Source organism: Pseudoalteromonas atlantica (genome assembly GCF_043641955.1).
GTDB classification, from domain to species: domain Bacteria; phylum Pseudomonadota; class Gammaproteobacteria; order Enterobacterales; family Alteromonadaceae; genus Pseudoalteromonas; species Pseudoalteromonas atlantica_A.
Genome location: NZ_JBHZRV010000002.1, coordinates 126789 through 208174, shown reverse-complemented (window position 1 = coordinate 208174; position 81386 = coordinate 126789). Strand labels below are relative to the sequence as shown.

The 81386-nt window shown below is 38.7% G+C and carries 77 protein-coding genes and 2 tRNA genes (1 of these 79 only partly in view); 32 read left to right on the top strand and 47 right to left on the bottom strand.

The window, feature by feature from the left end; genetic code table 11:
* The 12 genes from ACHUE3_RS04555 to ACHUE3_RS04500 all read right to left on the bottom strand — a co-directional run bounded on the left by ACHUE3_RS04555 (position 1) and on the right by ACHUE3_RS04500 (position 11626).
* A tRNA-Lys gene (locus tag ACHUE3_RS04555) sits at positions 1-71 on the bottom strand.
* Positions 72-239: 168 nt separating this feature from the next.
* Complete coding sequence (gene ybgF, locus ACHUE3_RS04550; protein ID WP_394190633.1) at positions 240-992, bottom strand: tol-pal system protein YbgF; 753 nt, start codon at positions 990-992, stop codon at positions 240-242.
* A 13-nt stretch (positions 993-1005) separates the two neighbouring features.
* Positions 1006-1548, bottom strand: coding sequence for a peptidoglycan-associated lipoprotein Pal (gene pal / locus ACHUE3_RS04545; protein WP_394190631.1), 543 nt, complete (start codon positions 1546-1548; stop codon positions 1006-1008).
* A gap of 36 nt (positions 1549-1584) precedes the next feature.
* Positions 1585-2943, bottom strand: coding sequence for a Tol-Pal system beta propeller repeat protein TolB (gene tolB / locus ACHUE3_RS04540; RefSeq protein ID WP_394190629.1), 1359 nt, complete (start codon positions 2941-2943; stop codon positions 1585-1587).
* A gap of 9 nt (positions 2944-2952) precedes the next feature.
* Positions 2953-3882 (bottom strand): cell envelope integrity protein TolA, encoded by a 930-nt coding sequence (gene tolA / locus ACHUE3_RS04535; protein ID WP_394190627.1) that lies wholly within the window; start codon positions 3880-3882, stop codon positions 2953-2955.
* A 1-nt stretch (position 3883) separates the two neighbouring features.
* Positions 3884-4318 carry a protein TolR gene (gene tolR / locus ACHUE3_RS04530; RefSeq protein ID WP_394190625.1) on the bottom strand — a complete coding sequence of 145 codons (435 nt, stop codon included), beginning with the start codon at positions 4316-4318 and terminating at the stop codon, positions 3884-3886.
* Positions 4305-5006: a protein TolQ gene (gene tolQ / locus ACHUE3_RS04525; protein ID WP_394190623.1), complete on the bottom strand. Its 702-nt coding sequence runs from the start codon at positions 5004-5006 to the stop codon at positions 4305-4307. The genes tolR and tolQ overlap by 14 nt, the downstream gene beginning before the upstream one ends.
* Positions 5007-6100: 1094 nt before the next feature.
* Entirely contained in the window at positions 6101-7108 is a 1008-nt protein-coding gene (gene ruvB / locus ACHUE3_RS04520; RefSeq protein ID WP_394190621.1) for a Holliday junction branch migration DNA helicase RuvB, read from the bottom strand.
* Between the two features lie 7 nt (positions 7109-7115).
* Positions 7116-7736 (bottom strand): Holliday junction branch migration protein RuvA, encoded by a 621-nt coding sequence (gene ruvA / locus ACHUE3_RS04515; RefSeq protein WP_394190619.1) that lies wholly within the window; start codon positions 7734-7736, stop codon positions 7116-7118.
* Between the two features lies 1 nt (position 7737).
* Positions 7738-8262, bottom strand: coding sequence for a crossover junction endodeoxyribonuclease RuvC (ruvC, locus tag ACHUE3_RS04510; RefSeq protein ID WP_394190617.1), 525 nt, complete (start codon positions 8260-8262; stop codon positions 7738-7740).
* 159 nt (positions 8263-8421) lie between these two features.
* On the bottom strand, positions 8422-10923 hold the full coding sequence (locus tag ACHUE3_RS04505) for an ABC transporter permease (RefSeq protein WP_394190615.1): 2502 nt from the start codon (positions 10921-10923) through the stop codon (positions 8422-8424).
* Positions 10913-11626 carry an ABC transporter ATP-binding protein gene (locus tag ACHUE3_RS04500; protein WP_394190613.1) on the bottom strand — a complete coding sequence of 238 codons (714 nt, stop codon included), beginning with the start codon at positions 11624-11626 and terminating at the stop codon, positions 10913-10915. Before ACHUE3_RS04500 ends, ACHUE3_RS04505 begins: the two co-directional genes overlap by 11 nt.
* On the opposite strand from ACHUE3_RS04500, the gene ACHUE3_RS04495 reads away from it, so the two are divergent.
* The 3 genes from ACHUE3_RS04495 (at position 11627) to ACHUE3_RS04485 (ending at position 13190) form a co-directional block, all read left to right on the top strand.
* Positions 11627-12247, top strand: a complete 621-nt coding sequence (locus ACHUE3_RS04495; RefSeq protein ID WP_394190611.1) for an arylesterase — start codon at positions 11627-11629, stop codon at positions 12245-12247.
* 99 nt (positions 12248-12346) lie between these two features.
* A tRNA-Pro gene (locus ACHUE3_RS04490) sits at positions 12347-12423 on the top strand.
* Between the two features lie 278 nt (positions 12424-12701).
* Positions 12702-13190 (top strand): hypothetical protein, encoded by a 489-nt coding sequence (locus ACHUE3_RS04485; protein WP_394190609.1) that lies wholly within the window; start codon positions 12702-12704, stop codon positions 13188-13190.
* A 190-nt stretch (positions 13191-13380) separates the two neighbouring features.
* Here ACHUE3_RS04485 and ACHUE3_RS04480 read toward each other — a convergent pair whose 3' ends face one another.
* The 5 genes from ACHUE3_RS04480 to ACHUE3_RS04460 all read right to left on the bottom strand — a co-directional run bounded on the left by ACHUE3_RS04480 (position 13381) and on the right by ACHUE3_RS04460 (position 17069).
* Positions 13381-14325, bottom strand: coding sequence for a reverse transcriptase family protein (locus tag ACHUE3_RS04480; protein ID WP_394190607.1), 945 nt, complete (start codon positions 14323-14325; stop codon positions 13381-13383).
* A complete protein-coding gene (locus tag ACHUE3_RS04475; RefSeq protein WP_182675729.1) occupies positions 14312-14605 on the bottom strand; it encodes a helix-turn-helix domain-containing protein in 294 nt (97 codons plus the stop codon). Before ACHUE3_RS04475 ends, ACHUE3_RS04480 begins: the two co-directional genes overlap by 14 nt.
* A gap of 48 nt (positions 14606-14653) precedes the next feature.
* Positions 14654-14887: a hypothetical protein gene (locus ACHUE3_RS04470; RefSeq protein WP_182675728.1), complete on the bottom strand. Its 234-nt coding sequence runs from the start codon at positions 14885-14887 to the stop codon at positions 14654-14656.
* A gap of 518 nt (positions 14888-15405) precedes the next feature.
* Positions 15406-16740, bottom strand: coding sequence for a hypothetical protein (locus ACHUE3_RS04465; protein WP_394190604.1), 1335 nt, complete (start codon positions 16738-16740; stop codon positions 15406-15408).
* 92 nt (positions 16741-16832) lie between these two features.
* Positions 16833-17069, bottom strand: coding sequence for a MerR family transcriptional regulator (locus tag ACHUE3_RS04460; protein WP_290170254.1), 237 nt, complete (start codon positions 17067-17069; stop codon positions 16833-16835).
* Between the two features lie 1131 nt (positions 17070-18200).
* On the opposite strand from ACHUE3_RS04460, the gene ACHUE3_RS04455 reads away from it, so the two are divergent.
* Both ACHUE3_RS04455 and ACHUE3_RS04450 read left to right on the top strand, forming a co-directional pair.
* Positions 18201-18422, top strand: coding sequence for a hypothetical protein (locus ACHUE3_RS04455; protein WP_138764976.1), 222 nt, complete (start codon positions 18201-18203; stop codon positions 18420-18422).
* Positions 18415-19296, top strand: a complete 882-nt coding sequence (locus tag ACHUE3_RS04450) for a site-specific integrase (protein ID WP_394190602.1) — start codon at positions 18415-18417, stop codon at positions 19294-19296. The genes ACHUE3_RS04455 and ACHUE3_RS04450 overlap by 8 nt, the downstream gene beginning before the upstream one ends.
* 119 nt (positions 19297-19415) lie before the next feature.
* Here the strand turns inward: ACHUE3_RS04450 and ACHUE3_RS04445 are convergent, their stop codons facing one another.
* The 5 genes from ACHUE3_RS04445 to ACHUE3_RS04425 all read right to left on the bottom strand — a co-directional run bounded on the left by ACHUE3_RS04445 (position 19416) and on the right by ACHUE3_RS04425 (position 24073).
* Positions 19416-20156 (bottom strand): hypothetical protein, encoded by a 741-nt coding sequence (locus tag ACHUE3_RS04445; RefSeq protein WP_394190600.1) that lies wholly within the window; start codon positions 20154-20156, stop codon positions 19416-19418.
* A gap of 21 nt (positions 20157-20177) precedes the next feature.
* On the bottom strand, positions 20178-20501 hold the full coding sequence (locus ACHUE3_RS04440) for a hypothetical protein (protein WP_394190598.1): 324 nt from the start codon (positions 20499-20501) through the stop codon (positions 20178-20180).
* A gap of 82 nt (positions 20502-20583) precedes the next feature.
* A complete protein-coding gene (locus tag ACHUE3_RS04435; RefSeq protein WP_394190596.1) occupies positions 20584-21837 on the bottom strand; it encodes a tyrosine-type recombinase/integrase in 1254 nt (417 codons plus the stop codon).
* A gap of 512 nt (positions 21838-22349) precedes the next feature.
* Entirely contained in the window at positions 22350-22970 is a 621-nt protein-coding gene (locus ACHUE3_RS04430) for a LysE family translocator (RefSeq protein WP_394190594.1), read from the bottom strand.
* Positions 22967-24073: an NADH:flavin oxidoreductase gene (locus ACHUE3_RS04425; RefSeq protein ID WP_394190592.1), complete on the bottom strand. Its 1107-nt coding sequence runs from the start codon at positions 24071-24073 to the stop codon at positions 22967-22969. Before ACHUE3_RS04425 ends, ACHUE3_RS04430 begins: the two co-directional genes overlap by 4 nt.
* 103 nt (positions 24074-24176) lie before the next feature.
* Here ACHUE3_RS04425 and ACHUE3_RS04420 point away from each other — a divergent pair, with 103 nt between their 5' ends.
* Positions 24177-25082 (top strand): LysR family transcriptional regulator, encoded by a 906-nt coding sequence (locus ACHUE3_RS04420; protein ID WP_394190590.1) that lies wholly within the window; start codon positions 24177-24179, stop codon positions 25080-25082.
* A 161-nt stretch (positions 25083-25243) separates the two neighbouring features.
* Here ACHUE3_RS04420 and ACHUE3_RS04415 read toward each other — a convergent pair whose 3' ends face one another.
* A complete protein-coding gene (locus ACHUE3_RS04415) occupies positions 25244-25702 on the bottom strand; it encodes a methyltransferase (protein WP_394190588.1) in 459 nt (152 codons plus the stop codon).
* A 394-nt stretch (positions 25703-26096) separates the two neighbouring features.
* Here ACHUE3_RS04415 and ACHUE3_RS04410 point away from each other — a divergent pair, with 394 nt between their 5' ends.
* The 3 genes from ACHUE3_RS04410 to ACHUE3_RS04400 all read left to right on the top strand — a co-directional run bounded on the left by ACHUE3_RS04410 (position 26097) and on the right by ACHUE3_RS04400 (position 28270).
* On the top strand, positions 26097-26672 hold the full coding sequence (locus tag ACHUE3_RS04410) for a hypothetical protein (protein ID WP_394190586.1): 576 nt from the start codon (positions 26097-26099) through the stop codon (positions 26670-26672).
* A 59-nt stretch (positions 26673-26731) separates the two neighbouring features.
* On the top strand, positions 26732-27646 hold the full coding sequence (locus tag ACHUE3_RS04405) for a M14 family metallopeptidase (RefSeq protein WP_394190584.1): 915 nt from the start codon (positions 26732-26734) through the stop codon (positions 27644-27646).
* Positions 27647-27853: 207 nt separating this feature from the next.
* The gene (locus ACHUE3_RS04400) at positions 27854-28270 is read left to right on the top strand and encodes a hypothetical protein (protein WP_394190582.1); all 417 of its coding nucleotides are present in this window, start codon (positions 27854-27856) and stop codon (positions 28268-28270) included.
* 4 nt (positions 28271-28274) lie between these two features.
* Here the strand turns inward: ACHUE3_RS04400 and ccoG are convergent, their stop codons facing one another.
* Positions 28275-29657 (bottom strand): cytochrome c oxidase accessory protein CcoG, encoded by a 1383-nt coding sequence (gene ccoG / locus ACHUE3_RS04395; protein ID WP_394190580.1) that lies wholly within the window; start codon positions 29655-29657, stop codon positions 28275-28277.
* Positions 29658-29805: 148 nt separating this feature from the next.
* Positions 29806-31218 carry a sigma-54 interaction domain-containing protein gene (locus tag ACHUE3_RS04390; RefSeq protein ID WP_394190578.1) on the bottom strand — a complete coding sequence of 471 codons (1413 nt, stop codon included), beginning with the start codon at positions 31216-31218 and terminating at the stop codon, positions 29806-29808.
* 132 nt (positions 31219-31350) lie between these two features.
* Here ACHUE3_RS04390 and ACHUE3_RS04385 point away from each other — a divergent pair, with 132 nt between their 5' ends.
* Entirely contained in the window at positions 31351-32295 is a 945-nt protein-coding gene (locus ACHUE3_RS04385; RefSeq protein ID WP_394190576.1) for an ABC transporter ATP-binding protein, read from the top strand.
* On the top strand, positions 32285-33481 hold the full coding sequence (locus ACHUE3_RS04380) for an ABC transporter permease (RefSeq protein ID WP_394190574.1): 1197 nt from the start codon (positions 32285-32287) through the stop codon (positions 33479-33481). The genes ACHUE3_RS04385 and ACHUE3_RS04380 overlap by 11 nt, the downstream gene beginning before the upstream one ends.
* Before the next feature lie 68 nt (positions 33482-33549).
* Here the strand turns inward: ACHUE3_RS04380 and ACHUE3_RS04375 are convergent, their stop codons facing one another.
* The 7 genes from ACHUE3_RS04375 to ACHUE3_RS04345 form a co-directional block, all read right to left on the bottom strand.
* The gene (locus tag ACHUE3_RS04375) at positions 33550-34434 is read right to left on the bottom strand and encodes a hypothetical protein (protein ID WP_394190572.1); all 885 of its coding nucleotides are present in this window, start codon (positions 34432-34434) and stop codon (positions 33550-33552) included.
* Between the two features lie 21 nt (positions 34435-34455).
* On the bottom strand, positions 34456-35307 hold the full coding sequence (locus ACHUE3_RS04370) for a caspase family protein (protein ID WP_394190570.1): 852 nt from the start codon (positions 35305-35307) through the stop codon (positions 34456-34458).
* Positions 35307-36779, bottom strand: a complete 1473-nt coding sequence (locus tag ACHUE3_RS04365) for a hypothetical protein (RefSeq protein ID WP_394190568.1) — start codon at positions 36777-36779, stop codon at positions 35307-35309. Before ACHUE3_RS04365 ends, ACHUE3_RS04370 begins: the two co-directional genes overlap by 1 nt.
* Positions 36736-38040 carry a transglycosylase SLT domain-containing protein gene (locus ACHUE3_RS04360; RefSeq protein WP_394190566.1) on the bottom strand — a complete coding sequence of 435 codons (1305 nt, stop codon included), beginning with the start codon at positions 38038-38040 and terminating at the stop codon, positions 36736-36738. The genes ACHUE3_RS04365 and ACHUE3_RS04360 overlap by 44 nt, the downstream gene beginning before the upstream one ends.
* Entirely contained in the window at positions 38037-38777 is a 741-nt protein-coding gene (locus tag ACHUE3_RS04355; RefSeq protein WP_394190564.1) for an ETEC_3214 domain-containing protein, read from the bottom strand. The genes ACHUE3_RS04360 and ACHUE3_RS04355 overlap by 4 nt, the downstream gene beginning before the upstream one ends.
* On the bottom strand, positions 38777-39304 hold the full coding sequence (locus ACHUE3_RS04350; protein ID WP_394190562.1) for a hypothetical protein: 528 nt from the start codon (positions 39302-39304) through the stop codon (positions 38777-38779). The genes ACHUE3_RS04355 and ACHUE3_RS04350 overlap by 1 nt, the downstream gene beginning before the upstream one ends.
* A 681-nt stretch (positions 39305-39985) precedes the next feature.
* On the bottom strand, positions 39986-40540 hold the full coding sequence (locus ACHUE3_RS04345; RefSeq protein WP_394191649.1) for a TIGR00645 family protein: 555 nt from the start codon (positions 40538-40540) through the stop codon (positions 39986-39988).
* Between the two features lie 189 nt (positions 40541-40729).
* Here ACHUE3_RS04345 and ACHUE3_RS04340 point away from each other — a divergent pair, with 189 nt between their 5' ends.
* Complete coding sequence (locus ACHUE3_RS04340) at positions 40730-40972, top strand: hypothetical protein (RefSeq protein ID WP_394190560.1); 243 nt, start codon at positions 40730-40732, stop codon at positions 40970-40972.
* Between the two features lie 107 nt (positions 40973-41079).
* Here ACHUE3_RS04340 and topA read toward each other — a convergent pair whose 3' ends face one another.
* A complete protein-coding gene (gene topA, locus ACHUE3_RS04335) occupies positions 41080-43800 on the bottom strand; it encodes a type I DNA topoisomerase (protein ID WP_394190558.1) in 2721 nt (906 codons plus the stop codon).
* A 259-nt stretch (positions 43801-44059) separates the two neighbouring features.
* Positions 44060-47815, bottom strand: a complete 3756-nt coding sequence (locus ACHUE3_RS04330; RefSeq protein WP_394190556.1) for a hypothetical protein — start codon at positions 47813-47815, stop codon at positions 44060-44062.
* A gap of 206 nt (positions 47816-48021) precedes the next feature.
* Here ACHUE3_RS04330 and ACHUE3_RS04325 point away from each other — a divergent pair, with 206 nt between their 5' ends.
* On the top strand, positions 48022-49356 hold the full coding sequence (locus ACHUE3_RS04325; RefSeq protein WP_394190554.1) for a dicarboxylate/amino acid:cation symporter: 1335 nt from the start codon (positions 48022-48024) through the stop codon (positions 49354-49356).
* Between the two features lie 57 nt (positions 49357-49413).
* Here the strand turns inward: ACHUE3_RS04325 and sohB are convergent, their stop codons facing one another.
* Positions 49414-50430, bottom strand: coding sequence for a protease SohB (gene sohB, locus ACHUE3_RS04320; RefSeq protein WP_394191647.1), 1017 nt, complete (start codon positions 50428-50430; stop codon positions 49414-49416).
* 118 nt (positions 50431-50548) lie between these two features.
* The gene (locus tag ACHUE3_RS04315; RefSeq protein WP_394190552.1) at positions 50549-53005 is read right to left on the bottom strand and encodes a VolA/Pla-1 family phospholipase; all 2457 of its coding nucleotides are present in this window, start codon (positions 53003-53005) and stop codon (positions 50549-50551) included.
* Between the two features lie 253 nt (positions 53006-53258).
* Between ACHUE3_RS04315 and ACHUE3_RS04310 the strand changes: the two genes are divergently transcribed.
* Positions 53259-54011, top strand: a complete 753-nt coding sequence (locus ACHUE3_RS04310; RefSeq protein WP_394190550.1) for a YciK family oxidoreductase — start codon at positions 53259-53261, stop codon at positions 54009-54011.
* Positions 54012-54062: 51 nt separating this feature from the next.
* Here ACHUE3_RS04310 and rluB read toward each other — a convergent pair whose 3' ends face one another.
* The 4 genes from rluB to ACHUE3_RS04290 all read right to left on the bottom strand — a co-directional run bounded on the left by rluB (position 54063) and on the right by ACHUE3_RS04290 (position 56822).
* On the bottom strand, positions 54063-54932 hold the full coding sequence (rluB, locus tag ACHUE3_RS04305; protein WP_087534338.1) for a 23S rRNA pseudouridine(2605) synthase RluB: 870 nt from the start codon (positions 54930-54932) through the stop codon (positions 54063-54065).
* Positions 54929-55519, bottom strand: coding sequence for an SMC-Scp complex subunit ScpB (scpB, locus tag ACHUE3_RS04300; RefSeq protein ID WP_394190547.1), 591 nt, complete (start codon positions 55517-55519; stop codon positions 54929-54931). Before scpB ends, rluB begins: the two co-directional genes overlap by 4 nt.
* A 151-nt stretch (positions 55520-55670) precedes the next feature.
* Positions 55671-56192 (bottom strand): EF-hand domain-containing protein, encoded by a 522-nt coding sequence (locus tag ACHUE3_RS04295; RefSeq protein ID WP_394190545.1) that lies wholly within the window; start codon positions 56190-56192, stop codon positions 55671-55673.
* 198 nt (positions 56193-56390) lie between these two features.
* Positions 56391-56822, bottom strand: coding sequence for an exonuclease III (locus ACHUE3_RS04290; protein WP_394190543.1), 432 nt, complete (start codon positions 56820-56822; stop codon positions 56391-56393).
* 236 nt (positions 56823-57058) lie between these two features.
* Between ACHUE3_RS04290 and xthA the strand changes: the two genes are divergently transcribed.
* From xthA to rlmA, 3 genes are read left to right on the top strand one after another with little or no spacing between them, the layout of a single operon-like run.
* On the top strand, positions 57059-57865 hold the full coding sequence (gene xthA / locus ACHUE3_RS04285) for an exodeoxyribonuclease III (protein ID WP_394190541.1): 807 nt from the start codon (positions 57059-57061) through the stop codon (positions 57863-57865).
* A 6-nt stretch (positions 57866-57871) separates the two neighbouring features.
* On the top strand, positions 57872-58546 hold the full coding sequence (locus tag ACHUE3_RS04280) for an energy-coupling factor ABC transporter permease (RefSeq protein ID WP_394190539.1): 675 nt from the start codon (positions 57872-57874) through the stop codon (positions 58544-58546).
* On the top strand, positions 58543-59343 hold the full coding sequence (gene rlmA, locus ACHUE3_RS04275) for a 23S rRNA (guanine(745)-N(1))-methyltransferase (RefSeq protein ID WP_394190536.1): 801 nt from the start codon (positions 58543-58545) through the stop codon (positions 59341-59343). Before ACHUE3_RS04280 ends, rlmA begins: the two co-directional genes overlap by 4 nt.
* Here rlmA and yfbV read toward each other — a convergent pair.
* Positions 59340-59786, bottom strand: coding sequence for a terminus macrodomain insulation protein YfbV (gene yfbV, locus ACHUE3_RS04270; RefSeq protein ID WP_394191645.1), 447 nt, complete (start codon positions 59784-59786; stop codon positions 59340-59342). The two genes, rlmA and yfbV, sit on opposite strands and share 4 nt — an antisense overlap.
* Before the next feature lie 312 nt (positions 59787-60098).
* On the opposite strand from yfbV, the gene ACHUE3_RS04265 reads away from it, so the two are divergent.
* The 7 genes from ACHUE3_RS04265 to ACHUE3_RS04235 all read left to right on the top strand — a co-directional run bounded on the left by ACHUE3_RS04265 (position 60099) and on the right by ACHUE3_RS04235 (position 66754).
* Positions 60099-61313, top strand: coding sequence for an acetate kinase (locus tag ACHUE3_RS04265; protein ID WP_394190534.1), 1215 nt, complete (start codon positions 60099-60101; stop codon positions 61311-61313).
* Between the two features lies 1 nt (position 61314).
* On the top strand, positions 61315-63468 hold the full coding sequence (gene pta, locus ACHUE3_RS04260) for a phosphate acetyltransferase (protein ID WP_394190532.1): 2154 nt from the start codon (positions 61315-61317) through the stop codon (positions 63466-63468).
* Positions 63469-63687: 219 nt separating this feature from the next.
* On the top strand, positions 63688-64080 hold the full coding sequence (locus ACHUE3_RS04255) for an ACT domain-containing protein (protein ID WP_394190530.1): 393 nt from the start codon (positions 63688-63690) through the stop codon (positions 64078-64080).
* Positions 64081-64082: 2 nt separating this feature from the next.
* Positions 64083-64580, top strand: a complete 498-nt coding sequence (locus tag ACHUE3_RS04250) for a PTS glucose transporter subunit IIA (RefSeq protein WP_394190528.1) — start codon at positions 64083-64085, stop codon at positions 64578-64580.
* 1 nt (position 64581) lies between these two features.
* Positions 64582-64929, top strand: a complete 348-nt coding sequence (locus tag ACHUE3_RS04245) for an ArsC family reductase (protein WP_394190526.1) — start codon at positions 64582-64584, stop codon at positions 64927-64929.
* Complete coding sequence (gene dapE / locus ACHUE3_RS04240; RefSeq protein ID WP_394190524.1) at positions 64926-66056, top strand: succinyl-diaminopimelate desuccinylase; 1131 nt, start codon at positions 64926-64928, stop codon at positions 66054-66056. The genes ACHUE3_RS04245 and dapE overlap by 4 nt, the downstream gene beginning before the upstream one ends.
* Before the next feature lie 5 nt (positions 66057-66061).
* The gene (locus ACHUE3_RS04235; protein WP_394191643.1) at positions 66062-66754 is read left to right on the top strand and encodes a M15 family metallopeptidase; all 693 of its coding nucleotides are present in this window, start codon (positions 66062-66064) and stop codon (positions 66752-66754) included.
* Here the strand turns inward: ACHUE3_RS04235 and ACHUE3_RS04230 are convergent.
* On the bottom strand, positions 66729-67598 hold the full coding sequence (locus ACHUE3_RS04230) for a DMT family transporter (RefSeq protein WP_394190522.1): 870 nt from the start codon (positions 67596-67598) through the stop codon (positions 66729-66731). The two genes, ACHUE3_RS04235 and ACHUE3_RS04230, sit on opposite strands and share 26 nt — an antisense overlap.
* Before the next feature lie 480 nt (positions 67599-68078).
* Here ACHUE3_RS04230 and ACHUE3_RS04225 point away from each other — a divergent pair, with 480 nt between their 5' ends.
* From ACHUE3_RS04225 to ACHUE3_RS04210, 4 genes are read left to right on the top strand one after another with little or no spacing between them, the layout of a single operon-like run.
* Entirely contained in the window at positions 68079-69452 is a 1374-nt protein-coding gene (locus ACHUE3_RS04225; protein WP_394190520.1) for a COG3014 family protein, read from the top strand.
* A gap of 8 nt (positions 69453-69460) precedes the next feature.
* Complete coding sequence (locus tag ACHUE3_RS04220) at positions 69461-69883, top strand: YcfL family putative periplasmic lipoprotein (protein ID WP_394190518.1); 423 nt, start codon at positions 69461-69463, stop codon at positions 69881-69883.
* Positions 69884-69893: 10 nt separating this feature from the next.
* A complete protein-coding gene (gene lpoB / locus ACHUE3_RS04215) occupies positions 69894-70523 on the top strand; it encodes a penicillin-binding protein activator LpoB (RefSeq protein WP_394190516.1) in 630 nt (209 codons plus the stop codon).
* 17 nt (positions 70524-70540) lie between these two features.
* Complete coding sequence (locus ACHUE3_RS04210) at positions 70541-71008, top strand: outer membrane lipoprotein (protein ID WP_394190514.1); 468 nt, start codon at positions 70541-70543, stop codon at positions 71006-71008.
* Between the two features lie 62 nt (positions 71009-71070).
* Here the strand turns inward: ACHUE3_RS04210 and ACHUE3_RS04205 are convergent, their stop codons facing one another.
* Together ACHUE3_RS04205 and ACHUE3_RS04200 are read right to left on the bottom strand one after the other, a co-directional pair.
* Positions 71071-72288 (bottom strand): pyridoxal phosphate-dependent aminotransferase, encoded by a 1218-nt coding sequence (locus ACHUE3_RS04205; protein WP_394190512.1) that lies wholly within the window; start codon positions 72286-72288, stop codon positions 71071-71073.
* 108 nt (positions 72289-72396) lie between these two features.
* Positions 72397-72741 carry an Hpt domain-containing protein gene (locus tag ACHUE3_RS04200; protein ID WP_394190510.1) on the bottom strand — a complete coding sequence of 115 codons (345 nt, stop codon included), beginning with the start codon at positions 72739-72741 and terminating at the stop codon, positions 72397-72399.
* Positions 72742-72890: 149 nt separating this feature from the next.
* On the opposite strand from ACHUE3_RS04200, the gene ACHUE3_RS04195 reads away from it, so the two are divergent.
* Both ACHUE3_RS04195 and ACHUE3_RS04190 read left to right on the top strand, forming a co-directional pair.
* Positions 72891-73493 (top strand): tRNA-uridine aminocarboxypropyltransferase, encoded by a 603-nt coding sequence (locus tag ACHUE3_RS04195; protein WP_394190508.1) that lies wholly within the window; start codon positions 72891-72893, stop codon positions 73491-73493.
* Positions 73490-74293, top strand: coding sequence for a CLCA_X family protein (locus ACHUE3_RS04190; RefSeq protein WP_394191641.1), 804 nt, complete (start codon positions 73490-73492; stop codon positions 74291-74293). Before ACHUE3_RS04195 ends, ACHUE3_RS04190 begins: the two co-directional genes overlap by 4 nt.
* A gap of 111 nt (positions 74294-74404) precedes the next feature.
* Here the strand turns inward: ACHUE3_RS04190 and ACHUE3_RS04185 are convergent, their stop codons facing one another.
* From ACHUE3_RS04185 to apbC, 3 genes are all read right to left on the bottom strand, one after another.
* Positions 74405-76876 carry an EAL domain-containing protein gene (locus ACHUE3_RS04185; protein WP_394190505.1) on the bottom strand — a complete coding sequence of 824 codons (2472 nt, stop codon included), beginning with the start codon at positions 76874-76876 and terminating at the stop codon, positions 74405-74407.
* 151 nt (positions 76877-77027) lie between these two features.
* Positions 77028-77618 carry a dCTP deaminase gene (gene dcd, locus ACHUE3_RS04180; protein WP_394190503.1) on the bottom strand — a complete coding sequence of 197 codons (591 nt, stop codon included), beginning with the start codon at positions 77616-77618 and terminating at the stop codon, positions 77028-77030.
* 4 nt (positions 77619-77622) lie between these two features.
* On the bottom strand, positions 77623-78702 hold the full coding sequence (gene apbC / locus ACHUE3_RS04175; protein WP_394190501.1) for an iron-sulfur cluster carrier protein ApbC: 1080 nt from the start codon (positions 78700-78702) through the stop codon (positions 77623-77625).
* 176 nt (positions 78703-78878) lie between these two features.
* On the opposite strand from apbC, the gene metG reads away from it, so the two are divergent.
* Both metG and ACHUE3_RS04165 read left to right on the top strand, forming a co-directional pair.
* Positions 78879-80900, top strand: a complete 2022-nt coding sequence (gene metG / locus ACHUE3_RS04170; protein WP_394190499.1) for a methionine--tRNA ligase — start codon at positions 78879-78881, stop codon at positions 80898-80900.
* A gap of 82 nt (positions 80901-80982) precedes the next feature.
* On the top strand, positions 80983-81386 hold the 5' portion of the coding sequence (locus ACHUE3_RS04165; protein WP_394190497.1) for a transposase. Its footprint extends 97 nt past the window's final position; only the first 404 of its 501 coding nucleotides appear in the window; the start codon lies at positions 80983-80985; its stop codon lies off the right edge, out of view.

Sequence of the window (81386 nt, the reverse complement as noted above, 5' to 3'; positions counted from 1 at the left end):
GGTCATGATGGACTTGAACCATCGACCAATGGATTAAAAGTCCACTGCTCTACCAACTGAGCTAATGACCCGCTCTTTTTGCCGCAATTTGAGTGGTTGAACCATTCCTCTGCTGCGGGCGCTTATAATACTTATTTAAAAAATGAGTGCAACAGAAAATGTCTCTTTTTTTAAGTTTTTATGTCTAGTTGACCAATTTTAGACCGCTTATGACAAAAAGCAGTCTAATCAAGCTCATTCTACATTTTTGCTAAGCGTTCTGCGGCTAATTTTGCAGCAGTAGTACTTGGGTACTGGTTGATCAATTCATTCAAAGTTTTTAACGCAGATTCGGTTAAACCTTGTTCATGAAGCAAAGTACCTAGCTTTAACATTGCATCAGGACGTTTATTTGAATTTGGAAATTCATTTACGACTACTTTAAAATGTTCTGAAGCTTGCGCTGAATCATTTTTAATCGACAGCAGCTGCCCTAACCAATAATGTGCATTAGAGGTATATACAGATTCTGGATAAGTAGTTAAAAAAGCTTGAAACTCTGGTATGGCTTGATCATAGCGTTTATCTTTCATTATTAACGCCACAGCACGATCGTAAGCTTCATTTTCTGACAAGTCAGTACTGATTGTTTGTGTAGCTAAAGGCTCACTGTAGTCTGTTTGCGGCGTTTGTGCTGGTTGTGAATATGCTTGGCTAACACGATTTTCAATTTCTTGATAAAGTTCACGTTGGCGCTGAAGAACTTTTTCTAATTTATAGCTTTGCTCTTCTGTAATACCACGCACTTGACTGACTTCATCTTGCAAAATATTGAGTTGCTGTTGTAATTCTACCTGCAACAAATTGCGTGATTGCATCATTTTTTCAAGAGCAGCTAAACGCTTCTCAACGCTTGATTGCGAGTTTGCAGCATCTGAAACAGGAGCGGGAGCAGCCCATAATTGGGTGCTCCCGCTTAAGATCATTGCTGCCAAAATAATTTTCGGCTTCATAATGTCTCTAATCTTAGTAAACTAATACCGCACGGCGGTTTTTTGCGAAAGCTGATTCAGTGCGAGACTTAACCATTGGCTTCTCTTCACCATAGCTCACAACTGACATTTGGCTAGCAGAAACACCTAAACTTTGTAGGTATTTTTCAACTGATTGACCACGATGTTCACCCAGTGCAATGTTGTACTCTGGCGTACCGCGCTCATCTGCATGGCCTTCAATAAGAAGCTTAACAGATGGGTTTTGTACTAAAAACTCAGCGTGTGCGCGTAACAACTCAGCATACTTGCCTTCAATTGTTGCTTTATCAAAATCAAAGTAAATAACTTGTTCTTGACGAAGTGACTCGTATTTTTGACGAAGCTCTTCTTGTGCTTGTTGTTCTGGCGTAATTGTAGACACTTCAACCGTGTCATTTTGCACTGTTTGCTCAGTTGTACCTTGATTTGATTGGTTTGCAGCACCTTCATCAATATCTGATGATGAGCTACAAGCTGCTAAAGTCATTACAGGCACTGCGATTAACAGACCTTTGAGTATTTTATTAAGTTGCATTGAGTAGATTCCTATATTGTATAAACTAGCAATTTATTACTGTAAGTAAGGCGACCAAGCTGGAGCCTTTACTTCTCCATTTAGCACAGGCAAGCGTGCTTTAAAGCGACCATCCATTGATACCAGCGCCAGCACCTGTTTATTATTATGGAGCGTGCTATAGATGATCATTGAACCATTTGGTGCAATGCTTGGAGATTCATCTAAACGCGTACGAGTTAACACCTGAAACGCGCCACTCGCCAACTCTTTTTTAGCGAGATGGTACTGACCTTGTGTACGGTTAACCATCACTAATTCTTTTCCGTCTGGCGTAATTGAACCGGCGAGGTTCATATCACCGTCGAACGTCATTCTTTGCGCTCTGCCAGTTTGTAAATTTAACTTATAAATCTGAGCATTACCACCCCTTTCAGAGGTAAACACAACATCTTGGCCATTTGGATGCCAAGATGGTTCGGTATCTATACTGCGGTGGTTTGTTAGGCGTGTTTCTTTACCTGTACCTAAGTCACGCATGTACACTTCAGTTGCACCGTTTCTGTCTTTAGACAACACGAGTAAGAGCTTTGTACCGTCTGGTGAAAACTGAGGCGCACCATTAATCCCTTTATGGCTGGTAATCAATTCACGCTTACCTGTGTAAAGGTCTTGCATGTAAATTTGGCTTTGGCGGTTTTCAAACGTCACATACGCGAGCTTAGTGCCATCTGGTGACCATGCTGGCGACATTAGTGGCTCTTTTGAACGCAATAGTACTTGTTCATTAAAGCCATCGTAATCAGCTACAACAAGTTGATATGGCATTGGTTCTTCATCACGCACTATAACGTATGCAATTTTTGTTAAAAAAGCACCTCGTTCACCCGTTAACTTTTCATAGACAACATCACTTATTCTGTGTGCATAACGTCTAAAGCCGTTTTCAGGAATAATACTTTCACGCGCCTCTTGAATATGATCTTGGCTTTTAACAAGTTTGCCATTACTCATCATTTGCGTTTCACCACCAGTAATTTGGGCGCGGATCACATCAATCAATTCATAGCTTACTAAATAACGACCATCGGGTTGCTGATCTACGTTGCCAACTAAGATAGCCTCAACGCCTAAGTTAACCCAAGCTGCATAGTCAATATCACCATCTTTACTTGGTAACTGTGGCATATCATTAACACTAATTGGTTTAAATTTACCACTGCGCATTAAATCTTGAGCAATCACATCGCTCAACTTTTGGGGAATTGGCTCTATGCCATTGTACTTAAATGGAACAATTGCAATGGGTCGTGCTCCATCTATACCGTCTGTTATTACGATCTCTAATGCTGCACTGGCAATGCCATGAAATCCCAGTAGTACAATAAAACAAGCATTTTTTATCTGGTTAAACATATCAATCCTTTAAAATTGAGGCGCTATAGTTAAATTAATATTTTTTAATTGCTCAAATACATCACGGTCTTTGGATACCGGCAGAGTATCCGCCATTCGTACCGCACGCATTGCAGCTTCGCAAACTAATGTATCTCCACCCAATGATTTTACTTGTGTCACAAGTCCATTAAAACCTAGACGAATATTAAGACGACACTCTTTGCCTTTCATCTTTACGTCTTTTAAAAAGTTTTGTTGTATACGCGCCATTATTAAAGCTTTAAATTTTTCTACTTCACCAACTACTTGTTGTTGACGTACTTTGTTACGCGCTGCCTGTTCTTGTGCCAATTGATCTTGTAGCATCTGTTCTTGTAACGCTTTAAGGCGAGCCTCTTCGGCAGCCTGTGCACGTTCTTTAGCTTCTTGCTCTTCACGTGCTCGCTGTTCTTCTGCTTTTTTCAAAGCCTCTTCTTCAGCTTTACGTTTATCAGCTGCTGCTTTTGCTGCTTGCTCTGCTTCTTCCTTTTGCTTTTCAGCTTGCAGGGCTTTAGCACGTTCTTTTTGTTCAATTTCACGCGCTTTTTTAGCTTGAGCTTGCGCTTGAGCGGCTTCTTTTTCTTTGGCTCTACGTTCGTTTTCTAACTTTTTAATACGCCTTGCTTCTTCTTCGCGTTGTTTACGCGCATTATTAGCACGACGTTCAAGATCACGTATGCGTTTATCTTCAGCACGTTTCTGTGCATCTTCTTTACGCTTTAACTCAGCAATTTTTTGCTCAACCATTTTTTGATCAACTGTCACCGCAGCAACCGCATTATCAGCCTCAGGCATAGGCTCTGAGTTAAGTGTAACTTCTAACACTTTTGGACTGGGCATATGAAAGCTTGCCGAGCCTATAATTCCGCCAATAATAAGCAAGTGTAACAACACTGATTTTAATACTGAAGCACCCATATTAGCTTTTACTTCCTTCAAATGATTCTGTCATTAGACCAACCGAAGGAACACCTGCATTTTTTAAAAAATCCATCAATAATAAAACCTCTTGATAAGATACTTTACCAGAGCCTTTAATCATCACTGGTGTCTGTGGATTCTTCATTAATTGTAATTTAATGACAGCAGCAACATCGAGCGCTTCCATAGGCTCTTCTGGGTTGGTGCCTACACTAACATAATACTTACCTTGCGCATCTATTGAAGCAATAATCGGCGGTGTATCTTTAGTATCAACCAGATCCGACTCTTCCATTTTTGGTAAATCAACTTTCACACCGTGTGTAATTAATGGTGCGGTTGCCATAAATATGATTAATAATACCAGCATTACATCTATGTAAGGTACTACGTTTATCTCAGCAACAGGGCGACGCTTTTTACGCTGATACATTCGCTTTTGCCTCTATTTGTGTAGCTGCTTGACGGTGTAAAATATTCGCAAACTCTTCCATAAAGTTAATGTAGTTTGATTCAAGCTTTTCTACTTTATTAGAAAAACGATTGTAAGCAATAACAGCCGGAATGGCCGCAAATAGACCCATAGCCGTAGCAATAAGTGCCTCGGCGATACCTGGTGCAACCATTTGCAATGTTGCTTGTTTCACTTCACCCAGTGCAATAAATGCGTTCATGATGCCCCAAACAGTTCCAAATAAACCGATATAAGGACTGATTGAACCCACTGTCGCTAAAAATGATAAGCTAGATTCAAGTTTCTCAATTTCACGTGAAAGTGCCACGCGCATCGAACGATGAGTGCCTTCCATTACAATGCTTGCACTTTGAAATGATGTTTTTTTATGGCGTGCAAATTCTTTAAAACCTGCGATAAATAATGCTTCAACACCTGTCACTCGGCTACGAGATGAAATTTCATTATAAAGCTTACTTAAATCAATACCTGACCAAAACTTTTGTTCAAAACGCTTTGCATCTATTAATGCATCTGATATTGCTTTTTTACGCTGAAAAATTATGGCCCATGACATAATTGACATACCCACTAGTGACAACATCACTAACTGTACCAATACACTTGCTTCGAGGATTAAATCTACAAAATTAATTCCTGATCCCACAATAAACTCCCAATTCGATTTCTTGTTAAGTACGCATTTTATAATGTGCGAGTATGACCATCAATTCAGTCAATAGTTCACGCTAGTGTATCCACTGTGTTGTTCACTGACAACGATGTTGCTACGAATTAGCAGCAAAAAACGGTGAAAACCCAAACTTACACTTTAATAATGTATATCTGATTCTAAAATAACCAGTGTATTTTAAGCGCATTGAACTTTTAGTTCGCATGAAGTGCGCTTATTTATATATAAAAAACAACTAAAACACACGCTTTATTCACATTTGGTGCATAAACACGCAAAACAACAGTTAATCACTCATACTGCAAAAAATAAACTAATCATTAACATTTTTAGCTATTAATAATAAATCACTATATTACAACACCATACAAGCCTATATAAGATATAAAGTTTAAAAATAATCCAATGATTTTTTCCGTCACATTAGTTTTTTTAATGCCAAAAAGAAATTTTTCTAGTTTGAACACAAAGCAACTTTTGCGTATTATTCTCCCATACCGAGCTAGCGCAGTAATAACAAACGTTATTAAGCACTGTTCTTAGCAATATGATTCTGATTTTTCGTATTGCATTGCTTAAAGGCACCATGATAAAACATGATTAATTTAAGCTGTATACCCTGGATTACTTCCTTCAACTTGTTGTTTACCCGCATTCTTATGCGGGTTTTTTTTTGCCTAAAATTTTTATTTCCTTTTGGCACACACGATAAGGGCTGCTTGCTTAACAGTAAGTGAACTAAATCAAGCGGGTTAAATATAACAGTGCAATAGGGTGATTTATAAACTAACCAACCTGAACTCTGGTTAAGAGATGTACTAATGCATGGATATTAAATAACAAATTTCTTCTTAGTCTCCAGCCAGAGACTTTTAGCGATAACAAGACGAATTTACGCGTCAATAGCTGGCCTATTGCAAGTAAATTCAACGCAGTTAGCGTTGAAAGTAGCCGCTGGAGATATATTTATTATCCAGAGCTCAGGTTAACAAGATGCATAAATGGGTTCAATTGCATTAATAATGCCTACTGGGTGTAGAAAGTGTAATTAATGCAATCTGAAAAACTTAATCTTTCTTTGGCAATAAACCAAAGTGTTCATAAGCTATCTCTGAGACAAGACGCCCTCTTGGCGTTCGCTGAATAAACCCTTGTTGAATTAAGAATGGTTCTATCACATCTTCAATCGTTTCTTTTTCTTCGCCAATAGCCGCAGCCAAATTATCTAAACCTACAGGTCCTCCCATAAATTTTTCAATAATAGCGAGGAGGTATTTGCGATCCATATAATCAAAGCCACTTTTATCTACATCAATCATATTAAGTGCAAGCTCAGCGACATCAGCGTTTACTGTGCCGTCTGATTTAACTTGCGTGTAGTCACGCACTCGGCGCAATAGCCTGTTGGCAATACGAGGAGTGCCTCTTGAACGCTTTGCAATTTCTATTGCGCCATCTTCACACATTTCTAAATCTAAATAATGTGCAGAACGTCCCACAATGGTTGATAAATCAGCGACTGAATAAAACTCCAAACGCTGAACAATTCCAAACCGGTCTCTTAGTGGTGATGTTAGTGAGCCTGCACGAGTTGTTGCGCCAATTAGAGTAAAGGCAGGCAAATCAAGCTTTATAGAGCGTGCAGCTGGGCCTTCACCAATCATAAGATCGAGCTGATAGTCTTCCATTGCTGGGTAAAGGATTTCTTCAACCTGCGGGCTTAATCGATGTATTTCATCAATAAACAACACATCGCCTTCTTCAAGGTTAGTCAAAAGAGCAGCTAAGTCCCCCGCTTTTTCAAGAACAGGGCCTGAGGTGGTTTTAATATTTACCTTAAGCTCGTTGGCAACAATATTAGCTAACGTTGTTTTCCCCAGTCCTGGCGGCCCAAAGATCAATAAATGATCGAGTGCCTCAGCACGAGTTCGTGCAGCTTCAATAAATATTTCCATTTGTTGTTTTACATGGGGCTGGCCAGTGTAATCAGCCAATAATTTTGGCCTAATGGCGCGATCAACAACGTCTTCGTTACTTTGCTCGCTTGCGTCTATAAGACGATCCGCTTCAATCATGGTTTACTCACAACATTGATTTTAGAGATTCTTTTATTAGATTCTCTGTAGACATACCCGGCTTACATACAGCTTTTACTGTTTTTTGTGCTTGAGCTAGTTTATAACCTAAAGACACTAATGCTGAAACGGCGTCATCTGATGCATTATTTGCGACCAACGTATCGTTTGCAACCGGTTCAATAACAGCATTATCGCTAAATGGTGTAAATAAGTCATTACCCCAATCTTTTAGTCTGTCTTTCATTTCAAGTACTAAACGCTCAGCTGTTTTCTTACCAACGCCAGGTAATTTTACTAAGCTAGTCGCATCTTCATTATTAACGCAACTAACAAACTGTTGCGCCGACATACCTGATAAAATCGCAAGCCCAAGTTTGGGCCCTACTCCGTTTGCTTTTAATAATTCACGAAATAACGCACGTTCAACTTTATTATTAAAACCAAATAATAACTGAGCATCTTCTCTTACTACAAAGTGTGTGTAAATTATTGCGGATTCACCTACATTAGGTAAATCATAAAAACATGTCATTGGCATGTTTACTTCATAACCAACACCGCTTACTTCAATCAGAATCTCAGGTGGCTGTTTTTCAACTAAAACACCATTTAAACGACCTATCATATTATTTCCTTAATCTTCCTCTAACGGTTTTAGATGCACTGCCCGCTAGTTTTATTAAATTTTGTTCTGAGTGAGCGTGGCATATCGCAATAGCCAATGCGTCAGCGGCATCAGCCTGTGGGGTTCCAGGTAATTTTAAAATGTTTTTTACCATTTGTTGAACTTGTGCTTTATCTGCACCGCCATGGCCTACTACAGCTTGCTTGATTTGCCGAGCTGAATACTCAAACACAGGAAGCTCTGCCATCGATGCCCCCACAATTGCAGCACCACGCGCTTGACCAAGCTTCAGTGCAGAGTCAGGGTTATGGGCCATAAACACTTTTTCAATCGCAAAGGTGGTTGGAGAAAACTGTTCTATTAACTGGCTAACACCTTGATAAATCATTTTCAAACGAACAGGAAACTCATGCTCTGCTAACTTAATACAGCCACTGCCCAAATAGTTGAATTTTGACCCTTGGTGCTCAATTACGCCATACCCTGTTAACCGAGAGCCAGGATCGATTCCTAAAATTATAGCCAACTATAAACCTGTTATTTAAAGGGTAATAACGCAATAATGCCAGAGCACTGTATAAATTACCAGTAAACATATTATTTTGAATTAAGCGTTGTTTGTTTTTAAACCTTAGATACAAAAACACCCGCAGTTGCGGGTGTTTTTTATTCTTAAATTACTTTACTAAGCAAGAGAGCGAAGTAGACCTTGCGTATTTTTACGCATGGTTCTAGCAATCATCATATAGCCTAATACCGACACAAATATGCCACCAGCCAATGGGCCTAACACCCAAATATGTGGATGTAACTTACCTGCTAGTTCAAACATTTCCTTTTGTACTACAAGTAAAGCCAAGTCACTAATTAGTGCAGCTACAAAACCTGCGGATGCCCCTAGTAATAAAAACTCATAAAGCGTTGCATTTTTTATCAGTCGCCCCTTGGCGCCTAACGTTCGCAAAATAACAATTTCTTGCATTCGTTCGCCCAAACTGGCTTGCACTTGCGAGATAAGCACTAACGCACCACATAAAACCACAATTGACAATACAAAGCCTATAGCCAGTGACACTTGTGAAATAGTAGATCTAATTTGTTTGACGAAGCTATCTACGTCAATAGCATTTATGGTTGGATAAGTGCGAAGTAACTCACTGAAATCACGCTTTTGCTCTGCTTCAATACGGACTGAAGAAATATACGTAGCAGGAAAATCAGCTAACACATCAGGGCTTAAAATAATAAAGAAGTTAGGCTTTAAGGTTGCCCAGTTAACTTTACGTACACTGGTAATTTTCGCATCAAAAGACTGTGCGCCGATTAAAAATGTGAGTGTATCGCCCATCTTTACATCGAGCCTAGCCAGCATTGATTCCTCTAAAGACGCTTCTGCAACGGCATCGTCACTAAACCATTGCCCATCAATAATCTCGTTATGGCTAGGTGCATCTGCAAGCCATGTTAGGTTTAGCTCACGGCCAATACCCGAACGCGCTTCTTCGTCTTTTTTCTCGTTATCTTCAAGTGACACTTCCCGTGCTACCAACTCGCCGTTTACCGCATTAACCCGACCACGTATTGTTGGGTAGAACTCTGACACTTGAATGTTCTTCTGCGCTAAATAGCTATTCACTTCAGGTAGCTCTGACTGCGTTATATTCACCAAAAATGCATTAGGTGCATCACTAGGTAACTGGGATTCCCAATCAGAGATCATGTCATTTTTTAGTACAACTAAAAACAGTAATAACTTTATCGCAAGTGAAAAACTGATTAATTGAACTGCGTTTGCATTTGCCCGCTTTTGTATCGATGCAATCGCAAGCGACCAGCTACTTCCTGGGCGCAGGCCTAGTTTACGACCGCCACCAAATATCAGTCGCGAAAGGCCAAATAGAAGTGCAATTAAAATTAAGGTAGAAATAAACAAAATTGCCGTTATTTTGAGGTTATTACTAAATAACCACATCAGTAAAAAAACGGTTAAAGCAGACATACCTAAATGGACTTTACTAACTAATAATTTATCACCTAGGTTACGGCGTAAAACACGCAGTGGTGGTATATCAAACAGATCAAGCAGTGGCTTTATGGAAAACATCACCGCACAAATAACACCGGTACTGATAGCAACCAACCATGGTTTAGCACTAGCAGCAGGTAATGTATTGTTCATTGATTTTGCAAGGTAACCGGTAGCTATTTCTTGTAAGCCGTAGCCTATCAATAACCCCACCAGCACAGACAAAAGGCAGACCATTGAAAGGTGTAATAAATAAATTTTGCGTATTGTGGTTCGGCTACCGCCAAGGGTTTTCATCATCGCGACAGGATCATACTGGCGCTCACAATAGCGTTTAGCAGAAACCGCAATCGCCACGGCAGCTAAAATTATTCCAAGTAAACCTGCCAATAATAAAAAGCTTTCAGCACGGTTTAAGCTATTAGCAATAGGTGACTGTCTGTCTTTCACGCCGTACCATTGCTGGTTTTCCTTCATTTTTGGCTTTAACCAAGCGTAAAAATTACTTATATCGTCTTCATCACCTGCGTAAAGCTGGCGATAAAAAACGCGACTTCCTGGCTGAATAACTTGTGTAGCAGAAATATCAGCTTCATTTAAAAGCACACGACGACTACTTGAAAAAATATTAAAAGGTGCATCCGGCTCCTCAACTAATACTTTTTCAATCACAAATTGCGCAGCGCCTAATTCAACAATATCGCCTACTTCAACTTTTAAAGCATAAAAAACTGACTCACTAAACCATACATGCCCAACACTTGGGCCTTGGTTTGCCACTTCTACGGTTCCAGTTAAGCTAGATTTAACTTTTAACTCACCCTTCAATGGGTACTCAGGTGACACAGCTTTTACTGAGCTTAATTGCATTTCTTCATTAGCAAAAAGCATGGTATCAAAGTATGTAAGCTTGGCTGTTTGTAAGTTATATTCTTGTGCTTTAGTTAAGTAATCTGCTGGAATAGCGTGACTGCTTGCAAGTACACGGTCTGCGGCAATAAATGCACTGCTTTTTTGTGCAATGCTTTGGCCTATCCGGTCTGTCACCATGGATAAAGTTAAAACTGTTAACACAGCTAATGCAATTGCTGCACATATAACCGTTAACTCGCCTCGGCGAAACTCCCGACTAAATAATTTTAATGCTAATTTAGCCCACATTCGCAATAACCTCGCTTGTATCTTTAACCAACTGCCCTGCTTCTATTTGCAAAATATGTTGGCACTTCTGCGCGAGTGTTTCGTCATGTGTCACTAAAACAAGCGTAGTACCATGCGACTGATTTAGTTCAAACAATAAAGATTCGATCATCTTACCGTTTTTACTATCTAGGTTGGCTGAGGGCTCATCTGCAAATAAAATCTTTGGCGTGCCAATAAACGCGCGAGCAATGGCAACACGTTGTTGCTCACCGCCTGATAACTGTGATGGGTAATGCTCAACCCGGTGGCTTAAGCCCACCTTTTCAAGCAGCTCAAGTGCTTGTTGCTTGGCATTATGATCGCCTGCAAGCTCAGCAGGCAGCATTACGTTCTCAAGTGCGGTTAAGCTTTGTACTAACATAAAAGACTGAAACACAAAGCCTACTTTTTCAGCCCTCAAAGCAGCGCGAGACTCTTCATCTAAGGTATGTAAAGGTGCACCATCTAAATGAATTTCGCCTTTACTAGATTGATCAAGGCCAGCCAATAAACTTAACAGAGTAGACTTACCCGAGCCAGAAGTGCCAACAACTGCAACTGAGTCTCCAGACTTGACATTAAACGTGATGTCGCTGAGGATGGGCAAGTCCCCTTCGAGGGTAGTAACCGTTTTAGAAAGACCTTTAACTTGAATTATATTTAATTGAGATAGCGCTGACATATGATGCATTCAATCCTACGTTTTTTATTTGTTTTACTGTTAGTAATCAAACCACTTACTGTAGCAGCTGACAACACAATTTTAATATTAGGTGACAGTTTAAGTGCCGCCTATGGCTTAAAACAAGAGCAAGGCTGGGTTAAATTGTTACAAGATAAATACGACGCTGACCAAACAGGCGTGCAACTTATCAACGCCAGCATTAGTGGTGAAACAACAGGCGGTGCCCTTCGGCGTTTAGCAGGCCTACTTGATGAGTTTCAACCAAGCCATGTGCTTATTGAGCTTGGTGGCAATGATGGATTACGTGGTTTTCCCACAAAAAAACTCCAAAACAACCTTACCTCTTTAGTTGATAAAAGCAAACAAAGTGGCGCACAAGTAGCCATTATGGAAATTCATATTCCACCTAATTATGGACCTCGCTACACGAAGATGTTTACTGAAAGCTTTGCACTAATTGCAGAACAAACCAACAGCCATTTAATGCCATTTTTTGTACTTAACGTAGCCACTGACAGCAGCCTAATGTTAAGCGACAACATTCACCCAAATAAAGATGCTCAACCCATTCTACGAGACGTAATGTATAAATCGATCAATAATTGGTTAGCTGATTGAGTTTGCTGGGCACTATTTTGCCCAGCTCGTATAATAAATATGCAAACAAACAAAAGCATATTGATTTTTCTAAAAAATTACGTATATTGCTCGCATAGTCGGTATGTGGCGCAGCTTGGTAGCGCACTGTCATGGGGTGGCAGGGGTCGAGAGTTCGAATCTCTCCATACCGACCAATTAACCTCTTTTTATTTCAATTAGTTATAAATTAGAGTATCTTCTTTATCGCACTATTAAATTAGCCTTTCTAAATATTTATCGCACATTTATCGCACCCTTTTTATTCTGGTTTATTTTCTACTTTCTGATTCTGATTGGGGGGGATATATAGGAATAAAGCTAATGGCACCCTTCTAAACCAGCTTTATCATCATTATAAATGAATATACACTTTTAACTTGTCTCTATGTTTTTCAAATTGTAATTTGAATCTAAAAGTACAGTAGAGAATGTTATGCAGATCGATCAAAAAAGAAAAACCACTTCCCCCTTATTGTTTGATGAAATTATTTGTGCAATTGTGTTTGGCTCAATACCCTGCCTTTTAGTATTACAATTTTCAGGTGTAGAAGGCCTAGTTAGCTTTTTCGAAGGAATTACGCCACCAGACCATCTAATATACTACTTTCTTTTACTGAATATTCTGCATAGTGTTGTGTGGGCTATTTCTAAATACAGTTTGTCTTTATCCGACTCTAGTAGAACATTAAAATACAGATTACATGCACTTTCATATCAAGTTGGTTTTAACCTAGTAGGCTTGTATCGCGCTATTGCAGGTTCACTCCCTTTCATTGCCATACCTATATTAATTTATGATTCGACAGGAGATAGCATCCTTAAAGCTATACTTATGCTTTTATTTTCAATTGCTAGTTTACTAGTCGCCTACTGGCTAACATATTGGCAGCAAAAGACAGCACCTAGAATTAAAGAATTTTGATTTATGCTCAAGCAACAAAAGTTTGAAACTTTAGGCAACCACTAACTTGAAAAACGCTGAGGAAATGTGAATTGAAGATTAAAAGAATATAGACAGCTCTGAGCGGTGCGTAGTAAGAAGAATCCATAAAATGTAAAAGATAATTTAAAATGATTAGACGTACGGTATTTATTTATACTTATGTTAAGTTTTAAGCTGATACTGGTTTAACTTGCGACAATCGAAGCCTAAGCTTTTCCGCTTCTGATTTATGCATTCTTCCCATTGTATTAACTTTACCCATTACACTGTTGAATAACGAATAATACTCACTAGAGCCTGAACTCTTTTTAAAGGTAATTTCGCAACAATGTACAGCCGCTCGAATTTTATTTCTCTTTTCTTTGGGCATTGTTGGCTGCTTTTTATTCACGTTAACACCATGAACTTCTTGCTGTGTGTTTCTAGGCATTATTTTATGCTTTTTACGATTTGGTTTAGCACCAATACTGCGAAACAAGGAATAGATTGTACTTATAATCTCTGATTTCTCTTTGGCCTCAATCAAGCGCTTAGATGATACTGTTACGTCATCAACATATCTTGTATAAATTAAACCCTTGCGTTTCAACTGAACAACCAACTTTTCTTCTCGATTCCAGAGCACTAGATTGCATATATAACTGCTAGTTTTAGCCCCTTGTACAACAAAACCATTCAAAGTAACCAGTTCTGCAAGACATTCCGCGACGACATTAGAAAATCCAAAAACTCCTACCCACATCTCATGAACAACTTTTTTCGAAATACTCGGAAAGAAATTAGTTATATCCTCACTGATTAAAACTTTAGAGCCAACATGCTTTTGGGCATCCGTAAGATAGTCTCTACTTCTAATACTTCCTTGGAGATAATCAGGATATTTCACTCGTTTTAGAAATGCTTCACAGATTTTCCCATGAAGTGTTTTCAATGAAGGTCTTGCGTCATAAGTAAACCGACTAGAACCATCAGCCTTTATAATCTCTTTAGTCAGGAAAAAAAGTGAATCTGATTTGGTTGTAATAGCCATTAATTCGCTTAACTCTATATTAAGAGCGATAGCAAGTTTATTTAAATCACCGATAGGTGCGTGAGGATAACTAAGCTTCTTCAACTTCCGCTTCCATCAGAGAAAGAGCGGTGTGAGAAAGTTTTTCAGCAAGTTCCTTGCTGATTCCATCTCTATCACTGGCTTCTGAAGCTAAGAACATGAAAATACTTGTTGGTATGTTCATAGCCTTACATATTTGATTGATGGTAGAAAGGTTCGGATCTCGTTTACCTTGCTCCAGCAAGGTTAAGTAAGAAATTGACACATCCGCAGCTTGCGAAAGCTTCGTTTTTGTCATTCCCTTTTGAGTACGGCAAAGAGACAATGCTTTTCCAATATTCATAATTATACCTCCTAAGAAAAGAAGTGACCTGCTGTAAACGGGCACGTCTTAGAACTCGGAAAAAATTTTCAAAAGCCTTTCAACAGCAGGAGCAAGAGAAATACACTTACCCAATATTTCTAGTAGCTGGGTTGGCGACTTCTTATGTCCGTAATTTTCAAGGTCTAGAATAATTTGTTCCAGTTCTGCGTGTTTACTGCTGTCCATATCATCATGCATTTCCGATTGAAACATTTTTAATGATTCAATGGATTTCTTTAAAAGACGGTGATTATTTTTCATAATCAAAAACCTCTCTGTCATTCAGTGCAACATTGCACCAGTCGACAAAACAATACTGAACTGAATAGAAATGCTATGGACAGCACAGGTCACTCATTCTTGGGGCTACAAAGTAGCCCCTCCAGTCGAATTTATCCTCAATTGCTCACTGTCGTTCCACCTAATAGTGATGGTCAGTGTTGCTGGACATTTGCTAGGTAGCTGATTGCCTAAGACAATCGACTCAAGAGAGTCACAATCTTGTTCAGATTTAGGTCATATCTTTTATAGAGCATCAGGGTGATACACCCTGTACGCTATCTATAATACTTAAATTAAAACTAAATGCAACATAATTTTACTGTGAGTCAAAAAATGAGTGTTTTAGATAATTAATATGACTGCTATATATTTAATAATGCTGAGGGTCTATTTAATCATTGCTCTTGTTATATGGGCCAAACTAGTACAGAAAGTTCTAAACCTTATTGTCTCAGTTTCATATTTTTTGTTTAATTTCAATCTAAGCACCCGTTACATTATGCTATCCAATATCTTTTAACTGTTCTTAAGCTAAGGTTTGTGAGAAGTGCAACAGCCTGTTGAGTTGGTTTGTTGCCTGTTTCTTTGGTTATTTTCTTAACTGTTTTTTTAACAAGCTGCTGTGAATTACTTCGCTTTTTAACCGCAGTCTCTGTAGCTGCTTTTTTTTGCCTTTCCTTGATTTCAGCCTCTGATAATTTAACTTTAGGTTTTGTACTTAAATACTCAGGACTCAACCCAAGTAGGTCCTCCATGTAATCAGCTAATGTTTCTTTTTTGTATTTGTAGTGGGTAGTTTTTGCTGTTTTAGTCAAGTTAATCAACTCTTCCGTTGATAAGCCAATTAACTCATCATTTATTTTTGTTAGCTTTTCAAATGCAGTGTTTTTATTCAGGTGCTGAAAAGCAACAAACAAAATGAATGCGGCTTTGTCCCGTTTACCCTTTGGCACAGATCCTTGCTTATAAAAATGATTTTGAATCGTGTTGATACACTTTAACCACCACTCTTTGATATTATGTCCGTAACGCCTTGGCGTTTTTGAATTCCCTCTTTTAGCTTGAGGCTTAAATGGTAGTTCAATTACGCGCTTTTCCTCTTGCTTTAGTTTTAGCTCATTATAAAGCTTTCCCAAATTCAGATAATTAATCAACTCATCAAATTTATACTTAAAACCGCCACCAAAATACCTTGCTTGCATTCCGGTTCTTCCATGTACTGAACCAGGTATTCGTAGATTTCCATAAGCCCGTTTTGAAGCCATCTTATCAACAAACCATAAGCCATCTTTACTGATTAATTGCTCAACAAGCGTATTAGCTATTTTCTTCCAGAGCTCTTTATTTACATTATTTGCATCTACGGGATCATATATCCAATATAAATGAAGCCCACCAGAGCCTGAGCACACATAACCGGTCGGTGGCGGCAACAAACTAGCTTCAACCTGTTGTAACACTTCCTTAATCACTCTTTTCTCAACGCTACGAACAATTGGTACATCAAGTTTTTCTGTAATATCTATATCGAGCCAGTTAGCTCTAAACAGGGCTAAGCCCTTATCTCGAGGCCAATTAAAAAATTCATTTGGACTAAAATAGATATTCACTGCCTCACTCTCTCGATTCAATATTCCTTGTACGAATCGACTTGTTTTACACTTAAAAGTTTTTAAATCAGTAACTCTTTTAGACTTACTATTCCCCAACAGAAAAGTTTTGGTTTTGGATTCATGATTATGGCTAAATAAGCTCCTTACATATTTAGGTGAATGAAAATCTACCAATTCAAAAAAGTCTTTTGGATAGGTAATAGCGTACTCTGGCCACAACAAAGGTGGCCTTTCTATTAAGGCAAGCATATAATTTGAAGATGCAAAGTGCGGTTGGGGTGTGGCCGGTCAAGCTGCCCCTTTCGCCTTTATTACATCTTCACTCCTTCAAATCGAGCAAGCCATTGCTCAACTGTTTCGCGCTTAAATAGGCGAACTCGTCCCAATTTAATTGAAGGTGGTGCTAAACGCTGTACTTGATAAAGGTTGGCATCTTTTCCAGACTCAATAGCCTTACGCTGGGCGCTAAGGCGATTATTAATTGTGCCTGTAGATAGGTGTAAAAGCTCTGATAGGTCTTTAATTGATAAGATTTCTGATGATGGCATGTTCGCTCTCCAATACGTAAATGAAAGCGAAGGGCGTTATGGATGCGCAAGACATCACCACATTAAAGTGGTTTCATAAGTTTCCTCGTTACGTATTGAAGGCAGCCTGAAGGCGCCTGTTTTTAATGTCACCTAAGTGACTCCCTTCGCAGGAACGCACTTAATGTGCGTACAAATGAATATAAATGATGAAACGTGAACTTTCAAGAGCTGTTTTAAAGAGTAGCTTTACCTCTAAAAACTTTTTTATCCTTTAACTATTAACTTGCTGTCCCTCACCTACCAATCTAAACCAATATTCTAATGCTGCTAGCTTAATACTTTGATCCTCATGCTCCCAAATTAACTTTTCGAGGAACGCCAAAGCGATGTACTTTTCAAGTCGAGTTTCAGTTAACTCCTCCTTAAGCTTTCTAAGCCGACTATTTGACACTTTTCTAGTTCTGCTGCTGGCTGTCGTTTCTGACTCACAGTGTATAGAGCTATGATGGTTCATTTTATTTTCTTTTCCTTTTAACTATGGCTTGCCTGTTTCTATAAAACAGGACTGCGAAAAATATAACTAGGCTAATGATGAGTATATTACTCACTATCAATGGACCCATATAAACCTCCTAATCTCTTATAATCTAGGACCTTATTGAGTATATGCCATAGATTAAACTTCATAAAACCAAGCCCTTTTTAACTGAGGCATCATGAGCAAATGCCTCCTCTTTTAAAAGGGGCTACGCCCCCCGCTATGTCGAAGCGATAAATCGCTCGCTTCATAGCGGGGGGCTTGGTTTTTCATACCTTATGCGCAGGTTTTTATTTGCAGATTGCACAGAATCAATTTTAACGCTAACCTAATACTGAAATAGCCTATTAGGCATTTACCAAAAACGGCGCTGTTCAGCTGCCGACAACACGTAGTGAGAACCCTCACTCATTTCAATTTAATAGTCATGTCTCTCGCCACATTTAAGGCGTTATATCGGCGCTTTCTGCTGCCGTTTTTCACGTAAAGAGGAAATTCATTAAGGCGAGATCGGTCCGAGCCTTTCGCATGTGCGAAAAACAGGGGCGAATAGGCTTCAGTGTCGCTGAGTAACTAAGTTGCCAGTTAATCTTACAACCTTGGAGATAGACATGACTTTTGATCTGAATAAAGAAATCGAACAATTAAATGAGCTAAAAAAGCTACGTACTAAAAAACGGCATAAACCTTCAAAGCTCGACAAATACCAGTACCAGCTCAGGAAGTTTTATGAAAATGGGACTACAAAATCTGACCTTCAACTTTGGCTAGCTAAACGAGGGGTGAAAGTGCATTGGACAACTGTAAAACGGTGGATTGATAAGAATGCCTAAATTTGCCAAAGCTGAAACGCAAGCCAAAAACGTTATCAAAGGACTAACTAAAACAAAGCGTATAAAGTCTCTAGGTACTGCCAGAAACTATATGCAGTCACTTAAGACGGTTGCCAGCTGGTCCAAGGACATCGGCATTAATGGCATTCAGGCTATGAGTACAGAGCAAGCACGCATGTACCTCGATTACAGGGCTGAGATTGTTGGTCAGAAAGCCTTGGATATGGAACGCCAAGCAATACAAGCGATGATGCAATTCAATGGCAAATTACAACCAAAACAGACTCTTTACAGAGTAAAGTCGTTATTAGAAGAAATAAAACGCTCGCGTGCATACACAGCTGAACAAGCTAACGCCATCTCTCAACGACAAACTGTTAAACACGAAATAGCAACACAACTTGCTTACGCCGCAGGCTTGAGAGCCCATGAACTATTAACACTCTCTAAAGCAAGTGAAAGACCGTCAAATAACCGCCCAGCCCTAGATTCGAAATGGCAGGGCCGAAGTGGTGAGCTATACACGGTAGCAGGTAAAGGCGGCTTGATACGACATGTGTTAATACCAAACTACCTTGTTGAGCAATTAGAAGCTAAAAAGCTCAAGCAACCTATCACAGTCACCGATAGAGAAATTAATTATTTGCAGCGTTATGATATAGGTGGTGGCAAAAAATGGTCTGACTCTTTTTCTAAAGCCTCTAACCGCACCCTACTATTTTCAACTGGTGCACACGGCCTGAGGCACAGCTATGCTCAAGAAAGAATGGTTGAGCTTAATGTGTTAGGCTTTAAATATAAAACGGCCTTAGAGACCGTTTCACAAGAGATGGGGCATTTTAGACCTGAAATAACTGAAGTTTATTTGAGGTGAGTGATATATTTCTTTATATAGAAGAATATTTTTATTTATTAGCCTCGCAGTAAACAGTTTAGTAATTATAAGTTAGTAAGTGAAGGTAGGTACTTATATCTTTTAGAGGCTTCTAACTATTAATTCAGCTTTGAATTTTCCATCGTCAATATTATATGGATTTTACAGTCAACTGTATCTATTGAAGTACCAAGTTCGTATTTTTCTTTCGCATTAATATATGCATCCTTTTTACTTTTATCCATGGGAGTGATGCTCCAATATCGCCCATTTAAATTTTTATCTGGGCTAACTATCTCTAGAACTTTTTTCTCAGCAGTATCATATGCAGAAACTATAGCTGTGCGAGATAAAGCATTTTGCCAAAGTGTAGCTGCATTCGCTGTTTGTCTAATATCCGATAACACTAACTCAAATCTACTCGCTAAATAGGAATAAGCTTTCTCTGATAACTTATTGCCTCTATGATCTTCTTGGATGTAGGTAGAACGAATTTGCACACCGTTTAAATAGCCATCATTGTAAGAAGTGACGCCAACTGTACCGATGATTTCTTTTTCAAATTCACTAACTTTCATACCTATCAGATCACAAAGGTATTTAATTAATTTATTAGTATTTGGCTCATCAACGCATTCATCCTTAAAGTCTTCTAGCGCTTCCATGACCCAATCCTCTTTATCAAAAAGTAAATTGCAGATCAAAAGTTGGTAATCAAGCTCACCAGTTGGGGATCTACTTAAAGCAATTTGATATAGAGAATTTACTGGAGAGAGATATAGTTGTACGGAGGATTCATTTATATCTACTATAGATAAATCCTCTAGATTATAAGTAAACTGTGTAATTAGTTGAGGCATTAATACCTAAATGGTCAAAGTTTAAGCGAAATAATAATTATCTGTATCAATTGAATCTACAGAAATAAAATTATTAAATGCTGTTTTAGCTTCAGTTCTAAATAGCTTTCGACTATTCTTTTCAACATTGCCAACCAAAGAGAGTACTAATTTATTATTTTTGTACTCAGCCTCAGCTATAATTGGCATCTGACGAGCATTGTTATGTGTTAAGTTAAATAACACATAGCGCTTTGTCATTAGAGTCTCATTAATAACTCTCACATCCATGTTTTGCTGTAACGTATTAGAATAGAAGGTAAAAGCGCGTTTAGCATTAAGTAAACGTATTGATGATCTTTGCATTTTTCCTCCAGGATATGATTGATAGTAATATTAATTATAAATCTAGTATAACAAGTTAAAAATAATAAGAGGTCAGACCAGTTCAACCTATTAATTTTCCCCATTTATCTAACGCTTTGCGACGCTTTTCCATATACTCCTGCATATTATAAACGCCCTGCACCCCTTGTAGTTGATGATTAAGTATTTTTTCAATTACTATCGGGTCTGTACCAATATCATCATCACCTAATCTTGTCGACACAGTTCTCCGTAAATCATGAGGTACAAACTTTGGTACTCCAAGTTGCTCTAACTTCCGACTTATAGATCGTGACAGTGAGTGCCTATCAATAGGTTGTTCACCTGGTCCTGATTTATTAGTTGTTGTGCTCGGAAATACATATTTTGAATTAAGATAGCCAAATGCTGCACGCAACTCATCAAGCAAAATAACCATATTTTGACTAATCGGTACTTTATGGGTTCTCTCGCCATTTTTATTTTGCTTCACGCGCTCAGCGGGTATTGTCCATATCATTTTATCAAAATCAAATTCTTGCCACTGTGCACCTGTAACCTCTATTGGCCGACAACCTGTTAAAGTAATACACTTCAATGCGTAAATAACTTGCTGGCTTATACCTAGCTTTGGTAAGCGTTCAAAAACTTGAATCACTTCGTCAAACTCCAGTGCTCTGGTTCGAGATTTTTCGAGGCCACCTACACTTTTCTTTTTCACTGTACTTATCGGGTTGCCTTGTATTAAATCTCGCTCAACACCAAAGTTAAACATCTGTTTAAGGATGGATAACGTTTTATTAGACTGCGTTTTAGCGCCTCTATCAGTTATTGGATCAAGCACTTTTTTAAAAATTTCACGGCGGGTTATTTCTTTAAGTTTATAGTTGCCAATAAATGGCAGAATGTCTTTTTCAAACATTCTAATTACTGGGTCTACACCTTTTCGGTTGGCTTTAATGTCTCTTTCAATAAACTCATTTGCAAGTACAGCGATTGTCGGCGAGGCGCTTTCTTGCTTTTCAATCAGCGCAGCTTTTTTCTTTTGTAAAAAAACATCAATACCACGCGAAACATCACCAATATATTGCTTAGCAAGCTGCCTGGCCTCACTCACTGTTATTACCGATGAGCTGCCTAAGGCTAATCTTCTTTCTCTTGAACCTCGGCCTCCAAGGCGGTAATACAGATAATATACTTGTGAGCGTTTACCCTCTTTATTTGGTTTTCCAACATTGAGATAAAAACCGGAGATCTCAGTGTCATTAATTTTGGTAATTTCCAAAGGAATATTTTTGAGTATAGATTCAGTTAATTTTACTTTAATTGACGCCATTTTTCGCACACCTAGAGTTAACCCTAAATTTTTGTCGCACATTTATCGCACGAGCTGATTTTAGTTCACTAAACTTCACGTTCATTCACTAGGTATAATTTAAAAGCACAATCCTTTCAATAGCAATGAGTTACAATAACTTTGAATACTTCACGATAGGACACGTTAAGCCACTTTTGTACACTAAAGAACACAGGTAATTTTTATGGGGTGGCAGGGGTCGAGAGTTCGAATCTCTCCATACCGACCAATTAATTTAAATATTAAATACTTATAATTTAAATAAATGATAAGTAGCTTCACTACTTACAGCTAATTCAGCTCGCTCATATGTATTTATTAGATAAAAAACTTTAATTTGTAACAACATCCCTATCTTTTCCCTAATACACTGATGTGTAGCATAACTCTTAATTATAAAACTTATAACTTCAATTGATAACACAAGGCTCTAGGCGTAGGATTAAATGAGTTGCTCATTTACGATGATTAAATCTCATAGTTTAAAATTATCAATAACTACTAATAAGCCAAAAGACTGCAATACTAATCATCATCAACGCCGACATCCTACCTAATAGTTGACCTTGCCCTCGTTCTAGCAGCAACCTATTAATTTTTTGGCCGCCATAAGCATAGAGGAGTAAATTTATGCATTCAATCAGTGCGATCAAGCCTGTAAAAAGTAATGTTTGTAGACCCAATGGCAAAGCTGAGTTCATAAATGGTGGCAGCAATATCATAAGAAATAACCAGGACTTAGGGTTCGAAATCGAAACTAAGAAGCCGCGCAACATTAAATCACTATTATTACAGTCAACATGCACTGTAGCTGCATTAACTTTTGCACTCCTCCAACCATTAATACCCAACCATATAAGATAAAAAGCACCAACATATTTGAACACTTGCATAGCTGTCGGATACTCAACCAGCAATTTGGTATAACCCAGCAGGGCTGTTAGAGCAATAAGTGATATTCCAACAACCTCACCAAAAATGACCCAAAGCGCCCTTTTGACGCCCAAGCTGGCACCGTAACTCAGAGCAAGCATCATAGACAAGCCTGGTGATACGGAAATCAAAAAAAAGGTCGGAATAAATATTAGCAGCAACGTCCACTCTGATATCATGCTTCTTTTACTCGCTCAAGCACGCCGTTCATAGATTTTAGGTACTTCAATGCCTCAGAACTGAACCCCTGCTCGGCTATCCATGACTCGCTAAATGGCGGATAAATTACTGAAGCGCCCTCATTGACTCGCTTTACCCAGTCTGGATTACCTAATGCGGCAGTACCAATAGCCACCAAATCTGCGCCACCAGCCAATGCCAACTTAGCGTCTTTTTCATCTTGAACTTTTCCTGCTACCATCATAGGAATATTAGCTGGATTAGCTTTACTTAACTCAGTCAACAAGTCAGTCCCAACCTTGCCGTTAACTGATTTAAAAGTATTGCCCATTGAATAATGCACATAATCAATTTCCTCAGCTGACAGTAAACACGTGACAGCTAACTGATTTTCTAGTTCGACTCCAACCACATTGGCATAACTTTCTGGCGATAAACGCACACCTATCAGTAACTTACGTGGCATACGTGCACGAATCCCTCGCACTATTTCGATCAAAAGCCGAGCTCTATTTTGTACACTGCCTCCCCACTGATCAGTCCGCCGATTAACTTGGGGATTGAGAAAGTTACATAGTAAAAAATTATGTGCTGCGTGCAATTCAACACCATGTAAGCCTGCGTCATAAGCTCGTTGCGCTGATCGAACAAATGCCTCTATGAGCTCATGAATATCATTATCTTTCAGTTCAGTTACCCCCAGAGCATAACGGTCACTTGGTTGCTCAGCGCTAGGCCCTGAAGGAGCACCTTCATTTAAATCAGGCAAAGCCCTTACTCCACCATGATGAAGCTGCACTAATACCTGTGCATCATTTTCATCCGCAACTTTAGCTAAACTCGAAAAGGCATTCTGCTGTGAGAGCGTCATAAGAGCGGGTTGTCCTGACCAGCAACGACCACCAGGCCACACCTGAGTTGCCGCGGCAATGATTAAGCCAAACCCGCCTCGAATACAACTTGCAATCCAATCAAGTTCAGCTTGACTTGGATCTCCATTGTCAGCACTCATGTTATGAGTAAGAGGCGCAAGTACCGCACGATTTTTAAGCTGCACTCCTGCTTGAAGAAATTGATACGCATTATTTATATCTTTTTGCATGGGTTAAACCTGTTATGAAATGATATTAAGTCCATTGTAACCAATGCCAAACAGGATATAATCAGAGTTTTAGGAAATACATTAATGCCCAACAGGACATGAAATGAATAATCACAAAACAGATACTCTTTATCTTATGCGTCTGTTGGTCGCCATAGTTCGATTCGACTCATTTGCCTTGGCGGCCGAGCACCTTGGCATAACACCAAGTAAGGCCTCTAAAGACATAAAATATTTAGAACACACTTTAGGAGTAGTATTACTCAACCGCACCACTCGAAAACTTCACCTTACAGATGCAGGTGAGTTGACCTTTAGCCAAGCAGAACAAATGATCACATTGCATGAGCAGTTAATTGATGGTTTAAACAATCAACGCAACGCACTCAGTGGTGAGCTTCGTATCTCGGCGCCCACTTTGTGGGGTGAAATAATGCTCACGCCTATATTGCTTAAATTTCGCGCCGAACACCCTCAAGTACGTTTAATAGCTGACTTCAGCAACCATAAATCAGACTTACATAGAGACAGTATTCATGTAGTATTTCGCAGCACTGAGCTAAACAACGAACCCTATCTCGCTCGCTTCATTGCAAAAGATGAAATGGTATTGTGTGCAACTGACGAATACCTGTTACAGAGTTCAGCGCTAACTCACCCAGAGGACTTAAAAACACATAGTCTAATTACCCGCTGTAATGGGTATTCACGTTATGAGCAATGGACATTAATGGATAATGATAAAGAGTTAATAGTAAATGTTGCCGGCGAATTGGCTTTTAGTGATAAAAAAGTAATCCACGCAGCCATGTTGCAAGGAGCAGGAATAGCACAGCTACCTCGCTATCTAGTTGCCCAAAAATTAGAACAAGGGTCTGTTCGTGAGGTGTTACCAACCTTTCGCCCTAAGGGCGCAAGTTTTTACGCCCTTTATACCCAGCGACGAGCTGAGTCAGCCTTAGTGACTCATTTTGTAGAGTATGTAATGCAATCACTCAGCGAAAACTAGGTCTGTTGGTAATATTTTTTATGTTTTAAGTTATGCTGATTTTTAGAGATAAAAAATCAAACCTTAACTTTATACCAAGCTAAAGAAATAATACTTGAATATCTGTTGCGCTGATAAGTGTTGCAGATTATTTTTAAGTTTCACTACAAAATGAACTGCCATCACTGTTTACAATTTGGTTGCCAGTTGTACACATAAATAGGTGTTTTGTAGAAATCACTAAGTTTAATAACTTTAGTTGGTTTATGTGATGGTAAAGCGAAGGTGTTGCTCACAATGGTGATGCTTTTTGCCATGTCGTGTTTCAACTTATCTTCAAGCGCCACCATTGCACCAGGGAAAAGGTAACATACTAGAGTAGCAGCCCCGCTGAGATCAGCATTTTTAAAATCTTTACGGTATAGAGTAAGGTTATCTAAACCCAAACTATATTTAAAAATCACTGAAACAAGCCATGGAAACCAAGATACCTCATAGCCAATAACCTGTTTGTTCGGATGCTTTTTGGCAACCGCTATAACAAGCGTTCCCCAACCAGAGCCTAAATCAACTAACGCGCCTTTTTCACCTGTATTTATTTCGGCCAGCATAGTTTGGCACGCTGTGCTTGAACTCATCATCGGTGAAATACCCGTTTTTAAAGTACTCCAAACAATTGATAAAGCGATTAAAAGAATAATAAAAAAAGTGTGATAGCAATAAAGTCCATGCTAAGTAATACCTAATGACAGCTGAATATTCATAATTTACCTTAGCGCTGATTTTTCAAATGCTAGCGTAGCCTTATGTTCAAATTTACAAGAAGCAACAACTTGCCTGCTCTTGGTAAATCGAATCTAAGTCTAACAGGATTGTATGCTGACTCGCTAATACGATTAAGCATGAACAAACTTAGTAAGAGAGTATTCCCTATGATCCATGAACTATATTTCTTTCATGCGCTCAAGAATCAACCACTCCTGCCGTTAATAAATAAACATTAAAACAATAAACAATTTGTACAGGAGGTACCCTATGGGCTTTTCAAACGATGAATTATTATTCTTATCGGATTTATTTAAAGCACAAGCCCCGCCTCAACTACCACAAAATCAAAAACTAACTGTGCAAAGTGATATTCCTGCTAACATAGCTTGCTTGTTTCAAAATGCAAATTTAACGTTACTTGCTGAAGTCGGGCACTATCAATTGTGGTTTCCACTTGAGTTTAAAGTTGACTCGTCAGGCACGTTTACACCTTCTTTAAGTGCACCAGAGGTAATTGATACAAAAGGCAATCAACGTAGTTGGCGATGGGACAATCTAAATATAAAAAGTGAGGGATACTATATTGAGTCTATTTCTAGTTCAGGTATCTTTTTAAAACCGCAAGGAGAGCATGCTGCTTTTAATGATAATCAAATTATGCAATTTGATTTACCTAATAAAAAGCACATTACCATGAGTATAGAGACAGTCAGGAAGTCCAAAGATGGTATAGCAGCGAGAATAATTGATATTCATGAAGGGCAAGAGCATCTCAGAGCATACTTGTTTGATGTACATAAACGCCAGTACGCCAACTTATATAATGCGATTCCTCCCAGTTAGTTGCGCTTAGCTCAAGGCGCCGATAAGCTATAGCATTTATTGCAAACAAAGAAGGTTTTATGAGCGAAACTATTTACCCGATTGGTACTGTTGGAACACCTTGGTCAAACGAAGAAAAGGCAAAGTGGTTTGAGCTACAGTCAATCAAACGTAGTTATCAAGAATGCGTGGTCTCTCTCATCGATGAGTTACGTAATGATTTTGATGTAGCCCAGTACGGTGCGCTTGAGTACGCTATTGAACGCTACCCTCTTTTCGTTATTAAGTCTAAAAACTGGCATGATGACAAACCTACCGTGCTCGTTACTGGTGGCGTACATGGTTATGAGACCAGTGGTGTGCATGGTGCATTGCGCTTTGCAAAAACTAAAGCAGCACATTACAGCGAACACTTTAATATAATTGTAGCACCCTGTATTAGCCCTTGGGGGTACGAAACTATTAATCGTTGGAACCCAGCAGCCGTTGATCCTAACCGTTCTTTTTATGCTGATAGCCCAGCCCCTGAGTCTGCAGCTATTATAGACTATATGCACAGCAACAATATCCAGCCAATTGCGCACATTGATTTGCATGAAACAACTGATACCGATAACAGTGAGTTTAGGCCTGCTTTGGCTGCGCGTGATGGAATTACTAATAAAAACTGGAATATACCTGATGGCTTTTACCTTGTTGCTGATTCAGTAAAACCAGAGCCTGCATTTCAAACTGCGATAATAGAAACAGTTGCACAAGTAACTCATATTGCACCCAGTGATGATAGCAATAAATTAATTGGTGTACCTCAAGAACAGTTCGGTGTAATTAATTACAGCGCACGTGAATTAGGGTTATGTATGGGCTTTACAGATGCTAAATATGTAACAACAACAGAGGTCTACCCTGACAGCCCGACCGCAACAGATGAGGAATGTATCCTTGCTCAAGTGGCTGCAATAACTGGCGGTTTAGATTACATTATCGCAAACTAATTAACACTCAGTAAAGAATTAAATATTTCATTAACAATACAGAATCAAATAAAATATACCGTTAAAACTTAAAAAACAGCCAAACCCTCACCATAAAAACACAGTTTTCAGAAAAAATATGCAAACTGTGTTTTTATTGACTAAATTCCTAGACTTACATCTATATTTGTATAAAATTCGCGCTCTTTATTTTAGCAAGGATAGAAATTGGAACTAAAAAATAAATACGGTCATGTTTCATTACAAGTTGAAAGTAATATTATTATTAGCAACTTTAACGGCAGTATTAATGAAAGCTTAGTGCTTGATTTTAGTAAAGCTATTTTAAGCCAAGCTAAAATTTTTGCTGGTTCACCTTGGGCTTATATAAGTAACTCTTTATCTGTGCAAGCAGCAACGCCAGGTGCTGAAGAACGCTTTATTTGCCTGACCAAAGATATGGTTAAAAAAGGCTGTGTTGCAAGCGCATATATATTGGACTCTACTGTCGCAATAAATCAAATGCAACGTGTTTTAAATCGTGCAGGGCTTTATCACAATATTCATGATTTGCTTTTTACCAATATGGAAGAGGCCCTGTCATTTGTCGAACAAAAAATGAAAGGACCTGTTACTTCATCTTAGCTAGTTAGTTTTTATAAAACATACTCTGTTGTGTTTGTGAAATACTCGAGTCTTCTTTTGCTGTTACCTCAAATTCCAACTTGGTTACTTTTTTTGTTAGATCATAGCTATCGGCTACAACTGTTACTGGGATTTGTTTCATCACACCGGGTTCTACGCGCGTCTCGCGTGGCGCTTTCAGTGTTCCAGCATCAAATCCGTTTAATGACACACGGTAATGTAGCGGCTGTTGTGTTTTATTAATAATTGTCAACGTGTATGGGTTTTCAACTAAGCCTTCATAAGTCATTCTGTATAGTGCATTTCTATCACGTAGCACTGAAACCTCAATAGGCGTTCTTTGTGCCAACCAAACAACCATTACTATTGATAGTAAAACCGTTAACCCGCCATATCCTAAAAGCTTTAACCTAAATGGATTGGTTACTCCTCCCTCCATTTGTTTTTCACTGGCGTACTTGATCAGTCCTTTTTGATAGCCAAACTTGTTCATTGTGTCATCGCATGCATCAATACATAAACCACAGTTTATACACTCATATTGTAATCCATTTCGAATATCAATTCCCGCAGGGCATACTTCCACACACAAGTTGCAATCTACACAATCTCCTAAATCTAAAGACTTTGGATCGGCTTTGCGTTTTCGTGGCCCACGATTTTCACCGCGCTCACTGTCGTAGGTAACAAGGAGTGTATCTTTATCAAACATAACAGACTGAAAACGAGAGTATGGGCACGCAACGGTGCACATTTTTTCACGCAAAAAACCTGCATTACCGTAAGTGCAAAAAGCGAATAAGAACACCCAAAAGCTGGTTATACCAGACCAATCAAACATTACCATGTCACTATAAAGTGATTTAACAGGTATAAAATAAGCCATAAACGACGTGGCGGTGAATAAAGAAATAACAAGCCATGCACTGTGTTTAGTTATTTTTTTACGCCATTTGGCTACTGCCCAAGGTGATTTGTCTAACTTGATACGCTGATTACGTGTGCCTTCTATGCGTTGTTCAACCCATGAAAACATTAGCATCCAGATTGTTTGTGGGCAGGTATATCCACACCATACTCTGCCAAGCCAGTTTGTTACGAAAAAAAGTGCAAATGCCCCAAGCATAAATAGTAATGCTAAAATCATAAAGTCTTGTGGCAAAAGCGTTAGACTAAAAATCGTGAACTTCTGAGTACCAACATCAAACAGAACAGCTTGTTGCCCGTTGTATTGAATCCAAGGAATAGCAACAAATACAAACATGAGTAGCCACCCTAAATTACGACGTACTTGCTGAAAAAAACCTTTTTGCTCGCGAATATAAATTGGCCCCTCATCCTTGTAGGGTTTAATGATCATGTCTTCTTCTTTAATATCAAATTTCATAATACTTACTTCATTGTGACGGTGTTTGAGTAAGTATTTGCAACTTTCAGACCAAGCTGAAAGCTTTATCTTATCCTTTAATTACAATAAGTTAATCTTATTATTAATATTAAAATTCGCGATATAACACGCCACTCGCGATATATCGTTACTTTGTGATTTTTAGCTTTTTCATTTTTGATCGTAATGTACTCTCTGGCATACCAAGCCTAATCGCAGCTCCTTCTGGGCCTGATACTTTACCATTTGTTATATCAAGCACTGTTTCTATGTGCTGTTTAACGACACAATTAAGAGAAAGTGATGGGTTAACACTTGAGTTAACCTGCCCATTCAATGGCTGAGTTAAGTTTATTACCGTGTGTTTTGATAAAATAGCTTCTCTTTCTAATACGTTTTGTAACTCTCGAATATTCCCAGGCCAATCATACGCTTGAAGCTGATTTATAGCCTTTTTACTTAATCCTTTTAATTGCTTACCTAAACGTTTATTAAGTTGTTGAACAAGGTTAACACTCAAAAGTGGTATATCTTCTTTTCGCTCTTTTAATGCAGGCACGCGAATTGGAAATACATTTAAACGATAATAAAGATCGATTCTGAAATGTCCTTGTTCAACCATTTGCCATAGATCGCGATTAGTCGCTGCAATAATTCGTATATCAACAGTGAGCGTGGAACTTCCACCAACTCGCTCAAACTCACGCTCTTGCAAAACTCGTAATAACTTACTTTGTGACTCTAGTGGCAACTCTGCGATTTCATCTAAAAACAATGTACCATTATCCGCAAGTTCAAACCGCCCTTTACGGCGCTCATTTGCACCCGTAAACGCTCCTTTTTCATGACCAAATAACTCGGACTCTAATAAGCTGGGTGTAAATGCTGCGCAATTAACTTTTATAAAGGGCTGCTTATACCTGTTACTTAAGCGATGAAGATTGCGCGCTACTAGCTCTTTGCCTGTTCCATTTTCACCCAGGATGAGCACTGTACTGTCAGTTGGGCTAACTAATTTGATTTGTTCTAACATTGCTTGAAATACATGGCTTTTACCGACTAACCCTGAATCTTGCCAATCTTCATTTAATTGCGCTGTAAGGTACGTATTTTCGTCTTTTAATTGCTCACTCATGGCGCTAACTTGCTTAAGGGCATCGCGTAAAGCATGCTCTGTTTCATGCTGTTTTGAAACATCGCGAAATATAGCGACAGCACCAATTAACTGTCCGTTTTTATAAACTGGTGTTGATGTGTATTCAACAGGAAATTGCGTGCCGTCTTTACGCCAAAACACTTCATCTTTAACATGCCTATGAACGCCATCAAACATAGTGCAATAAATTTGGCATTCATCTGCTGGATAAGGTGAGCCATCAGCATGACTATGGTGATGGTACTGATGAATTTTTTTACCCAGCAATTCACTTGCTTGCCAGCCAGTCATGCGCTCTGCAGCAGGATTTATAAATACCGCATTGCCGGATAAATCAAAACCGTAAATCCCCTCACCTACTGCATTAAGTAATAAAGTAGGGTCATTCAAAAATTGTTTGATCATAAAACCATCTCTCGCGATATATCACGAAACTTTAGCATTTCTACTCTTTATTTACACTTTTACTTACAAAATATATTTTTATTCACTGGGTGTACCCATTATGATAAAGAAAAACAATAAAGTAGAGTTACTATGTCATTAACCATTTCTCACTTAGAAAAACATTATGCCTCCGTAAATGCAGTAGACAGACTGTCATTTGAAGTTCAGCGAGGTGAAATTTTTGCTCTGCTTGGCCCAAATGGAGCTGGTAAATCCTCATTGGTTAAAATGCTGGTTGGTTTTACTTACCCAGACGCCGGTGAAATTGAGCTTATTGACGAGAACCAACAATACTCATCAATCCCTTCCCTATTATTAGGCTACTTACCTGAAGACCGAGGGTTATACCCTGAAAAAACATTAAAACAAAACTTACAATTTTTTGCGCTGCTACATGGCGTGTCGAATCAAGATTTTGAACAGCGATGCCAACATTGGTTGAAGAAGTTTAGCCTATACGATCGTTTAAACGACCCGTTGAAGTCTTTATCAAAAGGTAACCAGCAAAAAGTTCAGCTTATTACAGCCATACTGCATGAACCTAAATGGGTAATACTTGATGAGCCTTTTTCTGGATTGGATCCCATTAACCAAGAGTTGGTGGTGGAGTTTTTAGCTGAGCTCAAGCAACAAGGTATGACTGTAATACTGAGTGCGCACCAAATGGCTATGGTAGAAAAACTAGCTGACAGAGTACTGCTTCTTAATAAAGGCCAAAGCGTGCTGTACGGTAAGCTAAGTGAGATCTTTGCTCAATATAACAACTATATGATTGATGTCAGCTTTAGCCAATCTATTGATAAAGTACAGCTTGAAGAACTTAACGTCACCTGCAGCACCAAGCAGCTCTCTTCAACGCGATTAACTATTACGTTAACTGAGCAACAATCACTGAATGAGGTATTGCCACAGCTGCTTAAGTTGGGCGATATTACTGAGTTTAAAAATCAATCACAATCATTACATGCTATTTATCTTCAGGCCGTTGCCGAACATAATTCGCACGCTCACCAGGAGCAAAATTATGAAAAATAAAAACGTATCAGCACCACAGCAAGTTTGGACTGTGGCTAAATGGGAGTTCATGCATTTTTTTAAATTAAAGCAAGAAGTTATTTCCAAACTCATTATGTTGCTAATCGCAGCTATTATCTATTTTTTTGCTGCAGATGGAACTGACCTAAATAAACAGTACACCTTGGCGACTAATACAGAGCAACAACTTTTCAACCAATTAAACCCGCGGTTCACGTTTAAAAGTGTTGAAGATATTAATTCGGTAGTTAAAAGCTTAGGCCATAATGAATTTGATGGAGCACTTAAATATGAAGACGTAGCCAACACATTCACATTAATAACCTATGAAAAAGAAGCATGGCAAACGTCTTTAACCTCAAATATTAACGCAGCATTGCAACAACAACGATTCAACGCGCTTAATTTGACTAAACAGCAACAGGATAGTTTGACCAAGAACATTAATATTGAACATCAAGTACTTGATGAGCTATTAAAAAATCAGGCTGACAAAGGGCAAACTTACACCGCCTTTGGAGTGTTAATATTATTATTTGTAGCTATGTTTGGCGTATTTGGACAACTGTTTGTTAGTATTACTGGCGAAAAGCAAAACCGTGTGACAGAGCAACTAATGGCTACGATGACGCCACAAACTTGGATTGATGGCAAACTAGCAGGACAAATATTGCTTGCAGTAAAAACAATGCTTGGGACGCTTATATCAATTGTGCTTTCCATGCTATTTTTTACTGTAATAATAAAACAACAACCCCTGAGCTTAAGTTTTGTTAATTGGTCAATGCTACCTTGGTTTATCGCGTTTGCAGTGTTGGGCCTTGCCATTTGTGCTGCGTTTATGGCAGCCATTGCAGCAGGAATTGATGATCCAAACCACAGTAGTAAAAGTGCATTAATGATGCTGCCAATAGCCCCTATTGCCATTGCATTTTTCATTATGGACGCACCTAACGGCCTCATTAGTATTGTGTTAAGTTACCTGCCTATCACCGCCTTTGCAGTAATGCCTGTTAGGATGTCATTAGTTGATTTACCTTTTTGGCAGCCGCTTTTATCGATACTACTTGGTGCAGGCTGTTTTTATTACTTACGCATCTTTGCAGCACGTATTTTTAAAATGGGGATGAATATGTATGGCAAGGAGCCAAGCCTTAAAGCAATGTGGCTAGCTATTTTTAAGTAATTTGGAGTGTAGAGGTAGGCTAAGCAATTAGCCTACCTCGCTAAATAGTACTTTTTAATAGTTTAAAATTAAAACATGTAAAACATCGAGACAGCAAAGGTTGTGTTTTTCTCTTCAATTTCATTACCGGGGTCGAGTCTTTGGATTATTGGTAATACTTCAGGTGATAAGTTTGCATACACTTGATTAGAAAACCTATCATCATCGATGGTATATGAGAAACTTTCATATTTTAGCTTTACACTCAATCCTGCATTTTCACTAAATAAATAGCTATACGTTGAGGCTAAACTATAGCCAAACGAGTCTCCTTCAATTCCGTCAAAAGGCTCTCTGTCTAATTTGGCTGATAATTGAGCACCGGTTACACTTAAGCCAATAGCTGAGTTATCATTAATGGTGTAGCTATAAGAGGAGCCAAAAAACGCCCCACTGTTTGCAAAAGCATCTGCTGCGCCATATTCTTTTTCAGCAAATCTTACGCCTACAAAAATATCTAAGTCGTTATAAATGTTATAACCAATGGTCAAAGAAGCATCTGCATGAGAGAAATAATCTTCATCATTGCCATTATCATCTAAATCACCAACGGAATAATCATTAGCCCACAGAATTTCAACCTCTTTTTGTGTCAAACTTTGTCCAACGTTTAACCCTGCCCCTTCAAAGCTTCCGCTTAATGAAACATTTAAATCTAAACGAGTATAGAAACTTTGCCCCGAAAACATCGCTGATAAACCTAGCATTTGAAAGTCAGCATTTGCATACGCACCATCAACAGTTAGGTCGTTTATACCATGAGAAACGCTAATTGATGGTATAAAATGCCAAGAATCACCTTGGCTTCTTAAATTATTAGCATTACTGTGGTTTTCACATTCACACTCGTGTGCACTAGCATTTGATGATGCAATCGCAATTAGTGTTGCAATTGCAAGTTTTGATTTAAACATTTTGTTCCCTTTTAATTTTTACTACCACGTTGCTCTTATTTTCGGTGCCGTTTCAGGCTTTACCAAAAAGAAATCATATTTATACAATGAAGAATGCTCCCAAGGGATCTGTTTGCCTTGAGTTTCATTAATAACTTGGGCGCGAACTTGCGAAAAAATACGATCCACAGAAACTCGCGGTGTAGTCATGTTTTTAAGTAAATACTTGGTGTAAGTACCATTTCTTCCTTCACCATCCGCTGCAACATTGCCAGGAGATGTTGCAAACGCAATTAAAGTATTTGCAGGAGCTTTAACCTCTGCAAGTCCTTTCGAACGTTTTAAACCTCTGAATTCATTCGCAAGACTTCTAGAGCTAGGAAGAATATTCGTCCCTTCATAAGGATTGTTTCTGCAAGCATCCATCACTAAGATGCTTAAATCCGGATTCTGTTTTCTTAAATGTGACATCAATACTTCAAGGTTATATGAAACTGAATCAAATGTTGTGGTAGGTAAAATCTGATTATTTACCGGTATTAAAAAGTTTTTATCATGCTGTTGAATCGCATGACCAGCATAGTAAAAAAATAACTGAGTTTGTTCCGTGACACGTGTTTTAAAGAAATGCTCTACTTTATTTTCTAAGTTATGTTTATCTAAGTCTAATAATAGCGTCACATCAAACCCTAAAGCTTCTAAGCTAGCAGCCATATCTTGGGCATCATTTTTAGGATTCTCTAAAGGAGATACTTGATAGTTTGAATTACCAATAACTAGCGCTTGGCGCATAGCTAACTTTTTAGACTCTGTAGCTGCACAGCCACTCAGGATCAGTAATAAATAGCTGTATAGAGACAAATATTTAATAAAGGTGGCAACTGAATAGCTCATTATTTTTCTACCGTTCTAAATTGTAAAACAGAATGCACTATGCTTGTTGTAGGTTGATTATTTATTACTCGTTTTAAACCTCGAGTTTTAGCAAGTGCTACATTTCGATTTTTTGCAATTGTTTGATATCCGGTTAAGTCATCGTAGTATGAATTGGGTAAATCGGCTTTTGTTAACTTCGACCCTGCACTAATTTGAATACTCTCTACCCCAAATGGTGGTTCAACTATAAAATCTCCAATTGTGAGCCACTGATTGATCTCAACTGTTGTAACACACTTTAAAAAAAAGCCTTCGCCGTTACGAGGTTTATCATGAAGCTGAAGTAGGTAACCCAACTCTTGAAATTTATTTTTGGTAAAACCACTGATGTAAAAACAGCCAGGCTGCGACAACATTACCTGTAAACTAACTGCTTCAGACTCTGAGAACAGCAATCCACGCTTACCTTTATTTGTTTTAATATCAACAAATAAATCGCCACTCTGTACTTGGTAGTTAGTGAACAAAGATTGCTGAAAAGCTTCCGATTTTAAGTTCATATTACTAATGTTATTGTTAAAATAACCTATTACACTAGCTTCAGCTTCTGAAGTTGAAACATCTATTAAGTGATACAAAACGACAATCTTATCACCTTCATAACCGATGCTGCCTGATAATATATATTTAGCATTGCGCTCATCAGCAACAGTATTTGTAATTGAATGCTTCAACTTTTTATATATTTCAATTGCAAATGAAGGTATGGATTGGTCAATGGATACCACTGGTTTTATAAGCAAAGAAGCTGCTGGCAATATAGCTTTTACCCGTTCAATGAATGTTACTACATCAACTGGATTCTTAACCATTTCAGTTAATAACAAATCTAGCGTAGTTTTATCAAGCAACACCCGTACTTTGTAATTATCGTGCGGGTTGAACGAATTTATAATGGCTTCATATTGTTTTAATCTTGAGAGCTTGCTGATCAATTTAGACATAACTGTATAGCTATCTGAAAATTTTTGTTGAGCTAAAAAAAGGTATGTTTTATCAATCTCAGCTGCTAGTTTTTCCGCTGATTGCATATATAGCTTTGTTGATTTTAATTTGTCTAGGCTGGCAATACATTTTATTGAATCTTTAGTTTCTAATGTTTCACATTCTTGCCTAGCTCCATACACAGGTAAACTCGAATATGTGCGAGTCGATGTTTCAAAAACACTTTCAATAGCATTGTTTTTTTTCTTTTTAAAAACACTTGATTTAGTTTCTACATTGACAAATATTTGCCCACTCAACATAGTTAGAGCTTGTTGTTGTGCACTAGTTAAACATGATTCATTGGTTATTTCTGAACAATTACTTAGGCCAACACCAATTATCACATCATTATTTGCTGATAAATAAGTTGAAAACGTTACTATGGTAAATAATAAAACTTTAATCATTAAATTTTTCCAGCTCTGACGTAAGCTCTGTTTCATAAAACTGCTTTCTTACTAATACCTTTTTCAAATAATTTTTCGTTTCTTCAGGCGTTTTTGTTAATAATGTGTTTTTAACTTCAGCAACAGTTAAATTATTAATTGCAGACTGAGCTTGCCTTAGGCTTTTACTAGTACCATTAAAAGCTTTAGCTACATTACCAACCCCGGTATTATAAGCAGAAATAGTACATAACAATTTACTTTGCTCATCTGTAATTGCAGGAAAGTAATTTTTCTGGACAATATTAAGGTAGGCAACCCCGTAAAGTATATTGGTTTGAGGAGAATAAAGTGATTCCTCCGCAGGTTTTGATTTTTGCTTAAATACACGCCGATTAACGTCTAACCCCGCAGTAGAGGGCACTATTTGCATCAGACCAAAAGCAGGAATGTAGGATTTTGCTAATGGATTAAAGCTTGATTCAGTTTCAACTATAGCCAAAATCAAAAATGGGTCTACATTGTACTTTTTAGAAAATTTATTTACTTCATTTAGATAGAGTTTGGCTTTATCAACTCGGTTATTTTTAAAGCTAAATTTGAAGGCGCTAATATTTTTAGGCAATTGAGCTTTTTGAATTTGTTCCTTTTCGTACTCTAATGACTTTTTATAAACCGACATTACTGACTTTTGCTCTTTATCCGTACTTTCTGAGTGATTTAAAAAGTTGCCGACCTTTTTTATTTCGCTACTCAATTTTATATTTACTTTTTTCTTTAATGCTCGTTGGGCCTGAGCGACTGATATGCTCTCAATTTCACTTAATTTTATATCAGTACCCAGTGAAATAGATTCAGCGATAGTCACGGGTGAAGTTTTGAAAGCTGATTTTGATGCAATCGCTGTTTTCGTATCCGAAAACACAGTGTTTACTTTTTCATTTATTCGCACACTATCAATAGGGCTTGCTAGTTGATCGTTAAAAATTGAAACTGCCTGCTTTTTAGTTAAAGAATCAATTGTTATTAACTCAACTGTATTATGCTGATAGTTAATAGAAAACTTAGATGACAATTTATCGTTATATATTACGATTTCTGTTTCGTTACTCGTATCAGCAACCCCCCATTTTTCAATTAAGGATTGCTTAAATAATTCATACTTTTCTAAACGTTGTTTATTGAAAGCTGTAATTTTGTTTTTTCTTCTTTCTTTAAAAGCTGCAAAACGCTCTTTAGCCGTCATCTCTTGCGCAGATAAAGTGTTAAATATAGGTATTAAAATTAAGAAAAGTAAGATAAGTAAACGTAGTTTCACCGCTTTCTTCCATAAATAACGTATTCGCGTGAAGATAAAACTGCATCAGCAATCATATCTACGGATAATTGTCCTACACCATACAAGTTTAACGGTAAAGACTTTAAAGGTTCAGTTTGTTCGAGGACTTTAAGCTCATCTATTAGCATTGCTTGTTCTATCTTGTTTAATAAAAGCGGCTCTTTAAAAGCTCGAGCTGCAAAACCAACATTACCAATGTACTTCTTCAAGAAAAGTGAGTTTTTCCCCAGCTGGTCCTCTACAACAAAGAGTGATTCCTTTGGATTTACAGCTAAACCTGCAAATCCGGGTGCCAATTGTTCAGTGGTTGAGTCCGTTTCAATGTTATTGAGTTCAAGTAACCCCACAGGTATAAAGTCGTCTTTTATAGTGATTATTGTAAATGCTTTGACCTGCTTTTCACGATAAAAAATTGTTAAAATATACTTACTATTCAAATAGTAAGTATAATCAATTTGATTATCTACTTGTGATGTTCTCATTAACTCAGCAGGACCAAATGCACTCTCAATAAAATCTTTATTCAAGCCGACTTGCACAAGCTGCAGCTTTTCATAGTCAAGCGTATTTGTGAATTTGGAAACTGAATATTTGTAAGCGGATTGCAACAAATCAACAGAATCATTCCATGCACCTAATGCGAGAAATGTAGCTGCAAAAGTAACTGCAACATTTTTTACATTAATCCAAAAGGAGTTAGGTTTTTCGGTAGCCATTAGTGATTCTGAACCAGCTCAGATTTTATGAACTCTAGATACAAAATTGATTCATTTTCAGCTTTGATAGAGCTCTTTGGTTGCTTGATTGCTTCATGCAACATAGCTTTCACGCTATCATTGGGTAATACTACTAATGCACACATTTGTTCTGTGTCATTTATTCTTACGTATTCTGTTCTTTGGGTCTGTGCATTTATTAATGCGCCTTCAGAAAATGTTGTGGCAAGCTGTTCAAATACAGAACTAGATAGTGCTTTGTTGGCTGTTGTACGTTTTTCACTAATTCGCTTTTTCATTTGTACAATTCTATTACTAATTTGAGTGTTCAAATTAGATTGTGCAAGCATCACCGCTTCCATCGAATCAACACCAAAGTCACCAGAGCTGCTGGAACAGCCAACAGCAGGTAGACCGCCTTTTACGAGCTTATAAGGTTGAAAAATCCAATCCGAATTGTTAGAAAGTGCGCTACCAGCTTTCAGTAAAATTAACAGACAAACAATTTTATATACTATTTTTTTCAACAGTGAAACCTCCTTATTCAAAGTGTTAGAAATTCTAGTTTCACTCCGAAAAATGTCAATTCTGTCTTTATGTGTATATACGACAATTATGTACTCAAATACGACAAAACCAATCCAAGGCACTGTTTTTATTGATAAATAATTAATTTTATAGATTTATAAAATGCTAGGCTCGGGGTGTTCTCTGCTCTATTCAGCTAAGTTTTTATTAGTATTCCTATTCGTATTTTAATTAGCCTGCAAAATATCATCCTATGCATGCGATACTTTTAATACTATTGACTAGATGTTTGACGCTTAGGAAAGCTTATAATAAAAAACTAAACAAAATAGAGATATTAATTAAATCCATATACTTGTTATCAGCTCTCCGAATAAAAAGGTTTATCAATAACTAATGAATATGGCAAAGAACACATCTAATGGGGGTAACCTTTTAAACAGTGAATTATGCATTTTACGATGTTTCAATTAACTTTAAATCATGTAAATAGAGACGCTTTTATCGTTACTACTTAGTGCAGGCTGTTTTTATTACTTACGTATTTTTGCAGCACGTATTTTTAAAATGGGGATGAATATGTATGGCAAGGAGCCAAGCCTTAAAGCAATGTGGCTAGCTATTTTTAAGTAATTTGGAGTGTCGAGGTAGGCTAAGCAATTAGCCTACCTGAAATTTAATTAGTGGTTAATTGTTTTGCTGTTAATATAATCTGTCAGTGCGAACAACACACCCGAAACAACAAACGTAATATGAATAACGACTTTTAAAATTAGTTCTTCACTGGTGTACGATGAAGAGCTAATAAATACTTTCAATAATTCTACAGCAGATATAGCAACAATGGCGCTAATAAGCTTCATTTTTAGCCCAGAAAAACCAACCTTCCCCATCCAAGCAGGTCTATCTTCATGATTCTCTATATTGAGTTTCGATACAAAATTTTCATAACCACTAAAAATAATTATAAGCAATAGCCCACCGAGTAACGCCGTATCTACTAGCGTTAAAATCCCTACTAACAGTTCTTCGTTAGTGGCTGTAAACGTAGCAATGCCCATTAGGTATAACTGTTTAAAGAATTTGATCAGTAATAAAATAACGGCAAATAATAGCCCAACAAAAAATGGAGCAAGTAACCAACGCCCACGAAATATAAATGTTTCTAATACGAGCTCTGCTCTGCCTGCTTGTCGTTTAGGTTTTGTAGGGGCTTGATTGTCCATTTTGCTCATCATTTTAAAAAAAGCTGACTTTAACCGAGTTTGTTATTTGATACAAACACTAAAGTGTTTTTCTTTTCGGTATAAATTTCATCTTAACGATAAAAATATTTCGTTTTCTTTTATAAGCATTTCGATTAAGAATCATATAACCCACTGAGCATTTCTCTTTGGTTAACAACTTTTATTAGGAATGAACACATGAACAAAACAATGCTAACCCTTATCATTGCGCCAATTTTTAGCGTTGTTGCGACATTCGCTGTCGCAGAAGACGCTGTTGATGCGCCTGAAGAAATAATCCAAGAATTTACAGAAATGTGTATAGATTGGGCAAAAGATGACGATATCAGCGATTCTGAGCTTAAGCCATACGTTTTAAAGTGCGTTAATGATGAATTAACAGCTGAAGGCTATAAAAAAGTGACTGACGTAAAAATTTAATTAAATTCGCTTAATCATAAAAAACCGAGATTGCACAAGGGTGTGAATCTCGGTTTTTTTATTGCTCGCATATATTAATAAAGAGCACATTACGTGCTCACATATCACTACTCAGCAGCTTTTTTGGCTTTTGTAGCGGCCTTTTTTGGCGCTGCTTTTTTAGCTGGTGCCTTTTTAGCGGCTGCTTTCTTTTTAGGTGCGGCTTTTTTCTTCGCCTCTTCAACCCACTTTCCAGCATTATAATGCGCTGTCCAGCCCGTTGCTTTACCTTCAACCTCTGTCATTACGTACTGCTCTTTATTCTTACGGCTGTAGCGAACAATCGCTAGATTTCCGTCAGGATCTTTTGCAGGTGCATCGGCCAAATAGTAGAACTTAGGTGAAATACGATCACGAAAACGATGAAGTTCTTCGACTTTTGGTGCTCGTGTTTCACGCGATTTAGGGAATGTATTTGCAGCTAAGAAAATACCAGCGGCGCCATCACGCAATACAAAATAAGCGTCTGATTTTTCACATTCTAGTTCCGGCAATTGTACTGGGTCCTCTTTTGGCGGCGCAGCTTCACCGTTACGCAATAATTTACGTGTGTTTTTACACTCATCATTACTACAACCAAAGTATTTACCAAAACGGCCAGATTTAAGCTGCATGTCAGAGCCACATTTATCACATTCGATAATGGGTCCGTCATAACCTTTAATTTTAAAGGTTCCTTGCTCAATTACATAACCTTTACAACCTGGGTTATTACCACAAACATGTAGTTTACGCGTTTCATCAATTAAGTATGAATCCATTGCCGTTTCACATATTGGGCAACGCTTCATTTGCATTAACGTTTCAGTTTCAACATCCTCAACATCAGCAGCAACCGCTTCATCACCTGAAACTAGGTTCATTGTAGTGGTACAGCGCTCTTTTGGTGGTAGGTTATAACCTGTACAACCTAGGAATACACCTGTAGAGGCTGTACGAATACCCATTTTGCGTGCACATGTAGGGCAATCAATATCTGTTTCGACCATTTCATTTTTGCGCATACCACCATCATCTTCTTCGCCACTAGCGATAGAAAGCTGGGTAGAAAAATCAGCGTAAAACTTATCTAAAACTTGGGTCCAAATACGCTCGCCTTCAGCGATATCATCTAAACGACCTTCCATTTTTGCAGTAAAATCGAAATTCATTAAATCGGTAAAGTTTTCAACTAGACGATCTGTAACTATCTCACCCATTTTTTCTGCAAAGAAACGACGGTTCTCAACACGTACGTAGCCACGATCTTGTATTGTAGAAATGATAGATGCATAAGTAGATGGGCGGCCAATACCACGTTTTTCAAGCTCTTTTACTAAGCTAGCTTCACTGAAACGCGCTGGCGGCTTAGTAAAGTGTTGCTTAGGATCAAGTTCAATTAACGTAAGCACCTCACCTTCTTTAACTGCAGGCAGTGATTGATCTTCTTCATTCTTTTTACGAACAGCTGGCTGTACTCGTGTCCAACCATCAAAGCGTAGTACACGTCCTTTGGCTTTCAGGTGGAAATCATTTGCTGCAACAGTGAGTGTTGTTAAATCGTATTCTGCCGGCACCATTTGGCATGCCACAAATTGACGCCAAATCAGTTCGTACAGTTTTTTAGCATCAGGGTCTACACCGTCAAGGTGGCCTGATAGCACAGTAACACTCGATGGGCGAATGGCCTCATGCGCTTCTTGTGCATTACCTTTTGAACTGTAGTTAATTGGGTTTTCTGGTAAATATTTAGCGCCGTATTGTTCAACCACATAATCGCGACACATGCCTACAGCGTCTTTTGATAGATTAGTTGAGTCAGTACGCATATAAGTAATGTAACCGGCCTCATACAAGCGCTGAGCGAGCATCATGGTCTTTTTAACACCATAGCCTAAGCGTGTACTTGCTGCTTGTTGCATTGTAGAGGTAATAAATGGCGCACTTGGTCGGCTTTTACTTGGCTTTTCATCAACGCTAATAACTTTATATTCAGCGTTTTCTAATGATGCTACTGCCGCCATTGTTTGTGATTCATTTACAGGCTTGAATGGGTTATCACCCTGCTTAGCAACTTCAAGGCGTAAATTAGACTCTGCATTCTTCACATCTGCGTGGATATCCCAAAACTCTTCTGGAATAAATGCTTTTATTTCTCGCTCTCGTTCGACTAATAAACGCACAGCAACAGATTGAACACGACCCGCTGATAAACCACGAGCGACTTTAGCCCATAAAAGTGGCGATACCATAAAGCCCACAACGCGGTCTAAGAAGCGACGTGCTTGTTGTGCGTAAACCATATCAGTGTTTAGTTCACCGGGTGTTTCAAACGCTTGTTGAATTGCATTTTTAGTGATTTCGTTAAACACCACTCGTTTATACTTTTCAGGCTCGCCACCAATAATTTGTTCGAGGTGCCAAGCAATGGCTTCGCCTTCTCTATCCAAATCCGTTGCGAGATAGATTTGGTCAGCATTTTCAGCGAGTTTTTTTAATTCTTGGACTACTTTTTCTTTACCTGGAAGCACTTCATAATGTGGCTCCCAACCTTTTTCAGGATCGATCCCCATCCGAGCAACTAGGTTAGTGTAATCACGCTGCTTTTTATAAGCAGCTTTATCTTCAGGAGACATTTTGCGCACTTCAGCTGGCGTTTTAGTTGGCGCTGTTTTGGTTTTGCCAGAACCTGAGGTAGGAAGATCTCGTACATGCCCAATAGAGGACTTGACGATAAAATCGTTTCCTAAATATTTATTAATTGTTTTAGCCTTAGCAGGAGACTCTACAATTACTAGCGATTTGCCCATAGTTGCCTATTTCTAACCAAGTATTTTAAATGTGTTTAGCCCATTTTGGGCGCGAATATTTATAGGTATATCTACAAACACCAATTGTTACAAGCTTTTAATAGAAACTTTTCTACTTTTAATGATTAATTAAACAATAATTGTGTTTAATTTAGACAAAAGGATGTTTTTTAGTATTTGCAGGGGAATATATAGAATAGAAACAAAAATGCCAACCGAAAGGTTGGCATTTTAGCAAAAAGGATAGGCTGTTATACACCTATCCGGCATCTCTAATTGCTAATTGTGCTGTGGTTTCAACTTCTTTTGGTGTAGTAAATACAATAGATAAAAACCCGCTTGAGCTTTTATTTGGCTCAGCCTCACGGCTGATAGATAAACCAATGCCATGCGCAGCTGTTGCGGCACTTTCTAACATAGCAAACCCTGTTGAACCACTGTATTTACCATTATCTGTGCTAATAGCAACCGCTGTACCTGATGGGATTGGGTTGTTATAACGATCTGAGTAATAAAGAGCAAATGATAGTGCTTCAAGTTCATTATTATCACTTGGCGTTAAATCTATCGTTCCTAAGTCACAATAATCAGGTTGTGCTGTTGGCTCTAAAGCAACCACAAGTCCTGTTGCACTCTCGCCTGCAACACCATAAATAGAGTTACAACTATCAATATCCAGCCCTAACTGAACCGCATTTGCAGTTAAAATAGTGTTTCCATCGCCATCAAGTATTGGATTATCCGCATCGTCACGTTCTATCTCAACTAGGCGAGATGCAAACTGATTTCGCAGTTCAGCTTTTAATACCACAAATCGGCTATAAACTTGGCTGCCTGACATGATAATTTCAAATGATTCACGAACATCAACAACATCTTTAGTGCACAATGTTTCAAACGTATCACCTGGTGATGGCGATGTTGCCGCTTCGGTGCACAGAAGGCCATTATACTTACCGTCAGCTAATGTGTGCATACCATTGAGGTCTATATCAAAATTTTCCTCAAATTGACCTGCATTGGTATTTTCTGGGCTACATGGATCATTTGCATCCCCTTCCTGACAAAAGCGGGCATCTTGTTCAACTTCTGCTGTTATAGGGTTATAAATTGCAGCTAAACCGTCATATACACCATTTTCGTTATGATCAACAAACGCTTCAGCTAAGTCATATCCACTGTAATATTCGTTAGTATCAAAACGGCCATTGCCATTAATGTCAATAAACGACTCTTGGCCCTTTGCGGTAACTAATACTGTTGCGCGTCCACCCAATGGAACTCCATCATCATTAAATGCTGCATTTAAAATACCTGCCATACAGGGTGCTGGTGAACTGAAGTAGAGATCGCAGTTGATAGTATTTGTTTTAGGGTTTATTGAGCTAATTTGGTTGCCCCAATCAATCGATTCCTGCTCTCTCGGATCATACACAAAGGGTCTAGGCTTCTGGCTTCGCCACTGAGCATTACATTCCCCATCAACAGTGCGACATTCTAATTGTGGATTAAAAGCAACACCGTCTATTGTGCCTACCGCGCCACCTTCAGTTGTTAAATAAACAGCGGTACCATCTGGCACTGGGTTATTGAAGTGATCGGCCAAATAAACTGAAATTTCATTTAAATCGCCAATATAATCAAGCGCTTCAATATTTATAATCGCTGAGCCTGCAGTAAAACTATTACCATCAGGTAAACCTGAGCTAATTGACACTAAGTCCGATACAGTTGTTACTTGCTCATCAAGTGCAACGAGTGATAAATCGCCAGTTGGGCATGCGGTATTTGGTGCTCTATCAGCTTCATCTTTCAAACATTCAAGGTAAAGATCTTGCCAACAGGTAACGTTATTTGTTTGTTCTGCAGGTATTTGATCTTCAGGAATATAGCAAGCTTGTACCCGAACAGCCATAGGAACAAAACCAGCGTTTACTTGAACACGAGCTAACCCTTCTGCATCGGTGAAAACACTTGAGTGAGATAAACTAATCCCCCCATTGGTTGAGCTCAAACGAAAGTCCATTCTATTACTTTGAACTTCTTTCCCTATTTTGTCTTTAAGTTTAAAGGTGATTTCAGATGTTTCTGAGCGCCCTTGTCCACCAGTTCCCTTCAGGGCAATTACTGGTTCGCTTGCGTCTATAAATTCGATTGATTCAATAGGGGCTGTTGATACTGGAATATTAACTGTCGCTATAACAGGTGTTCCACCTGTTAAAACACTTGCTCTAACAGTATCACCTTGCGCTGCATTACAACCATCTGTTCGATATGTCGCTGTTGCAACACCACTCACACTGGTCGTTGTAGTGTCCATAACTGAAGTATTATTTTGTACACAACCAGAAGTAAATTCCACATCAAGCGGTGACACAACTAGATTACCGGAAGTATCAAATATCTTCACTGTAATGACAGTCGTTGCGCCCGCACCTAAAGGAATAAATTCATCTTCAATGATGTTACCGTCAGCATCTAGCTGATTATAAAGGCCGTTATCAATGGTAACGGTTAAATCAGCAGTCGCAATTTCAAATGCTTTTTGATTCGATGCCGATTTTGATGTAGCTGTTATTTGGCCAGCCCCACTATTCGCCCCAGGTTGCAGCTTTAATAGTGCAAAACCAAAATTATCTGTAAGCGCTTTACCTGATTCTGGAAGTAAGCTACCTAAATCGGTTGTTGTTTCACTTATTATACCTGCAAAACCGTCACCTGAACTGGTATCAGTTACTTTGACTAATACGTCAATCAGCTCTTCAGATGAAAATTGATTTACTTCAATACAACCAGAGCTCAAATAAGTAGATTCAAGGGAAACCGTATTGCGGTTGCTATCCCATCCTTCATTACATCCTTGCAAAAGCTTCACGTCTACACTTGCTACAGCAGTTTCAACTGACGCATCATCACCACTTGATATGAAACCGATTGATTGTGTTATTGCCACATTTTCTTTTGATGTGTAAGAAGCAACGACTTGCCCTGCACCTTTTAGTAGACCACTGCTAAGGGTTACTTTCGCCTGACCGTTTTCATTTGTTAGAGCCGTACCTAATTCTGGTGTGATTTTACCAGTAAAATTAGATTCAAATCGGACTAGCTCTCCAACTAAAGGAACACCGCTTTGCGTTAATGTGGCAGTTACTATGCCTTTATTATCTTTACTGACTGGGTTTGCATCAGTAAAAGCTGCGCCAGATTGATCAACTATATTAAGAGCAAGAGAAATTGTTCCATTACCCGTTGCATCTCCCGCTGAAGTAAATGCAAATGAATTTGAATAAACAATACCATTGAAAGTGAAACGAGCAATTACTTCTCCCGCACCCGCAACTGACCCTGCAGTAAGCAACATATGAGCAATGCCATCACTACCTGTTAAAGCTGTTCCTGAGCTTGGTGTTAGTGAACCTATATCATCAATCAAAGAAAATGTAATTCGCTCACCTGTAACAGCTGTGTCACCTTGTTTAAGCGTTGCTCTAATATCAAGAGGGGCATCACTAGATACACTATTTGATAGTTGTGATCCGGCTTCTGTATATCCTTGTAAAGTTAGAGTGAACGTTTCCTCTGTAACTTGGTTTTGATCACCGCTCGAGCTAAATGCAAATGAATCAGAATAGGAAGCTCCACCAATACTAATCGACGCAGAAACCTCACCCGCTCCTTCTATTGTACCCGCTGTAATATTAATTCGTGCGATACCATCACTATCAGTTACCGCAGTACCAGATATAGGGTCTAAAATACCCACACCATCAGCTAGGCTAAAGCTTATTCGCTCACCCGCAACAGGGTTATTGTTATTCCTCAGTTGCGCTAATATTTGTAAAGAAGCGCCGCGAGTTACTGTATTGGACTCTTCACCTGTTGATGAGGAATAACCTTGTACAGCAAGGGTATAAACAGGTGTCGTCCCCCCCTCTTTTTCAATGGTTCCACCACCGCCACATGCAGTAAGTAAAAAACTGAATAGCACAACACTTAGCCATCGCATAAAAGGCATTGACCTCTCCCTAGCGTTTGTTATTAATTATTGAAATAATATATTTACCCAATATTAACCTAAATCTGGCACGAAAATCACAACTTTTTAAGACTTTATTTGTTGTTTTTTTTATCAAACTTTTTTTTACATATTTATCGATTTTTTCTGTATAAAAATCTGCATACTGGTAGGCTATGGCAAATTTATAAAAATAGATTCTAACTATGTCGAAAATCCGTTCAATGAGTTTAACAACACGTATTATGATTGGTATGGCCTTAGGTGTGGCTGTAGGCTTTATATTTCAGGCAATTTTAGCTGGCGAAGACGATTATCTAATCCCACTTGGATTATTCTCTTTGCCAATTAAAAGCTTTTTTGTTGATGGTTTATTTCATATTGGTGGACAAATATTTATCGCCAGTTTGAAAATGTTGGTAGTGCCTTTAGTATTTGTTTCGCTTGTATGCGGAACATGTAGTTTAAGCGACCCAAAAAAATTGGGCCGTTTAGGGGGTAAATCAATTGGTTTATATTTAATTACCACTGCAATCGCAATCACAGTGGCTATGACACTTGCGCTATTAGTTAACCCAGGCGAAGGAATTAACTTACCATCCGAGGCCGCTTATAGCGCTAAAGAAGCACCAACACTTGCTCAAGTTATCATAGGTATGTTCCCTACCAATCCAATTGATGCAATGGCTAGTGGCAATATGCTTCAAGTGATCGTTTTTGCCTTACTTTTCGGTATAGCGATGGCACTAAGTGGAGACACTGGTAAACGTGTATCTGTGATGTTTGAAGATTTAAACGCCGTTATTTTAAAGCTAGTTACGTTATTGATGAATGTCGCTCCTTATGGTGTGTTTTGTTTAATGGCAAAATTATTCACAACCATAGAATTAAGCCTTATTGTTAGCTTGGCCAAATATTTTGGTGTTGTTGTTGTAGCATTGTTTATTCATGCGTTGGTTAACTATTCTATTTTATTTAAGCTATTAACAGGTTTAAACCCACTTACATTCTTAAAGAAAATGCGCCATGCGTGTTTATTCGCTTTTAGTACTTCAAGCTCCAGTGCCACTATGCCTATCACTTTAGAGACTGCAACTAAAAAGCTTGGTGCCAATAACTCTGTCGCTTCATTTACCGTTCCTTTGGGTGCAACCATAAACATGGACGGCACGGCGATTATGCAAGGTGTTGCAACTGTGTTTATAGCGCAAGTATTTAGTGTTGATTTAACCCTATCTGATTATTTAATGGTTATTTTAACAGCAACCTTAGCCTCAGTGGGCACAGCAGGTGTACCGGGCGTTGGTTTGATAATGCTGGCAATGGTGCTTAATCAAGTCGGATTACCGGTTGAAGGGATTGCTATTATTATCGGTGTTGACCGCTTATTAGATATGACTCGAACAGCCGTTAACGTAACCGGTGACTGTATGGTCACTTGTGTTGTAGCAAAGTCAGAGGGCCAATTAGATGAAACTGTATTTAATGACCCTAATGCTGCAAAAGAGTTAGAAGATTATCGTAAACCTACTGATTCATAATATAGGTTATACAAAAAAACCCGCTTTGATGCGGGTTTTTTATTATCTAAAGTGATTCTATGGGTTCATACTTTTGAACCGAGAAAGTAAGGAAATACCTGTCTTGTTCATGGTATTACTCAAACCAATCGCGAACTTATCACTGAGTGATTTTTTGATCTTATATTGTACTTTATAAATTTGACGTAATTGCTGATGCCCTAATAGCGTGTCGTCACTCGTTTCTATTTTATCCACTAGCCCTTTTTCAATTGCTTGAGTAGCGAACCAATGCTCTCCTGTTGCCACTGTATCAATGTTTAAACTAGGGCGCTGTTCAATTACAAACTGTTTAAACAAACCATGAGTTTGCTCTATTTCTTCTTTAAACTTGGCACGTCCTTTATCGGTGTTTTCGCCAAATAATGTCAATGTGCGCTTATAATCACCAGCGGTTATTTGTTCAAAATCTACGTCGTTCTTTTTGAGTATTTTATGAAAATTAGGAATTTGTGCAATTACACCAATTGATCCCACAATAGCAAATGGCGCTGCAACTATTTCATCAGCAACACAAGCCATCATATATCCACCACTTGCAGCAACTTTATCTATCGCAACAGTTAAGTGGATACCTTTGCTTTTTAAGCGCTGTAATTGTGACGCAGCTAAACCATAGCCGTGTACAACACCACCACCACTTTCAAGTCTAACGAGCACTTTATCTTGCTTAGGATCAGCAATTGAAATGATTGCAGTGACTTCTTCTCTTAAGCTGTCAACTTCATGCGCATCCATACTGCCGTTAAAATCAATTACGTATAACCGTGGTTTTACTGCATCATCACTTTGCTCTTTAGCTTGTGCCTTCTGTGCTTTATGGTGCGCTTTAAGCGCTTTCTTAGAAAGTGTATTTTCAAGAAAACTAGATTTTAAATCATCAAGTTGTTCTGACACATCTTCAATATCTATTTCACCCTTTTTTACCTTAGGCTTAACTGCTGTAGCAACAATGATAATAGCGATTGCTCCTATAGCAATTACAAAGGTAACTGTTTTTGCTAAAAATAAACCGTACTCGTAAAGAAATTCCAACACTCATCTCCAAAATAAATTTGCTCTAATTTAACTGAACTTAAACAAACATGCCAATCAAACACAAAAAAGCCACTTCTCAGTGGCTTTTTACTAGTTGGGTGGGATTAAATTTAATTTAATTCGTTACAACATCAGTGTTGGTAATTAACAATGCTTTACCACGTGTTGCTAAGTAACTTGCTAATTGGGATTGCATTTCTGTCGTTGCAGCTGCGCTGCCTTCAACTGTAGCGCCTGAGCCTTCAGCAGGTGCAGGAGTAAGTACTGAGCTATGGTGACCCTTAGTAAATTGTACTAAATAACTCATACCATCTTCAGTCGGTGCTTGTGACTGCGCTACCGTTGTTAGGCCCATCATATTCGCTAATGGTAATGAACCTGCTATTGGGTTTATCGATGTCGTTGGCGGTATAACTTGGTCTTTCTTATTACCTTCGCCATCACCTACAACTACATTCATATAAACTGGTGTGCCAAGTGCATTAACAGCAGCAGCATAGTTGGTTGGATCACCACTGTCTAACGCTGTTTGAGATGCAAATGCAAACTGAGTCATCACGCCTTGGATATTTGCAAGTTTTACAGTCTCACCACCCACAGTTAATGACGTTACATATTCATTGTACGCACAGCTGATATAAGCCTGCTGATTTTCAGCAAATGCACCACAGTTAGATACCGCTTCATTTGACATGTAACTAACAAATTCTGCTGATTCAGCTGTACCAGCAGACGCTAACACTGAACCTTGTACAAATGGCCCAAAGCTTGCTGATTCAAGCAAGAAACTTGCTAAACCACCACCGCCACTTGCCAGTGCAACAGATTTTACATTAAATAACGGGTCGACTTGTTCAGCAAGCGGGTTATTTGCTTGACTAATAAAGGCAGGTGCCACAACTGAGCCTAAAGAGTGGCCTACAAATGAAACATCCATTGTGTTTAACGATGTATCATTAATAAAGTTAAGACCAAGGCGTAAGCCTAATAGGTCAGCCGAAGACTGTCTTAAATTATCTCTTGCAACAAGCAAAGATTGAAGATTCATATATGCAAGAACAGATCCGGTACTTGCATTAAAATCATCAGTTCCATCGCCATCAACATCAATACCACGTTCACCATGCACTGGGTGGTCAATTGCCACTGTTGCAAAACCTTGCATTGACAAAGCAGCCGTTAGTGCAAGCATGTCTTCTTTTTTAGACGTGATGCCATGCTGCATAATTACTACAGGCCAGCCACCTTCAGGCATCATTAACTCATCCATACCAATTTGGGCCCGAATACCATTTAAAACAGGTAAAATTGGTTTAGTTACTTGTACAGGCACATTTGCCATGCTTTGTACTTTTGGAATCGAGTTGTACTTTGTTAAGTGTTTGGTGCTGTCTAGCCCTAAGTCACGTAAACGCCCTTCACTCAAAGCAGCGCACGTTGCATCATTTACAGAAATAGGGTCACTTGGGAAAGCATCGCCAGCAGCTGCTTTATAACCCATAACGGCCACAGCGTTATCACACATCCCCTGCCAATATGTATCAGCTAGATCTGATATTTCTTTACCGGTCGGTGTTGATAAATACATCGGTAACATCACATTACCTTTTTGATACTGAACGCCAGAAAATACCGGTGATAACCCGGTTACACCTTGAGAAGCAAAAACTTGGGTAACATTAAGCATTGGTTGTTCAGGTACTTGAACTGCTGGAGTAGGTAAACTAGGCTCAGATAAACTTGCTGCCAATAATGACTTAATTGTATTTAGGACAGGTCCTGCTGACTGAATGGTCATTGCAGCAGAGTAAATAATTTCATCTTTTGAAATATTCCCACCCGACACAATTACATTTTCGTAGCTGTTAACAGCCCCTTGTAATGCAAGCTGAGATTCAGTCACTAGCGGAGCTTCTTGTTTAACTAGGCCATACGTTGAAGATGGCTCTATAGAACGTCCGAGTGAATCTTTTAAATTAGTAGTAACAACATTAATATATGAACTACCTGGCTTGAAAGGCTTAAGTGGAATTACTGCAACGCCATCACCGCTTGCTTGGGTAATGAAATCTACGCCAAAAGTAAGCTCACCTACAAGTTTACACGCTGCGCCTGCAGGTGCTTGGGAACATTCAGCATCAGTTAAACTGGCCCCCATAATGACTTCAAAAATTCGTACTGAACCTGGTGAACCAGCAGAAGCAGCATCTAAGCTAACACCTTCTGGAACATCGTCACTTATAAACGATGGCATAACTAAGTCAATTTTGTAGGGTACTTGGCTGGACCAACCGTCAAGAGCCCCTAAAGCAAAGGACGGGTTTGCATATGCAGCACGAGGAATTGAGACGCCGTCATCATCAAGCTCGCCAGGAATATTTAAAGTACCGTCTTGAGTACCGCTCATTAATAAATCATTTGGTACAGAGATAACACCGTTTGATGGATCAAAACTTACTGTTGCAGCAGGGATAATCGGTGTTGCGTCGTTTTTAACATCTTCTAACGTTTCACCGCCGCCACAACCAGTAAGTACAGCGGTAATTGAGAGTGAGAGTAGCATTTTTTTCATATGATTTGCTCCGCGCATAATCTTATTTTTATTGTGTGTTCAGTTGTATTAGTGTAGTTAATGTTTCAAATATAATGCCAAAGTTACAGTCATATAATAGTTAAAATATTGTAATAAGTTTATTAATGAGACATTAGACCAGTTAAAGTTAACGTAAAGTTTCAACTTTCGCCACCTAATTTTACAATAAATTCGATAACTTGGTGTTTTGCTATGTTAAAATCACAAAAATTGATTCTTTGGGTACCCTATTATGCAAACTTATAAAGCGGCTGAAAACGCACTGCAAGACAAAGTAATTCTTATCACTGGCGCAGGCGATGGTATAGGCAGAGTAGCAGCCATAACCTATGCTAAACATGGTGCAACTGTAATTCTTCTTGGAAAAACCACGCAAAAACTTGAATGTGTTTATGATGAGATTGTCTCGCTTGGTTATCCAAAACCTGCAATTGTTCCTATGGACTTAAAAGGTGCCACAAAACAAAACTACCGTGACTTAGGTGCAACCATTGAGCAACAATTTGGTAAATTAGATGGCTTACTTAATAATGCAGGCATTATAGGCGCACTTGGCCCTTTAGAACATTTTTGTGCCTCAACGTTTGATAACATCATGAAAGTAAATGTAACTGCACAAGCTATGATTACTAAATATATGTTCCCTGTGCTTCGTAAATCACCCAGCGCTTCAATTATATTTACTTCTTCAGGTGTAGGACGAAAAGGTAGAGAATTTTGGGGTGCCTATGCAATTTCAAAATTTGCAGTAGAAGGTATGATGCAAACGTGGGCAGCAGAAGTCGGTAAAACAAACATCCGAATAAATTGTATCAACCCAGGCGCAACGCGTACTTCAATGCGTGCAACAGCATACCCAGGTGAAGACACTGATAAACTTGCTACACCAGAAGATTTAATGCCTACATACTTATATTTAATGAGTGATGACTCTAATGCAGTTAATGGCCAATCATTAGACGCTCAAACAAAAAAGCCAGCGTAGCTTATAATTAAAAAGCCGCTAAATAGCGGCTTTGTTTTTTTACGTTCTTAGTTAACGACGTTTAGTTTGCTTAACGCGGTTGTTATGTTTTTTAACGGCCTTGCGAATCTGATTTATCTTCGCTCGTTTGTCTTTACGTTTTTCCGGCATAACTGAGAGCTTAGTTTGTGTTTCACGGCCTAACTTAACCGTCTTACGCAAATAGTTAACAGTCTCTAAGTCTAACTCACTCCAGCCACCTTGTGGCAAGCGTTTATCCAGTTCTAGCTTACCGTAACGAATACGTATCAGCCTTGATACTTCAACTTCTTGAGACTGCCACAAACGACGCACTTCACGATTACGCCCCTCAGTAAGTGTCACATTATACCAGCGGTTAATGCCCTCACCTCCCAATGGTTTAATGTTTAAAAACTTAGCCATGCCATCTTCAAGCTCAACACCTTTAGTGAGGTTCTTTATCGTCTCATTAGTCACTTCACCGAATACACGAGCAGAATACTCACGTTCAACTTCATAACTTGGGTGCATTAAACGATTAGCTAATTCGCCATCATTGGTAAATAACATCAAACCAGCAGTATTGATGTCCAATCGACCAACCGCTATCCAGCGTTCGCCATCAATACGCGGCAAGCGATCAAATACAGTACGACGACCTTCTGGGTCTTTACGAGTACACAATTCCCCTTCAGGTTTGTTATACATAATTACACGGCAAATACGCTCTGCTTTTTCTTCTATTTTTACAGTATGGCCATCAACACGGATTTGATCTGTTTCTTCAACACGATCGCCTAACTTTGCCACTTTACCGTTTACACTTACACGATTTGCGTCAATGTACTTTTCCATTTCACGACGCGAACCAACACCGGCTCTCGCGAGGACTTTTTGTAGCTTTTCACCTTGTATACTCATTCGGATAGTTCTCTCACAGAAGGATCACTCAATAACTGGTTTATCTTACTTATCTGCTGTTTTGGCAGTTCGGGTAAGTTATCAAGACCAGTTAACGAAAAATAATCTAAAAATTGTTTTGTCGTCGCATAAAGGGCTGGTTTCCCAGGGACTTCTTTATAACCAACGACGTGTACCCACTCTCTTTCAAGCAGGGATTTCATTATACCAGAGCCAACAGCTACACCACGTACTTGCTCTATCTCACCACGGGTAATTGGCTGGCGATAAGCAATCAATGACAACGTTTCTAATAAGGCACGTGAATACTTTGGAGCGCGTTCTTGGAATAAATTATTCAACCAAGGCGCTAGGCTTTCACATGCTTGAAAGCGATATCCACTTCCTACTTCAACCAAGCGGATACCGCGCGTTTGGTAATGCGTTTGGATATGCTCTATTGCTTGATTTACGCGTGTCATAGACACACTCAAATCAATTAATACGGTGTCTTTAATGTATCGTTTATTCAATGGTTTTGGCGCAACAAAAATCGCTGCTTCAATGATCTCAATGAGCTGCTCATCACTTACTCGTTTCGTTGCCATCTATAAAACCATTTATTTAGTGTTCGCGGAACTGATTAACCACTCATTATGACAGAATACACCGATTGTTGGAAAAATTATTATCTAAAAACCAAAAAAAATGCCAACAGTTGTGCTGGCATTTTTATGCTTTTCTAAGAACAAATTTTAATTAACTGTTTTTCAACATCTCGAGCGCTTCATCTTCAGCCACTTCACTACCATGTGCCTTAATATAGCTCATAAACTCGTTTTTACTGACACGCTTATCTTTATTAGCGTCTATGTAACCAAAGTGGTGTGCGATGTCATCATCATTCGCTTCAACCACAGAAATATATCCATTGCTGTCGTTATCTAATGATGAGAAGTCACTTTCGATTGGGTCAAACTTAGCAATATCAGCTTTAAATGCAGATTCGCTTACTTCACTATCACTGGCCACTTTACCTGTATTTAGATGCGTATAGGTTGAGAACTCCTTACGACTAATTTGCTCATCCATATTGGTATCAATATTTGAGAAATGCGACCAAATATCATCATCATCTGCTTCTACTTTTGAGATATATCCATCGTTATCATTATCTAGACTACCAAAATCACTGCTGATTTTATCCATTGATGAATTTGAAGAACATGCACTCAATGTAAGGGCGGCTAAAATAGTAGATGCGAGTGTTAACTTTTTCATAAGAGATTCCTTGTAATTAATTTAATTCATGTAATCTGTAGCAAATACTGAACCAAAAATTTAACCATTTAAAATCAATAAGATAAAAAAATATTACAAACACCTTAAGTTTATGTATAAAAACTTTGCAGCTTTCCTGTAAAAGTTTCACACAAAAAAAAGCGCCGTATAAGCGCTTTCTTATTCAAATATTGCTAGTTAGATAGCAGCGTTTTGGAAACGCTTAACAAAATCTGTCACAACTTCACCATTACAACGAAGTGAGTTTAAGTTGCCAATTTTAGCACGCACTGGCTCAAGGCCTTTTTGCACGGCAGTAATACACAATTGCGTTTCAGTTTGGTCATTCTCAGCAAATACTTGAATCATTTTTACGTCGCGGTTTTTCATTTCAACTTTTTTAGCTATTGAACGAATATCTTCACCATTACACAAAATGCTTTGTGAATAGCGCGATAAAAAAATACCGTGCTTAGAAGCTACTTTGCGTGCCGCAGAGAAACCTTCATTTGCACTAATTGAACACAATTTTGATTCAATTTTTTTATCTGCACTAAAATATTCAGCTGCTTGAGTAGCCTGTGAGAATGATACTGTTGCAACGAAAATAGCTAAAAGTTGTTTTTTCATGACTGACCTGTATAAAATGGTTTGAACGGGTTTGTTTCGCGCATTATATATACAGAAAAACACAAATCAATTGAATAATTCATTTAATTAATTATTTAATGGAAGGTTAACAATGTTTAATAATTAATCATCATTTGCACAACATTAAACCAACTTCAGGTAATGAATAAGCACATGTATCGAGCTCGTTTTGATGATAGAATTTAGCAAAATAAATTATCTTTTAGGCCAAAAATATGAAAGTCATTTCTTTTAACATCAATGGGCTTCGCGCTCGTCTGCATCAACTGCAAGCAATAATTGATAAACATCAACCAGATATTATCGGCTTGCAAGAAATCAAAGTGCATGATGAAGCTTTCCCTTTAGAAGATGTTCAAAAAATGGGGTACCACGTTTATTTTCATGGTCAAAAAGCACATTACGGCGTGGCCATGCTGTGTAAGAGTGAGCCTAAGTCGGTATTTAAAGGTTTTGCTACAGACACTGAAGAGTCACAAAAACGTATGATCAGTGTAACCGTTACACAAGAAAATGGTCGCGACCTGACTGTTATGAATGGATACTTTCCTCAAGGTGACAACGTTAATCACGAAACAAAATTTCCTTATAAGCGCCAGTTTTATACTGATCTTATGACTCATCTTGAAAATAACCACACCGCAGATGAAGATGTCATTGTTATGGGTGATATAAATATCTCTCCTACCGATTTAGACATTGGCATTGGCGAACCAAACCGTAAACGTTGGTTAAAAACCGGCAAATGCTCTTTTCAACCAATTGAACGTGAGTGGCTAGCTACATTAATGAATTGGGGCTTTAAAGATACCTATCGTGAGCTTCACCCTGACACAGGTGAGCAATACTCTTGGTTTGATTACCGCTCAAAAGGGTTTGATGACAACAGAGGCCTTCGAATCGATGTGGTACTTGCAACACCAACGTTAGCTTCACGCTGCACTGATGCAGGTATTGATTACGAATTAAGAGGCATAGAAAAACCGTCTGATCATGCTCCTATTTGGTCAACTTTTAGTTAATTTACGATGTTTAATAACCCTGACCTCACAGCCCTAATTAATACGAATACCCAATTTTTTTTGTGGCTTGTGGCTGGGGTAATTGCTTGGAGCAGTTTTAATAAACCTCTCTATAAGAGCCTTATTACAACACCTGCGCGTCAAACCGGTGTATTTGCTTGTGCAATTGTATTTTGTGTTTTATGGCAAGTTAAAGCAGGAATTTTACCTGGCCTCGAACTACATATATTAGGTATCACCGCAATCACTTTAACACTAGGGTGGCGCTTTGCTATTCTAAGTGCAACATTTGCAAGTGCTCTACTCTTGATATTTGGTCAACTTAGCTTTGCACAATTGCCCTTACATTTACTATTCACAGCATTTCTCCCTATACTGTTTAGTTATTGTGTTTTTATTATTTGTTACAACCTACTACCTCGTCATTTCTTTATTTATATATTTATCTGCAGTTTTTTATGCGCAGGGTTAGTCAGTTGCGTTAAAATAGTCAGTGTAAGTGCCTTTTATTATTTTTTAGGTAACTATAATTGGTACGAACTAAGTGAGAATTACTTATACCTGTGCGCCATTATTTGGTTTCCTGAAGCGATGCTAAATGGCATGGCAATTTCCATACTTATTACTTATCGCCCACACTGGGTGAAAACTTTTTACGACAAGGATTATCTAGACTCATGAGTCTCGCGTATCAATGCCCTTTGTGCCAATCCTCTTTGCAGTTAGTTGAAAAATCACTGCGCTGTGATAATAACCATACATTCGATTATGCTAAAGAAGGCTATGTAAACCTTTTGCCAGTGCAAAATAAAAACTCAAAGCAACCAGGCGATAACCTTGATATGGTGCAAGCTCGACGGGCGTTTTTAAGCACCGGACACTATGAGTTTTTACAGCAAGCTATCGCAGAGCTAGTAGTACAGCTATCGCCAAAAAATGTGATTGATTTAGGATGCGGGGAAGGCTTTTACACACAAGCAATTGCGAGCAAATGCCGAGGTAATGTGTATGGTGTTGATATATCTAAGTCAGCCATAAAATATGCAGCCAAACGCTATGAAAACTGCAAATTTAGTGTTGCTTCAATAAGCCAAGCTCCATTCGCAGATAATCAAACAGATGTACTTATTAGTATTTTCGCACCATTATTTGAACAAGAGCTTGCCCGTTTATTGAGCCAGGATGGTTCATTGATTGTCGCAAGCCCAGGGCCTTGGCACTTAAAAGAGTTGAAACAAAAGATTTATCGAGAAGTAATCGCGCATACGCCAATTGTTGCACCTGAGAGCTTTACATTAATACAGCAAAATTTAATTGAACAACAAATACAACTTGGTTTTGATGACGTTAAAAACCTGATTACCATGACGCCGTTTGCATGGAAGTTTAGGCCTGAACATTGGCAGGAATTAGAAGAGCAAGGTGAGCAAAATGTCACCTTGTCATTTTATGTAAGTCACTTTAGAAAAGTTGATTAGAGGTTTTCTCGGGTAAAAGCACGGTCCATTTTATCGAACATATCGTTAAGTAAATGGGCCAAATCCGCATAGCGTGGTTTGTTTTTACCCAAAGACCCTTGGTAACCATTAGCCACCATTTTTGTGTGTAACTCTTTAAACCAATGCTCCATAGCAGGTTCAAGTGTTGTATCAGCACGTTTACCTAACCATAAAAGACCTTGTAGCGGCAATGATAAAAAGAACAACGCTACTGCAATCGCTTGTGGTAAAAAATCACTACCGAGATAATTAATTTGCATAAATAGTGTCAGCATCGCCAGTATCGGCATAACTGTAATTGCATGCTCAGTGGCTTTTATGACCTTAAACTCGACAAATAAAGGCACTAGCTCTTTACGCATCGGCCACTTTTTTGCGTATTCTCGACCAGTTTGAACTTGTGACATCACACTGTTTTGCATCATGACTCCTCGGTGTCGCTGGTTTAACGGTTTAACTCTTCGAGTGTACCATACTCAAAACGACATTCCTTTGTAAAATCTAGTTGCTGACAAAAGCTAGACAAACCTTGAGTTTAATCAATGTTATGGCTAACGTTTAATATGTAAATGCGTTAAAATAAAATGCATTAAATCAACTAGACTTTAGTTTAATCATAGTTATTAATCGGCAAATTACTATTTATCTTTAGTCTTTATATTAAGCGCTGTTAAGTTTGTAGCATGCGCTAGATTAATGCTCACTTACTGTTATAGCCAAAATGAGACCTATTTATGCCTTTGCAACCCAACTCTCTTAATCATGTACTAGTACTTAATTGCGGCAGTTCAAGCCTTAAATTTGCAATTATAGATGCAGACTCTTCAAACGAAGTGATTTCAGGCCTCGCCGAACGCTTAGGTTCTGATGCTCCCTCTATAAAATATAAGTTTCAAGGCAAAAAAAACATAGTTGATCTGGCTAAAGGACAAGCTCACGCACATGCGATTGATACGCTAGTTAACCTAATAAAAGATCACAGTTTAGCTGATAACCTGATTGCTATTGGTCACCGCGTTGTGCACGGTGGCGAGCACTTTACAAAGTCAGTTCTTATCGATGAGTCTGTTATCGAAGGTATTACTGAGGCTGCTACATTGGCTCCATTGCATGGCCACGCCAACCTATTAGGTATTGCTGCTGCACAAGCTTCATTTGAAGGGCTACCACAAATAGCCGTGTTTGATACTGCGTTCCACCAAACAATGGAACAAGTTGCGTATTTATATGCTCTCCCTTACAAGCTGTATACCGATTACGGAGTGAGACGCTATGGCTTTCATGGCACCAGCCATTATTATGTTGCAAGTCAAACTGCAAAATTACTGAAAAAGCCGTTAGAGCATAGTAATTTTATTAGTGCTCACTTGGGTAATGGCTGTTCTGTATGTGCAATAAAAAATGGTAAAAGTGTTGACACCAGCATGGGTTTAACCCCACTGGAAGGTTTGATGATGGGGACCCGCAGTGGTGACATTGACCCCGGCTTATTTAACTTTTTAACATCGCAATTAGATTACACTGCTACTCAAATAGATGATTTGCTTAATAAAGAAAGTGGCCTATTGGGCATTAGTGAGCTCTCCAACGATTGCCGTACAATTGAAGAAGCAGCCCTTGCAGGGAATGAAAGAGCCATTCTTGCACTGGATATGTTTTGCTACAGGCTTGCAAAGCAAATAGCCGCATTTATGGTTCCTTTACAAAGATTAGACGCACTAATCTTTACCGGAGGAATTGGCGAAAACTCAGATTTAATCCGCAGTAAGGTAATTAAGCAGTTAAGTTTTTTAGGTCTTGATTGCGATAATCAAGCAAACTTAGATGCTCGTTTTGGTACTCAAGGTATCATCAGTTCTGAACATGCAAATACAACAGCCGTTGTTATGCCTACAAACGAAGAGTGGGTAATAGCCCAAGATGCAGCAAACATCGCACAGGAGCAATAGTATGGCGCGTAGAATAATGTTAGTGCCTATTTCCACTGGTGTTGGTTTAACATCTGTGTCTGTAGGATTAGTCCGTGCGCTTGAGCAAAAAGCAGTAAAAGTGAATTTTTTTAAACCCATTGCTCAACCCCGCTCTGGAGAAACAGGTCCTGAAAAATCAACACAAATCGTGACTCAGGGCTCTCCAATCAACCCGCCTACTCCATTCGCACTTGATTATGCAGAACAAATGATTGGCGATGGTAAAGGTGATGACCTGCTAGAAGAAATTGTTGAACGGTTTGAAAACACCATAAGTAATGATGAAGTAGCCATCATTGAAGGGATGGTACCAACCCGTCGTCAACCTTATGCTGGTCGTGTTAATCGTGAAATCGCTCAAACCTTAGGAGCAGAAATAGTCTTTATCCTTACTCCAGGGAATGACAGTAACGACCAAATTGAAGATAAATTAGAAATAGCTGCAGGTTATTATGGTGGTGTTGGTCATGCACGTGTTTTGGGTTGTATATTTAACAAGGTAAACGCGCCTCTCGATGAGGAAGGACGAGCTCGAGCCGATTTAGTCGACTCTCATAACCCTGACGCATTAGAGAATGAAGTAAACCGGTTGGCATCTCTTCCTATCTTTAGAAAGCACCCCTTTATGCTGCTAGGATCTATCCCATGGGATTTTGAGTTAGTTGCACCTAGGGTAAAAGATTTAAGTGCATATTTAAAAGCAGAAGTATTGAACGAAGGTGACATGGTTCACAGACGACTGCGCCGCGTTACTTTTTGTGCCCGCACAGTATCTAATATACTTAACCACTTTACCCCGGGGGCGTTACTTGTCACACCGGGTGATCGCTCTGATGTGCTTGTTGCCGCTTGTTTATCAGCAATGAATGGCACAAAAATAGGTGCTATTTTACTAACAGGCGGGTTCAAACCAGAACCTCGTATAATGACCTTATGTGAACAGGCAATGGCAACAGGCTTGCCTATTTTGTGCACTGAAGCAGATACCTGGCGCACCTCTTTGTTATTACATAACTTTAATATGGAAGTCCCCTGTGATGATATTCAACGTATTGATAAAGTAAAACATCACAATGCTAGCTTTATCGACTCTGATTGGTTAGATACGCTGGCAAAAAGTGTGGGGAAAACACGTAAAATGTCTCCGCCTGCATTTAGATATTTACTTACAGATAAAGCGCGTCACGCTAATAAAACGGTTGTATTACCTGAAGGTAATGAGCCTCGCACCATAAAAGCAGCTGCTATTTGCGGCATGCGCGGTATCGCAAAAACAGTTCTATTAGGTGATAAAGAAGAAATACTCCGTATTGCAATGCAACAAGGTGTTGAGCTTAATGAAAACGTAACGATTGTTGAACCGCACCTAGTGCTGCAAGACTATGTTGATCCTATGGTTGAAATCAGAAAAGCCAAAGGGTTAACCGAAGTCGTTGCGTTAGAGCAGTTACAAGATAACGTTGTACTTGGTACTATGATGCTCGAACAAGGTGTTGTTGATGGCTTAGTTTCTGGTGCTGTAAATACAACAGCAAACACCATTAGGCCGCCACTTCAATTAATTAAGACAGCACCCGGCTCTTCATTAGTGTCTTCTGTATTTTTTATGTTACTTCCAGATCAGGTACTGGTATACGGTGATTGTGCCATTAACCCAGACCCTACAGCGGAGCAACTCGCGGATATTGCTATTCAATCAGCAGATTCTGCAGCGGCATTTGGTATAGAGCCTCGTGTTGCAATGATAAGTTACAGTACAGGTACTTCAGGTACTGGTGCTGATGTTGAGAAAGTGCGTGAAGCAACTAAATTAGCTCAGCAAAAACGTCCTGATTTAGTAATTGACGGTCCACTGCAATACGATGCAGCTATTATGGAAAATGTAGCGTTGAAAAAAGCACCTAATAGCCCCGTTGCAGGTAAAGCTACAGTGTTTATTTTCCCAGATTTGAACACAGGTAATACAACGTATAAAGCCGTTCAACGAAGTGCAGACTTAATAAGTATAGGGCCCATGTTACAAGGTATGCGAAAACCGGTGAATGATTTAAGCCGTGGCGCATTAGTCGATGATATCGTCTACACCATTGCATTGACAGCAATTCAAGCTGAACAAGTTGCTAATCTCAAGTAGTTAGTATGTGTGTAAAGTAAGCCTCTCGCTTACTTTACATTTGCTTCGTTGTTTATCTACCCAATGAAATATAAATTTATTAATTAATAACTTACAGTGGTTATACCTAACTAACCCCATTGTTATCCACAGAAACTGTGGACAAGATTACACTTTTATTCAGTGCTTTTTAGCTATACTATTCAGTAAACAAAAGTCCAAATTTAATAAGGGTCTATAATGTCAAAGCAAACATTACAACTCCATAGTACTGTATTTAGTATACATAGCCTTGATGTTGACAGCCCTATTCCAAGCTATTTATTTAAACAAAACATTTTTTTTATCTCTAAAACTTATGATGAGTTGTCTATTGTTTGCCCAAGTAGTTTTAATATTGATAGTTTGGATGCCGAACATAATTGGCTTGCTTTGGAAGTCGTTGGCCCCTTAGGTTTTTCACTTACCGGTATTATGGCAAATATATCGGGGGTATTAGCCAGTGCCAGTATTTCTATTTTTGCGTTATCTACTTACGACACAGATTATGTATTAGTCAAAAAGCAGCGTATTGATGATGCCATTAAAACATTAAAAAAAGATGGATACACTGTGCTCGAAGAGCCAATCTAATAATGAAACATATTGATATTTCCTTTTCACCTAAAGCTCAAACTGATCGCGCTAGTTTACACATTACTAGCCCATTTACTGGTAAAGTGAGATCACTGAGTGATCACCCAGAGCCCTTTTTCAAATTTGGCACACTAGGTCCTGGTATTATGGTTGAATTAACGAGTCACAAAGTATTAGCACCTTTCGATGGCATTTTAATTCAAGTAAAAAATGCAGGTACTGAGTTTATACTGCAAGCAAAAAACGGCCTTAAACTACTCATAAACTTACATATTGATCAACAAATCGATATGCTACATACCCATATAGCCCAATTAAATGGGAGTAAAATTGTTAAAGGACAACGGCTTGCCTATTTTGATTTGCGTAATCTAAATACCCCCTTATTAGCAACTCTTATTTTATTGAATGGGCACCAATTGACACCCATTTATTACTCTTTGTCCCACGTAAGCGCAGGGATAGACACTTTATTAACGTTAACTAAGAAGAAATAATATGACGATTCTTTACGGCATTAGCAATTGCGACACAATTAAAAAAGCTAAAAAATATTTAACTGATAAGAATATCGAATTTTCATTTCATGATTATCGTAAAGACGGCATTTCAAAAGAAATGGTTACTACATTTTCACAACACATTGACTGGCAAAATCTTGTAAATAAGAGAGGTACAACCTACCGTCAACTTTCTGAAGAGCAAAAGCAAACTCTCGATGAAGATAAAGCACTCGATTTGTTAGTTGAGTACCCTGCGATGATAAAACGCCCTGTGTTAATACATGCGGACTCTTATTATTTAGGCTTTAAAGCACAACAATATGATGAGATTTTTGCAGTATGAAACACCCTGTTATTGAGTTAGCACAAGCACTAATTCAACGTCGTTCAGTGACTCCTGAGGATGCTGACTGTCAGCCAATGATGAATCAGCGCTTACAGGCGATTGGTTTTAATATTGAGCCTATGTTTTTTACCGATACGCTTAACACATGGGCACGCAAAGGAAATACCTCACCTCATTTTTGTTTTGCAGGGCATACCGATGTTGTGCCAACTGGCCCAGAAGAAAACTGGCAACACCCTCCGTTTTCAGGCCTTATTGAAGATGGCATGCTGCACGGTCGCGGTGCTGCAGATATGAAAGGCTCTTTAGCCGCTATGATCGTCGCAACTGAGCGTTTTGTTGAAAAACATCCTGATCACAAAGGATCTATATCCTTTTTAATAACGTCTGACGAAGAAGGTCCATTCATCAATGGTACAACCCGTGTTGTTGATACATTGGAAGCACGCAACGAGAAAATTGATATGTGTCTTGTCGGTGAGCCGTCTTCTAGAGATGCGCTTGGTGATGTAGTCAAAAATGGCCGCCGCGGTTCATTAACCGGTTTTTTAACAGTAAAAGGAATACAAGGCCATGTTGCCTACCCTCACCTAGCTAAAAACCCAATTCACCTAGCGGCTCCTGCACTGTCACAATTGAGCCAAACGCAATGGGATACGGGTAACGAGTTTTTTCCTGCAACCAGTTTTCAAGTCTCAAATATTAACGGTGGAACAGGTGCTGGTAATGTAATTCCAGGTGAGCTTGAAATTCAATTTAATTTTCGATTCAGTACCGAAGTCACACATCAACAGTTACAACAGCAAGTAAATGAAATACTGCAACAGCACGATTTTGATTACGAGCTAAAATGGATTGTGAATGGACAACCCTTTATCACTGAAGGTGGCCCTTTAATTGAAGCCACCACAGCTGCAATTAAGAATGTAACAGGCCGCGATACTGTGCTTGAAACATCAGGCGGCACTTCAGATGGACGTTTTATTGCACAAACAGGCGCTAAAGTAATAGAGCTTGGCCCACGCAATGAAACTATTCATAAAGTAGATGAGTGTGTCAGTACCGATGACCTGATTGAATTAAGTGAGGTTTACGAGCAAATTTTAGAGCAACTCCTAACATGACAAAAATGGCTCTTACTCCATCACAGTTAGTAGCATGTGCAACTGGTTGCAGTGATGATCACTTAGTTAATATTGGTCGTCACCGTGTGCATGCACAAATTGCTGATGATTTTAAATCATTACAACAGGCAGCTAAAAAAGCAGGTTTTTCGCTGGCTATTGCATCAAGTTTTAGAGATTTCGACCGACAAAGTGCCATTTGGAATGCAAAATTTTCTGGAAAACGGCCTGTATTCGATAAGCATCAGGTCGCTATAGATTTATCTACATTAACTGATATAGAAAAATGTCATGCTATTTTACTTTACAGTGCACTGCCTGGTGCCAGTCGTCATCATCTAGGAACTGACCTTGACGTATATGATGAAGCCGCCATAGCTGCAGATTACGAACTGCAACTAAGTCCACTTGAGTACAGCGAAACAGGCCCATTTGCTCGGCTAACAACGTGGCTCGATAATAATTTAACCAAGTACGGCTTTTATCGGCCTTACCAACATGACCTAGGAGGGGTATCTCCAGAGCCTTGGCATATTAGCCACATAAAGCAATCAAAAATTATGTGTAATCAAGTGTCCTTAGAGGTCATTGAACACCAAATAAAATGCAGTGATTTATTGGGTAAAGACACTATAGTAAAACATTTACCCAGTCTATTTAGTCGCTATGTAACTAATGTTGCGCCGGTACCGATTTAGCCTTCAAAAAAACCAGAACAGCGCCAAGAATTACGGCGCTTGCAATTATAAAATGCAATGTGATGTTTTCATTTAAAAATGCGACACCGGCAACAGCAGCAATAATCGGCACTAACAATTGAACCACAGCGGCCTGACTGCTTTTTAATAATGGTAATGCAACATACCACAGGCTATACCCAAGGCCTGATGCAACACTCCCAGATAGCACTGCCAATAGAATCCCCTCCCAACTACTGCCTGATAATGCACTAAAGCCAATAAGAAGAATCAGGGGAACAATAAATAGACTTCTAGCAAAGTTATAGGCCGTTGCTTTAAGGGGGGCTCTGCATGCTTTACCACGAATACTATATACTCCCCACGCAATACCACTGAGCATCATTAATAAACCCGGTATCAATGAAGGTGTTTTTGCTGAAGGCATCATTAAATATATAAAACCAGCTAAAGCAGTGAGAAATGCTAACCATTGCACGTTTGATAGCCGTTCTTTTGAAAATACTCCCCAACTGATCATTGTTAGCTGCACCGCAGAGAATAGAATTAATGCACCAGTCCCAGTATCAAGCTCGACATAAGCAATTGAAAAACAAAGCGCATAAACCACCAAACTTAAACTACTACGCCAGCTCCCTCGTTCGTCATGAGCAGCTTTATTTGGGATAACTTTTTTATTAGTCGTAATAAATAAAATAAAACCTAAGCACATTGCACCACTTAGTAAGCGTAAGCCAGTAAAATTCCACGCATCTATATGGCCATTTGCAAGCGCTAATCGACACAGTAGAGAGTTAGCAGCAAATGCAACAAGTGCGAAGAGTGTATAGAACGTTACTTTCATTTATTTCCTATAATAAGAATACTGGTTTAAACATTAACAGTTTTAATAAGACCTCGATATAAAAATATAAATTTCATAATGCTAGGGTCTGTTGACCTTTCAAGGTTAAATTTGCAGCAGCCTGTTTGGTATTTAGGCAAGGCAGCGCCTATGTGGTGTGGTTATTCCCCATAAGTAGGCGATAACGCAGCATCAATGCCAAACAGGCGCTGCCCTTCGGGTTCTGCCTAGGGACAATTTACTCTTTGTTGCCTACATGGATGTAAGTAAGGAGCGTTAGCAGGACGCAATAGCTTTGCTCGGTTTTGACTTAGCCTACTAGGTTACAAAACTCGCGCCGCGATTAAATCGATCCTAGTTTGAACAAATCTTAATCCGCAAAGGTCAACAGACCCTGGTTTGTACGATTTTTTACATTGTTTATCATCGTAGGTTAATAAGTCTATGCTAATGTGTAGTTAATTGATTAAGGAGCAACATGTGCGTAGCAGTGTAGTTTTATGTTTAACTTTATTATCTAGTGGGTTGAGTGGATGCAGTACAACAGGTCTTACTGACTTATTTACAGATTACGCAACACAAGTGACGCCTGTACGCCAAGCAATAAAAGCAAATAACGTTAACCAAGCACAACAACTTTTACCTAATAATAGTCTATCGCATAGTAATTATTTATTAAACCAATTAGAAAATGCACGCCTCGAAGATTTGAACAATCAAAACACTCGCGCACAAACGAACTACGAAGCTATTTATTTACAAATGGAAAAAGTTCGTCAAGCCGCAAAAATAAAGGTTTCAAGCTCTTTAGAACAAAGTAATGCGCTATTAACGAATGACTCGGTCATTGAATATATACCAGCACCTTATGAAATGAGCATGCTTCACAGTTATAAAGCACTCAACTACCTTTATCAGAATGACCTAGAGAGTGCTTTAGTTGAAGTGCGTCGCGCGAACAAAGTGCAACTAGATGCATTAAACGAGAATGAACAAGACATTGACTCAGCAATAAAAGAAGCGCAAAAGCATTACCCGAGTATGTCTGAGATCACACAAAATGTTAAGAACGGCTTTCAAAATGCGTATACATTTTATTTATCTGCACTGCTCTATCAAAGTAACAATCAGTTTGACGATGCATACATTGACTATAAAAAAGCATTAGAAATAAACCCAAATAATGTATATCTACAAAAAGATGTAATGCGTCTAGCTAAAAAGCAAGGGTTTGAGCAGGACTTTGCAGCGTATGTTAAACGTTTTGGAAAATTAGAGCAGCCAAAAGAGGCTGGCGAAGTTATTGTATTTATAGAGCAAGGGCTCGTGCCGAAAAAAGATGAGTTTGTGTTGCAATTGCCAATATACACCTCGAGAGGTGATGCTCGATTTTATAGTTTAGCTGTACCGGTGTATAAAGGAGCAGCATTTACTCCGACAATAAGACACCTCAATATAGCTGACGAATCGATGCCTATTGAACCGCTTGTACGCATTGAGGCGCTAGCCGCAAAAACTCTAGAATCACAAGCTCCCGCAAGAATGACACGTCAAGTTCTTAGATTGATTGCCAAAGAGAAGGTACGAGCTGAACTTGCTCGAAGCGGTGGCGACGTAGGAAATATTTTAGCAAATATTTATAACTTAGCGTCTGAGCAAGCAGATACCCGAAGTTGGTCTACCTTGCCTAACCAAATAAGCATTGCAAGGCGAAATATTTCACCGGGTGAACACACGCTGAAAATAGGAAGCAACCAACCAAGTATAAATTTTACGGTTAGTAAGCAGGGGTTAACTTTGATCTATCTAACCTCAATTAATAACTACTTTAACTCTCATGTAGTGCAACTTTAGGAGCTGCTATGAAAATTTTAATACCCCTATTATCGGTATGTTTACTCGCAGCCTGTTCAAGCAGGCCTGTTACATCAGGCATATCTGTTGAACAACATGCCAACTACCAGCAACAACTAAAGGTAAACAACCCTAAGTTAGGAAAAAAACTTGCCATAACTAATGTTAAGACACGTCAAACTAACCAATTAACAGACATAGTTGTTACGCTTTCAAGCCAATATAAAAAATCACAATATTTGCAGTACCAATTCACATGGTTTGACAAAGATGGGTTTGTGATCAAAGGAAACCACTCCCCTTGGCAATCCCTTACTTTGTTTGGATTTGCTAATGTTCAATTACCTGCTCTTGCACCTACATCAGATGCAGTAACGTTTTCGTTAGCAGTTAGAGAAGTATCAACAAAAGCACAAGAATTTGAAGATTAAGGAAATATAAATGAATACATTAAATAAAACGACCACTTTCACCAGACTAACAGGGCTTGCTCTGGTCGGCCTAAGTGCTCTAGTTTTAAGCGGCTGTGCCAATAAAGCAGTCGTTAGTTACGGTGACGCACAAGCTGTAGAAACAACAGATATCAACTTTGGCTCTACAGATCTTCAAAAAGTAGCTAGTCAAATGACCGACTCTCTGCTTAGTTCTCCTGTTATTGGAACTATGACCGCTAATACTCGGCCTATCGTTTTCGTAGAACGAATTAAAAATAAGACCAGTGAGCATATTGATACCGAATCTATCACTGACTCTATTTCGACTCAGCTATTACGCAGTGGAAAGTTTCGCTTTGTTGATATGAGTCGTGTAGAAGCCGCCCGTGAGCAGCTTACATTCCAAAATGAAGATGCCTTGGTAAACCCTGCAACGGCTGTAGCCTTTGGCCAGCAAGTGGGAGCGCAATATATGTTATACGGCAATCTATCAAGTATTGTTAAATCAAACGCTGATAAAGCCGATGTATATTATAAATTTACAATGCGGTTAATGGATTTAAAAAGTGGCCTTGTAGAATGGGCTGATGAAACAGAAATCCGTAAAACGCGTGAAAAATCAACCTTTGGCTGGTAACAGCCTGGGAGCATAACATGAAGCAATTTATTTTCTTATTATTTGCACTACTGGTAATACCGAACCAAGCTTTCGGCGCTTATGAGCGAAACAAAGCAGTGCCAGTTCAACAGGTGCTATTTGGGAAAGTACAATCTGTTCGTACTATTACTGAGCGAGAGCTTATTCAAGATAAAACTAATGGCTGGAAAACCTTTGGCGGAGCCTTATTAGGTGGTGTTATTGGTAATCAATTTGGTGGTGGCAGCGGTCGAACTGCTGCAACAATACTGGGTTCAGTTATTGGTGGTAACATTGCTCACAACCAGCAAAAAGGTAGCTATTATACCCAATATGAATTAGTTGAGATGATGGTAAAAGTCGAAAGCGGTAAGCAGTTCATGGTGGTGCAAGATAAAGATAATCGCATGTTATTTGCTAGAGGCGATCGAGTACGCCTAGTATACCTATCTGACAATTCTGTAAGAGTAGATAGAGCTTACTAAAAGCTTAAAGCAAGCTGCGACATGAATTAACATTCATTTCGCAGCTTTTTAAAAGTGCAATATTATACTTGCTTATAATGATTAAAAAATCGCTGCATTTTAGACATCGCAGTCGCCAGATCGTCTTTATTTGGCAAGAAGACTAACCTAAAGTGATCAGGGTTCGGCCAATTAAATGCCCTGCCATGCACAAGTAATATTTTTTCTGCCTTGAGCAAGTCCAAAATCATTTTTTCATCACTTTTAATATTGAACCGCTCGGTATCCACTTTCGCGAATGCGTATAAAGCCCCTTTTGGTTTAGAGCAAGAGATACCATCAATCGCATTTAACCCCCGCCACGCAATATCTCGCTGTTCGTACAAGCGACCACCGGGGTTAATTAGGTTATCTATGGATTGCACGCCACCCAATGCTTGCTGAATAGCATATTGTGCGGGTACATTAGCACACAAGCGCATTGACGCTAAAATGTCTAACCCTTTTTGTAAATCATAAAGCAAATCGGTTCGGCCACTTAAAACCATCCAGCCCATACGTAACCCAGCAGCACGATACGTTTTTGCTAAGCCATTGAACGTAATGATCGGAACGTCATCGCACAAGGCACCTATGGAGCTGTGAGTCACATCATCGTACAAGATTTTTTCATAAATCTCATCACTCAAGAGCAGTAGCTTATGCTCTCTTGCAATATCGATAAGTTGTTGTAACAAATCATCGCTGTATACGGCACCTGTAGGATTATTTGGGTTTATAAGCACTAAAGCCTTCGTTTTAGAGGTTATTTTACTGCGTATATCAGCTATATCAGGAAACCAATCTTGCTCTTCGTCACACAAGTAATGAACAGGATTACCGCCAGCTAGCTTAACTGATGCAGTCCATAGAGGATAGTCTGGAGCTGGAATTAGCACTTCGTCATCATTGTTTAAAAGCGCTTGGGTGGTCATTTGAATTAGCTCACTAACCCCATTACCAATGTAGATACTATCAACATCTAAATTATTTAAGCCACGCTGTTGATAATGCTGGTAAATAGCCACTCGGGCTGAGTAGAGGCCTTTAGAGTCACAATAGCCTTGGGCAGAATATAAGTTGCGTATAATATCCCTGTGCATATCTTCTGGCATATCAAAGCCAAATGCAGCAGGGTTACCTATATTTAATTTAAGAACTTTTTGGCCGTCATCTTCCATTTTTTTGGCTTGTACTAAAACAGGCCCTCGGATGTCATAACAAACACCTTCTAATTTGTGACTCTTTTTTATTTCTGACATTTCTACCTCTACTAGTGAACAGTTAGACTAACCTAGTAAAGGGTTAAAATACTAGAGTATTTCATAACCTTAATACTGAAAAATATTCACGTACTAGTTAGCTTTGAATTACCTTGCAGCCAACCAAGCAGTTAATTCTACTTGCGTCTTAGATACTTGTTCGTTTAATAGTCGTGAAGCTGCTTCGGCTTTGTCATGCTCATTATTATTCAAGCTATGCTCTATTTCTCTTGCTACTTCAGACAGGCTTGTCGCACCAAACTGCGAAGCATTTGACTTTAAACTGTGTGCGTGACGAATTGATGCTTCTAAATCATTGCCAAATGCAGCAAAGAACTCACCGGCTAAACGGTCAAACTCAGCACAACAAAAAGTTAAAGTATCACTAAACTGATCACCTAATAAAGACTCCATACTTTCTAGCGCACTTTCATCAATAACAACATCGTTCATTTTATATCCTTTTTAGTAACCCGAGTTTTCTCGTTAGTCTGCAACATACTTCTACTTTAACTTTCTTAAGAAAAAAATCCACTTAATAGTTATATTAAGCGTATAATAGTATTGCTTTAAAATCCATTGTAAACAGAATAGATTATTATATGTCTCGTGCTTTATGCCCTCATTGTCAATTTAGTCCCCTTACCTGTCTTTGTGATGACTTAGTGACAGTCAACAATAAGTTGAAGATAATTATCTTGCAGCACCCAAGTGAAACTAAAGTAACAAAAAACACGGCAAAATTACTTAATTTATGCCTCAGTCAGTGCAATATAATACATGGTGAATCACAAGACGATTTTCAATTTTTAACTGATCTGCCAATAGCAACTACCGCATTACTGTACCCCAATGACGATGCTATTTTTTTAGATAGCAAAGATGAAAAAGTCAACGAGTTAAAAACACAATTAACGCATTTAATTGTACTTGATGGCACTTGGAAAAAAGCGTTTAAAATAATGCAACTTACCCCTAGGCTACATGATTTCGTTAGTGTAAGTTTTCAGTCTATTCCAACTAATCGCTACCATATACGTAAAGCACCAAGGGTTGACAGTTTGTCTACACTTGAAGCCGTTGCCCATAGCCTTATGTTAGTTGAACAACAAGATCCTAATCCGCTATACACTGTTTTAGATGCTTTAAATCATAAGCAAACACAATTCATGCCTGCACATGTTAAAGCGCGATATAACAAATAATGACCTACACCAATCGATTGAAGCGAGGCTTCTACCGAAAAGGCCCTGATTATCGGTTTGATGATCAAGTTGATTTTACTGATATAAAAGAAACTTTTGGCTTTAGAACAATGACGGTAGGTAAATGGGTGACTAAAGAGGAGCGTTTCATCAGCGCTAATTTGATTTATGACGCGTTAGCTGATCTTGCCCAAATACTGCAACTTCCTCCAACAGCACTTGGATTAAGGGGTAAATTAAATTTTGCCTTTGGTCACGGTGGTCAACAACACGTACAAGCTCACTATAACAGTGCTACTCAAACACTTGCCCTAGCCAAAAACGCTGGCGGCGGAGCTCTAGCGCACGAATGGTTTCATGCCTTTGATCATCATATATCTAGGCACTTATTCCCCCGCCATAGCGCTTACTTTTTTGCTTCAAAGTTATGGCTTGAGCACTCGATTGATACCAATCACCCTCTCAATCTTGCATTAGACAGTTTTTATAAGAGTGTGTTTTTAAAAAATGATGGGCAACAAGCTAATCAGTATGTTAGGCAATCGATGTTGGCAGATAAACAAGACGGTCAATTTTACATGAGCATGCCAGAAGAGCTCGCTGCACGATGTTTCGAGGCATGTATAGCCAAACACGAAAACATTAAAAACACATTTTTAGTCGGTGGTTTACAACACTCTGCACTCATTTACCCTGATGATGAACACCTTCAAGTAAGCCAAGGTGCGCTTGAATACTATTTCCATAATTTAGGTGTGCTGTTATCTAATAAGGTATACCCAAGCCACCTCAAAATGTGAGTTTCAGTTGGAATTAAAAGCGATTTAGGCAAGGCATTGATTGCAAGGAATAGTGGTTCTATTGTTAAAATAAATAACGCAGTATAAGTGGTTTGGGTATATAAGCCTAAATTAGTTCATGTGATAAACATCAATATCAATATCAATCGTTGTTTCTAAGTTCTGCTCTAACCAATTTAAATAATCTGTAAACGCCAGTGGCCTTGAAAAATAATAACCTTGACCAATTTCGCAACCATAACCCTTCAAAATTTGTAAGCTCTGAATATCTTCAATCCCTTCACCTATAACAAAAGAACCTAAACTTTTGGCTATATCACATGTTGCACGACAAATTGTTCGATCGTTTTTTGAGTACTCTAAGTTCATCACAAATTGCTTATCAATTTTAATTTCGTCAAATCCCATTTTGCTCAAGTAAGCTAACGATGAATAACCTGTTCCAAAATCATCAATAGCAATTTTAAGTCCAATTAACCTATAGTCATTTAAAGCTGTTTTAATATTAACTCCATCACTTAGTGTGGCTGATTCCGTTAATTCTAACATCACATTTGATGCCTTTAGCTGGTACTCATTTAGCAAAGTTAAAAATAAAACGGGTAACTCTTTACGTAATAAATCTTTTGCTGAAATATTAATTGAAATTATGTGCTCTGGATAAATTGCTGTAATTTCTTTTTGATAAATTAGTGATTGTTCAACCACCCACTCTGTAAGTTCAAATATGATCCCAGTAGACTCTGCTATTGGTATGAACTCGTCAGGAGGCACTTGCCCTAAAATAGGATGATGCCAGCGTAAAAGAGCTTCCGCACCATGAATGTGTCCGGTATCTAAACAGATTTGTGGTTGGAAAAATAAACTAAGCTGATTATGCAAAATTGCTTCTTTTAAATAAGATGCAACTTCAAGACGGTATTGCGCTAAATTTGAATTTTCAGCATCAAACATATGCCAACGTTCACCGTGCAGCGGTTTAGCACTCAGAGCTTGTAAGCTGCGTTGTATTAATTGCGTTGCATTTGAAGCATGAAGCGGATAATTTGCCACACCAATATCAACACCATTGACCAGCTGACTGCTGTTATGGCTTATCCCTTCAGTAAAAACAGCGGTTGTAACACATACAAACTGCTCAATTTGACTTAATTCGAGTTGACCATTAACAACATAAGCATAGGTACTATCATCAAGGCGAGAAATATAATGACATTTCAGTTCATTAGCTTCTATCTTCAATGAATTCATAGCGCTTAATTGCTGGCCTAGATTAGCCATAGTGCGTTTTATTTGTGTATTAGCATACTCATAGCCAAAATTTGCACGGGCATCCAACAAAACCACTGGGCGAAACAAAACAAGTGAATGCGGTTTAGAATCAGTTACTTTATGCTGTAAACAATCAAGTAACTTTTGTTTGTTTGGTAAACCCGTTTCATCATCATGAGTTAAACTTTCGTCGTATTGTAAGACTCTTAATCTATCTTGTATTAGCAATGTCGCCAAGAAAACACCTGTATTGAACACAAGGAAACCATCATTTAGAATATGGAGACTCCGAGCTGTAAAGACCGTACTTAACAAAACAAAAGATTGCATTAGCAAGGTGCTCCAAGCAAGCATAAATAGGCCTGTATAATTGGTCTTTGTTTCTTTGCACTGCCAAAATAAATACCCAACCATCGCGATTAAAATCGTATAACTAACCACAAAAAAATACACTGAAAAACTATTAACCAATAAGCTTGCTGCGAGCGGGATACTGCAAAGAATTAACAACGCTGATTTAAGTGGGGTTTTAGCAATAACTATCTGTTTATTAGCATAACTTGACTGCATAAAAAACAAACTTGCAAACGAGATAGCCATTAGATTAAACCAAGCACTTAATCCATTTGAGTATTGACTAATGAGTGGATCACCAAATAATAAAAAAACGCCTTTCCTAGCTAAAAAAGCCACCAACATACACATGAGATAGCCCATTAAAGAAACAAATTTCACTTGTCGAGATAGGAAATAAAATGCGGCACTAATTGCAAGCCCAACAACTAAAATCACCGAGATCATAGCTGTAATAATGACATGCTCTTCAACGCTATTATAGAATTCAACTTCAGGTATTAATGTCGGCTCAATTGTAACCGTTGCGTTATTACTTAAATATACAGCCGCCCAAGCACTGCCAGAGTTAGTTTTAATACTTAAATGTGGGATTATTGAATCAAAATATGCACCATGTTCGTGTTGTTTTAATTTAATAATTTCAAAGTCACTATCGAGTAACTCAAACTTAATTTCATCAACCAGCGTATTTTTAATAAAAAGAATTTGATTTATAGGTTGTTTAGTTGAGTTAACATCAAAGAGTATCCAATACCCACGACCTCGCTTTAATGTAAATGAAGAAACGTCTGCTAAATTATTTTCTTTTACTGCTTCTTTGAAAAACTCCGCGGGTAAACTTTGAGAATCTGATACGGGTAGGACTATTGCTTTATTTGATACAGCATAAAGTTCAACACTGCAAAAAAGCAGTGCAAACAAAAAAGCACGAAATAAAGGACCAATACTTCCCACTTGAACTCCACGTACTTGAACGTATAAAACAAATCAACGTATTAAAGTATGGAAGGTATATAAATAAATGCCAGTAAATCCCAAGAATGATTACAGCAAAAAATAAAAAGGGCCGGTTAAAGGCCCTCTATGCATGGTTTTATTCGTTTACTTATTCGTTCTTATCATCACTAATACGGCTTGCTACTGCGCTATTCTGATCTTTATATTTAGCATCTTTTCGGATGTTATATGGATTAGCTGCTGGCCCTGACATCGTTTCAAAACTCATCGCACCAATTTTCATCATTGGACGAAGTGCAAGCGGTAGTTTCCCCGAATTATAGAATTCTAATACGATATTGCCTGACCAACCTGGATCAATACGGTGTGCGGTAACATGTACCATTAAACCTAAACGCGCTAGTGATGAACGTCCATCAAGCCAGCCGACCACATCCGATGGTAAAGTAACTTTTTCATACGTCATAGCCAACGCAAGTTCGCCTGGGTGTAAAAAGAATGCTTGCTCTTGTTCAAGCACTATTTCATCACTCATTATTGATTCCATCGCTTTATTAAGCTGATCTTTTGGGCCACTTAAGTCAACATAAGCGGCGGTGTGATCTTGAAAAACACGAAACTTATTTCCTAAGCGCAAGTCAACTGTAACGCCAGAAATCATCTCATCGCTTGGGCTTGGCTCTATAACAATGCGTTGCTGTGCAATATATTCTTTAATATGGGTATCTGATAATCTCATTTTTTTAATCGTCCGTAATCACAATCTCTAACGGATCATGATGGGGTTGTTGATAATAAAGTTGGCTTGCTATTAAACGCGCTGCACTGGCATAGGTGCTGCTGATCGCCGCCTCGGTGTCGTTGGCTATTAACTTGCCTTGCTCTGAATATTCTCGTATATCTATCGCCAGTGGAATGTGTGTCAGTACTGGTACGCCATGACGCTGCGCGAGTTTAACGGCCCCGTCTTTACCAAATACGTGATTAGGCTCACCACAATGAGTGCAAATAAAATGGCTCATATTCTCAATTAGGCCAAGCACAGGTACATTTACCTTGTTAAACATGGCAATGCCTTTTTGCGCATCAGCCAGAGCTAAATCTTGTGGAGTAGTCACAATAACGGTGCCACTTGAGGGCACTTTTTGGCTCATGGTCAATTGAATATCACCAGTACCTGGTGGCATATCAACAATTAAATAATCAAGCTCACCCCAAACTGTTTCATTTAACAATTGTGTTAGTGCACCAGACGCCATCGGCCCACGCCATACTGTGGCATCATCACCAGGCACTAAAAATCCAATTGACTGTGCTTTTAAACCGTTTGCATCAAATGGGTATAGTTGTTTGTCATCTTTGGCCGTGGGTTTAGCTCCTAAAAGCCCTAGCAGCATAGGAATTGATGGACCATAAATATCTGCATCTAAAATACCTACATTTGCGCCCTCTTGTTTTAAAGCGCCCGCTAAATTAACCGCAGTTGTCGATTTCCCCACCCCACCTTTACCGGATGCAATTAAAACAATGTGCTTTATTTTCTTAAATTTATAATCGGCAGGTAACTGTACTGTGGCACGAATGTCGACAACTTGACTAATTTGTTCACTTACAAACTTAGCCACAGCGGGCATTTCTGAGCATGCAGCAAAAGGTAAATTAAGCTCAATTAGTAGGGATTTATCATCGTTAGGTTGAATGTTTTTAATAAACAGCTCATCAATACCTACTGCAAATGCAGCACTTCGATAAGCGGCTAAAGCGGCAATTATCGGTTGTTTTTGCACCGATTTAGAAGAGAATAATTTCGACAGTCCAAACATAGCAATAAAATAGCGTTTCTTTGATGAAAATTGCCTCGGAATTATGTAACATTCACGGCATTAACACCAGTCAATTAATGAAAATCAGCGAACCAGTCACTACTTTGCTACCGGTTTGCTGATAAAATTATGATTTTCATCCGTTCCTTTACCGGAACCGTCAATTCGGAATGATTATGGCACAGCGAAAGATCCTTATTACCAGCGCATTACCTTATGCCAATGGCCCAACTCATCTAGGCCATTTATTGGAATACATTCAAACTGATATTTGGTCGCGTTTTCAAAAACTACAGGGCCACGAAACATATTACGTTTGCGCCGATGATGCTCACGGCACGCCAATTATGCTCAATGCGCAAAAGCAAGGGATCACGCCTGAAGAAATGGTAAAAAACGTCAGTATTGAACGTCAACGTGACTTTGCTGATTTTAATATAAAGTTTGATAATTACCACAGTACTCACAGCCAAGAAAACAAAGAATTTAGTGAACTGATTTATAATCGTTTAAACGATGCAGGCCACATTAAAAAGCACACTATTTCACAGTTATTCGACCCAGAGAAAGGTATTTTCTTACCAGATCGTTTTGTCACAGGTACGTGCCCTACATGTAAATCTGAAGATCAAAATGGCGACAGCTGCGATTCATGTGGCGCAACGTATAGCCCAACAGAGCTTATTAACCCGCGCTCAGTGATGTCTGGTGCCGAGCCGATATTAAAAGACTCTGAGCATTACTTTTTTGACTTACCTGCATTTGAAGGTATGTTAAAAGAATGGCTACACTCAGGCACCATTCAACAAGAAATGGCTAACAAGCTAGATGAATGGTTTACTGATGGCTTACAACAGTGGGATATCAGCCGCGATGCACCCTACTTTGGTTTTGAAATACCAAATGCACCGGGTAAATACTTTTATGTATGGCTAGATGCACCAATTGGTTACATGGCCAGCTTTAAAAACCTATGCGATTCAAAAGGCATTGACTTTGATGCGTTTTGGGCTGAAGGATCAGATGCTGAGCTCTATCATTTCATTGGTAAAGATATCATCTACTTCCATAGCCTATTTTGGCCAGCAATGCTTGAAGGTGCTAACTTTAGAAAGCCTACAAACGTTTTTGCCCACGGTTTTGTTACGGTAAACGGCGAGAAAATGTCTAAATCTAAAGGCACTTTTATTAAAGCGCGTACTTATTTAGATAACCTAAATCCGGAATACCTTCGTTATTACTATGCTGCTAAATTAAATAGCGGCATTATTGACCTTGATTTAAACCTAGAAGATTTTGCTCAACGAGTTAACTCTGATCTTGTTGGTAAAGTGGTAAACATAGCAAGCCGTTGTGCTGGCTTTATTACTAAAAAGTTTGATGGCAAGTTAAGCAGCACTATCATGCAGCCAGAGCTTTTAGTTGAGTTCCAAGCAGCCGCGCCTAGTATCACTGCCCATTATGAAAACCGTGAATATAGTCGCGCAATTCGTGAAATTATGGCCCTTGCCGACAAAGCAAACCAATTTATTGATGGCGCTGCTCCTTGGGTATTAATTAAAGACGAAACTAAACAGCAAGAAGCGCATGAAGTGTGCTCCCTTGGCCTTAATTTGTTCCGTGTATTAATTACTTATTTAAAACCTGTATTACCAGAAATGGCTGAAAACGTTGAAGCGTTTTTAAATGATGATCTAGCGTGGCACGATGTTCAGAACGCACTAGTTAGTCACCCAATCAATAAGTTTAAGCCACTAATGCAACGTGTAGAAATGGATAAAGTAAATAAAATGGTTGAAGAATCAAAAGAAAGCCTAGAGCCTAAAGTGACTATTGATCCAAATAGCCCACTAGCAAAAGAACCGATTGCCGATGAAATCGAATTCGATGACTTTGCTAAAGTAGACTTGCGCGTAGCTAAAATTGCTAAAGCAGAACACGTTAAAGGTGCTGATAAACTTCTTAAACTGACTCTTGATTTAGGTGGCGAAACACGCCAAGTATTTGCTGGTATTAAATCGGCTTATGCCCCTGAGGATATCGAAGGTAAACTTACTGTGATGGTCGCAAACCTTAAACCTCGCAAGATGCGTTTTGGTATGTCAGAAGGCATGGTTTTAGCAGCAGGTCCTGGTGGAAAAGAAATCTATATTCTTAACCCAGATGATGGCTCAGAGCCAGGCATGCGTGTTATGTAATTTAATTACATTCGAGAAAAAAACCGCTGAAGCCTGAAGTGACCCCCAATAGTTGGACATTCCAATTACTGGGGGTCTTTTTATGTCCAAACATCACCGAGCATTCAAGCTCAAAATAGCTGAACTCGCTTTGTCTGAAAGCTCTTCGGCGGTAAGTAACAGATTTAATGTTACAGATAGACAGGTCCGATATTGGACCGCTATTTATCGAATTCATGGCGCTGAAAGCTTCAGGTCTGTTCACAAACCTTATTCTCAAGCATTTAAGGCTGAAGTGTTAAAAACGATGACAGCAAACAGTTGGTCACTCGGTTATACCAGTGCTTTCTTCGACTTATCGTCCCCAGGCATTCTTTTTCAATGGCAAAAGCTTTATGCTCGTGATGGTATATCCCGTCTCAAACCACAGAAAAAAGGTAGGTCAGTCATGACAAATAATTCTTCTTCATCAAAACCAGTAGAGCAAATGACTGAGGAGGAGTTACG

Bases quoted from the DNA above. Each gene is read 5' to 3' on its own strand.
- ybgF (WP_394190633.1), bottom strand. From the start codon at position 992: ATGAAGCCGAAAATTATTTTGGCAGCAATGATCTTAAGCGGGAGCACC.
- pal (WP_394190631.1), bottom strand. From the start codon at position 1,548: ATGCAACTTAATAAAATACTCAAAGGTCTGTTAATCGCAGTGCCTGTA.
- tolB (WP_394190629.1), bottom strand. From the start codon at position 2,943: ATGTTTAACCAGATAAAAAATGCTTGTTTTATTGTACTACTGGGATTT.
- tolA (WP_394190627.1), bottom strand. From the start codon at position 3,882: ATGGGTGCTTCAGTATTAAAATCAGTGTTGTTACACTTGCTTATTATT.
- tolR (WP_394190625.1), bottom strand. From the start codon at position 4,318: ATGTATCAGCGTAAAAAGCGTCGCCCTGTTGCTGAGATAAACGTAGTA.
- ruvB (WP_394190621.1), bottom strand. From the start codon at position 7,108: ATGATTGAAGCGGATCGTCTTATAGACGCAAGCGAGCAAAGTAACGAA.
- ruvA (WP_394190619.1), bottom strand. From the start codon at position 7,736: ATGATAGGTCGTTTAAATGGTGTTTTAGTTGAAAAACAGCCACCTGAG.
- ACHUE3_RS04505 (WP_394190615.1), bottom strand. From the start codon at position 10,923: ATGTGGGCTAAATTAGCATTAAAATTATTTAGTCGGGAGTTTCGCCGA.
- ACHUE3_RS04500 (WP_394190613.1), bottom strand. From the start codon at position 11,626: ATGTCAGCGCTATCTCAATTAAATATAATTCAAGTTAAAGGTCTTTCT.
- ACHUE3_RS04495 (WP_394190611.1), top strand. From the start codon at position 11,627: ATGATGCATTCAATCCTACGTTTTTTATTTGTTTTACTGTTAGTAATC.
- ACHUE3_RS04485 (WP_394190609.1), top strand. From the start codon at position 12,702: ATGCAGATCGATCAAAAAAGAAAAACCACTTCCCCCTTATTGTTTGAT.
- ACHUE3_RS04475 (WP_182675729.1), bottom strand. From the start codon at position 14,605: ATGAATATTGGAAAAGCATTGTCTCTTTGCCGTACTCAAAAGGGAATG.
- ACHUE3_RS04470 (WP_182675728.1), bottom strand. From the start codon at position 14,887: ATGAAAAATAATCACCGTCTTTTAAAGAAATCCATTGAATCATTAAAA.
- ACHUE3_RS04460 (WP_290170254.1), bottom strand. From the start codon at position 17,069: ATGCCATCATCAGAAATCTTATCAATTAAAGACCTATCAGAGCTTTTA.
- ACHUE3_RS04455 (WP_138764976.1), top strand. From the start codon at position 18,201: ATGACTTTTGATCTGAATAAAGAAATCGAACAATTAAATGAGCTAAAA.
- ACHUE3_RS04450 (WP_394190602.1), top strand. From the start codon at position 18,415: ATGCCTAAATTTGCCAAAGCTGAAACGCAAGCCAAAAACGTTATCAAA.
- ACHUE3_RS04445 (WP_394190600.1), bottom strand. From the start codon at position 20,156: ATGCCTCAACTAATTACACAGTTTACTTATAATCTAGAGGATTTATCT.
- ACHUE3_RS04440 (WP_394190598.1), bottom strand. From the start codon at position 20,501: ATGCAAAGATCATCAATACGTTTACTTAATGCTAAACGCGCTTTTACC.
- ACHUE3_RS04435 (WP_394190596.1), bottom strand. From the start codon at position 21,837: ATGGCGTCAATTAAAGTAAAATTAACTGAATCTATACTCAAAAATATT.
- ACHUE3_RS04430 (WP_394190594.1), bottom strand. From the start codon at position 22,970: ATGATATCAGAGTGGACGTTGCTGCTAATATTTATTCCGACCTTTTTT.
- ACHUE3_RS04425 (WP_394190592.1), bottom strand. From the start codon at position 24,073: ATGCAAAAAGATATAAATAATGCGTATCAATTTCTTCAAGCAGGAGTG.
- ACHUE3_RS04420 (WP_394190590.1), top strand. From the start codon at position 24,177: ATGAATAATCACAAAACAGATACTCTTTATCTTATGCGTCTGTTGGTC.
- ACHUE3_RS04415 (WP_394190588.1), bottom strand. From the start codon at position 25,702: ATGATGAGTTCAAGCACAGCGTGCCAAACTATGCTGGCCGAAATAAAT.
- ACHUE3_RS04410 (WP_394190586.1), top strand. From the start codon at position 26,097: ATGGGCTTTTCAAACGATGAATTATTATTCTTATCGGATTTATTTAAA.
- ACHUE3_RS04405 (WP_394190584.1), top strand. From the start codon at position 26,732: ATGAGCGAAACTATTTACCCGATTGGTACTGTTGGAACACCTTGGTCA.
- ccoG (WP_394190580.1), bottom strand. From the start codon at position 29,657: ATGAAATTTGATATTAAAGAAGAAGACATGATCATTAAACCCTACAAG.
- ACHUE3_RS04390 (WP_394190578.1), bottom strand. From the start codon at position 31,218: ATGATCAAACAATTTTTGAATGACCCTACTTTATTACTTAATGCAGTA.
- ACHUE3_RS04385 (WP_394190576.1), top strand. From the start codon at position 31,351: ATGTCATTAACCATTTCTCACTTAGAAAAACATTATGCCTCCGTAAAT.
- ACHUE3_RS04380 (WP_394190574.1), top strand. From the start codon at position 32,285: ATGAAAAATAAAAACGTATCAGCACCACAGCAAGTTTGGACTGTGGCT.
- ACHUE3_RS04375 (WP_394190572.1), bottom strand. From the start codon at position 34,434: ATGTTTAAATCAAAACTTGCAATTGCAACACTAATTGCGATTGCATCA.
- ACHUE3_RS04370 (WP_394190570.1), bottom strand. From the start codon at position 35,307: ATGAGCTATTCAGTTGCCACCTTTATTAAATATTTGTCTCTATACAGC.
- ACHUE3_RS04365 (WP_394190568.1), bottom strand. From the start codon at position 36,779: ATGAAACAGAGCTTACGTCAGAGCTGGAAAAATTTAATGATTAAAGTT.
- ACHUE3_RS04355 (WP_394190564.1), bottom strand. From the start codon at position 38,777: ATGGCTACCGAAAAACCTAACTCCTTTTGGATTAATGTAAAAAATGTT.
- ACHUE3_RS04345 (WP_394191649.1), bottom strand. From the start codon at position 40,540: ATGAGCAAAATGGACAATCAAGCCCCTACAAAACCTAAACGACAAGCA.
- ACHUE3_RS04340 (WP_394190560.1), top strand. From the start codon at position 40,730: ATGAACAAAACAATGCTAACCCTTATCATTGCGCCAATTTTTAGCGTT.
- topA (WP_394190558.1), bottom strand. From the start codon at position 43,800: ATGGGCAAATCGCTAGTAATTGTAGAGTCTCCTGCTAAGGCTAAAACA.
- ACHUE3_RS04330 (WP_394190556.1), bottom strand. From the start codon at position 47,815: ATGCCTTTTATGCGATGGCTAAGTGTTGTGCTATTCAGTTTTTTACTT.
- ACHUE3_RS04325 (WP_394190554.1), top strand. From the start codon at position 48,022: ATGTCGAAAATCCGTTCAATGAGTTTAACAACACGTATTATGATTGGT.
- ACHUE3_RS04315 (WP_394190552.1), bottom strand. From the start codon at position 53,005: ATGAAAAAAATGCTACTCTCACTCTCAATTACCGCTGTACTTACTGGT.
- ACHUE3_RS04310 (WP_394190550.1), top strand. From the start codon at position 53,259: ATGCAAACTTATAAAGCGGCTGAAAACGCACTGCAAGACAAAGTAATT.
- rluB (WP_087534338.1), bottom strand. From the start codon at position 54,932: ATGAGTATACAAGGTGAAAAGCTACAAAAAGTCCTCGCGAGAGCCGGT.
- scpB (WP_394190547.1), bottom strand. From the start codon at position 55,519: ATGGCAACGAAACGAGTAAGTGATGAGCAGCTCATTGAGATCATTGAA.
- ACHUE3_RS04295 (WP_394190545.1), bottom strand. From the start codon at position 56,192: ATGAAAAAGTTAACACTCGCATCTACTATTTTAGCCGCCCTTACATTG.
- ACHUE3_RS04290 (WP_394190543.1), bottom strand. From the start codon at position 56,822: ATGAAAAAACAACTTTTAGCTATTTTCGTTGCAACAGTATCATTCTCA.
- xthA (WP_394190541.1), top strand. From the start codon at position 57,059: ATGAAAGTCATTTCTTTTAACATCAATGGGCTTCGCGCTCGTCTGCAT.
- ACHUE3_RS04280 (WP_394190539.1), top strand. From the start codon at position 57,872: ATGTTTAATAACCCTGACCTCACAGCCCTAATTAATACGAATACCCAA.
- rlmA (WP_394190536.1), top strand. From the start codon at position 58,543: ATGAGTCTCGCGTATCAATGCCCTTTGTGCCAATCCTCTTTGCAGTTA.
- yfbV (WP_394191645.1), bottom strand. From the start codon at position 59,786: ATGCAAAACAGTGTGATGTCACAAGTTCAAACTGGTCGAGAATACGCA.
- ACHUE3_RS04265 (WP_394190534.1), top strand. From the start codon at position 60,099: ATGCCTTTGCAACCCAACTCTCTTAATCATGTACTAGTACTTAATTGC.
- pta (WP_394190532.1), top strand. From the start codon at position 61,315: ATGGCGCGTAGAATAATGTTAGTGCCTATTTCCACTGGTGTTGGTTTA.
- ACHUE3_RS04255 (WP_394190530.1), top strand. From the start codon at position 63,688: ATGTCAAAGCAAACATTACAACTCCATAGTACTGTATTTAGTATACAT.
- ACHUE3_RS04250 (WP_394190528.1), top strand. From the start codon at position 64,083: ATGAAACATATTGATATTTCCTTTTCACCTAAAGCTCAAACTGATCGC.
- ACHUE3_RS04245 (WP_394190526.1), top strand. From the start codon at position 64,582: ATGACGATTCTTTACGGCATTAGCAATTGCGACACAATTAAAAAAGCT.
- dapE (WP_394190524.1), top strand. From the start codon at position 64,926: ATGAAACACCCTGTTATTGAGTTAGCACAAGCACTAATTCAACGTCGT.
- ACHUE3_RS04235 (WP_394191643.1), top strand. From the start codon at position 66,062: ATGGCTCTTACTCCATCACAGTTAGTAGCATGTGCAACTGGTTGCAGT.
- ACHUE3_RS04230 (WP_394190522.1), bottom strand. From the start codon at position 67,598: ATGAAAGTAACGTTCTATACACTCTTCGCACTTGTTGCATTTGCTGCT.
- ACHUE3_RS04220 (WP_394190518.1), top strand. From the start codon at position 69,461: ATGAAAATTTTAATACCCCTATTATCGGTATGTTTACTCGCAGCCTGT.
- lpoB (WP_394190516.1), top strand. From the start codon at position 69,894: ATGAATACATTAAATAAAACGACCACTTTCACCAGACTAACAGGGCTT.
- ACHUE3_RS04210 (WP_394190514.1), top strand. From the start codon at position 70,541: ATGAAGCAATTTATTTTCTTATTATTTGCACTACTGGTAATACCGAAC.
- ACHUE3_RS04205 (WP_394190512.1), bottom strand. From the start codon at position 72,288: ATGTCAGAAATAAAAAAGAGTCACAAATTAGAAGGTGTTTGTTATGAC.
- ACHUE3_RS04200 (WP_394190510.1), bottom strand. From the start codon at position 72,741: ATGAACGATGTTGTTATTGATGAAAGTGCGCTAGAAAGTATGGAGTCT.
- ACHUE3_RS04195 (WP_394190508.1), top strand. From the start codon at position 72,891: ATGTCTCGTGCTTTATGCCCTCATTGTCAATTTAGTCCCCTTACCTGT.
- dcd (WP_394190503.1), bottom strand. From the start codon at position 77,618: ATGAGATTATCAGATACCCATATTAAAGAATATATTGCACAGCAACGC.
- apbC (WP_394190501.1), bottom strand. From the start codon at position 78,702: ATGTTTGGACTGTCGAAATTATTCTCTTCTAAATCGGTGCAAAAACAA.
- metG (WP_394190499.1), top strand. From the start codon at position 78,879: ATGGCACAGCGAAAGATCCTTATTACCAGCGCATTACCTTATGCCAAT.